Source organism: Enterobacter sp. 03-F-07-AD-ECC (assembly GCF_047530935.1).
In the GTDB taxonomy this organism is placed as follows: Bacteria; Pseudomonadota; Gammaproteobacteria; order Enterobacterales; family Enterobacteriaceae; genus Enterobacter; species Enterobacter cloacae.
Genome location: NZ_JBLKBZ010000013.1, coordinates 1 through 106,087, shown reverse-complemented (window position 1 = coordinate 106,087; position 106,087 = coordinate 1). Strand labels below are relative to the sequence as shown.

General features: G+C 54.5%; 93 protein-coding genes. 49 read left to right on the top strand and 44 right to left on the bottom strand.

Annotated features, from left to right (window positions below):
• Window positions 1-91 precede the first annotated feature (91 nt).
• Both ppdD and nadC read right to left on the bottom strand, forming a co-directional pair.
• Entirely contained in the window at window positions 92-511 is a 420-nt protein-coding gene (ppdD, locus tag ACMWKA_RS18070; protein WP_414760474.1) for a prepilin peptidase-dependent pilin, read from the bottom strand.
• A gap of 176 nt (window positions 512-687) precedes the next feature.
• Window positions 688-1,581, bottom strand: a complete 894-nt coding sequence (gene nadC, locus ACMWKA_RS18065; protein ID WP_095440127.1) for a carboxylating nicotinate-nucleotide diphosphorylase — start codon at window positions 1,579-1,581, stop codon at window positions 688-690.
• Between the two features lie 87 nt (window positions 1,582-1,668).
• Between nadC and ampD the strand changes: the two genes are divergently transcribed.
• Complete coding sequence (gene ampD, locus ACMWKA_RS18060; RefSeq protein ID WP_414760473.1) at window positions 1,669-2,220, top strand: 1,6-anhydro-N-acetylmuramyl-L-alanine amidase AmpD; 552 nt, start codon at window positions 1,669-1,671, stop codon at window positions 2,218-2,220.
• Window positions 2,221-2,229: 9 nt separating this feature from the next.
• Window positions 2,230-3,084 carry a beta-lactamase regulator AmpE gene (gene ampE, locus ACMWKA_RS18055; RefSeq protein ID WP_020688508.1) on the top strand — a complete coding sequence of 285 codons (855 nt, stop codon included), beginning with the start codon at window positions 2,230-2,232 and terminating at the stop codon, window positions 3,082-3,084.
• A gap of 18 nt (window positions 3,085-3,102) precedes the next feature.
• Here the strand turns inward: ampE and ACMWKA_RS18050 are convergent, their stop codons facing one another.
• The 3 genes from ACMWKA_RS18050 to aroP form a co-directional block, all read right to left on the bottom strand.
• Window positions 3,103-4,053, bottom strand: a complete 951-nt coding sequence (locus ACMWKA_RS18050; protein ID WP_246949214.1) for a family 43 glycosylhydrolase — start codon at window positions 4,051-4,053, stop codon at window positions 3,103-3,105.
• On the bottom strand, window positions 4,046-5,458 hold the full coding sequence (locus ACMWKA_RS18045) for a glycoside-pentoside-hexuronide (GPH):cation symporter (RefSeq protein ID WP_020688510.1): 1,413 nt from the start codon (window positions 5,456-5,458) through the stop codon (window positions 4,046-4,048). The genes ACMWKA_RS18050 and ACMWKA_RS18045 overlap by 8 nt, the downstream gene beginning before the upstream one ends.
• Window positions 5,459-5,624: 166 nt before the next feature.
• Entirely contained in the window at window positions 5,625-6,995 is a 1,371-nt protein-coding gene (gene aroP / locus ACMWKA_RS18040) for an aromatic amino acid transporter AroP (RefSeq protein WP_013095594.1), read from the bottom strand.
• A gap of 537 nt (window positions 6,996-7,532) precedes the next feature.
• Between aroP and pdhR the strand changes: the two genes are divergently transcribed.
• From pdhR to lpdA, 4 genes are all read left to right on the top strand, one after another.
• Window positions 7,533-8,297 (top strand): pyruvate dehydrogenase complex transcriptional repressor PdhR, encoded by a 765-nt coding sequence (gene pdhR / locus ACMWKA_RS18035; protein ID WP_013095596.1) that lies wholly within the window; start codon window positions 7,533-7,535, stop codon window positions 8,295-8,297.
• Between the two features lie 123 nt (window positions 8,298-8,420).
• A complete protein-coding gene (aceE, locus tag ACMWKA_RS18030) occupies window positions 8,421-11,084 on the top strand; it encodes a pyruvate dehydrogenase (acetyl-transferring), homodimeric type (protein ID WP_013095597.1) in 2,664 nt (887 codons plus the stop codon).
• Window positions 11,085-11,098: 14 nt separating this feature from the next.
• On the top strand, window positions 11,099-12,991 hold the full coding sequence (aceF, locus tag ACMWKA_RS18025) for a pyruvate dehydrogenase complex dihydrolipoyllysine-residue acetyltransferase (RefSeq protein WP_023620930.1): 1,893 nt from the start codon (window positions 11,099-11,101) through the stop codon (window positions 12,989-12,991).
• Window positions 12,992-13,188: 197 nt separating this feature from the next.
• Complete coding sequence (gene lpdA / locus ACMWKA_RS18020; RefSeq protein WP_014830669.1) at window positions 13,189-14,613, top strand: dihydrolipoyl dehydrogenase; 1,425 nt, start codon at window positions 13,189-13,191, stop codon at window positions 14,611-14,613.
• Window positions 14,614-14,665: 52 nt separating this feature from the next.
• Here the strand turns inward: lpdA and ACMWKA_RS18015 are convergent, their stop codons facing one another.
• Both ACMWKA_RS18015 and ACMWKA_RS18010 read right to left on the bottom strand, forming a co-directional pair.
• On the bottom strand, window positions 14,666-15,457 hold the full coding sequence (locus ACMWKA_RS18015; RefSeq protein ID WP_128310634.1) for a DUF2950 family protein: 792 nt from the start codon (window positions 15,455-15,457) through the stop codon (window positions 14,666-14,668).
• Between the two features lie 10 nt (window positions 15,458-15,467).
• Window positions 15,468-17,012 carry a DUF3300 domain-containing protein gene (locus tag ACMWKA_RS18010; RefSeq protein WP_252000012.1) on the bottom strand — a complete coding sequence of 515 codons (1,545 nt, stop codon included), beginning with the start codon at window positions 17,010-17,012 and terminating at the stop codon, window positions 15,468-15,470.
• Window positions 17,013-17,903: 891 nt separating this feature from the next.
• Here ACMWKA_RS18010 and acnB point away from each other — a divergent pair.
• Both acnB and yacL read left to right on the top strand, forming a co-directional pair.
• Window positions 17,904-20,501 carry a bifunctional aconitate hydratase 2/2-methylisocitrate dehydratase gene (gene acnB / locus ACMWKA_RS18005; protein ID WP_194500983.1) on the top strand — a complete coding sequence of 866 codons (2,598 nt, stop codon included), beginning with the start codon at window positions 17,904-17,906 and terminating at the stop codon, window positions 20,499-20,501.
• 189 nt (window positions 20,502-20,690) lie between these two features.
• Complete coding sequence (gene yacL / locus ACMWKA_RS18000) at window positions 20,691-21,053, top strand: protein YacL (RefSeq protein ID WP_045292712.1); 363 nt, start codon at window positions 20,691-20,693, stop codon at window positions 21,051-21,053.
• A 31-nt stretch (window positions 21,054-21,084) separates the two neighbouring features.
• On the opposite strand, the gene speD is transcribed toward yacL, so the two are convergent.
• The 3 genes from speD to ACMWKA_RS17985 all read right to left on the bottom strand — a co-directional run bounded on the left by speD (window position 21,085) and on the right by ACMWKA_RS17985 (window position 23,211).
• Window positions 21,085-21,879 (bottom strand): adenosylmethionine decarboxylase, encoded by a 795-nt coding sequence (gene speD / locus ACMWKA_RS17995; RefSeq protein WP_414760472.1) that lies wholly within the window; start codon window positions 21,877-21,879, stop codon window positions 21,085-21,087.
• Window positions 21,880-22,749: a polyamine aminopropyltransferase gene (gene speE, locus ACMWKA_RS17990; RefSeq protein WP_013095610.1), complete on the bottom strand. Its 870-nt coding sequence runs from the start codon at window positions 22,747-22,749 to the stop codon at window positions 21,880-21,882. It abuts the gene before it with no gap.
• Window positions 22,750-22,863: 114 nt separating this feature from the next.
• A complete protein-coding gene (locus ACMWKA_RS17985) occupies window positions 22,864-23,211 on the bottom strand; it encodes a YacC family pilotin-like protein (protein WP_014830675.1) in 348 nt (115 codons plus the stop codon).
• A gap of 145 nt (window positions 23,212-23,356) precedes the next feature.
• On the opposite strand from ACMWKA_RS17985, the gene cueO reads away from it, so the two are divergent.
• Entirely contained in the window at window positions 23,357-24,916 is a 1,560-nt protein-coding gene (gene cueO / locus ACMWKA_RS17980) for a multicopper oxidase CueO (RefSeq protein ID WP_414760471.1), read from the top strand.
• A gap of 132 nt (window positions 24,917-25,048) precedes the next feature.
• Here cueO and ACMWKA_RS17975 read toward each other — a convergent pair whose 3' ends face one another.
• Window positions 25,049-27,439, bottom strand: a complete 2,391-nt coding sequence (locus ACMWKA_RS17975; RefSeq protein ID WP_013095613.1) for a glucose/quinate/shikimate family membrane-bound PQQ-dependent dehydrogenase — start codon at window positions 27,437-27,439, stop codon at window positions 25,049-25,051.
• Window positions 27,440-27,647: 208 nt separating this feature from the next.
• On the opposite strand from ACMWKA_RS17975, the gene hpt reads away from it, so the two are divergent.
• Entirely contained in the window at window positions 27,648-28,184 is a 537-nt protein-coding gene (gene hpt / locus ACMWKA_RS17970) for a hypoxanthine phosphoribosyltransferase (protein WP_013095614.1), read from the top strand.
• A gap of 60 nt (window positions 28,185-28,244) precedes the next feature.
• Here the strand turns inward: hpt and can are convergent, their stop codons facing one another.
• Entirely contained in the window at window positions 28,245-28,907 is a 663-nt protein-coding gene (gene can, locus ACMWKA_RS17965; RefSeq protein ID WP_013095615.1) for a carbonate dehydratase, read from the bottom strand.
• Window positions 28,908-29,014: 107 nt separating this feature from the next.
• On the opposite strand from can, the gene ACMWKA_RS17960 reads away from it, so the two are divergent.
• From ACMWKA_RS17960 to ACMWKA_RS17945, 4 genes are all read left to right on the top strand, one after another.
• Window positions 29,015-29,941, top strand: a complete 927-nt coding sequence (locus ACMWKA_RS17960) for an ABC transporter ATP-binding protein (RefSeq protein WP_013095616.1) — start codon at window positions 29,015-29,017, stop codon at window positions 29,939-29,941.
• Entirely contained in the window at window positions 29,938-30,708 is a 771-nt protein-coding gene (locus ACMWKA_RS17955) for an ABC transporter permease (protein WP_058661965.1), read from the top strand. Before ACMWKA_RS17960 ends, ACMWKA_RS17955 begins: the two co-directional genes overlap by 4 nt.
• A gap of 104 nt (window positions 30,709-30,812) precedes the next feature.
• Window positions 30,813-31,253 (top strand): PTS sugar transporter subunit IIA, encoded by a 441-nt coding sequence (locus ACMWKA_RS17950; RefSeq protein WP_013095618.1) that lies wholly within the window; start codon window positions 30,813-30,815, stop codon window positions 31,251-31,253.
• 63 nt (window positions 31,254-31,316) lie between these two features.
• The gene (locus tag ACMWKA_RS17945; protein WP_029883642.1) at window positions 31,317-32,564 is read left to right on the top strand and encodes a polysaccharide deacetylase family protein; all 1,248 of its coding nucleotides are present in this window, start codon (window positions 31,317-31,319) and stop codon (window positions 32,562-32,564) included.
• Window position 32,565: 1 nt separating this feature from the next.
• On the opposite strand, the gene ACMWKA_RS17940 is transcribed toward ACMWKA_RS17945, so the two are convergent.
• The 16 genes from ACMWKA_RS17940 to thpR all read right to left on the bottom strand — a co-directional run bounded on the left by ACMWKA_RS17940 (window position 32,566) and on the right by thpR (window position 46,850).
• Window positions 32,566-33,642, bottom strand: coding sequence for a fimbrial protein StkG (locus ACMWKA_RS17940; RefSeq protein WP_414760470.1), 1,077 nt, complete (start codon window positions 33,640-33,642; stop codon window positions 32,566-32,568).
• Between the two features lie 25 nt (window positions 33,643-33,667).
• Window positions 33,668-34,273 (bottom strand): fimbrial-like protein, encoded by a 606-nt coding sequence (locus tag ACMWKA_RS17935; RefSeq protein ID WP_072200412.1) that lies wholly within the window; start codon window positions 34,271-34,273, stop codon window positions 33,668-33,670.
• A gap of 29 nt (window positions 34,274-34,302) precedes the next feature.
• Window positions 34,303-34,845, bottom strand: coding sequence for a fimbrial protein (locus ACMWKA_RS17930; RefSeq protein WP_058650414.1), 543 nt, complete (start codon window positions 34,843-34,845; stop codon window positions 34,303-34,305).
• A 24-nt stretch (window positions 34,846-34,869) separates the two neighbouring features.
• Window positions 34,870-35,448, bottom strand: coding sequence for a fimbrial protein (locus ACMWKA_RS17925; protein WP_058661962.1), 579 nt, complete (start codon window positions 35,446-35,448; stop codon window positions 34,870-34,872).
• Window positions 35,449-35,461: 13 nt separating this feature from the next.
• Complete coding sequence (locus ACMWKA_RS17920; protein ID WP_040022744.1) at window positions 35,462-38,041, bottom strand: outer membrane usher protein; 2,580 nt, start codon at window positions 38,039-38,041, stop codon at window positions 35,462-35,464.
• Between the two features lie 65 nt (window positions 38,042-38,106).
• Window positions 38,107-38,844: a fimbrial chaperone gene (locus ACMWKA_RS17915; RefSeq protein ID WP_414760469.1), complete on the bottom strand. Its 738-nt coding sequence runs from the start codon at window positions 38,842-38,844 to the stop codon at window positions 38,107-38,109.
• 62 nt (window positions 38,845-38,906) lie between these two features.
• A complete protein-coding gene (locus tag ACMWKA_RS17910) occupies window positions 38,907-39,494 on the bottom strand; it encodes a fimbrial protein (protein WP_013095626.1) in 588 nt (195 codons plus the stop codon).
• Window positions 39,495-39,889: 395 nt separating this feature from the next.
• A complete protein-coding gene (gene panD / locus ACMWKA_RS17905) occupies window positions 39,890-40,270 on the bottom strand; it encodes an aspartate 1-decarboxylase (protein WP_252016481.1) in 381 nt (126 codons plus the stop codon).
• A 56-nt stretch (window positions 40,271-40,326) separates the two neighbouring features.
• Window positions 40,327-41,178 (bottom strand): pantoate--beta-alanine ligase, encoded by an 852-nt coding sequence (gene panC / locus ACMWKA_RS17900; RefSeq protein ID WP_047023389.1) that lies wholly within the window; start codon window positions 41,176-41,178, stop codon window positions 40,327-40,329.
• Between the two features lie 11 nt (window positions 41,179-41,189).
• Window positions 41,190-41,981 (bottom strand): 3-methyl-2-oxobutanoate hydroxymethyltransferase, encoded by a 792-nt coding sequence (gene panB / locus ACMWKA_RS17895; protein ID WP_038418704.1) that lies wholly within the window; start codon window positions 41,979-41,981, stop codon window positions 41,190-41,192.
• A gap of 122 nt (window positions 41,982-42,103) precedes the next feature.
• Complete coding sequence (gene folK, locus ACMWKA_RS17890; protein ID WP_047352019.1) at window positions 42,104-42,583, bottom strand: 2-amino-4-hydroxy-6-hydroxymethyldihydropteridine diphosphokinase; 480 nt, start codon at window positions 42,581-42,583, stop codon at window positions 42,104-42,106.
• Window positions 42,580-43,977 (bottom strand): polynucleotide adenylyltransferase PcnB, encoded by a 1,398-nt coding sequence (pcnB, locus tag ACMWKA_RS17885; protein WP_072193776.1) that lies wholly within the window; start codon window positions 43,975-43,977, stop codon window positions 42,580-42,582. The genes folK and pcnB overlap by 4 nt, the downstream gene beginning before the upstream one ends.
• A 42-nt stretch (window positions 43,978-44,019) precedes the next feature.
• Window positions 44,020-44,910 (bottom strand): tRNA glutamyl-Q(34) synthetase GluQRS, encoded by an 891-nt coding sequence (gluQRS, locus tag ACMWKA_RS17880; protein ID WP_023620738.1) that lies wholly within the window; start codon window positions 44,908-44,910, stop codon window positions 44,020-44,022.
• 59 nt (window positions 44,911-44,969) lie between these two features.
• Window positions 44,970-45,425, bottom strand: a complete 456-nt coding sequence (dksA, locus tag ACMWKA_RS17875; RefSeq protein ID WP_013095632.1) for an RNA polymerase-binding protein DksA — start codon at window positions 45,423-45,425, stop codon at window positions 44,970-44,972.
• A 176-nt stretch (window positions 45,426-45,601) separates the two neighbouring features.
• A complete protein-coding gene (sfsA, locus tag ACMWKA_RS17870) occupies window positions 45,602-46,306 on the bottom strand; it encodes a DNA/RNA nuclease SfsA (protein ID WP_013095633.1) in 705 nt (234 codons plus the stop codon).
• Window positions 46,296-46,850, bottom strand: coding sequence for an RNA 2',3'-cyclic phosphodiesterase (gene thpR / locus ACMWKA_RS17865; protein ID WP_045292709.1), 555 nt, complete (start codon window positions 46,848-46,850; stop codon window positions 46,296-46,298). Before thpR ends, sfsA begins: the two co-directional genes overlap by 11 nt.
• A 73-nt stretch (window positions 46,851-46,923) precedes the next feature.
• Between thpR and hrpB the strand changes: the two genes are divergently transcribed.
• From hrpB to fhuB, 6 genes are all read left to right on the top strand, one after another.
• Complete coding sequence (hrpB, locus tag ACMWKA_RS17860) at window positions 46,924-49,353, top strand: ATP-dependent helicase HrpB (protein ID WP_414760468.1); 2,430 nt, start codon at window positions 46,924-46,926, stop codon at window positions 49,351-49,353.
• Between the two features lie 143 nt (window positions 49,354-49,496).
• Window positions 49,497-52,025 (top strand): bifunctional glycosyl transferase/transpeptidase, encoded by a 2,529-nt coding sequence (gene mrcB / locus ACMWKA_RS17855; protein ID WP_038981237.1) that lies wholly within the window; start codon window positions 49,497-49,499, stop codon window positions 52,023-52,025.
• 231 nt (window positions 52,026-52,256) lie between these two features.
• Window positions 52,257-54,467, top strand: a complete 2,211-nt coding sequence (fhuA, locus tag ACMWKA_RS17850) for a ferrichrome porin FhuA (RefSeq protein ID WP_038981238.1) — start codon at window positions 52,257-52,259, stop codon at window positions 54,465-54,467.
• A gap of 50 nt (window positions 54,468-54,517) precedes the next feature.
• Window positions 54,518-55,315: a Fe3+-hydroxamate ABC transporter ATP-binding protein FhuC gene (gene fhuC / locus ACMWKA_RS17845; protein WP_250181610.1), complete on the top strand. Its 798-nt coding sequence runs from the start codon at window positions 54,518-54,520 to the stop codon at window positions 55,313-55,315.
• Entirely contained in the window at window positions 55,315-56,205 is an 891-nt protein-coding gene (gene fhuD, locus ACMWKA_RS17840; RefSeq protein ID WP_013095639.1) for a Fe(3+)-hydroxamate ABC transporter substrate-binding protein FhuD, read from the top strand. Before fhuC ends, fhuD begins: the two co-directional genes overlap by 1 nt.
• Entirely contained in the window at window positions 56,202-58,184 is a 1,983-nt protein-coding gene (gene fhuB, locus ACMWKA_RS17835; RefSeq protein WP_414760467.1) for a Fe(3+)-hydroxamate ABC transporter permease FhuB, read from the top strand. The genes fhuD and fhuB overlap by 4 nt, the downstream gene beginning before the upstream one ends.
• A gap of 94 nt (window positions 58,185-58,278) precedes the next feature.
• Here the strand turns inward: fhuB and hemL are convergent, their stop codons facing one another.
• Entirely contained in the window at window positions 58,279-59,559 is a 1,281-nt protein-coding gene (hemL, locus tag ACMWKA_RS17830) for a glutamate-1-semialdehyde 2,1-aminomutase (protein ID WP_038981245.1), read from the bottom strand.
• Window positions 59,560-59,736: 177 nt separating this feature from the next.
• Between hemL and clcA the strand changes: the two genes are divergently transcribed.
• A complete protein-coding gene (gene clcA / locus ACMWKA_RS17825) occupies window positions 59,737-61,137 on the top strand; it encodes a H(+)/Cl(-) exchange transporter ClcA (RefSeq protein ID WP_414760466.1) in 1,401 nt (466 codons plus the stop codon).
• A gap of 85 nt (window positions 61,138-61,222) precedes the next feature.
• Window positions 61,223-61,567: an iron-sulfur cluster insertion protein ErpA gene (erpA, locus tag ACMWKA_RS17820; protein ID WP_013095643.1), complete on the top strand. Its 345-nt coding sequence runs from the start codon at window positions 61,223-61,225 to the stop codon at window positions 61,565-61,567.
• Between the two features lie 93 nt (window positions 61,568-61,660).
• Here erpA and ACMWKA_RS17815 read toward each other — a convergent pair whose 3' ends face one another.
• The 3 genes from ACMWKA_RS17815 to mtnN are packed head-to-tail and all read right to left on the bottom strand — an operon-like array spanning window position 61,661 to window position 63,803.
• A complete protein-coding gene (locus tag ACMWKA_RS17815) occupies window positions 61,661-62,284 on the bottom strand; it encodes a TRIC cation channel family protein (RefSeq protein WP_013095644.1) in 624 nt (207 codons plus the stop codon).
• Between the two features lie 27 nt (window positions 62,285-62,311).
• On the bottom strand, window positions 62,312-63,112 hold the full coding sequence (gene btuF / locus ACMWKA_RS17810; protein WP_155022652.1) for a vitamin B12 ABC transporter substrate-binding protein BtuF: 801 nt from the start codon (window positions 63,110-63,112) through the stop codon (window positions 62,312-62,314).
• Window positions 63,105-63,803: a 5'-methylthioadenosine/S-adenosylhomocysteine nucleosidase gene (gene mtnN / locus ACMWKA_RS17805; RefSeq protein WP_013095646.1), complete on the bottom strand. Its 699-nt coding sequence runs from the start codon at window positions 63,801-63,803 to the stop codon at window positions 63,105-63,107. Before mtnN ends, btuF begins: the two co-directional genes overlap by 8 nt.
• 82 nt (window positions 63,804-63,885) lie before the next feature.
• Here mtnN and dgt point away from each other — a divergent pair, with 82 nt between their 5' ends.
• The 3 genes from dgt to cdaR all read left to right on the top strand — a co-directional run bounded on the left by dgt (window position 63,886) and on the right by cdaR (window position 68,279).
• Window positions 63,886-65,400, top strand: coding sequence for a dGTPase (gene dgt, locus ACMWKA_RS17800; protein WP_013095647.1), 1,515 nt, complete (start codon window positions 63,886-63,888; stop codon window positions 65,398-65,400).
• Between the two features lie 131 nt (window positions 65,401-65,531).
• Window positions 65,532-66,968 carry a serine endoprotease DegP gene (degP, locus tag ACMWKA_RS17795; protein WP_013095648.1) on the top strand — a complete coding sequence of 479 codons (1,437 nt, stop codon included), beginning with the start codon at window positions 65,532-65,534 and terminating at the stop codon, window positions 66,966-66,968.
• Between the two features lie 153 nt (window positions 66,969-67,121).
• Complete coding sequence (gene cdaR / locus ACMWKA_RS17790; RefSeq protein ID WP_013095649.1) at window positions 67,122-68,279, top strand: DNA-binding transcriptional regulator CdaR; 1,158 nt, start codon at window positions 67,122-67,124, stop codon at window positions 68,277-68,279.
• A 104-nt stretch (window positions 68,280-68,383) separates the two neighbouring features.
• Here the strand turns inward: cdaR and ACMWKA_RS17785 are convergent, their stop codons facing one another.
• From ACMWKA_RS17785 to map, 4 genes are all read right to left on the bottom strand, one after another.
• A complete protein-coding gene (locus ACMWKA_RS17785; protein WP_008501916.1) occupies window positions 68,384-68,773 on the bottom strand; it encodes a DUF3461 family protein in 390 nt (129 codons plus the stop codon).
• 111 nt (window positions 68,774-68,884) lie between these two features.
• A complete protein-coding gene (gene dapD / locus ACMWKA_RS17780; protein ID WP_414760465.1) occupies window positions 68,885-69,709 on the bottom strand; it encodes a 2,3,4,5-tetrahydropyridine-2,6-dicarboxylate N-succinyltransferase in 825 nt (274 codons plus the stop codon).
• Window positions 69,710-69,741: 32 nt separating this feature from the next.
• Window positions 69,742-72,417 (bottom strand): bifunctional uridylyltransferase/uridylyl-removing protein GlnD, encoded by a 2,676-nt coding sequence (glnD, locus tag ACMWKA_RS17775; RefSeq protein WP_013095651.1) that lies wholly within the window; start codon window positions 72,415-72,417, stop codon window positions 69,742-69,744.
• A gap of 63 nt (window positions 72,418-72,480) precedes the next feature.
• A complete protein-coding gene (map, locus tag ACMWKA_RS17770; RefSeq protein WP_013095652.1) occupies window positions 72,481-73,275 on the bottom strand; it encodes a type I methionyl aminopeptidase in 795 nt (264 codons plus the stop codon).
• Between the two features lie 321 nt (window positions 73,276-73,596).
• On the opposite strand from map, the gene rpsB reads away from it, so the two are divergent.
• The 20 genes from rpsB (at window position 73,597) to tilS (ending at window position 97,082) form a co-directional block, all read left to right on the top strand.
• Window positions 73,597-74,322: a 30S ribosomal protein S2 gene (rpsB, locus tag ACMWKA_RS17765; protein WP_013095653.1), complete on the top strand. Its 726-nt coding sequence runs from the start codon at window positions 73,597-73,599 to the stop codon at window positions 74,320-74,322.
• A 117-nt stretch (window positions 74,323-74,439) separates the two neighbouring features.
• Window positions 74,440-75,291 carry a translation elongation factor Ts gene (gene tsf, locus ACMWKA_RS17760; RefSeq protein WP_008501911.1) on the top strand — a complete coding sequence of 284 codons (852 nt, stop codon included), beginning with the start codon at window positions 74,440-74,442 and terminating at the stop codon, window positions 75,289-75,291.
• A gap of 152 nt (window positions 75,292-75,443) precedes the next feature.
• Complete coding sequence (gene pyrH / locus ACMWKA_RS17755; protein WP_003856194.1) at window positions 75,444-76,169, top strand: UMP kinase; 726 nt, start codon at window positions 75,444-75,446, stop codon at window positions 76,167-76,169.
• A 167-nt stretch (window positions 76,170-76,336) separates the two neighbouring features.
• Entirely contained in the window at window positions 76,337-76,894 is a 558-nt protein-coding gene (frr, locus tag ACMWKA_RS17750) for a ribosome recycling factor (RefSeq protein ID WP_414760464.1), read from the top strand.
• 95 nt (window positions 76,895-76,989) lie between these two features.
• Entirely contained in the window at window positions 76,990-78,189 is a 1,200-nt protein-coding gene (gene ispC / locus ACMWKA_RS17745; RefSeq protein ID WP_414760463.1) for a 1-deoxy-D-xylulose-5-phosphate reductoisomerase, read from the top strand.
• Window positions 78,190-78,375: 186 nt separating this feature from the next.
• Window positions 78,376-79,134 (top strand): (2E,6E)-farnesyl-diphosphate-specific ditrans,polycis-undecaprenyl-diphosphate synthase, encoded by a 759-nt coding sequence (gene ispU / locus ACMWKA_RS17740; RefSeq protein ID WP_028028110.1) that lies wholly within the window; start codon window positions 78,376-78,378, stop codon window positions 79,132-79,134.
• Between the two features lie 12 nt (window positions 79,135-79,146).
• Window positions 79,147-80,004: a phosphatidate cytidylyltransferase gene (cdsA, locus tag ACMWKA_RS17735; protein ID WP_013095657.1), complete on the top strand. Its 858-nt coding sequence runs from the start codon at window positions 79,147-79,149 to the stop codon at window positions 80,002-80,004.
• Window positions 80,005-80,015: 11 nt separating this feature from the next.
• Window positions 80,016-81,368 carry a sigma E protease regulator RseP gene (gene rseP / locus ACMWKA_RS17730; protein WP_014830712.1) on the top strand — a complete coding sequence of 451 codons (1,353 nt, stop codon included), beginning with the start codon at window positions 80,016-80,018 and terminating at the stop codon, window positions 81,366-81,368.
• A 31-nt stretch (window positions 81,369-81,399) separates the two neighbouring features.
• Entirely contained in the window at window positions 81,400-83,817 is a 2,418-nt protein-coding gene (gene bamA, locus ACMWKA_RS17725) for an outer membrane protein assembly factor BamA (protein WP_013095659.1), read from the top strand.
• A 122-nt stretch (window positions 83,818-83,939) separates the two neighbouring features.
• The gene (gene skp / locus ACMWKA_RS17720; protein ID WP_013095660.1) at window positions 83,940-84,434 is read left to right on the top strand and encodes a molecular chaperone Skp; all 495 of its coding nucleotides are present in this window, start codon (window positions 83,940-83,942) and stop codon (window positions 84,432-84,434) included.
• Between the two features lie 3 nt (window positions 84,435-84,437).
• Window positions 84,438-85,463: a UDP-3-O-(3-hydroxymyristoyl)glucosamine N-acyltransferase gene (gene lpxD, locus ACMWKA_RS17715; protein WP_013095661.1), complete on the top strand. Its 1,026-nt coding sequence runs from the start codon at window positions 84,438-84,440 to the stop codon at window positions 85,461-85,463.
• A gap of 104 nt (window positions 85,464-85,567) precedes the next feature.
• Window positions 85,568-86,023: a 3-hydroxyacyl-ACP dehydratase FabZ gene (gene fabZ / locus ACMWKA_RS17710; RefSeq protein WP_010426706.1), complete on the top strand. Its 456-nt coding sequence runs from the start codon at window positions 85,568-85,570 to the stop codon at window positions 86,021-86,023.
• 3 nt (window positions 86,024-86,026) lie between these two features.
• The gene (gene lpxA / locus ACMWKA_RS17705) at window positions 86,027-86,815 is read left to right on the top strand and encodes an acyl-ACP--UDP-N-acetylglucosamine O-acyltransferase (RefSeq protein WP_013095662.1); all 789 of its coding nucleotides are present in this window, start codon (window positions 86,027-86,029) and stop codon (window positions 86,813-86,815) included.
• Complete coding sequence (lpxB, locus tag ACMWKA_RS17700; RefSeq protein ID WP_013095663.1) at window positions 86,815-87,963, top strand: lipid-A-disaccharide synthase; 1,149 nt, start codon at window positions 86,815-86,817, stop codon at window positions 87,961-87,963. The genes lpxA and lpxB overlap by 1 nt, the downstream gene beginning before the upstream one ends.
• Window positions 87,960-88,556, top strand: coding sequence for a ribonuclease HII (rnhB, locus tag ACMWKA_RS17695; RefSeq protein ID WP_062934898.1), 597 nt, complete (start codon window positions 87,960-87,962; stop codon window positions 88,554-88,556). Before lpxB ends, rnhB begins: the two co-directional genes overlap by 4 nt.
• Window positions 88,557-88,594: 38 nt before the next feature.
• Window positions 88,595-92,077 carry a DNA polymerase III subunit alpha gene (gene dnaE, locus ACMWKA_RS17690; protein ID WP_013095665.1) on the top strand — a complete coding sequence of 1,161 codons (3,483 nt, stop codon included), beginning with the start codon at window positions 88,595-88,597 and terminating at the stop codon, window positions 92,075-92,077.
• A 12-nt stretch (window positions 92,078-92,089) separates the two neighbouring features.
• A complete protein-coding gene (gene accA, locus ACMWKA_RS17685; RefSeq protein WP_013095666.1) occupies window positions 92,090-93,049 on the top strand; it encodes an acetyl-CoA carboxylase carboxyl transferase subunit alpha in 960 nt (319 codons plus the stop codon).
• A gap of 100 nt (window positions 93,050-93,149) precedes the next feature.
• Window positions 93,150-95,282: a lysine decarboxylase LdcC gene (locus ACMWKA_RS17680; protein ID WP_029883819.1), complete on the top strand. Its 2,133-nt coding sequence runs from the start codon at window positions 93,150-93,152 to the stop codon at window positions 95,280-95,282.
• Window positions 95,283-95,347: 65 nt separating this feature from the next.
• On the top strand, window positions 95,348-95,737 hold the full coding sequence (locus tag ACMWKA_RS17675) for a VOC family protein (protein WP_013095668.1): 390 nt from the start codon (window positions 95,348-95,350) through the stop codon (window positions 95,735-95,737).
• Window positions 95,738-95,795: 58 nt separating this feature from the next.
• Window positions 95,796-97,082, top strand: a complete 1,287-nt coding sequence (gene tilS / locus ACMWKA_RS17670) for a tRNA lysidine(34) synthetase TilS (RefSeq protein WP_149896556.1) — start codon at window positions 95,796-95,798, stop codon at window positions 97,080-97,082.
• Between the two features lie 28 nt (window positions 97,083-97,110).
• Here tilS and rof read toward each other — a convergent pair whose 3' ends face one another.
• Together rof and ACMWKA_RS17660 are read right to left on the bottom strand one after the other, a co-directional pair.
• Window positions 97,111-97,371, bottom strand: coding sequence for a Rho-binding antiterminator (rof, locus tag ACMWKA_RS17665; protein ID WP_014830722.1), 261 nt, complete (start codon window positions 97,369-97,371; stop codon window positions 97,111-97,113).
• On the bottom strand, window positions 97,358-97,558 hold the full coding sequence (locus ACMWKA_RS17660; RefSeq protein ID WP_008501889.1) for a YaeP family protein: 201 nt from the start codon (window positions 97,556-97,558) through the stop codon (window positions 97,358-97,360). Before ACMWKA_RS17660 ends, rof begins: the two co-directional genes overlap by 14 nt.
• A 196-nt stretch (window positions 97,559-97,754) precedes the next feature.
• Here ACMWKA_RS17660 and ACMWKA_RS17655 point away from each other — a divergent pair, with 196 nt between their 5' ends.
• The 3 genes from ACMWKA_RS17655 to nlpE are packed head-to-tail and all read left to right on the top strand — an operon-like array spanning window position 97,755 to window position 99,451.
• Complete coding sequence (locus ACMWKA_RS17655) at window positions 97,755-98,300, top strand: YaeQ family protein (protein WP_020688556.1); 546 nt, start codon at window positions 97,755-97,757, stop codon at window positions 98,298-98,300.
• Window positions 98,297-98,719, top strand: a complete 423-nt coding sequence (gene arfB / locus ACMWKA_RS17650) for an alternative ribosome rescue aminoacyl-tRNA hydrolase ArfB (protein WP_020688557.1) — start codon at window positions 98,297-98,299, stop codon at window positions 98,717-98,719. Before ACMWKA_RS17655 ends, arfB begins: the two co-directional genes overlap by 4 nt.
• A gap of 33 nt (window positions 98,720-98,752) precedes the next feature.
• Complete coding sequence (gene nlpE / locus ACMWKA_RS17645; protein WP_013095674.1) at window positions 98,753-99,451, top strand: envelope stress response activation lipoprotein NlpE; 699 nt, start codon at window positions 98,753-98,755, stop codon at window positions 99,449-99,451.
• 49 nt (window positions 99,452-99,500) lie between these two features.
• On the opposite strand, the gene proS is transcribed toward nlpE, so the two are convergent.
• The 6 genes from proS to metN form a co-directional block, all read right to left on the bottom strand.
• Window positions 99,501-101,219: a proline--tRNA ligase gene (gene proS / locus ACMWKA_RS17640; protein ID WP_161657465.1), complete on the bottom strand. Its 1,719-nt coding sequence runs from the start codon at window positions 101,217-101,219 to the stop codon at window positions 99,501-99,503.
• A 112-nt stretch (window positions 101,220-101,331) separates the two neighbouring features.
• Complete coding sequence (tsaA, locus tag ACMWKA_RS17635) at window positions 101,332-102,039, bottom strand: tRNA (N6-threonylcarbamoyladenosine(37)-N6)-methyltransferase TrmO (RefSeq protein WP_020688560.1); 708 nt, start codon at window positions 102,037-102,039, stop codon at window positions 101,332-101,334.
• Window positions 102,036-102,440 (bottom strand): Rcs stress response system protein RcsF, encoded by a 405-nt coding sequence (gene rcsF, locus ACMWKA_RS17630; protein WP_023621752.1) that lies wholly within the window; start codon window positions 102,438-102,440, stop codon window positions 102,036-102,038. The genes tsaA and rcsF overlap by 4 nt, the downstream gene beginning before the upstream one ends.
• A gap of 106 nt (window positions 102,441-102,546) precedes the next feature.
• On the bottom strand, window positions 102,547-103,362 hold the full coding sequence (gene metQ, locus ACMWKA_RS17625) for a methionine ABC transporter substrate-binding lipoprotein MetQ (RefSeq protein WP_013095678.1): 816 nt from the start codon (window positions 103,360-103,362) through the stop codon (window positions 102,547-102,549).
• A 41-nt stretch (window positions 103,363-103,403) separates the two neighbouring features.
• Window positions 103,404-104,057, bottom strand: coding sequence for a methionine ABC transporter permease MetI (locus ACMWKA_RS17620; protein ID WP_003856130.1), 654 nt, complete (start codon window positions 104,055-104,057; stop codon window positions 103,404-103,406).
• Window positions 104,050-105,081 carry a methionine ABC transporter ATP-binding protein MetN gene (metN, locus tag ACMWKA_RS17615; protein WP_023621751.1) on the bottom strand — a complete coding sequence of 344 codons (1,032 nt, stop codon included), beginning with the start codon at window positions 105,079-105,081 and terminating at the stop codon, window positions 104,050-104,052. The genes ACMWKA_RS17620 and metN overlap by 8 nt, the downstream gene beginning before the upstream one ends.
• A 188-nt stretch (window positions 105,082-105,269) precedes the next feature.
• On the opposite strand from metN, the gene gmhB reads away from it, so the two are divergent.
• The gene (gene gmhB / locus ACMWKA_RS17610) at window positions 105,270-105,836 is read left to right on the top strand and encodes a D-glycero-beta-D-manno-heptose 1,7-bisphosphate 7-phosphatase (protein ID WP_097534029.1); all 567 of its coding nucleotides are present in this window, start codon (window positions 105,270-105,272) and stop codon (window positions 105,834-105,836) included.
• Window positions 105,837-106,087 lie beyond the last annotated feature (251 nt).

Below are 106,087 nucleotides of genomic sequence, written 5' to 3'. Positions count from 1 at the left end.
GATACCAATGAGCGCAATGTTTTCCATGATAGTTCTCCGAATGAAAGCCTGTCCTCAGCATAGTACCGGGAAGGAGGGAGTGACCATCTCATTAAATATCTTCGCAGGCCTCTTTGAGCGCACCGTCGTTGCTGATATTGCAGCTACGTTTCCAGCCCGTCATACCGTTGCCACTGCTCCATTGCGGTGTCACCACCACCTCAAGTCCGTTAAGACTCTCCTGGCCGGTTAAGGACACGACGCCCTGCGTCACGCTCATTCCCGAGACATAGCGTGTTGTCGTTGGAGAAGGGATACCGTTACTGCCGCCGTCGCAGCTCGTCACGCCGCCATGTTCCAGGGCACAAAGTTCAATCGCCGTGCGATAGGGCACGAACGTTTGCAGCATGTCGGTCAGGGCCGCTTTTCGCAGGTAGTTCTGGTAGGCGGGAATACCAATGGCGCTCAGGATGGCAATAATGCCGATTACCACCATCAGCTCAATGAGCGTGAAGCCTTGCTGTCTGTTCATATCTGCTCCTCAGGATTAAGTGGCGCTACTCTGACAGCGGGGAAAAAAACAGACGAGGGGCAAAAAATAGAACGTGAAGCGGCGTTCAGGGAATTTGTACTTACTTGCAGAGAAGAACAGAGAGATTGCGAGGAGGGCTGAAATTTCCCCTCTCCAGGCAGAGAGGGGAGACGACGTTATTTGAAGCGCATGGAGAGATCGAGGGCGCGAACGTGCTTGGTCAGCGCCCCGACAGAAATGTAGTCCACGCCGGTTTCGGCGAATTCACGGATCGTTTCGAAGGTGACGTTCCCTGAAACTTCGAGCTGTGCCTGGCCGTTGGTGAGCTTCACCGCCTCGCGCATCTGTGCTGTTGCAAAGTTATCGAGCATGATGATATCGGCACCGGCCTTGATGGCCTGATCCAGCTCTTCGAGGTTTTCAACTTCCACTTCAACCGGCACATCCGGGTGCAGCCAGAAGGCTTTCTCCACCGCCTGACGCACGGAGCCAGAGGCAATAATGTGGTTCTCTTTAATCAGGAAGGCGTCGGACAACCCCAGACGGTGGTTGGCTCCCCCGCCACAAAGCACCGCGTACTTTAATGCCGTGCGCAGACCCGGCAGCGTTTTACGGGTGTCCAGCAGTTGCGTATGGGTACCGGCCAGCAGGTCAACGTAACGACGCACTTCGCTTGCCACCCCTGAAAGGGTCTGCACAAAGTTAAGCGCGGTACGTTCACCGGTCAGCAGCACGCGGGACGGGCCTTCAAGCTCAAACAGCGGCTGGTTTGCGGTAATGGCGTCACCGTCTTCAACATGCCAGGTGATTTGCACCTCATCGCCAGCCAGTTGAGTAAAGACCTCTTCAACCCAGCGCTTGCCGCAAAACACGCCATCTTCACGGGTGATGATCACGGCGTGTGAGCGTGTCTCTTTCGGCAATAATTGTGCGGTAATATCGTTGTCCGCGCTGACGTCACCGCCCAGATCTTCTTTCAAAGCATGGGCAACGCTTGCCGGAATATCCATATTAATACGTTCCAGAAGCGCTTCACGTCGGTGGTCGGGGTTGTAGCGGCGAGGCGGCATGATAAAACTCCAAATTGGTAACGAATCATAATATTGAAACATGCTACTCTGAACCGAGTAACAGCACCATACATAAGGAGTTCCAGCATGTTGTTAGAAGAGGGATGGCTGGTGGATGCGCGGCGTGTACCCTCGCCGCACCACGATGGCCGCCCGGAGGATGAAAAGCCCACACTGCTGGTGGTTCATAACATTAGTCTCCCGCCGGGTGAGTTTGGCGGTCCGTGGATCGATGCGTTATTCACGGGAACGATAGATCCCGATGCCCATCCTTTCTTTGCTGAGATTGCGCATCTGCGCGTGTCGGCGCACTGCCTGATCCGTCGCGATGGCGAAGTGGTTCAGTATGTTCCTTTTGATAAGCGCGCCTGGCATGCGGGTGTCTCGATATATCAGGGGCGCGAGCGTTGCAATGACTTCTCTATTGGGATTGAACTGGAAGGCACGGACACCACCCCTTATACCGATGCACAGTACCAGCGGTTGGTGGATATCACCCAAACGCTCATCAGGCTTTACCCTGCGATTGCAGAGAACATGACGGGACACTGTGATATCGCCCCGGCGCGAAAAACCGATCCTGGCCCTGCATTTGACTGGCCCCGGTTTCGCGCCATGCTTACCGCGTCGTCAGAATAAGGAGATAACATGACGTTGTTTACCATGCTGCTGGTTATCATCGCTGAACGCTTGTTCAAACTCGGTGAGCACTGGCATCTGGATCACCGGCTGGAGGTGCTTTTCCGCCGGATTAACCATTTTTCCATGCTGCGTACGCTGCTGATGACCGCGGGCGTGATGGTGATTACGTTCTTGCTGCTGCGCTCGTTATACGGCCTCTTTTTCAACGTGCCGCTACTGGTGGTGTGGATCCTGCTCGGCGTGCTGTGTATTGGCGCAGGCAAGGTGCGTATGCACTATCACGCTTATCTGAAAGCCGCTTCCCGTGATGATGCGCATGCACGTAGCGCCATGGCCAGCGAGCTGACGATGATCCACGGCGTGCCGCCGGATTGCGATGAACGCGAGTTCCTGCGTGAACTGCAAAACGCGCTGCTGTGGATTAACTTCCGCTACTACCTGGCGCCGCTGTTCTGGTTTGTAGTGGGGGGCCCGTGGGGGCCGGTACTGCTGATGGGATATGCGTTCCTGCGCGCCTGGCAGACCTGGCTTGCCCGCTATCTCACCCCGCATGAACGCTTGCTCTCCGGCATTGATGCGATCCTGCACGTGCTCGACTGGCTTCCGGTTCGTCTGGTGGGTGTGGTCTACGCGCTTATTGGCCACGGCGAAAAAGCGCTCCCGGCGTGGTTCGCGTCGCTTGGCGACCGTCATACCTCGCAGTACCAGGTGCTCACACGCCTGGCGCAGTTCTCTCTGGCGCGTGAGCCGCATACCGACAAGATAGAAACGCCGAAAGCGGCGGTCTCGATGGCGAAGAAAACGTCGTTTGTGGTGGTCGTTATCGTAGCGTTGCTAACCATTTACGGCACGCTGGTCTGAACCCGCGTGCCGTAGCGGTTACGGCGTATCTGCAGGCGGGATGCCAAAATCAGGCATCCCGTTTTCGTGCCAGCGGACGAGCTTCAGGCGGGTATGACGATTGGGGTCATAAAGCGGATCGCCTTCAATTTCGGTGTAATTTCGCGCGTGATACACCAGCACATCTTCTCCTTCCGGCGTTTGCGTAAAGCTGTTATGGCCTGGCCCATACTGGCGGTTTTCGTAGCTGGTGACGAAGACCGGGCGCGAGGCCTTGTGCCAGTTCGCAGGATTTTGCGGATCGGCATTGATCTCTGTCCACAGCAGTCCCATGCAGTAGTTCTCGTCGGTCGCGCTGGCGGAATAGCTGATAAACAACTTGTCGCCGTGGAACAGCACCGCCGGGCCTTCGTTGACCCAGAAGCCGCGGCACTCCCAGTCATATTCCGGTTTACTGAGCATCACCGGCTCGCCTTTCAGCGTCCACGGGTTCTCCATTTCACATAAATAGAGATTGGAGTTGCCGGAGATATCCGGGGCTTTTTGCGCCCACAGATACCAGCGTTTCCCCTGATGCACGAACGTGGTCGCGTCCAGCGCAAAGGTGTCGAACGGCGTTTTTACCTGGCCTTTTTCAATCCACGTGCCGGTTAGCGGGTCGCGGTCGGCACACTCCAGCACAAACATGCGGTGCTGGAACATGCCCAGACCATCCAGCGCCTGGGTGTGCGCGGCGGCAAAATAGATGTACCACTTACCGTCGATATGATGCAGTTCCGGTGCCCAGATAAGCTGGCTCATTGGGCCGGTCTCCGGTTTGCGCCATACGACCACCTCGTCGGCACTGCGCAAACCTTCCAGCGACGCTGCCCGGCGGATCGCCAGTCTGTCGTATTGCGGCACGGAGGCGATAAAATAATATTGCCCTTCATGACGCAGAATGTACGGGTCAGCGCGTTGTTCTATAAACGGGTTAGGCCAGTTATGCATGCGGCGTTCCTTCTTTTGTTTCGGCTCTCGTTTCCTGCCAGGCGTTCAGTTCGCTGTAGTTGGTGCGGCGTTTCTCCAGGTCGAGCTGGATCTGTTTCATGGTTTCCCGATCCACTTTCAGCAGTCGCACTACGCCCGCAGTGATCAAATACCCCACGCCCGGGATCACGGTAAACAGCAGAACGATCCCGTTAATGGCCTCTGCGCTTTGCGCTTTCGCACCGGCGTCGTAGCCATACCAGGAGAGCAGGAAGCCCACCATCGCGCCAGCAATCGCCAGCCCCAGCTTGAGGAAGAAGATATTGCCCGAGAAGCTGATCCCGGTGATGCGTTTACCGGTTTTCCACTCGCCATAGTCGTCCACATCAGCCATCAGTGACCAGTGCAGCGGAGATGGGATCTGGTGAAGAATGTTAAGCAGGAAGTAGAGCACCACGATGGTGACGGTCGCTTTCGGGTCGAAGAAATAGAACGCGCAGGAGAAAAGCGCCAGCACGATGTTGGTCCAGAAGAACACTTTCAATTTACACCAGCGGTCGGTCAGCACTTTCGCCAGCATACTGCCGAGCATCATTCCCACCACGCCCAGGCTGATAAACAGGGTGGCAAAGTGAGTGCTCTGGCCCATTACCCAGGTGACGTAATACATGGTGGCCGCCATGCGGATAAAGCCCGGGCAGACGTTGCAGAGGGTCAGCAGCAGAATGCGTACCCACTGGTCGTTTTTCCACACGTCCTTCAGATCGTTTTTCAGCTCATCATGGGTCTGCACCGCCGGACGTACGCGCTCGCGCACGGTGGCGAAGCAGAACAGGAACATACAGGTACCAATCAGCGCCAGCACGGTCATCGCCATCTGGTAGCCTTTGGCTTTGTTATCGCCACCAAACCAGTCCGCCATCGGCAGGAGCGTCAGCGACAGTAAAAGCGTGGCAATACCCACCATCACAAAGCGATAGGACTGGCAGGCCACGCGCTCTTTTGGGTCATTGGTGATCACGCCGCCCAACGAGCAGTAGGGAATGTTGATGGCCGTATAGGTTAACGAGAGCAGGAAGTAGGTCACAAAGGCATAGATAACTTTGCTGTTATAGCTCCAGTCAGGCGTGGTGAACATCAGGATACTGAACAGCGCATAGGGGAACGCAATCCACAAAAGCCATGGACGAAACCGCCCATATTTACTGCGGGTACGGTCCGCGATGGCCCCCATAATCGGGTCCGTAACGGCATCAATGACGCGCACGGACAGCAGCAACACGCCGACCAGCGCAGGTGCCAGCCCAAAAATATCGGTATAAAAATAATTAACAAACAACATGATGGCGCCGAAGATGATATTGCATCCTGCATCGCCCATCCCATAGCCGATCTTCTCTTTTACTGACAGTTTATTGTTATCCATTGACTGCTCTCCGGGTGACGGTATGGAGAGAATTATTTGCTGGCTAATCGATATATGCGTTGCAGTATCAGGGCGGTGATATGGATAAAGCGGCTGACGAGGTGAATTTGTGAGGAAGGTAACAAACGCTCAGCACCCGCGAAACGAGTGCTGAGCTGAGGGGCTATTAATGTGCTTTTACGGTTTTACCGTTTTTCTGTTTTACCAGATACCCCACGCCGAGGATCGCAATCCAGACCGGGATCAGGTAAACGGAAATCGCCATGCCTGGGGTGAGTAGCATAATTACCAGCACGCCCGCCATAAACAGCAGGCAAACCCAGTTACCCAGCGGATAGAGCAGGGCAGGGAAGCGTGTGGTTACGCCCTGCTGCTGTTTAGCGCGGCGGAACTTGATGTGCGCCAGGCTGATCATCGCCCAGTTAATCACCAGAGCCGAGACCACCAGGGCCATCAGCAGGCCAAACGCCGATTCAGGTGCCATGTAGTTAATCAGCACGCAAAGCGCCGTCACGATAGCCGAAACAATGATGGTATTGACCGGCACGCCGCGCTTATCGACGTTCAACAGGGCTTTCGGTGCGTTACCCTGCTGCGCAAGGCCGAACAGCATGCGGCTGTTGCAGTACACGCAGCTGTTGTAAACGGAAAGCGCCGCCGTCAGCACGACGATATTGAGTGCATTCGCCACGAAGGTATCGCCCAGTTCGTGGAAGATAAGGACGAACGGGCTGGTGTCGGCCGTGACGCGTGTCCACGGCAGCAGCGAGAGCAGAACGGCCAGTGAACCCACATAGAAGATCAGAATTCGGTAGATAACCTGATTTGTCGCTTTCGGGATGCTTTGCTCCGGGTTGTCGGCTTCAGCGGCGGTGATCCCCACCAGCTCCAGCCCCCCGAAGGAAAACATAATAATGGCCATCATCATCACCAGACCGGTCATCCCGTGAGGCAGGAATCCACCTTGCTCCCAGAGGTTACGCACTGTGGCCTGTGGGCCACCGTTGCCGCTAAACAGCAGCCAGCCGCCAAAGATAATCATCGCCACCACGGCAATGACTTTGATGATGGCAAACCAGAACTCCATCTCACCGAACACTTTTACGTTGGTCAGGTTGATGGCGTTGATAATGACGAAGAACGCTGCCGCAGAAACCCAGGTTGGGATCTCGGGATACCAGAACTGAATGTATTTCCCCACGGCGGTCAGTTCTGCCATGGCCACCAGAACGTAAAGCACCCAGTAGTTCCAGCCGGAAGCGAAACCGGCAAAACTGCCCCAGTATTTGTAGGCAAAGTGGCTGAACGAGCCTGCAACCGGCTCTTCAACGACCATCTCACCTAACTGGCGCATAATCAGAAACGCAATAAAACCTGCGATAGCGTAACCCAAAATAATGCCTGGACCGGCCGACTGGATGACGGATGCGCTTCCCAGAAACAGGCCTGTGCCGATAGCACCACCCAATGCGATGAGCTGTATATGGCGGTTTTTAAGGCCGCGCTTTAGCTGATCGCCGTGCTGTTGAGCTTCCATTTGAAACCTCGTGTGTGGTTGTTATGTTCACGCTGTGCGTGTGTAATTATGAATATCCGTTTTCTGTATTTATTTCTTTACGGTTAATAAGACCGAAAAAAGCGGAGATGTCTTCCGTAAGCGCAAGAATAGTGGTAAGCGCATGTGAATGCACCTGCTTTATGAAGGGCTGATGACGAGTTGAATAAAAAGAAAGCATTTGTAAATCGCACCGTTAATTCTTACTACCCCAACCTATAGAATAGAAATGCCTTAAAAGTGGGCGAATTTTCATTTTTTGCGTTGTTGAATCGCTTCAGATTGCAAAAACCCTCGTTTCATTATGGTTAAAACTCCCTCTTTGGTAGTAATCAGCTCATTTGTGCAAAGTTACATTTCTGAAACGTTATTTCTGTAAGGTTGTTAAAATGTGCAGGGTTTACTGATTTCAATCAAAACCAATATGGACAGAAGGTGAATACTTTGTTACTTTAGCGATACGAACTTGAAATTGGTAAGACCAATTGACTCCGGGCAAAAAGGCGTAAGACAGGGAATATGGCCTACAGCAAAATTCGCCAACCAAAACTATCCGATGTGATTGAGCAGCAGCTGGAGTTTTTAATCCTCGAGGGGACACTGCGCCCGGGTGAGAAACTTCCGCCAGAACGCGAGCTGGCTAAACAGTTCGACGTATCCCGCCCCTCTCTGCGTGAGGCGATTCAACGCCTCGAAGCAAAGGGCTTGCTGCTTCGTCGCCAGGGCGGCGGAACCTTTGTTCAAAACAGCCTGTGGCAGAGCTTCAGCGATCCGCTGGTAGAACTTCTCTCTGACCACCCAGAATCCCAGTTTGATCTGCTTGAGACCCGTCACGCGCTTGAAGGTATCGCGGCCTATTACGCCGCCCTTCGCAGCACTGATGAAGATCGCGTGCGTATCCGCGAACTGCATCAGGCCATTGAACGGGCACAGCAGTCCGGCGATTTAGACGCCGAGTCCAATGCCGTCGTCCAGTATCAGATTGCCGTCACCGAAGCGGCACACAACGTAGTGCTCCTCCATCTGCTACGCTGCATGGAGCCGATGCTGGCCCAGAACGTTCGTCAAAATTTTGAATTGTTGTATGCCCGTCGGGACATGCTCCCGCTGGTAAGCAACCATCGCACCCGAGTATTCGAGGCGATAATGGCCGGGGAACCGGAGCAGGCGCGCGAAGCGTCGCACCGACATCTGGCTTTCATTGAGGAAATCTTGCTGGACCGCAGCCGAGAACAATCGCGTCGCGAACGTTCATTACGCCGCATACAGCAACGAAAGGATTAAGCGCCAGGTACTTTTAGAGCGCGGCAACTAAACGCAGAACCTGTCTTATTGTGTTTTCTGACGAAAATACAATGGGACAGGTTCCAGACAAATCAACGTATTAGATAGATAAGGAATACCCCCATGTCAGAACGTCTCCAAAATGACGTGGATCCGATCGAAACTCGCGACTGGCTACAGGCGATCGAATCGGTCATCCGTGAAGAAGGTGTTGAGCGCGCTCAGTATCTGATTGATCAGCTGCTTTCTGAAGCCCGCAAAGGCGGCGTGAAGGTTGCTTCAGGTGCAGGGGCTAGCAACTACGTAAACACGATTGCCGTTGAAGACGAACCGGAATACCCGGGCAATCTGGATCTGGAACGCCGTATCCGTTCTGCTATCCGCTGGAACGCCATCATGACCGTTCTGCGTGCGTCCAAGAAAGATCTGGAGCTGGGTGGCCACATGGCGTCCTTCCAGTCCTCTGCGACCGTTTACGAAGTGTGCTTCAACCACTTCTTCCGTGCTGCTAACGAGAAAGACGGCGGCGACCTGGTGTACTTCCAGGGCCACATCTCTCCGGGCATCTATGCACGTGCATTCCTGGAAGGTCGTCTGACTGAAGAGCAGATGAATAACTTCCGTCAGGAAGTTCACGGTAAAGGTCTGTCTTCTTACCCGCACCCTAAACTGATGCCTGAATTCTGGCAGTTCCCGACCGTATCCATGGGTCTGGGCCCAATCGGTGCAATCTATCAGGCGAAATTCCTGAAGTACCTGGAACACCGTGGTCTGAAAGATACCTCTGAGCAAACCGTTTACGCCTTCCTGGGTGACGGTGAGATGGATGAGCCAGAATCTAAAGGTGCGATCACCATCGCTACCCGTGAGAAGCTGGACAACCTGTGCTTCATCATCAACTGTAACCTGCAACGTCTGGATGGTCCGGTAACCGGTAACGGTAAGATCATCAACGAACTGGAAGGCATCTTCGCAGGTGCTGGCTGGAACGTTATCAAAGTAATGTGGGGTTCCCGTTGGGACGAACTGCTGCGTAAAGACACCAGCGGTAAACTGATCCAGCTGATGAACGAAACCGTTGACGGTGACTACCAGACCTTCAAATCTAAAGACGGTGCCTACGTTCGTGAGCACTTCTTCGGCAAATATCCTGAAACCGCCGCACTGGTTGCAGACTGGACTGACGAGCAGATCTGGGCGCTGAACCGTGGTGGTCACGATCCGAAGAAAATCTACGCAGCACTGAAAAAAGCGCGCGAAACCAAAGGTAAAGCGACTGTAATCCTGGCCCACACCATCAAAGGTTACGGCATGGGTGATACCGCAGAAGGTAAAAACATCGCTCACCAGGTTAAGAAAATGAACATGGACGGCGTGCGCTATATTCGCGACCGTTTCAACGTGCCAGTGACCGATGAGCAGGTAGAAAACCTGTCTTACATCACCTTCCCGGAAGGTTCTGAAGAGTACAAATACCTGCACGAACGTCGTCAGGCGCTGAAAGGCTACCTGCCAGCTCGTCAGCCTAACTTCACCGAGAAACTGGAACTGCCAGCGCTGGAAGACTTCTCTCAGCTGCTGGAAGAGCAGAACAAAGAGATCTCCACCACTATCGCTTTCGTTCGTGCCCTGAACGTGATGCTGAAGAACAAGTCGATCAAAGATCGTCTGGTGCCAATCATCGCTGACGAAGCGCGTACTTTCGGTATGGAAGGTCTGTTCCGTCAGATCGGTATCTACAGCCCGAACGGCCAGCAGTACACCCCGCAGGACCGTGAGCAGGTTGCTTACTACAAAGAAGACGAGAAAGGTCAGATCCTGCAGGAAGGTATCAACGAGCTGGGCGCAGGCGCATCCTGGCTGGCTGCTGCGACCTCCTACAGCACCAACAACCTGCCGATGATCCCGTTCTACATCTACTACTCCATGTTCGGGTTCCAGCGTATCGGTGACCTGTGCTGGCAGGCAGGCGACCAGCAGGCTCGCGGCTTCCTGATTGGTGGTACTTCCGGTCGTACGACCCTGAACGGTGAAGGTCTGCAGCACGAAGATGGCCACAGCCACATTCAGTCTCTGACTATCCCTAACTGTATCTCTTACGACCCGTCTTACGCGTACGAAGTGGCAGTCATCATGCATGACGGTCTGCAGCGCATGTACGGCGAAGCGCAAGAGAACATTTACTACTACATCACCACCCTGAACGAAAACTACCACATGCCGGCAATGCCAGCAGGTGCCGAGGAAGGTATCCGTAAAGGTATCTATAAACTCGAAACCATTGAAGGTAGCAAAGGTAAAGTTCAGCTGCTGGGCTCCGGTTCTATTCTGCGTCACGTTCGTGAAGCAGCGCAGATCCTGGCGAAAGACTACGGTGTGGGTTCCGACGTGTACAGCGTGACCTCCTTCACTGAACTGGCGCGTGATGGCCAGGATTGTGAGCGCTGGAACATGCTGCACCCAATGGAAACCCCACGCGTTCCGTACATCGCTCAGGTGATGAACGACGCGCCAGCGGTGGCGTCTACTGACTATATGAAACTGTTCGCTGAGCAGGTTCGTACTTACGTTCCAGCTGATGATTATCGCGTACTGGGTACTGACGGCTTCGGTCGTTCTGACAGCCGCGAAAACCTGCGTCACCACTTCGAAGTTGATGCTTCTTACGTGGTTGTAGCAGCACTGGGCGAACTGGCTAAACGTGGCGAAATCGATAAGAAAGTGGTTGCGGACGCAATTACCAAATTCAACATCGATGCAGAAAAAGTTAACCCGCGTCTGGCGTAAGAGGTAAAAGAATAATGGCTATCGAAATCAATGTACCGGACATCGGGGCTGATGAAGTTGAAATCACCGAGATCCTGGTCAAAGTAGGCGACAAAGTTGAAGCTGAACAGTCGCTGATCACCGTAGAAGGCGACAAAGCCTCTATGGAAGTCCCGTCTCCTCAGGCTGGCATCGTTAAAGAGATCAAAGTCTCTGTTGGCGATAAAACCGAGACTGGCAAACTGATCATGATTTTCGATTCCGCCGACGGTGCAGCAGCTGCTGCACCTGCGCAGGAAGAGAAGAAAGAAGCTCCGGCCGCCGCTGCTCCAGCAGCTGCCGCGGCAGCGAAAGAAGTTAACGTGCCTGACATCGGTGGTGACGAAGTTGAAGTCACTGAAATCCTGGTGAAAGTGGGCGATACCGTTGCAGCTGAGCAGTCTCTGATCACCGTAGAAGGCGATAAAGCGTCTATGGAAGTGCCGGCGCCGTTCGCGGGCACCGTTAAAGAGATCAAGATCAACACCGGTGACAAAGTGTCTACCGGCTCTCTGATCATGATCTTCGAAGTGGCGGGTGCTGCACCTGCCGCTGCGCCAGCTCAGGCTGCTGCTCCGGCTCCAGCGGCTGCACCAGCAGCAGGCGGCGTGAAAGACGTTAACGTTCCTGACATCGGCGGTGACGAAGTCGAAGTGACCGAAGTGATGGTGAAAGTGGGCGACAAAGTTGCCGCTGAACAGTCACTGATCACCGTTGAAGGCGACAAAGCCTCTATGGAAGTGCCTGCGCCGTTCGCGGGTACCGTTAAAGAGATCAAAATCAGCACCGGCGACAAAGTCTCTACCGGCTCTCTGATCATGGTCTTCGAAGTGGAAGGCGCTGCGCCTGCTGCCGCTCCGGCTGCCGCGGCTGCTCCAGCACCGGCTGCTGCTCCGGCTCAGGCTGCTAAACCAGCGGCACCTGCTGCAAAAGCGGAAAGCAAATCTGAGTTCGCTGAAAACGACGCTTACGTCCACGCGACCCCGCTGATTCGTCGCCTGGCGCGCGAATTCGGCGTGAACCTGGCGAAAGTGAAAGGGACTGGCCGTAAAGGTCGTATCCTGCGCGAAGACGTTCAGGCTTATGTGAAAGACGCGGTGAAACGCGCTGAAGCTGCACCAGCTGCAGCCGCAGGCGGCGGTATCCCGGGCATGCTGCCATGGCCGAAGGTGGACTTCAGCAAGTTCGGTGAAATTGAAGAAGTGGAACTGGGCCGCATCCAGAAAATCTCTGGTGCTAACCTGAGCCGTAACTGGGTCATGATCCCGCACGTTACGCACTTCGACAAAACCGATATCACCGATCTGGAAGCGTTCCGTAAACAGCAGAACGCCGAAGCTGAGAAGCGTAAACTGGACGTGAAATTCACCCCAGTGGTCTTCATCATGAAAGCCGTTGCCGCTGCCCTGGAGCAGATGCCTCGCTTCAACAGCTCCCTGTCCGAAGATGGCCAGAAGCTGACGCTGAAGAAATACATCAACATCGGTGTTGCGGTTGATACGCCAAATGGTCTGGTTGTTCCGGTCTTCAAAGACGTGAACAAGAAGAGCATCACTGAGCTGTCCCGTGAACTGACCACCATCTCCAAAAAAGCGCGTGATGGTAAGCTGACTGCCGGCGAAATGCAGGGCGGCTGCTTCACTATCTCCAGCATCGGCGGCCTGGGTACTACCCACTTCGCACCGATTGTTAACGCGCCGGAAGTGGCTATCCTCGGTGTGTCCAAGTCCGCGATGGAGCCGGTGTGGAATGGCAAAGAGTTCGTGCCGCGTCTGATGATGCCAATCTCTCTGTCCTTCGACCACCGCGTGATCGACGGTGCTGATGGTGCGCGTTTCATCACCATCATCAACAACATGCTGAGTGACATTCGCCGCCTGGTGATGTAAGTGAAAAGCCGGCCAGTCGGCCGGCTTTTTTCTGTTAATCTCATGTGGTTTGTGAGGTTATTGGCGAAAGCGACAATTCGTGAGCCGTTTGTTGTTTCAAAATTGTTAACAATTTTGTAAACTGCGAGCGGATAGAACGTCCCGGTGGATGAAGGGCGACAAGTACCTGGACCGCCGGAAATCAATAAGAGGTCATGATGAGTACTGAAATCAAAACTCAGGTCGTGGTACTTGGGGCAGGTCCCGCAGGTTACTCTGCAGCCTTCCGTTGCGCTGATTTAGGTCTGGAAACCGTCATCGTAGAACGTTACAACACCCTTGGTGGTGTTTGTCTGAACGTAGGTTGTATCCCTTCTAAAGCGCTGCTGCACGTAGCGAAAGTTATCGAAGAAGCCAAAGCGCTGGCTGAACACGGTATCGTCTTCGGCGAGCCGAAAACCGATATCGATAAAATCCGTACCTGGAAAGAGAAAGTTATCACTCAGCTGACCGGTGGTCTGGCTGGCATGGCGAAAGGCCGTAAAGTGAAAGTGGTTAACGGTCTGGGTAAATTCACCGGCGCGAACACTCTTGAAGTGGAAGGCGAAAACGGCAAAACCGTAATCAACTTCGACAACGCGATCATCGCGGCGGGCTCTCGTCCAATCGAACTGCCATTCATTCCACATGAAGATCCACGCGTGTGGGATTCCACCGATGCCCTGGAACTGAAAACCGTTCCAAAACGTCTGCTGGTTATGGGCGGCGGTATCATCGGTCTGGAAATGGGTACCGTGTACCATGCGCTGGGTTCAGACATTGACGTGGTTGAAATGTTCGACCAGGTTATCCCGGCTGCGGATAAAGACATCGTTAAAGTCTTCACCAAGCGTATCAGCAAGAAATTCAACCTGATGCTGGAAACCAAAGTGACTGCCGTTGAAGCGAAAGAAGACGGTATTTACGTTTCCATGGAAGGTAAAAAAGCGCCATCCGAACCACAGCGTTACGACGCCGTGCTGGTGGCGATCGGCCGTGTGCCGAACGGTAAGAACCTCGACGCGGGCAAAGCTGGCGTGGAAGTGGACGACCGTGGCTTCATCCGCGTTGACAAACAGCTGCGCACTAACGTGCCGCACATCTTTGCTATCGGCGATATCGTCGGTCAGCCAATGCTGGCGCACAAAGGTGTTCACGAAGGTCACGTTGCCGCTGAAGTTATCGCCGGCATGAAACACTACTTCGATCCGAAAGTGATCCCATCTATCGCGTACACCGAGCCAGAAGTGGCATGGGTCGGTCTGACCGAGAAAGAAGCGAAAGAGAAAGGCATCAGCTACGAAACCGCCACCTTCCCGTGGGCTGCTTCTGGCCGTGCTATCGCTTCCGATTGCGCAGACGGTATGACCAAACTGATCTTCGACAAAGAGACTCACCGCGTTATCGGTGGTGCGATTGTCGGTACCAACGGCGGCGAGCTGCTGGGTGAAATCGGTCTGGCGATCGAAATGGGTTGCGACGCGGAAGACATCGCGCTGACCATCCACGCTCACCCAACTCTGCACGAGTCCGTGGGCCTGGCGGCAGAAGTGTTTGAAGGTAGCATCACCGACCTGCCAAACGCGAAAGCGAAGAAGAAATAAGTTTCTTCAGACAAAAAAAGCGGCCTGTGGCCGCTTTTTTTATGTGCTGGATTCAGGGAGCCACAGGCTGCCAGGTTTTATCCGGGCTATAGGCGGTTAACGCCTGGGCTTTCTGCTCAGAGTCATTGCCGAGATCGGCCTGGTACACTTTGTCATCCTGGTTTATCACAAAGCTCATGACGCCTGTCTGGCCATAGCTGACGGGCCACGCCACCATCGCAAAGCCTTTTTCATCAGGCAGGATACGGAACCGATAGCCGTGATAGCCTGCACCGGGCTCTTTGGGGCTGAAGGCCGGTCCCAGCGGGCTGGGGGCTTCACCCGGCGAAACGGGCCAGTAGAGACCATCTTTTTTCCCTTCAGAGCTGACAATTTTCTGCGCGTATTTTTGATTCATGGCGAAATAGCTCTGCTGGGCATCCACATAGGCATGTAATGCTTCGATGGCGGCAAGCTCGTTACGCCCGATCTCGCGGGTCAGGATCTCCTCGGCGCCCTCCTTGATATCGAATTGCCATCCGGTAGCGGTTTTGACAACCGGGATGGGCAACTGCCAGTCGTTATTTCCGACAACCAGATGTGCCGTATTACCGTCGATAACCGTGTTGTGCCGCACCTTCCAGTCGCGGAGGAAACGATCGACGGCATCAGGATCGACCCCTTCAGGCGGCAGAAAATCGCGCCAGTTCTCTCCAAGCAGATTGTTCATCGCCGTTTCATTCTGCTCACTGATGGCATGCGCCAGCGCATCGGTCGCCTGAGCGGGCGTGCTGAAGGATTGCTGTGCCATCGCAGCGGCGGACATCATGAACAACACCATTCCACAGACAAGATTCTTTTTCATGTTGGCTCCCTTAACGATGACGGAATTCACGGTGTTCAGCACGTCCGGCAGGGGCCTGACGCGGCTGCTGATGACGGGCAGCCAATTGTCTGCTTTGCGCCCCCCGTTGCTGCTGGGCTTGCCAGTTGGCAGAGCGGCTGTCGTTGCCGCTCAAGGCATTTGCGCGAGGTTGGCTGGTTCGCTGCGGGATATGGCGTTGCTGAGCAGGCTGCGCGATCCGTTTCTCCTGCCGCTGGGTTACGGCAGGGTGATTATCACGCTGCTGCGAGGTGGTTCGCTTTGCCGTTTGCGGTCTGGTGTCGTAGCCACGGTAGTTGTTGCGCTGGGATATCTGCTTCAACTGTTCGCCTGAAGCCTGGCGCTGTGCATCTCTGGTTCCCGGACGCGCGGTTTGCGGGAAGGTTTTACCCGTCGATTTCTCCATCTGGCTCAGGGCCGCCTGACGCTGGCTGTCGCGGTTAACCGGTTTTTGCTGCGTAGAACTGAGCCCCGTTACCGTGTTAGTGGAATGGAAGCGGTTATTGAGCTGGCTGGTGGGGTAGGGCACACCTTCCCGATACGCCGGGTTATGCTGCCAGGTGCGGTTGGCATCCGTCAGGCGTTGACCACTGATTTTGTTGAAGTTCTCAACGTTGATATTGATATTGTTATCACCGTTGCGGTTATAGCCGCCGTGATTCCAGTCATCGTCATGATGGTGGTTCCAGTCGTCGTCATCATCCCAGTCGATGTTGCTGAAGATGGCGTAGGTTGTCGCCACACCCAGGCTGAAGCCTAAGCCTTTGACCAGACTGTCCGTAAACTGCTCTCCCGGTGAAGGAGGAAGATAGGTTGGCGGATAGGCAGTGTTTGGCCAGGTACCGTAGACGGTATTGGGGTTATAGGTGGGGACGTAAACGACCTGCGGATCCGCGGATTCAATTTTGATCACCGTCGGGGCAGGCGTGGTGGAAGTCGTCGATTCGCTGGTGGCCGATTTGGCCGGGGCAGGTTTCGTCACGGTGGTGACCGTCTGCTGAGGCGTCGATTGTAAGGCGCCGGTCTTTTGAGCCAGCGCGCGCAGGCGTTGGACGGAATCCATGACATCCTTCGGTTGCGCGAGAAACGCATCCCCCAGATTTTGTACCCACGGCGGGTTTTCACCCATCAGCGACATCAGTTGAGGAAACGCGACCAGCGATTTTACGCTGGGATCCCAGGGCTGGCTGGCAACGGCCTGGATAGCGGCGTCTCCTTCCATTTTAGGGTTGTCTTTGGACCACTGCGCCGCCTGGATGACGTTGGCCGGGTAGGTCGAGGCCATTAAAATTTGGGACAGCAGGGCATCCGGATAGAGCGCGATGGGAGCAACCCACTGATCGATTTGCGCGGCCGTATAGGCTGGGGCGACGACGGGGGCGGGTTGCGCTGCTGCGGGGGTTACCGGTTGTTGTGCGACGGGAGCGGGGGCGACAGGCTCTGTCGCCCGACTTTTGACAAACATGACGCCTGAGGCGGCAAACAGCCCGGCACTGCACAGAAGAACAAGCAGATGTGGTTTAAAGGGCAACTTCATAAAATGACTCCAACGAGACAGGCGCTGTGCCGTGAGGCGTTACGGTTGGCGTGAGTATTATTCACTCGCCTTTTACTGTTTTGACTTTTGTTGGGGAACTGCCGGTACGTCCGGATAAAGAGTGTGAGTATTTATTACACAATTATATGTGATAGCTGAAAAGCCGCTGGGATTTCAGAAGGCCGCTCTTGCGAGCGGCCAGCAGCTAGTTGCCGAGGTTGACAACAAACAGCACTGTGATGTCGGATATGTTCCAGCCACCGTGCAGTGCCGTAAGCAGTAAACCGAGCGCAACGATCAGCGCAGTGATTCGCATCTCCATTGCGTGCGTTCCTGTACAGGCTACGCGGGTTCATTCTTCACCGGGAAAGGCAGAACCTGGCAAATTGGGATTGCCGCGTAGGTTACGGAACTGCTCCCGGGCCCGGAGACTGGTTGCTACACCAGCGAAGCAGGCCGAGGAGAAGAGTAATCGACTCGGTGGTAATTCAGAAGGCTAAAAATGAAGTTAAAAGGGTTTTCATTCGAAACAGGAAGACGCTACGCAAAACTGACATGATGGCTTGCAAGCCAGCGGGTTGTGATGCAGAATTCATCGCGTTGGGATTGCCGCAAATCTGCCAACCCGGTGTGCTACCACCGCAAGGCAACAAATAAACCGCTACTTGGCGGTTTTTTTGTACCCAAAATTCGTCTCGTCTCCCCGCTACACCATGCTTAACGATTCAGCAAATTTTTTAATGTTGCTTTTTTGTAAACGGATTAACACTGTGCAGAAATCCTGCTATGCTGCCCGACGCGGTATCGGGCATTTACCCTACAAACTGCTGTCTCACAGGAGCGTGAAGAGAACGCCCGCCGCATATGACAATGAGAGCGAGGAGAACCGTCGTGCTAGAAGAATACCGTAAGCACGTAGCAGAACGTGCCGCCGAGGGAATTGTACCCAAACCGTTAGATGCAACCCAAATGGCCGCGCTCGTCGAGCTGCTGAAGAACCCGCCTAAGGGCGAAGAAGAATTCCTGTTAGATCTGCTGATCAACCGCGTACCGCCTGGCGTAGATGAAGCTGCCTACGTAAAAGCCGGATTCCTTGCTGCTATCGCCAAAGGCGAAGCCACCTCCCCACTGGTTACTCCTGAAAAAGCCATTGAACTGCTCGGCACCATGCAGGGTGGTTATAACATTCATCCGCTGATTGACGCGCTGGATAACGACAAGCTGGCACCGATTGCCGCTAAAGCGCTCTCTTCAACGCTGCTGATGTTCGATAACTTCTACGATGTGGAAGAAAAAGCCAAAGCAGGCAACGTCTATGCGAAGCAGGTGATGCAGTCCTGGGCCGATGCCGAATGGTTCCTGAGCCGTCCTGCGCTGGCTGAAAAAATTACCGTTACCGTATTCAAAGTCACCGGTGAAACCAACACCGATGACCTCTCTCCGGCACCGGATGCATGGTCTCGCCCGGATATCCCGCTGCACGCACTGGCGATGCTGAAAAACGCCCGTGAAGGCATTGAGCCGGATCAGCCAGGCGTTGTCGGCCCGATCAAACAGATCGAAGCGTTGCAGAAAAAAGGGTTCCCGCTGGCTTACGTCGGTGACGTAGTCGGTACCGGTTCTTCCCGTAAATCCGCCACTAACTCCGTCCTGTGGTTTATGGGTGACGATATTCCGCATGTGCCGAACAAACGCGGTGGCGGCCTGTGCCTGGGCGGTAAGATTGCCCCAATCTTCTTCAACACCATGGAAGATGCTGGCGCACTGCCAATCGAAGTGGATGTCTCTAACCTGAACATGGGCGACGTGATTGATGTTTACCCGTACAAAGGTGAAGTCCGTAACCACGACACCAACGAGCTGCTGGCGAGCTTCGAGCTGAAAACCGACGTACTGATCGACGAAGTGCGTGCCGGTGGCCGTATCCCGCTGATCATCGGTCGTGGCCTGACCACCAAAGCGCGTGAAGCGCTGGGTCTGCCGCACTCAGACGTGTTCCGTCATGCGAAAGACGTAGCAGAAAGCAATCGTGGCTTCTCGCTGGCGCAGAAAATGGTTGGCCGCGCGTGCGGCGTGGCCGGTATCCGTCCTGGCGCTTACTGCGAGCCGAAGATGACCTCTGTGGGCTCTCAGGACACCACTGGCCCAATGACCCGTGACGAGCTGAAAGACCTGGCGTGCCTGGGCTTCTCATCCGATCTGGTCATGCAGTCCTTCTGTCACACGGCGGCGTATCCGAAGCCGGTTGACGTAACCACGCACCACACGCTGCCAGACTTCATCATGAACCGTGGCGGCGTCTCCCTGCGTCCGGGCGACGGCGTTATCCACTCCTGGCTGAACCGTATGCTGCTGCCGGATACTGTAGGTACCGGCGGTGACTCCCATACCCGTTTCCCGATTGGTATCTCCTTCCCGGCGGGCTCCGGTCTGGTGGCGTTTGCCGCAGCGACCGGCGTGATGCCGCTGGATATGCCGGAATCGGTACTGGTGCGTTTCAAAGGTAAAATGCAGCCGGGTATCACCCTGCGCGACCTGGTTCACGCTATCCCGCTGTATGCCATCAAACAGGGCCTGCTGACCGTTGAGAAGAAAGGTAAGAAGAACATCTTCTCTGGCCGCATCCTGGAAATTGAAGGGCTGCCGGATCTCAAAGTTGAGCAGGCATTCGAACTGACCGATGCGTCCGCAGAGCGTTCCGCCGCGGGTTGTACCATCAAGCTGAACAAAGAGCCGATCATTGAGTATCTGAACTCTAACATCGTCCTGCTGAAGTGGATGATTGCGGAAGGCTACGGTGACCGTCGTACGCTGGAGCGTCGTATTCAGGGGATGGAGAAATGGCTGGCGGATCCGCAGCTGCTGGAAGCCGATGCTGACGCAGAATATGCGGCGGTGATCGATATCGATCTGGCAGACATTAAAGAGCCAATTCTCTGTGCGCCGAACGATCCTGACGATGCGCGTCTGCTGTCTGACGTGCAGGGCGATAAGATCGACGAAGTGTTCATCGGTTCCTGTATGACCAACATCGGTCACTTCCGTGCTGCCGGTAAACTGCTGGATACTCACAAAGGCCAGCTGCCAACCCGCCTGTGGGTAGCGCCACCAACCCGTATGGATGCGGCGCAGCTGACTGAAGAGGGTTACTACAGCGTGTTTGGTAAGAGCGGTGCGCGCATCGAAATCCCTGGCTGTTCCCTGTGTATGGGTAACCAGGCGCGCGTGGCTGACGGTGCGACGGTGGTCTCCACCTCTACCCGTAACTTCCCGAACCGTTTAGGTACCGGTGCGAACGTCTACCTGGCGTCTGCTGAGCTGGCGGCGGTTGCGGCGCTGATTGGCAAACTGCCAACGCCGGAAGAGTACCAGACCTTCGTTGCTCAGGTTGATAAGACGGCGGTGGATACCTATCGCTATCTGAACTTCGACCAGCTCTCTCAGTACACCGAGAAAGCTGACGGGGTGATCTTCCAGACGGCGGTATAAAAGCAAAACCGTCTCCACGAGACGGTTTTTAGTGTTTGCACCCTCTCCCGTGGGAGAGGGCCGGGGTGAGGGCATCAGGCCGCAGGGCCTTGCTCTCACCTTTTTATTTTCATTCCTCCCACCTCACACGCTTTTTTTCTTCCTCTCTGCTGCGATAATTACCGTAATGGCTTTGCAGAGGAAAACACTATGGATTACGAATTTCTGCGCGACATCACCGGGGTGGTGAAAGTGCGTATGTCGATGGGCCACGAAGCCGTTGGACACTGGTTTAACGAAGAAGTGAAAGAAAATCTTGCGCTTCTTGATGAAGTTGAACAGGCGGCGAATGCGATAAAAGGCAGTGAACGCTCCTGGCAACGTGCGGGTCATGAATACACGCTGTGGATGGATGGCGAAGAGGTGATGGTGCGGGCCAATCAGCTGGAATTCTCGGGCGACGAGATGGAAGAGGGGATGAGCTACTACGACGAAGAGAGCCTGTCGCTGTGCGGCGTGGAGGACTTTCTGCAGGTCGTGGCGGCGTACCGGGAGTTTATGAAACAGAAATAGCACACAGGAGCGTCCTTGCTCCGTGCGAGTCTTACACGGCCGGAATATTGCGGCCGTAGTAGATTTCGCGCATCTCTTTCCAGAGCAGGTCGGTAATGACCTTACGCTCATCTTCGCTTAAATCTTCTGGCTTTGTGTGGAACATGTAGTGCTTAAGGTCAAACCCCTTAAGCAGCATCTTGGTGTGGAAGATGTTCTCCTGATACACGTTCACGTCCATCATGTCGTACAGCGATTTCATGTCCTCGGACATAAAGTTCTGAATGGAGTTGATCTCGTGATCGATAAAGTGCTTCATGCCGTTGATATCGCGCGTAAAACCACGCACACGATAATCAATGGTGACGATATCGGATTCCAGCTGGTGAATTAAATAGTTCAGCGCGTTTAGTGGGGAGATCACGCCGCAGGTGGATACTTCAATATCGGCGCGGAACGTACACAGGCCGCCTTCCGGGTGGCTTTCCGGGTAGGTGTGCACGCAGATATGGCTTTTATCGAGGTGGGCGACAACCACTTCAGGCAGCGGGCCCGGGTGTTCGGTTTTGTCGATAAGCTTAGGATCGACCGGCTCTTCGCTGACCAGAATGGTCACGCTAGCGCCCTGAGGTTCATAATCCTGGCGGGCGATGTTCAGAATATTTGCGCCGATAATAGAGCAGGTTTCCGACAGGATCTCGGTCAGTCGGTTGGCATTGTAGAGTTCATCGATATAGGCGATGTAGCCATCGCGCTCTTCCGCTGTTTTGGCATAGCAGATATCGTAAATACAAAAACTCAGGCTTTTGGTCAGGTTGTTAAAGCCATGCAGTTTAAGCTTTTTCAATTAGTTCACCCCCTGGGAGGACAGTGCATCTTGCAGGTACTGCGGCAAGGCGAAGGCTGCGGTATGGACCGCCGGATTGTAGTAACGGCACTGGAGACCTGCCTGATGGAAGCGCGCCTGGATAATCTCCGTGGAGAGATGACGCAGGACGTCGTTATCCGTCGCCCAGGCAAAGGTCATGATCCCGCCGTAGTAGGTCGGAATGGCAGCCTGATAGAAGCTAACATCGCCAAAATAGGTGCTCAGTTTGCGGTGGCTGTCGAGCGCTTCATCCTGCTGCAGGAAGCAGACGCCATTTTGCGCCACGAAGATACCGCCAGGGTTCAGACAACGCTTGCAACCCTCGTAGAACGATGAGGTAAATAGCGAGGCTCCCGGGCCGATAGGGTCGGTACAGTCGGAGATAATAACGTCAAACGTCTGGGTCGTCTGGTTGACGAAGTTCACGCCATCGTCAATCACCAGCTTAAAGCGCGGATCGTCGTAGCTACCCGCATTATGGTTAGGCAGGTACTGACGACAGAATGAGACCACGCCCGCGTCGATCTCTACCATGGTGATGGTTTCAATGGACTGGTGGCGGGAGACTTCGCGCAGCATCGCCCCGTCGCCGCCGCCGATAATCAGCACGTGCTTCGCGTGACCATGAGCCAGCAGCGGGACGTGGGTCATCATCTCATGATAGATAAACTCATCTCGCTCGGTGGTTTGCACCACGCCGTCCAGCGCCATCACGCGGCCAAAAGCGGCATTCTCGAAGATGATCAGATCCTGATGATCGGTTTTCTCATGATAAAGCACGTTATCAACGGCAAAGTACTGACCAAACTGGTCATGCAGTGTTTCATGCCACAACGTGTGGTCGGCCATACGCAGACTCCTCTTCGTTAACATCCGTTACACTCACGAAAAATGAGCGAAACATGATAGCTAACTATAACCGTGGTTGCACGGTTCCAGGCGAAACAAGAGGCGTCGGGAAGGTTATTTCACGTAGGCGAGCAGGCTAAGCGAATCGCGGGCCAGCGCTTTGCATTTTTTTGCCGTTGGGATGCCAATACCGCTTAAATCACGGTAACTGTCTTCACCGAGCGCTTTCATGTCGAAGCTGTCGTAGTTGCTGAGGTCCCATTGGTTCTGCTGGGCAAAAAAGACCAGTGCGCGACGAATTTGCCCGTTGGGTAAATTCTGGTAGCCACAATCATTTTTCAGGAACACAAAAACCGCCGTCAGATCGGCCATATCTTCCGCTTCATTTTCACTGAGCGCATAGCTGTTCGCACACATTGCCATCAGGCTGGTGAACAAAATTGTCCTGAAAAACGTCTTCATTGCTTCTACCACTGCATCACGGAAAATTAACGTTAGCATATTTGGTGCCAGTGCGACGATCTTTATTATTGCCGCGTAACTTGACCTTCCGGTAAGGGGAGGGTTTATGCTCAAAAGATCGTCTGCACGAAATAAGGAAATGAATATGCAACGTCGTGAATTTCTAAAATATTCCGTTGCGTTGGGGGTTGCCAGCGCATTACCACTGTGGAGTCGCGCGGTTCTGGCGGCTGACAGACCTGCCTTACCCATTCCTGATTTATTGACCGCCGATGCCCGTGGCCGTATCCAGCTGGTGGTTCAGTCCGGTAAAACGGCCTTTGGCAAATATAACGCCACCACCTGGGGCTATAACGGCAATGTGCTTGGCCCGGCGTTGCAGTTGCGCAGAGGAAAAGCCGTCACCGTTGATATTCACAACACGCTGGCAGAAGAGACGACGCTGCACTGGCACGGGCTGGAAGTGCCGGGCGAGGTCGACGGCGGCCCGCAAGGCATTATAAAAGCGGGCGGGAAGCGCACCGTGACCTTTACCCCCGAGCAGCGGGCGGCGACCTGCTGGTTCCACCCGCATCAGCATGGTAAAACGGGCCATCAGGTGGCCATGGGGCTGGCAGGTCTGGTGCTGATTGAAGATGACGAAAGTCGCCTGCTGCGTCTGCCCAAACAGTGGGGTATCGACGATGTGCCGGTCATTGTGCAGGACAAAAAATTCTCCACAGACGGTCAGATTGATTATCAGCTGGATGTGATGACCGCGGCGGTAGGCTGGTTTGGCGATACGCTGCTGACCAATGGCGCGATCTACCCCCAGCACGCTGCACCAAAAGGCTGGCTGCGGTTACGTCTGCTCAACGGATGCAACGCGCGCTCGCTGAACTTTGCCACCAGCGATAATCGTCCGCTGTACGTCGTAGCGAGCGACGGAGGACTGCTGCCTGAGCCGGTCAAAGTGAATGAACTCCCTGTGCTGATGGGCGAGCGCTTTGAGGTGCTGGTGGACATCAGCGACGGTAAGTCATTTGACCTGGTGACGCTCCCGGTCAGCCAGATGGGGATGGCCGTTGCGCCATTCGATAAGCCACACCCGGTTTTACGTATTCAGCCGCTGCAGATCACCGCCTCCGGTACGCTGCCGGACACCTTAACCACGCTGCCGGCACTTCCGTCGCTGGCTGGGCTTACGCAACGTAAGCTGCAGCTCTCCATGGATCCGATGCTCGACATGATGGGCATGCAGGCGCTGATGAAAAAGTATGGCGATCAGGCGATGGCGGGGATGCACCACGGGCAGATGATGGGCCATATGAACATGGATCACGGCAAGATGGGCGGTATGAATCACGGCGGTCACGGGTTTGATTTCCACAATGCCAATATGATCAACGGCAAAGCGTTCGATATGAACACGACAATGTTTGCTGCTACAAAAGGGCAGTTTGAGCGCTGGGTGATTTCAGGCGAAGGCGACATGATGCTGCATCCGTTCCATATTCACGGCACCCAGTTCCGTATTCTTTCAGAGAACGGCAAAACGCCGGATGTGCATCGCGCGGGCTGGAAAGATACAGTGAGAGTGGAAGGCGGCGTCAGCGAGGTGCTGGTGAAGTTTGACCACGAGGCGCCAAAGGAGTTTGCCTATATGGCGCACTGTCATCTGCTGGAGCATGAAGATACGGGGATGATGCTGGGTTTTACCGTATAAAAAAGCCGGGTGGCGGCTTCGCCTTACCCGGCCTACATTTCGCAGGTGCGGCCTGATGCCCTCACCCTGGCCCTCTCCCGGTGGGAGAGGGAACAAACATAAAAAACGGCAACCGAGGTTGCCGTTTTGCATTTATTTTGCGTCATCCGGCAACGCATACGCGACAATATAGTCGCCCATCTTCGTGCCAAACGAACCGTGACCGCCCGCAGAGATGACTACGTACTGCTTGCCATTCACTTCATAGGTCATCGGCGTTGCCTGTCCACCGGCTGGCAGACGGCCTTGCCACAGTTTCTCACCGTTGGTCATGTTGTACGCGCGCAGGTAGTTATCTGCGGTTGCCGCGATGAACAGCACGTTACCGGCGGTGGAAATTGGGCCACCCAGCATTGGCATACCCATGTTGAACGGCACCGGAACCGGCATCGGGAACGGCATGCTGTCCTGCGGGGTACCAATACGTTTTTTCCACACGATCTGGTTGGTTTTCAGATCCAGACCGGAGATATATCCCCAGGCAGGCTGTTTACACGGCAGACCAAACGGAGACAGGAACGGATTCAGGGTCACGCCAAACGGTACGCCATACTGCGGCTGAATACCGGCTTCGGTACCGCTGCCTTTCGCGTCTTTCGGCTGCTCCATCGGGTTACCTGGACCACGTGGGATCAGTTTAGAGACAAACGGCAGCGCCATCGGGTTGGCGATCGCTACCTGGCGGTTAGGGTCAACGGAGATCCCGCCCCATTCGAACATCCCAAGGTTACCCGGGAAGACTAGCGTGCCCTGCTCAGAAGGTGGGGTAAAGATGCCTTCATAGCGCAACTGATGGAACATTACGCGGCACACCAGCTGGTCAAACATGGTGGCACCCCACATGTCTGCGCCGCTGAGGTCTTTCTTCGGACGGAAGCTCAGTTCGGAGAACGGCTGCGTTTTCGTGACGTAATCGCCTTTAGCCGCACCCTGAGGAACCGGTTTTTCCGGTGCAGGCACAACCAGCTCGCCGTTACGACGGTCCAGTACGAAGATGTTACCGGTTTTCGCCGGAGCATAAATCACCGGAACGGTTTTGCCGTTAACGGTAATGTCCGCCAGCGTTGGCTGGGACGGCATATCCATATCCCACAGATCGTGGTGTACGGTCTGGTAGCTCCACGCCAGTTTACCGGTTGTCGCGTTCAGCGCCAGAATGGAGCTGGCATAACGTTCCTGCTCAGGGGTACGGTTACCGCCCCAGATATCAGGCGTGGTCACGCCCATTGGCAGGTAGACCAGATCCAGCTTCGCATCATACGCAGCCGGTGCCCAGGAGTTTGGCGAGTTGAAGGTAAAGGTGTGTTCATCAGACGGGATTGCGTTAGGATCTTTCGCGCCCGGATCGAAGGCCCACAGCAGTTTACCGGTATTCACGTCGAAACCACGGATAACGCCAGAGGTTTCGCGGGTAGAGAAGTTATCCGTGACCGAACCAGCAATCACGATGGTTTTATCGGTGATGATTGGCGGTGAGGTGGGTTCATACAGACCCGGCGTGGTGTCCGGCATGTTGGTCTGCAGGTTCAGGATACCTTTGTTGGCGAAGGTTTCGCACAGCTTGCCCGTTTCGGCGTTAATTGCGAACAGGCGGCCATCGTTCACCGGCAGCATAATGCGGCGAGGACAGTCGGCAATGACGTCCGGGCTGGCATTATCCGCACGCGCTTCGTGGTAAGAGACACCGCGGCAGGTGATGTGCTGGAACGACGGGTTGGAGTTCAGCTGCGGATCGAAGTGCCATTTCTCTTTACCGGTGGCCGCGTCGAGCGCGAACAGGCGCTGGTGCGCCGTACACAGATAAAGCATGTTGCCCACTTTAATTGGCGTCACTTCGTTGGTCAGTTCACCCGGATCGTTCGGCATTTTCAGATCGCCGGTACGGAATACCCAGGCTTCTTTCAGGTTTTTCACGTTGTCCGCGTTGATCTGCTTCAGCGGGGAGTAGCGCTGACCTTCCTGGTTACGGCCATACGCTGGCCAGTCGCCGTCAGCCACCTGCGAGATAGCCGCCGCAGGGGTGGATTCTGCATTCAGCGTACCGTTGATCTCCTGCGGGTCGTTAAAGCCGGCCCAGGTCAGGATACCGCCACTGATTAGCAGAGCGACAAGCAGCGCTGCAACGGCACCGCTGGAAGGCACAATCAGGCGACGCCAGACGAACGGCAGGATCAGCCAGATACCGAAGAAGACCAGAATGTCGCTGCGTGGCGTCAGTGCCCAGAAGTCGAACCCGACTTCCCAGACGCCCCAGATCATGGTTGCGAGGAGTAATGCCGCATAAAGCCACAGTGCGGATTGTTTTCTACGCCAGAGCAGAACAGTTACGCCAAGCATAACCAGGCCCGCAATGGGGTAGTACCAGGAGCCGCCGATTGCGACCAGCCAGACGCCACCGATTAACAGGTACAGGCCGCAGAAGGCGGCGAATAACGCTGTTAGTGTCACCAGTAGACGCGGCTGTTTAGAGTTTGTTTCAGCCATAGAAAGTGTACTCGTCAGTTTTTGTTAATAATTTGCTAGCAACTAATTATAGGTATTAACAAGTGTGATCGGAATCACAATATTTGCTTTTTATAACTCATACGCCAGGCTTAGCCATTTGCTGATATAATGGCTGGCTTGCGTATCGATGCCGGAATAACACTCATCCGCATTGAGAGATTTTCATTAAAATCATATGGTTAGTAATATGAAACATACTGTTGAAGTGATGATCCCGGAAGCCGAGATCAAAGCGCGTATCGCCGAACTGGGTCGTCAAATCACCGAACATTACAAGGACAGCGGCAGCGAAATGGTGCTGGTTGGTCTGTTGCGTGGCTCTTTCATGTTCATGGCAGACCTGTGCCGTGAAGTGCAGGTGTCACATGAGGTCGATTTTATGACCGCCTCCAGCTACGGCAGCGGCATGTCCACAACCCGTGATGTGAAAATCCTGAAAGATCTGGATGAAGATATTCGTGGCAAAGATGTGTTGATCGTCGAAGACATCATCGACTCCGGTAACACGCTTTCTAAAGTGCGCGAGATCCTGAGCCTGCGTGAGCCGAAATCCCTGGCCATCTGTACTCTGCTGGATAAACCAGACCGCCGTGAAGTGCAGGTACCGGTGGAGTTTGTTGGTTTCTCTATTCCGGACGAGTTCGTCGTCGGTTACGGTATTGACTACGCGCAGCGTTACCGCCATCTGCCGTATGTTGGGAAAGTGGTATTGCTGGACGAGTAGTTGCGGCCTGATGCTCTCACCCCGTCCCTCTCCCACAGGGAGAGGGCGAAAATCCCCGCTTTATTTATGGTTCACATGCTTAAGCTTGAGGTTGGCAATGCCCGAACGGTAACGCTGCTCCAGCGTTTCGCGGTTGGTGGCGGTCACTTCCAGATTGCGCAGCAGGCCGTCGTGAATGCCGTACGCCCAGCCGTGGATAGAGACCTTCTGACCGCGCTTCCACGCTGACTGCATGATCGTTGAATGACCCAGGTTATACACCTGCTCCATCACGTTCAGTTCACACAGCGTGTCCATCCGGCGCTCCTGCGGCATTTCACCCAGCAGTGAGCTATGTTTGAACCAGATATCGCGGATGTGCAGCAGCCAGTTATCGATGAGCCCCAGTTCCGGGTTTTCCACAGCGGCCTGCACGCCGCCGCAGCCGTAGTGACCGCAAATAATGATGTGCTCGACCTCCAGGACGTCTACGGCGTACTGAACGACAGACAGGCAGTTGAGATCGGTATGAATCACCAGGTTGGCAACGTTACGGTGAACAAACAGTTCGCCGGGCTCAAGGCCCGTCAGTCGCTCAGCCGGAACACGGCTGTCGGAACATCCAATCCAGAGAAAGCGTGGATTCTGCGCTTGCGCGAGCTTTCCAAAAAAACCGGGGTCTTCCTCCACCAGCATTTTTGACCATAGTGCATTGTTGCTGATGAGTGTATCTATGTTGTTCATGGAGGTTAGCGACCTGTAACCAAGTGATTGCGTTGCGCTACTATAGGGTAACCCGACTTTTAATGAAACCACACAACGTGTGTCAGAACCTAAGGTAAGTTTAATTCATGGCGATTGCACTGGAGCTTGAGCAGCTTAAAAAAACCTATCCGGGCGGCGTTCAGGCGCTACGCGGGATAGATCTCAAAGTAGAAGCGGGGGATTTCTATGCGCTTCTGGGGCCGAACGGCGCGGGGAAATCGACGACCATCGGCATTATCAGCTCGCTGGTCAATAAGACCTCTGGCCGGGTCTGCGTGTTTGGCTACGATCTGCAAAAAGATGTGGTCAACGCCAAACGTCAGCTCGGCTTGGTACCGCAGGAGTTCAACTTCAACCCGTTTGAGACGGTGCAGCAGATCGTCGTCAACCAGGCGGGCTACTACGGCGTTGAGCGAAAAGAAGCGTTAGCTCGCAGCGAAAAGTACCTGAAGCAGCTTGATCTATGGGAAAAACGTAACGAACGTGCGCGTATGCTGTCTGGCGGCATGAAGCGCCGTCTGATGATTGCCCGTGCGCTGATGCATGAGCCAAAACTGTTGATCCTCGACGAGCCCACCGCCGGGGTAGATATTGAGCTTCGTCGCTCAATGTGGGGGTTCCTGAAAGATCTCAACGACAAAGGCACCACCATTATTTTGACGACGCACTACCTTGAAGAAGCGGAAATGCTTTGCCGTAACATCGGCATCATTCAGAACGGCGAGCTGGTGGAAAACACCTCAATGAAGGATCTGCTCTCGAAGCTCAAATCAGAAACGTTCATTCTGGATCTGGCGGCAAAAAGCGCGCTGCCGAAGCTTGAAGGGTACCAGTATCGCCTGGTCGACACCTCCACGCTGGAGGTGGAAGTATTGCGGGAGCAGGGCATTAACAGCGTCTTCTCCCAGCTGAGTGCTCAGGGCATTCAGGTTTTAAGTATGCGTAACAAAGCGAACCGACTGGAAGAGCTGTTTGTCTCTCTGGTGCAGGATAAACAAGGAGACAAGGCATGACGCATCTTTATTGGGTCGCGCTGAAAAGCATCTGGGCGAAAGAGATTAACCGCTTTATGCGCATCTGGGTACAAACCCTGGTGCCGCCGGTGATCACCATGACGCTCTATTTCATCATCTTCGGTAATCTGATTGGCTCCCGCATTGGTGAGATGCATGGCTTTACCTATATGCAGTTTATCGTTCCGGGTTTGATCATGATGGCGGTGATCACCAACGCCTATGCCAACGTGGCTTCGTCTTTCTTTAGCGCTAAGTTCCAGCGCAACATTGAGGAGCTGCTGGTGGCACCGGTGCCAACGCATGTAATCATCGCGGGTTACGTTGGCGGTGGTGTGGCGCGCGGCCTGTGCGTCGGGATCCTGGTGACGGCTATCTCCTTGTTCTTCGTGCCGTTCCAGGTGCACTCCTGGCTGTTCGTGGGGCTGACGCTGCTGTTGACGGCGATCCTGTTTTCGCTTGCCGGTCTGCTGAACGCGGTGTTTGCCAAAACGTTTGACGATATCAGCCTGATCCCGACCTTTGTGCTGACGCCGCTGACCTATCTGGGTGGGGTGTTTTATTCCCTGACGCTGCTGCCGCCGTTCTGGCAGGCGTTGTCGCACCTGAACCCGATTGTCTACATGATCAGCGGTTTCCGCTTCGGCTTCCTCGGCATTACTGACGTACCGCTGTTCACTACCGTTGCGGTGCTGGTGGTGTTTATCGTCACCTTCTACCTGCTGTGCTGGTACTTAATCCAGCGCGGACGCGGACTGCGCAGCTAACCTTCCGCCCGGTGACTTTCGGGTTGCCGGGCCTTTTCTTTGACTGTTATCACCGTAAGCTAATCTTCACTTCGCTAAACTACTCGCCTGCTAAGGAGAGAGTTATGCTGGGATGGGTCATTACCTGCCACGATGAACAGGCGCAAGAGATGTTGATAAAGCTTGAAGCCAGGTTTGGTCCACTGGCGCAATGTCGTGCGGTGAATTACTGGCAAGGGCTGAGCACCAACATGCTGAGCCGGATGATGTGTGATGCCCTGCATGAAACCGACACTGGCGAAGGCGTTATCTTTCTCACCGATAAATCTGGCGCTGCGCCGTATCGTGCGGCCGCTCTGTTGAGCCACAAACACGACTGCTGCGAAGTGATCTCCGGTATTGATCTTCCCCTGCTTGAGTTAATGTATCCACGGCGTGAATTATTAAGCAGCGCAGAGTTTCGCGATGCCATCGTGGCGCAGGGTGAGCCGGGCGTCAGCAGCTTGTGGCATCAGCAGCAGAAAAATCCCCCCTTCGTTCTTCTTCACGACCTGTATAAGAATTAAACATTGGTATTGATGGTGCATTTGTTACAATGGCACCAGTTTATTCGTACCGATATCACATACATGTTCACGCGTATTTTGTTCCTGTGCCTGCTGGTTCTCTCTGGCGGGGCATCAGCCAGTTTATTAAGTCAGCAAGGTCTTCCTGCCCAGTACATGCAAACCACTGAAGATGCGGCTATCTGGGCGCAGGTGGGAAACGAGGTCGTTAACGTCGGCCATGTCAGGGCCGGACAGATCCTTGCCGTTGTGCCTACCGCTGCGGATTATTACGAGTTTCGCTTCGGCTTCGGGACGGGATTTATCGATAAAGGCCATCTGGAGCAGGTGCAGGGAAAGCAGCGCGTTGAGGACAGCCTTGGCGATCTTAATAAGCCGCTCAGTAATCAAAACCTGATCACCTGGAAAGACACACCGGTCTACAACGCGCCGTCCAGCGGCAGTGCGCCATTCGGTACGCTGAGCGCCAATCTTCGATATCCGGTTTTAAGCAAACTCAAAGACCGCTTGAACCAGACGTGGTACCAGATCCGTATCGGCAACCGACTGGCATGGATCAGCAGCCTGGACGCGCAGGAAGATAATGGCCTCCCGGTGCTGACCTACCATCATATTCTGCGTGATGAAGAGAACACGCGCTTCCGGCATACCTCTACCACCACCAGCGTGCGCGCGTTCAATAACCAGATGGCCTGGCTGCGTGACCAGGGGTATACCACCCTGACGATGTATCAGCTGGAAGGGTATGTACGTAACAAACTGAACCTGCCGGCCAAATCGGTAGTGATCACGTTTGATGACGGGCTAAAGTCCGTAAGCCGCTATGCTTACCCGATTCTGAAAGAGTACGGGTTTAACGCCACGGCGTTTATCATCTCATCCCGCATTAAGCGACATCCGCAGAAGTGGGATCCGAAATCACTGCAGTTTATGAGCGTTCAGGAGCTGAAGGGCATCCAGGACGTGTTTGATATTCAGTCCCACACGCATTTCCTGCACCGCGTGGATGGTAACAAGCATCCGATTCTACTGAGCCGCAGCTACCACGTGATTTTGTTTGATTTCGAACGCTCGCGCCGGGCGCTGGCGCAGTTTAACCCGCGCGTGCTGTATCTCTCTTATCCGTTTGGTGGCTATGACAATAAAGCCATAAAAGCCGCGAATGACGCCGGTTTTCATCTCGCAGTGACAACGGTAAAAGGGAAGGTCAAGCCGGGGGATAATCCGTTCTTACTGAAACGCCTGTACATCTTAAGAACGGATTCGCTGGAGACCATGTCGCGGCTGATCAGCAACCAGCCGCAGGGCTAAGCTACTCGTAGGTGAACTGCAATGTGCCGATGGCGCTGAACGTGCCAGAGGTGACTTTTTCTGTACCAGACTTAACTAACCGGGCCGTAAGTAACCAGCTGAATATCGCAAGGGTAGTGTTCTCTTGTGCGGTAAAGCTGCTAGTTGAATTAGGCACTATCTGCTTGTTATTCGGCCACAACAGTAACACGCCCACGCCTTTTGCCGCGTTCGACGATGCGGTGTTGGCGAGTAATGAGCCATCGGTCCCGGTTGTTTTACTGGTGGTCAACGTCACGGTGACTTTACGGGTGTTGGTGCAATTCCCTGTCACCCCAAAATCGGCGTTTATGGTTTTATCGTTCTCGATATCGGATACACCATAATCCCCCAGGTCTACGGTTTTGGGAGCCGTGAGCGTGCAGGTGGGTTTTTCTATTGGTGTAATGAAGGCCATATTGGCTATGGTAATGGTCGGTTTGGGATGATCGTCTGGATCGGATCCCACCGGGTCTCCAATGGTAATTTTTCCAATTGTTCCACCAACCGGGCCAATAGATACTACGTTAGCAGGAATACCGGCAAACGTGGGAAGTTGGTAAAATTCGACCATGACCCGCCAGGCGCGATTATCCAGCAGCTCATCCTGGTCATTCATGTGTAATGCAAGAAACCAGCTCGTACTGGGAGCGAAATAGGCCGTGGCAGTATTGTCTACTGTGCCAAAAGCCAGAGCATAGGCTATTCCGGTTACATTGGTTTTGAATAAAGCTTTCCCATCAATACTGCCGACTAACAGACTGGCGTCTGCCAGGGTGAAAATGTTTTCGCCATGTTTTCCTAACGTGCATTTACTATTTAATCCGGGGCTCAGATCCAGGCGATATAGCGAGCTGATTTTTGTAGGAACAGCGACATTATCCACGATTTGCAGGGTCGGCTTTGCGCCATTGTAGTCGCCGATGGACTGCGTGTCGCCAAATCGAAATTTACATTCAAAATCTGCATGGGCGTAAAAGGCGCTCATGGTTAAAAGCATAAATAAAATGATAAAACCGTTAAAACGTGGGGACACGGTTATCCCAGGACGCTGTGCCATAATTGTTCCTTTTTAGCGTTGCCTGTTAGCGATATGTCACGCTGACTAATGCGCGCGCGGTCACTTTTCCTGCGCTGACCGGGCCGTAATTTTGGTAGCGGGCGTAAAAGTTATACGCTTTCAAATAGCTTTGTTGGTCTGATGGGGTCGCTATTTTGACCTCCACATCAGACTGCCCCTCGCTGTCGAGGACGTTTTGATTATTGGATTCAGAAAAAATAACAATCCCCACGTTTTCAGCGCCGCCAGCAAGGGCGGATGTTTCATTACTTAATATCTGTTTTGAAATCCCATCAATTTGGGCAGACTGCGGTTTAAAGGTAAAGTGCAGCGCTTGCCCGGCTCCCGATTCATCCCCGCTGCAGTCCACAACCTCAATCATAAAGCGTGTTCCTCCCGCGGGGTCTGCTGGTTGAAGTCGATCGGTGCCCTCCGCGGTATAAAACCACGTTTTTCCCACCGTTGGCAGCGTTACGCTTCCACTTTCTGGAATACTGACCTGGCACGTATTGTTGATAATATTTGCCGTCATATCCATTTCCAGGCTGGAGGCAAAACCCGCTGCGGGAAACCCCAGGCAGAGGGCCAGCCATGACATCGCATTTCTTAAGATTAAGCGGGACTGGAACATCCTGTTTAAGCTACCTGTCTGAATAAACATTATTGATAGGTCACAGTAAACGTCACGGGCGCATTGACCGAACCTGTCGTCACGTCCGAAATCGTTTTACCATTTGCAATGACGATGCGCGCATCCATTTCAAAATTTCCCGTCCCGTTAGACAGGTTGATGACAGACGTCGGGACAGTGGCGCAGTTCAATATGGAGCCTGAGTCGACAGAGCCTTTCCAGATTTCAAAGCCGACGTTATGCCCGGCTGCATATGCGTTACCGGTACACGACCCGCCTGCACCCGGCATGGCCTGAATGGCGGCGTTTTTTACCCCGGCACAGTTCGTGAAGGCAATTTTGAAGGTTTCTCGTCGGCTCTGGCTCACCAGGTCAGACTTAAACACATCGCCAAACGGCAAAATGTCAATCGGGGCTCCGCTGGCGTTTTGAATCTCCGCGTTACAGGTCCCGGCCTCAATGGTGGATGTAAACGTTGCCTGCACGCTCGTCGTCCCCGTAATCGCACTTAACGCAACGGAAGGCAGGGTGGCAGTCATTGCAAGCACCAGTAATGTCATTTTCATTTTCATATCAACGCTCCGCATTGCTGCCAGTTATTCATAGGTGAAATTAAACGTAGCGATACCGCTAAAATTGCCGGTCGTGCCCTGGCCGTTTGCGGTTTCCACCAGCGTCGCCAGAAGTGGTACCTCGCCAGCACTTATCTCTCCGCTCGACCAGACGAGGCGCTGTGTATCGGTGGATGAATTAATGACAAAAGGGGCATTCGGGGTGGCGGTACGGGAAATCGCCACGCCAATATTTTCCGCACTGCCGTCGCCGGAAAGTGAGTTCTTAATTGCCGTCGTCAGCGGGCTGGCGCTACCGCTGATGGTGGTTTTCAGCGATGCCAGACTCGGCGGGCATGAGACCATTTTGAGTTTAAAGTTGGTCGTGGCTTTGGCATTTTTCAGGATGATGTAATCCAGGCGCACCTTGCCGTTAGTCCCAATGGGGATAACGTTGCTGGCGCCATCACCGCTGCCACCTTCGATTTTCATATCGCAGGTGGTGTCACGGATATTTGCGGTAAAGGTAATATCGAGATTATCGGCGTGTGTTTCCAGCGACAGCGCCATTAGCCCCGTGCTTAAAATAACTAACCCTGTTTTTTTCCAGGCTCTAAAAAGCATGTTTTAACTCCCTTTATAAGGCTGTGACGCGGCAGGTCTGGCCCGTCAGCAGCGTTGTCGGTCCAATCTTTTTCGCATCCGGTGGGATGTGGTAGGAGACGGTACAGGATGTGCCGGGCTCATTTCCCCAGACGATGTTTAACGTCCCTTTATCTTCAATTCCGCGGATCCAGGCCTGCCCGGCCTGACCCACGCTACCCACGGATACGCCCTGGTCGGTTTGCACATCGGCGCCTAACGGGATAAACCCGCCATCGTCACGCATCAGTTCCATTAACACTGAGCGCCCCTGATCGGTTTCAAAGTTAACCAGCACAACGGCACCGCTACGGGGAACGGTGGTGGAGCGGGTATTTTTCACTTCCACGTCAGAGTGCATTTCGCTGATATCAAGACCAACGCTGTTTTCACGGTAGGCGGAAAGATAGGGCATAAGGGCATAGCCTGAGGCGCCGATTTCACCGTTACCGATAGAGACGCGGGCGCCTTCTGCCCCCTCAGCTTTAATTAAGGCAAGCGTATCGCTTTCGCTGATGCTGCCAGGGGCGAGTGTTACGCCACCGGAGTGCAGAACCATTCCGCCGCTATAGCTGGCAGAATATTGTCGTGTACCGTCATCTGAGGCGGAGACGGAAAGGCTTAGCGGTCCATGCGGGCCGTTGTAACTGCCGTACCCGCTTAACTGATTTAACGTATCGTCGTAACGCGTGGTGCTTTCGGTAATGCTGTAACTGAAGCGGTTATCTTCGGTGTTGCCATTGGCGCTGGCGTTAAAGCTACTGCCGCCTTTTAAATCGCTGCCGATGCCCGTCGTGAGTGAGGAGAAGCCACCCGCTCGCTTGCTGTTACCCATCAGCGTGTCGAATGGAATCGTGAGGTTCAGATAGACGCTGTCATCTTTTTCCCCAAACTCATTGTAGGTGCGCTGCACGGTGAGGCTATAACTTCCCCAGCTTAACGAATGACTGTGGCCAACCGAGTATTGCGCCGACGAACTGCTTTCATTCCAGTAGTCCTGCCAGGTTGAGTTGACATACAGCGATCCCAAATCAAGATCGGCAATATTCAGCGGTTGGCTGATATTCACCTGGATCTGGTTTTTCATGCGCTGGAAGGTCTGATACACGTCGCTGTTGTTACGTTCCGGGTTACGCTCCCTGTCACGGTATTTGATCTCATTGGTCAACGAGGCCGCATCGTTCAGGCTGAGATAGTCAGACGTCGAAAACCGGTAGGCGGCGACGTTGAAAGAGGTATTCGTGGCTTCCATAAGTTTGCTGTAGGAGACGCGATAACTTTCGCCCGTGAGATGTCGTAAGCCGTCTATCCGGGCATCCGAATGCGTGACATCAAGAGCGAATGCGCCGACTCCGGTATTCATGGCAATACCCAACAATGCGGCGTAGAAATCGCTATCGGTATATTCCAGGCCCGCATACCCCGTGAAGGTATTGGTTAAGCCATAGTAGCCCGTTGCATATCCCACCTTTGGTTTGTCACGCAGGCTGTCGTCACGCAGTTCACCCACGCCGACATCCCATCGGGAGTAGCCAGGACGAAGCATTTGTGCGACGGAAGAATAGGCGACTGAGAAGGAACGTTTGCTCCCATCCGTTTCTTCTACCGTGACAATGAGATCGCTACCGTAACCTGTTGTACTGAGATCGGTGATTTCAAACGGTCCTGGGGGGACGGAGGTTTCGTAAATCGTATTGCCGCTTTGGGCGATCGTGACTTTGGCGTTGCTGTTTGCAACCCCTCGGATCACCGGCGCATAGGTCGATATACCATTCGGAAGCATACGGTCATCGTTATATAAACGCGCCCCGCGCAGGCTAATGGAATCGAAGGCGTCGCCACGGGTATAGGAATCGCCGGCGATAAACTGCGCTTTCAGCGGCGTGATATCACGCTGAAGATAGATATCCTGGCTGGCGTAATGGGTACCGGAATCCTGATCCCAGTTCAGGTTGCCTCGCGCCCGGAGTCGCCATGGCCCAAGGTTTGCCCCATAGCGCAGACCAGCATAGGCCGTATCAGTGCTGGAATCCGGCATGTCTGCGTGCCAGCCGTTAAGATCCCATGAGAGCATGGCCACCGGGATCCCGTCTTCCCACAGTGAAGGATCGACAAATCCCGCTGGACGCTGAATGACGAAAGCCTGAGGAATGGAAAGGTCTAACTCCTGTGTGGAGGGATCGTAAGCCACACGCGAGCCGGGATAGGCGTCTGGCATAGAGACACAGGTGTCAGCAGAATCCTCCTCAGGGTGTTTCAGTTGCTCGGTGGTGACATTTGCTTGCGTGAGTAGTTTCGGGGTGATGCAGGGAGTGGCGCGCGGTGTGCCATTCTCCTTAAACAGAAGATCCGTGGTAACGGAAGGTTTCCCGTTAACGATCATCTTCACCTTATAGGTTCCGGCAATAACAGGGTTGCCTTTTGAAAAACGACTGATATCAATGGATGCGCCAGTGTTATAAAGAAACTGCTCGTTAAACTGCACGTCTTCTTCGTTATTATTTTCAGCAGCAAATGCACATAACGGCAATACCGCACTTATCGATAAACATAGTAGCGAACGTCTAAAGTGCATGATGAACTCTGTCCCAGGGCAACGCTAATTATAGTTTTTGTGAATGTTCTGAAGCTGACAGGGAATCAATGCGGTATAGACTCATACTTATCAATTCCACCGAAATCATTAATGGCTTGCCAGGTTATTTTGCTATTTCCAGATGAGGTGTAATTTTTCACATTCATCGTCTGGCTTGAGAACGGTTCAATATAATGCGTTTCGATCTCGTAACTTTTACCGCCTGAAATAAGCGCCGCACTTGCCAGCGACACATAATAAGGCGAGTCATTTTTCGCACTTAAAACGATTTTTTGCCCTTGTCGGGTTTGGGACCAATTAAGATTTTTGGCCGCGTCTGTCGGTTCCCCTTTTAACCCAGTGGGACGGAAAAAGAGTTTAATACGGGTGCGGAAAGCAAGCTGAAGCATACTTTGGTTATCGCTCTCCTTAGCCTTCGGCGGAACTTCCAGAACGTTAAACCAGAACAGCGACTCTTTATCTTTTGGCAATGCCTGACCCAGCCAGGTGATTCTGACGGTTTGCCCTTTTTGCGGTTCAACACGTGAAACGGGCGGCGTCACAATAAAAGGAAGTTTCAGCTCCTGAGGGTTAGTGGTATCTCTTCCATCATCGAGCCAGGTCTGTACCAGCAGAGGCCGGGTGCCACGGTTATCCATTGACACCGTTACGTCTTTTGCCGATTCAGGATAAATGACACGGGTGCCGGAAATCACAATATCTGCACTGGCGTTAAGAGCAAACACGCTCATCGAGGCCAGCAGCAGGGCTTTTAGTCCGCTCTTAATATTCAGTACGTACATGTAAACTCTCAATAAATACGCAAAAATGTGCCCAACAGGGCACATTAACGGGAGGGATAAAATTATTCGTAGCTCATGGTGAAGTACGCGTTGGCGCTGACTTTACCTGACTGCACTGGGTTCGTGTCTTTCACCCAGTTGGAACCCGGAACGTATGCAACGCGATAGAACAGCTTGCCGGAACCGGCGGTGAGATTGGCTTTCTGCGTATTATTAGCAGGCTGGCCGACCATAATACGAGAAGATTCGGTAGGGGCATTATTATACAAGGCAAGTGCAACGTTGGTTGCTGAGCCTGCTACGTTGGCGTCAGGTTCAATAGTACCGTTTGCAATGGCACCCATATTTTTTGACATAAAGCTTGCTGAAGCAGTCTTTAATGTTCCTGGGCAGTTGGTGAGCAGCAGTTCAAAATTCTTAGAGCCGACACCGGTATCGACGGTGGTTGATTCAACATCAGATTTTTTAACAACTGGTAAGGTAATAGTAATATTATTTTGTGATTCACCATTGGCGGTGGAAATATTACACGTTGTGTCTGTTACCGCACCGTCAAATGTGATTAAACCGATATCGGTGTCTGCTATTGCTGAAAAAGAACCCATTGCAAACAAAGTTACAGCTGAAGCTAATAACGTTTTTTTTAACATAATTTAAATTCCATTTAAAAACATTGTACAGATTTAATTTAAGCAAAATGATGATAGGGATCTATGAATGGGTTGGGTATTTAAAATTGCTAAAAGCCATTATTAGAAAAATTGAATGTTTGATAAGTTATTGAAAATGATCTTTAAATTTGTTTTGAATGAACGGAGAGAGACGATTTTTATTGCGGCCAAATTATATTGCATTGTTTAGATTATAAATGGCAAAGATCATTCCTTTAATTATATCATTCAGAATAATGTTTTTTTTAAACCAAGAGAAACGCTGAGAGAGGAGAAAATAGGGGAAATAAATAGAGGAGAGGCTATGTATACAAAAAAAGGATGTTTTCTTTACCTTTGAGGAGCGGAACCTGAAGGCTCCGCTCCTGGCGGCATCAGGCAACCTGTACCGGAATCGCCTTTGCGGTGCGTTTCATCTCGTTGTCGCCTTCAAAATAGGCGACTTTAGGCTGCCAGCGGCGCGCCTCTTCGTCGGACATCATGACGAAGCTCGCGATGATGAGAATATCCCCTACGTCAGCACAGTGCGCGGCGGCACCGTTAACGGAGATGATCTTAGACCCACGCTCTGCGGCAATCGCGTAGGTGGAGAAGCGTTTGCCGTTGTTCACGTTCCAGATATCAATCGCTTCGTTTTCAAGAATACCCGCCGCGTCGAGAAAATCCTGATCGATCGCGCAGGAGCCTTCATAGTGCAGGTCGGCCTGCGTGACTTTCACACGGTGAAGCTTACCTTGCAGCATTTTGCGAATCATTACGTGTACCTTTAATCATGCGTTAACCCCTCCTGTAAGAGGGGAGGGTAAGAAGGTTATGCCAGTTCAACCACTTTGTTGTCGATAAGGCGCGCCTGGCCGAGCCATGCAGCCACCAGAATAACCGCGCGCTTGCTGGCGTCGGTTAACTCAAGCAGCGTGTCAGCATCACGGATTTGAATATCGTCAGCGCGGAAGCCTTTATCGTTCAGCGCTTGCTCAGCAAGGGCCACGATCTCTTCAGTGGTCAACTCTTTCGCCGACAGTTGCTCTGCCATGCTATTCATGACTTTGCTTAATCCTGGGGCAATCTTACGCTGGTCAGCGGTCAGATAACCGTTACGGGAGCTGAGCGCCAGACCGTCTTTGGCGCGTACAATCGGCACGCCCACGATCTCGATATCATAACCCATGTCGGCAACCATCTTACGGATCAGCGCCAGCTGCTGGAAATCTTTCTCACCAAAGCAGGCTACGTCCGGCTGCACCAGGTTGAACAGCTTGCTGACGATGGTAGACACGCCGCGGAAGTGGCCTGGACGGCTGGCCCCTTCGAGCATGGTCGAAATGCCCGGGACATCAACGTACGTGGACTCTTCCGTACCCTGAGGGTAGACATCTGCGGGTGCCGGCGCAAAGACGAAGTCCGCATGGCGCTTTTTCAGCTTCTCGCAATCTTCCTGCAGCGTACGAGGATAGCGCGCCAGGTCGTCCGCGCGGTCAAACTGCATCGGATTAACGAAGATACTGACCACCACGATATCTGCACGGGCTTTCGCTTCGTCGACCAGTTTCATATGGCCGTCATGCAGGTTACCCATGGTCGGGACCAGTGCGATACGTTTACCTTCCTGTCGTGCACGGCGAATATGCTGGCGAAGCAGCGGCAGGGTTTCAATGATTAGCACAACGAGACTCCTTAATGGAAACTGTGTTCTTCACCCGGGTAAACACCGGATTCGACGTCGGCAATATACTGCCTGACCGCAGCGCGCATGTCGCCCGCTTCAGTAAGGAAATTTTTGGCGAATTTCGGGATATGGCCGCCGGTGATGCCAAAGGCGTCGTGCATCACCAGAATCTGACCGTCGGTCACGTTGCCAGCCCCAATCCCGATGACCGGAATAGACAGCGCGTCGGTGATGCGTTTTGCCAGCTCAACCGGTACACATTCCAGCACCAGCAGCTGTGCGCCCGCCGCTTCCAGCGCGAGGGCATCGTCAAACAGCGTCTGCGCGGCATCACCGCGGCCCTGCACCTTGTAACCGCCAAAGATATTGACGGACTGTGGCGTAAGGCCCAGATGTCCGCACACCGGCACGGCGCGCTCGGTAAGCATTCTTACCGTCTCCACCAGCCAGGCGCCGCCTTCGATTTTGACCATATTAGCACCGGCGCGCATCACGGCCGCCGCATTGTCGAAAGCCTGCTCTGGCGTGGCGTAGGCCATAAACGGCAGATCGGAAAGCAGAAGGCAGGCAGGTGCACCACGGCGCACGGCTCGGGTGTGGTAAGCAATATCCTCGACCGTGACCGGCAGGGTAGAGTCATGTCCTTGTACCGTCATCCCTAACGAGTCCCCGACCAGCATGACGTTGATCCCCTCTTCGGCAAACAGTTTGGCGAAGCTGTAGTCATATGCGGTGATGGTGGCGAAGCGTCTCTTTTCCTGTTTGCATTTCTGCAGTAAGGAGATGGTGGTTGGTTTCATACTGTTTCCTGATAACCCAAAGCGAATCTTTGCGCATTCTAACAGTAACATTCGAGGGAACAATGATTTTAGGTCGTCTATTAGCCACAATTATTTTGTGGCTAATGTGCGGGGGAACAGGCTTACCAGCGAGCGGGTTTTTCTGCGTGGAGGTTGTCCAGGATCTCCCTGAGCGGGATGCCGTCCGGGAAGGTGAGATCGGGGGCGACTTCAAACAGCGGCCAGAGCATAAATCCGCGATTTTTCATGTCGTAATGCGGCACCGTCAGGCGTGATGTGTTAATCACCTCGTTGCCAAACAGCATGATGTCGAGGTCAAGGGTACGTGGCCCCCAGCGCTCTGCTTTACGCACGCGACCCTGTTGCAGCTCAATGCGCTGGGTGTTATCCAGCAACGTTTCGGCATCCAGCGCGGTGTCCAGCACCACGGCGGCATTCAGGTAATCAGGCTGATCCTGCGGGCCGAGCGGCGGTGTACGGTAAAACGAGGAGATCGCCACAATGCGGCTCTGGGGGATCTCACCCAGCGCCTGAACGGCAGCATTAACCTGCTCCAGAGGAGAGGCCAGATTGCTGCCGATAGCGATATACGCGAGGGTCATGCCGTGCCTTCGCGACGCGGTGCGCGCTTGCGCGGACGACGGTGACGACGACGCGGCGCCGGCTCTTCATCAAGGCCAGTGAGCATGTCTTTCTGCTCCGGCGGTGCGGAGACCTGGAACTCGGCCCACCACTGCGCCAGACGCTGCAGCTCCTGGTTGCGTTCAATTTCAGCACGCAGAGAGAGCAGATCAAAGGCCGCGCGGAACTTAGGATGCTCCATCAGCTTCCAGGCGCGTTTGCCCTGACGACGGGACATACGCAGCTGAAGCTGCCAGATATCGCGCACCAGCGTGGTAATACGTTTCGGAATGGCCAGCGTACGGCAGCCTTCGTCCAGCACGTCGTTTGCCGCCAGGGCAAAAGCGTCATAATAGGCGAGGCCGCTTTCCTGGGTAATGCGCTGAGCGGTTTCCAGCAGCGGATACCAGAACATCGCCGCAAACAGGAACGCCGGGTTCACGCGCATATCGTTGCGGATACGGGTGTCGGTATTCTTCAGCACCTGCGCAATCATGCGTTCCATTGGGCTGTCACCATTTTCGGTGAAGTAGCGGGTAATGGACGGGAATAACGGCTGGAAAAGGTTGTATTCGCGCAGCAGGTTATAGGTGGCAAATCCGTGACCGGCTTGCAGCAGTTTGAGCGCTTCTTCGAACAGGCGGGCTGGCGGTACGTCATTGATAAGCGTCGCCAGACGCGGGATCGGCTCTGCCGTCTCCGGGCTGATGCGCATATCCAGCTTGGCGGCGAAACGCACGGCGCGCAGCATCCGCACCGGATCTTCGCGATACCGGGTTTCCGGCGTGCCGATCAGGCGAATCAGGCCCTCTTTCAGATCCTGCATGCCGCCGACGTAATCACGCACGGTGAAATCCGCCACGCTGTAGTAAAGGCTGTTGATGGTGAAATCGCGACGCTGGGCATCTTCTTCGATCGAACCGAAGATGTTGTCGCGCAGTAGCATACCGTTCTGGCCGCGCTGGGAAGTTGTGCGATCGGATGCGCCCGCTTCGTGGTGACCACGGAACGTCGCCACCTCAATAATTTCCGGCCCAAACATGACGTGTGCCAGACGGAAACGGCGGCCAACGAGACGGCAATTGCGGAATAATTTACGCACCTGTTCGGGCGTGGCGCTGGTCGTCACGTCGAAATCTTTGGGTTTTTTGCCCAGCAGTAAATCACGTACTCCACCGCCAACGAGATAGGCCTCGTAGCCCGCTTTATTCAGACGATAGAGCACCTTGAGGGCATTTTCACTGATATCTTTGCGGGAAATATTGTGCTGCTCACGCGGGATAACCGACATCTGTGGTTGCGCAATAGCGTCATTCGCCATGCTCTCTTCGCGGCTTAGCACTTTACGGCAAAAATTAGCGACTCGGGTAAAAATGGTACACCTCGTAGTGTGTTTTGTTATGAAAAAAGCGGCTAATCATAGCTCAGCGCAACGCATTTGAGAATGCTGGATTTTTGGCACGCTCGTGAGCGACCAGGTGGCAACGGCCTGTTTCAGCAATTCGTCAATGGAAAGATCCTGCCATTCGTTGGTTACATTCTGGTTGAGAAATCGTAACGCGTCGATCAAAACGGGGCGCGGATCGCCATCTGGCAGGGCGGGGGCGTGGTTTTGCTTCGACAGCTTATCGCCCCGCTCGTTGACGGCCAGCGGCAGATGAATGTAATCCGGCGCCGTCCAGCCAAACTGGTGATACAACGCTATTTGCCGCACCGTAGGTTCAACCAGATCGGCTCCGCGCACAATTTCGGTAACGCCCTGAAAGTGGTCATCCACCACCACCGCCAGGTTATAGGCAAACAGCCCGTCACGGCGGTGGATAATAAAATCCTCTCGCGCCAGCCGTTCATCCGCATGAATGTCGCCAGAGAGCAGGTCGTTAAAGTGGAGCACTGGAGCACGCTGGATCAGACGAACGGCGGCGTTTTCCGGGCCGTGGTTGAGCGTGCGGCAGTGGCCGTCATAGACGCCCCCCACGCTCTGTATGCGCGCGCGGGTACAGGTGCAGTTATAAGAGAGCCCTTGCTCAGCGAGCCAGGCCAGACGTTCCCGGTAGGCGTCGTGACGTGTTGATTGCCAGACAACTTCGCCGTCCCAGTGAAGACCGTAATGTTCCAGCTGACGCAGAATGGTGTCTGCTGCACCGGGAACTTCACGTGGAGGATCAATATCTTCAATGCGGACGAGCCATTTACCCAGGCGTGCGCGAGCCTGCAGGTAGCTGCCGAGAGCGGCAATTAACGAGCCGAAATGTAATTCACCGGAGGGGGATGGCGCGAAGCGCCCGATATAGTGAGATTCAGACATATCAACAGTAATAAGGCGGGAGAGACTCCCGCCTTTGGAGTGGGTAAACAGGACCGGGATTAACCCGCCATCTGTTTTTCGCGGATTTCTGCCAGCGTTTTACAGTCGATGCACAGATCGGCGGTCGGACGCGCTTCCAGGCGACGAATGCCAATTTCAACACCACAGGATTCGCAGTAGCCAAAATCTTCGTCCTCGACCTTCTTCAGCGTTTTTTCGATCTTTTTGATCAGTTTGCGCTCGCGGTCACGGTTACGCAGTTCAAGGCTGAACTCTTCTTCCTGAGCGGCACGGTCTACCGGATCCGGGAAGTTAGCCGCTTCATCCTGCATATGACTAACGGTGCGATCGACTTCATCCCTGAGTTGATTACGCCATGCTTCAAGAATACGCTTGAAGTGCGACAGCTGGGCTTCATTCATATACTCTTCGCCCGGTTTCTCTTGATACGGCTCCACCCCAGCGATGGCGAGAATACTCAGGGACGATGTTTTACGGTTTTGCCCTTCTTGCATGTTGCTTCTCCTTAACACGCACTATCGATCCCCGTGTTGGGGGAAAAATCAGGTCGCTATAAATAGCAGATGCTTTTCCGTATGGCAATTATCTAAACGTAACACTTGACAAGCCTGTGAGGAAAAGCGTATTTGCGCACGCGGCCAGAACACTTATTCGTCAATCGTCTATTCCCTTATAAGACAATGGGAAGAGAGGATCTCAGAGTCATATTATCGGCAGAAAGTTCCGCTTTATAAGCCAAAACCTCTACCCCCTGCTTTTGTGCCTCATTCAACAATTGCGCGTATTTGAGATCAATATGGCGGGCTGGAGAAAACCGTTCAATGGCTGAGTGCAAAACCGCAAACAGCAGTACGGCGCGTTTGCCCGCCGCCGCAACACTCATCAGCTCCCGCAGATGCTTTTGTCCCCGTAGCGTGACTGCATCCGGGAAATAGCCGTTTTCCTGATCCGCTAACGTGACTGATTTGACTTCAATATAGCACTCGGGACGGTCTTCCGCCTGTAACATAAAGTCAATTCTGCTGCCTTCATCGCCATATTTCACTTCAGATTTATGGGTGCCATAACCCACCAGTTCGGGAAGGGTTCCGTTCGTCAGAGCCTCCTTAACTAATTGATTCGCGCGCAGGGTGTTAACGCAAATAAAAGCCCCTTGTTGGGTTTGCGTCATTTCCCAGGTGTGAGGATATTTGCGTTTAGTATTTTCTGAAGTGGAATACCAGACCGTGTCACCCGGTGTCGCACATCCCGTCATTGCCCCGGTGTTGGGGCAGTGCAGCGTTAACGGCTCCCCTTCAGGGGTGACGACATCAGCGAGAAAACGCTTGTAGCGTTGAATAAGCGTGGCGTGTTGCAGTGCAGGACTAAACTTCATCAGAATTCCTTAGGGTATCGCCCAGCATCCAGCGCTGGAGCGGCGTATAGCGGGTGCGTCCTTGTGAAAAAACAGATTCGTACAGCGCGAAAGAGGTCACCGGAAAGGCCCAGTGAAAGCCCGGTGGCGGGATAGCAACGGCCTGACCGGCATCGCGCAGTAGCGTAATGTGAGGATGAAACGGCTGCGGACTCTGGTAACAGCCGCTACGTGCCGCCTGGGCGCGCAGCATATTCGCAAGCTGTAATAATCCGCGCGGCGGCTGGCGCGTGCCCAGCCAGACGACGCGGGAGCGGAGCCACTGCCCCGCATCGTCAAGGGTCAGCGTAAATCCCGGCTGGGAAATCCGACCGGCCATCGCCGCCAGGGCGCGCTGTTTCTCGCTGCTGACGTCGCCCAGAAAAGCCAGCGTCAGGTGGAGGTTTGCCGCAGCAACCGGGCGGCCCGCTTCGGGCGGGAAATGTTCGGCGCGCCAGCGAACAATTTGCCGTTGGATCGGTGCGGGCAGCTCAATGGCGAAAAACAGTCGTTTCGACTCAGACATACAGGGGACTCGGTAATGATATGCGCCGATGCTACAATGTACGCCGACTAATGTTAACCCTCTGGAGCTGTTAGTGTCCTCATTGCCGGTCGCCGTCGTCCTTCCTGAACTGCTCGCTGCCTTGCAGGATGCCCCGCAGGTTTTACTTAACGCCCCTACGGGTGCCGGTAAATCCACCCGGCTACCGCTGCAAATTCTCAACGCAGGCATTATCAGCGGGAAGATTATCCTGCTGGAGCCGCGCAGGCTGGCTGCGCGCAACGTGGCGCAGCGCCTGGCGGAACTGCTGAATGAAAAACCGGGCGAGACGGTAGGCTACCGTATGCGCGCCGAAACCTGCGTCGGCCCGTCCACGCGGCTTGAAGTGGTGACCGAAGGGATCCTCACCCGTATGCTGCAAAACGATCCGGAACTGTCCGGCATCGGGCTGGTGATTCTGGATGAGTTCCACGAGCGCAGCCTGCAGGCGGATCTGGCGCTGGCGCTGTTGCTGGACGTCCAGCAGGGGTTACGGGACGATCTCCGACTGCTCATCATGTCGGCCACGCTGGATAACGAGCGGCTACAGCAGACGTTACCGGATGCGCCGGTCATCACCTCCGAAGGGCGCGCGTTTCCGGTTGAACGCCGCTATCAGCCGCTTCCTGCCCATCAGCGTTTCGATGAAGCGGTGGCGATCGCCACGGCTGACTTGCTTCGTCAGGAATCCGGTTCGCTGCTGCTGTTTTTGCCGGGCGTTGGCGAAATCCAGCGTGTGCAGGAGCAGCTTGCCGCCCGGGTGGGCAGCGACGTATTGCTCTGCCCGCTCTACGGCGCACTGTCGTTGAGTGACCAGCGCAAGGCGATACTTCCCGCGCCGACGGGGCAGCGTAAAGTGGTACTGGCCACCAATATTGCCGAAACCAGTCTGACCATTGAAGGCATTCGCCTGGTGGTGGACAGCGCCCAGGAGAGAGTAGCCAGTTTTGACCCGCGCACCGGGCTGACAAAGCTGCTGACGCAACGCATCAGCCAGGCGTCGATGGTTCAGCGAGCTGGCCGTGCCGGGCGCCTTGAGCCGGGCATCTGTTTACATCTCATCAGCGCAGAACAGGCCGAACGCGCGGCTGTGCAGAGCACGCCGGAAATTTTACAAAGCGATCTTTCGGGGCTGATCATGGAACTGTTGCAGTGGGGTTGCCCCGATCCCGCGCAATTAACCTGGCTCAATGCGCCTTCCGCGGTAAACCTGGCGGCGGCGCGCGCGTTGCTGACCCAGCTAGGGGCGCTGGACGGCGAAAGGCTATCATCACGTGGGCAGAAAATGGCCACGCTGGGTAACGATCCCCGGCTGGCGGCGATGCTGGTGGCCGCGCAGGGGGATGATGAAATTGCCACGGCGGCGAAACTGGCGGCTATCCTTGAGGAGCCGCCTCGTGGTGCAAATTGCGATCTGGTGCAGGCCTTTTCACGTAATCAGGGGAACTGGCAGCAGCGCGCGCAGCAGCTCTGTAAACGGCTTAACAGCCGTGGTGGTACGCCGGACGCTGACAGCATTGCGCCTCTCCTGGCGCAGGCATTTGCCGACAGGATCGCGCGTCGTCGCGGGCTGGATGGACGCTACCAGCTGGCAAACGGCATGGGGGCTATGCTGGACAGCGATGACGCCCTGACGCGCCATGAATGGCTGATTGCGCCGCTCTTACTGCAGGGTAGTCACTCGCCCGATGCCCGAATTTTGCAGGCCGTGGCTGTGGATATCGATGCCCTCACGCGCGCCTGTCCGCAGCTGCTTCAGCAGTCCGACATCGTCGAGTGGGATGATGCGCAGGGCACTCTGAAGGCATTTCGTCGTAGCCAGATAGGTAAACTGACCCTGGGGACGAAGCCGCTGGCAAAGCCATCGGAAGAGGAGCTGCACCAGGCAATGCTGAACGGTATCCGGGAAAAAGGACTAGGTGTTCTGAACTGGACCCCGGAGGCCGAGCAGTACCGTATTCGTCTGCACTGCGCCGCGCGCTGGTTGCCCGAGTATGCCTGGCCGGCGGTGGATGATGACACGTTACTTGCGTCGCTGGAAACCTGGCTCCTGCCGCAAATGAGCGGTGTACACTCGCTGCGGGCGCTAAAAGCGCTTGATGTTAAGGTCGCGTTACAGAATTTACTCGACTGGTCGTTACGTCAACGTCTGGATAGTGAACTGCCAGGGCATTACACTGTGCCGACCGGCAGCCGGATTGCCATTCGTTATCACGAGGATAATCCACCGGCGCTGGCGGTACGGATGCAGGAGATGTTTGGCGAGGCGACCACGCCATCCATTGCCGAAGGGCGCGTGCCCGTGGTGCTTGAGCTGTTGTCACCTGCGCATCGCCCGCTGCAGATTACCCGCGATCTGGGCGCATTCTGGGCGGGGAGCTACCGTGAAGTGCAAAAAGAGATGAAAGGGCGTTATCCCAAACATGTCTGGCCGGACGATCCGGCAAATACGGCACCGACACGGCGGACGAAGAAATATTCGTAAAGGGGAGTGCGGCCTGATGCCCTCACCCCGACCCTCTCCCACAGGGAGAGGGAGAAAAGCAATTTTGAGAGATTTCTTCTTTCACAGGTCAGTGGAAGAAATGAGAATCGGGCCTTTGCGCCTGAACGTTGCGGAGAAAAAGCATGGCGGGGAATGACCGCGAGCCAATTGGGCGTAAGGGAAAACCAACGCGTCCGGCCAAAGAAAAGGTGAGCCGTCGTCGCCTCAGAGATGAGGATTATGACGATGACTATGAAGACGATTATGAGGATGAAGAACCGATGCCGCGTAAAGGAAAAGGCAAAGGGCGTAAGCCTCGGGGTAAACGCGGCTGGTTCTGGCTGCTGCTGAAGCTGTTCATTGTTTTTGTTGTACTGATGGCGATCTACGGCGTTTATCTGGATCAGAAGATCCGCAGCCGTATCGACGGAAAAGTCTGGCAATTGCCGGCGGCAGTGTATGGCCGCATGGTAAACCTTGAGCCTGACATGTCGATCAGTAAGAACGAGATGGTGAAACTGCTGGAGGCCACCCAGTATCGTCAGGTGTCGAAAATGACGCGTCCTGGCGAATTTACCGTGCAGGCGAAAAGCATTGAGATGATCCGTCGTCCGTTCGATTTCCCGGACAGCAAAGAGGGGCAGGTGCGTGCGCGTCTGACCTTTGACGGCGATCGTCTGGAAACCATCGAGAACATGGATAACAACCGCCAGTTCGGTTTCTTCCGTCTCGATCCGCGTCTTATCACCATGCTCTCTTCGGCGAATGGTGAACAGCGTCTGTTCGTCGCCCGTAACGGTTTCCCGGACCTGCTGGTGGACACGCTGCTGGCAACCGAAGACCGTCACTTCTATGAGCACGATGGTATCAGCCTCTACTCCATTGGTCGTGCGGTGCTGGCCAACCTGACGGCGGGCCGTACGGTACAGGGGGCAAGTACGCTTACCCAGCAGCTGGTGAAGAACCTGTTCCTCTCCAGCGAGCGCTCTTACTGGCGTAAAGCCAACGAAGCGTACATGGCCGTGCTGATGGATGCGCGTTACAGCAAGGATCGTATCCTTGAGCTGTATATGAACGAGGTCTATCTCGGTCAGAGCGGTGATAACGAAATCCGCGGTTTCCCGCTGGCGAGCCTGTACTACTTTGGCCGTCCGGTGGAAGAGCTGAGCCTGGACCAGCAGGCGCTGCTGGTGGGTATGGTGAAAGGGGCGTCCATCTATAACCCGTGGCGTAACCCGAAACTGGCGCTGGAGCGTCGTAACCTCGTGTTGCGCCTGCTGCAACAACAGCAGGTGATTGACCAGGAGCTGTACGACATGCTGAGCGCACGTCCGCTTGGCGTGCAGCCGCGCGGCGGTGTGATTTCGCCTCAGCCTGCGTTTATGCAGCTGGTGCGTCAGGAGCTGCAGAGCAAGCTCGGTGATAAAGTGAAAGATCTCTCCGGCGTGAAGATCTTTACCACCTTTGACTCCGTGGCGCAGGATGCGGCAGAAAAAGCGGCCGTTGAGGGCATTCCGGCGCTGAAGAAACAGCGTAAGCTGAGCGATCTGGAAACCGCGATGGTGGTGGTTGACCGTAACACGGGTGAAGTCCGTGCGATGGTGGGCGGGGCTGAGCCGCAGTTTGCAGGTTACAACCGTGCTATGCAGGCGCGTCGTTCGATCGGTTCACTGGCGAAGCCAGCAACCTATCTCACTGCTCTGAGTCAGCCAAATCTTTATCGCCTGAATACCTGGATTGCCGACGCGCCGATCTCACTGCGTCAGCCTAACGGCCAGGTCTGGTCACCGCAGAACGATGATAAACAGTTCAGCGGCCAGGTAATGCTGGTGGATGCGTTGACCCGCTCCATGAACGTGCCGACGGTAAACCTGGGGATGGCACTGGGTCTGCCGGCGATTGTCGACACCTGGCAGAAACTGGGCGTCGCCAAAGATCAGCTGCACCCTGTACCAGCCATGATCCTGGGGGCGTTAAACCTGACGCCAATCGAAGTGGCACAGGCGTTCCAGACCATTGCCAGCGGTGGTAACCGTGCACCGCTGTCAGCCCTGCGCTCGGTGATTGCCGAAGATGGCTCCGTGCTGTATCAGAGCTTCCCGCAGGCGGAACGCGCCGTTCCGGCGCAGGCAGCCTACATGACGCTGTGGACGATGCAGCAGGTTGTGCAGCGTGGTACCGGCCGTCAGCTGGGGGCGAAGTATCCGGGCCTGCATCTGGCGGGCAAAACCGGGACGACCAACAACAACGTTGATACCTGGTTTGCCGGTATCGATGGTCGTGAAGTGGTGATCACCTGGGTGGGCCGCGACAACAACCAGCCAACCAAACTGTATGGTGCGAGCGGGGCGATGTCGATTTACCAGCGTTATCTGGCGAATCAGTCTCCGGTGCCGCTAAACCTGGTTGCGCCGGAGGATATCGTGGATATGGGCGTGGACAGTTCCGGAAACTTTGTCTGTGGCGGCGGTATGCGTACCTTGCCTGTCTGGACAACGAACCCGGATTCCCTGTGCCAGCAGAGCCAGCCAGAGCAGCCGACGGGCAACCCGTTCGACCAGTCTTCTCAGCCTCAGCAGCCGCAGCAACAACAACAGCCGCAGCAGCAGAACGAGAAGAAAGACAGCGACGGTGTCGCGGGCTGGATTAGAGATATGTTCGGCGGTAACTAACCGTTCAAGGTCCCCCCGAAAGGGGGGATTTTTTTACCCGTTCTCCCCATTTTATTAACCCTCGTTTTAATTCTGATTAACCCTTCGTTTTCTCCTGGTTATTTCTTAAACCCTTAATTCTCGTAGGGCCGCTTCCTGCTTGCTATGCAGCCAACGTTTCGCCTATTATGCTGCGGTCATAATAATAATTCTCGTTTACGTTATCATTCACTTTTCTATCAGAGATACACCATGGCGCTTTCCAATACTGCTCAGCCAATTAACACGTCGCTGCGTAAAATCGCAGTTGTCGTAGCCACAGCGGTTGCCGGCATGTCTGCTTATACCCATGCTGCCGAAACCCCGAAAAAAGAAGAAACCATCACTGTCACTGCCGCTCCGGCTGCACAGGAAAGTGCCTGGGGGCCAGCACCAACGATTGCGGCGAAACGTACCGCAACGGCAACCAAGACCGATACACCTATAGAAAAGACGCCGCAGTCGATTTCCGTCGTCACGCGTGAAGAAATTGACATGAAGCAGCCGGGAACGGTGAAGCAAGCGCTGGCTTATACGCCGAGCGTTTTTGCCACCCGCGGCGCCTCAACGACATATGATGTGGTGTCGATTCGTGGTTTCACCACTTCCAGCACCGTGAATACCAACCAGTATCTCGATGGGATGAAGCTGCAGGGCGATAACTATTCTGAAGCGTCCATGGATCCGTACTTCCTTGAGCGCGTGGAGCTGCTGCGTGGCCCAACATCTGTACTGTACGGCAAAAGCCATCCGGGCGGTGTTGTGAGCATGGTCAGCAAGCGACCGACCACTGAGCCGCTGAAAGAAATTCAGTTCAAGATGGGCACCGATAACCTGTGGCAGACCGGGTTTGATTTCAGCGATGCAATTGATGATGACGGCGTGTGGTCATACCGCCTGACCGGTCTGGGACGTAGTGAAAATGCGCAGCAGGAGATGGCCAAATCCACCCGCTATGCCATTGCACCGGCTTTCAGCTGGCGTCCTGACGATAAAACCGATTTCACTTTCCTGAGTAACTTCCAGAGCGATCCGGATGCGGGCTATTACGGCTGGCTGCCGCGGGAAGGTACCGTTGTGCCTTACTATGATGCCAACGGTAAAGCGCACAAGCTGCCGACCAATTTCAACGAAGGGGAAGAGGACAACAAGATCGCCCGTCGCCAGAAAATGGTGGGATACAGCTTCTCGCATGCGTTTGATGACACCTTTACCCTGCGTCAAAACCTGCGCTACACCAAAATCAACACGCTGTATCGTTCCGTCTACGGCAACGGCTATATTGCCCCGGCGCAAATCAGCCGCGCGTATGTACGTTCAGACGAAGATCTCAACTCGTTCACCGTGGATACTCAGCTTCAGTCAAAATTCGCGACCGGCGCTGTGGATCATACCCTCTTAACCGGGGTCGATTACCTTCGTATGCGTAATGACATCAACGCAGACTACGGTACTGCCGATCCGATCAGCATGACAAAGCCTGCGTACGGCAATCCGAACGTCGATGTTTACTACCTGTACAAAGTGCTTAATCGTCAGGAACAAACTGGTCTGTACGCTCAGGATCAGGCTGAGTGGGATAAGTGGGTACTGACAATGGGTGGCCGCTATGATTTTGCGAAAACCTCTGCGCTGACCCGTACTACCGGTACTACCGCGGAAATTAACGATCAGGCATTCACCTGGCGTGGCGGGATTAACTACCTGTTCGACAACGGTATCACGCCGTACTTCAGCTATAGCGAATCATTCGAACCGATTTCGGGTACCACTCAGGGCGGAAAACCGTTCGATCCGGCACGCGGCAAGCAGTATGAAGCCGGTGTGAAATACGTACCGAAAGATCTGCCTGTTGTGGTCACGGCAGCGGTGTATCAGCTGACCAAAAACAATAATCTGACGGCCGATCCGGCCAACCCGACCAGCGGCTTCAGCGTACAAGGGGGCGAAATTCGTTCCCGTGGTGTTGAGCTGGAAGCGAAAGCGGCCGTATCAGCCAATGTGAACGTGACGGCCTCGTACAGCTTCACCGATGCGAAATACACTCACGATACCTGGTTTGAAGGCCGCCGCCCGGCGGAAGTGCCACGTAACATGGCCTCTCTGTGGGCGGATTACACCTTCCACGAGACGGCACTGAGCGGTCTGACGCTGGGGGCGGGTGCGCGCTATATCGGCAACACCGTTTCCTACTACTCCTCAACGTCTCCGAAAGCCTACGAATCGTTTAACGTCGCGGGTTACGCGCTGGCGGACGCGACGGTGAAATACGATCTGGCGCGTTTTGGGCTGCCAGGCTCTTCAGTTGGCGTTAACGTGAACAATATCTTTGACCGCGAGTACGTTTCCAGCTGCTATAGCGAATACGCATGCTACTGGGGAGCAGGACGTCAGGTTGTGGCTACCGCGACCTTCCGCTTCTAATCTCTCTTCGGGCACGGTTCGCCGTGCCCTTTTTATTTAAGTTGGCTGATATGCAGGATAATAAAACGCAATCCGATACCACCTTTACGCTCAATCAACTCTCCTTTCGTGTTCCCGGGCGCACCTTGCTGCATCCGCTCTCGTTGACGTTCCCCGCAGGTAAAGTTACCGGCCTGATTGGTCACAATGGTTCCGGTAAATCGACGTTACTTAAAATGCTGGGCCGTCATCAGCCGCCTTCTGAAGGGGATATTTTGCTGGACGAACAGCCTCTGGAGAGCTGGAGCAGTAAAGCCTTTGCGCGCAAAGTCGCCTATCTGCCGCAGCAATTGCCTCAGGCAGAAGGGTTGACGGTGCGTGAGCTGGTGGCAATCGGGCGTTATCCGTGGCATGGCGCACTCGGGCGCTTCGGTGTCGCCGACAGAGAGAAAGTGGAAGAAGCGATTGCGCTGGTAGGATTAAAGCCGCTGGCGCACCGTCTGGTCGACAGCCTTTCCGGGGGCGAACGTCAGCGCGCGTGGATTGCGATGCTGGTCGCGCAGGACAGCCGCTGCCTGCTGCTCGACGAACCCACTTCCGCACTGGATATTGCTCACCAGGTTGATGTTCTCGCGCTGGTTCATCGCCTGAGCCAGCAGCGTGGCCTGACGGTTATCGCGGTGCTGCACGATATCAACATGGCGGCGCGCTACTGTGATTATCTTGTCGCCCTTCGCGGCGGGGAGATGATTGCCGAGGGTTCGCCGTCTGAACTGATGCGGAGCGAAACGCTGGAACACATCTACGGTATTCCTATGGGGATCCTGCCTCATCCTGGCGGGGCTGCTCCGGTGAGTTTTGTTTACTGATGCTGAATTCTACCTTGTTGAGCCGCCGTCGCCTGCTGACGGCCATGGCACTTTCACCGCTGCTGTTAAAGATGAACCTCGCGCGGGCTGCTGCCGTCGATCCGCACCGTATTGTGGCGCTGGAGTGGCTGCCTGTTGAACTGATGATGGCGCTGGGCGTCACGCCGTATGGCGTGGCCGATATTCCCAACTACCGGCTGTGGGTGAACGAGCCGGCGCTACCCGATTCGGTCATTGATATTGGTCTGCGAACAGAGCCTAATCTTGAGCTGCTGACGCAGATGAAGCCGTCATTTCTGTTCTGGTCCGCGGGTTATGGCCCGTCAGAAGAGACAATGGCACGTATTGCCCCTGGGCGGGGGTTCTCCTTCAGTGACGGTAAAAAACCGCTGACGATGGCGAAAAACTCCATCAACGAGATGGCGCATTTCCTCAACCGTGAGGCGGAAGCCAAACAACATTTCGCAGAGTTTGATGCTCTGATTGACGCCCTGAAGCCGCGTTTTGCCCATCGCGGAGACCGCCCGCTGCTGATGGTGACGCTGCTGGATGCGCGCCATATGCTGGTCTTCGGCAAAAACTGTCTGTTCCAGGAAGTGCTCGATAGCTTTGGCATTCCTAATGCCTGGGAAGGGGAGATGACCTTCTGGGGCAGCACCGCCGTCGGTATCGACCGTCTGGCGGCGTTCCGCGATGTGGACGTGCTGTGCTTCGATCACGGCAACGAGCGTGAAATGCAGGCGCTGATGGCGACACCGTTGTGGCAGGCGATGCCGTTCGTGCGTGAGCAACGCTTTACGCGTGCACCGGCGGTCTGGTTCTACGGCGCGACGCTGTCGGCCATGCACTTCGCCCGGGTGCTGGATAACGCGCTGGGGGGAAAAGCATGAGTACGCGTATTGCCCGTTTCCCGGCGCTGTTGCTGGCTCTGATTTTCCTGACCGCGCTGGCTTTGACCTGGTTTAACCTCTCGACCGCCTTACCGCGCGGGCAGTGGGGCGCGGCCCTGGCTGCGCCGGATATCGATAATATTCAGCAAATGCTGTTCCACTACAGCCTGCTGCCGCGTCTGGCGATTTCGCTGCTGGTCGGGGCTGGGTTAGGGCTGGTGGGCGTCCTGTTCCAGCAGGTTTTGCGTAACCCGCTGGCCGAGCCTACAACGCTTGGCGTCGCGACCGGCGCCCAGCTTGGGATCACGGTGACCACGCTGTGGGCACTGCCTGGCGCGTTAACCTCGCAGTTTGCCGCGCTTGCGGGCGCGTGCGTGGTAGGCGCGCTGGTCTTCGGCGTGGCGTGGGGTAAACGCCTCTCGCCAGTGACGCTGATCCTCGCAGGGCTGGTGGTGAGCCTCTACTGTGGGGCAATCAACCAGCTGCTGGTGCTGTTTCATCACGATCAGCTGCAAAGCATGTTCCTGTGGAGTACCGGCACGCTGACCCAGACCGACTGGAGTAGTGTGCAGCGCCTGTGGCCGCAGCTTGTTGGCGGCGCCATGTTGACGTTGCTGCTGTTACGTCCGCTGACGCTGATGGGGCTGGATGACGGCGTAGCCCGCAATCTGGGGCTGGCGCTCTCCCTGGCGCGTCTGGCGGCGCTGACGCTGGCGATTGTCCTCAGCGCATTGCTGGTTAATGCGGTTGGGATTATCGGCTTTATCGGGCTGTTTGCCCCGCTGCTGGCAAAAATGCTCGGTGCGCGTCGCCTGCTGGCGCGACTGCTGCTGGCCCCGCTAATTGGAGCGCTGATCCTCTGGCTTTCCGATCAAATCATTCTCTGGCTGGCGCGCGTCTGGATGGAAGTCTCTACCGGGTCGGTAACGGCACTGGTTGGCGCGCCGCTGTTGCTGTGGCTGTTGCCACGTCTGCGCAGCATGAGCGCTCCCGCGATGGACGCGGGGGATAAAGTTTATGCCGAGCGTCAGTCGGTGCTGTGGTTCAGCCTCGCCGGGCTGGCGGTGCTGATCATCGTCTCGTTTGTGGCGCTTGCTTTCGGGCGCGATGCGACGGGCTGGCACTGGGCAACGGGCGATTTGCTCCAGGAACTGCTGCAGTGGCGCTGGCCGCGGATCCTCTCGGCGTTGATTGCCGGGGTGATGCTGGCGGTCGCGGGCTGTATTATCCAGCGCCTGACCGGCAACCCGATGGCCAGCCCGGAAGTGCTGGGTATCAGTTCGGGAGCCGCGTTTGGCGTGGTGCTGATGCTGTTCCTTGTGCCGGGAAATGCCTTTGGCTGGCTGATGCCTGCCGGAAGCATCGGGGCGGCGATGACGCTGATGATCATTCTGATTGCGTCAGGCCGCGGCGGGTTTTCGCCTCACCGGATGCTGCTGGCCGGGATGGCGCTCAGCACCGCCTTTACCATGCTGCTGATGATGCTCCAGGCGAGCGGCGATCCGCGGATGGCGAAGATCCTGACCTGGATCTCCGGCTCAACGTACAACGCCACCGGCAGTCAGGTGGTGCATTCCGGGATCGTAATGATCGTGCTGCTGGCGATTGTGCCCCTGTGCCGCCGCTGGATGACGATCCTGCCGCTGGGGGGGGAAACCGCACGTGCGGTCGGCATGGCGTTAACGCCAACGCGCGTCGCGCTGTTACTGCTGGCGGCGTGCCTGACGGCCACGGCCACCATGACCATTGGTCCACTGAGTTTTGTTGGGTTGATGGCGCCGCATATCGCCAGAATGATGGGATTCCGTCGGACGATGCCGCATATCGTGATGTCTGCCCTGACGGGCGGGATGATGCTGGTGGTGGCGGACTGGTGCGGAAGAATGGTGCTGTTCCCGTATCAGATCCCGGCGGGTTTGCTGTCGACCTTTATCGGCGCGCCGTATTTTATTTATCTGTTGAGAAAGCAGAGTCGGTAATAAAAGTAAACGTCAATCCTAAGATTGACGTTTTAGGGTTTGCTCCCTCTCCCTGTGGGAGAGGGCCGGGGTGAGGGCATCACGCCGCACGTGCTTACAACTTCGCAAACACCTTACGCGCCGCGTCGATGGTGTTATTGATATCCTCTTCGCTGTGCGCCACGGACATAAAACCAGCTTCAAAAGCAGACGGCGCCAGGTAGACGCCTTCTTCCAGCATCAGGTGGAAGAAACGCTTGAAGCGTTCAACGTCGCACTTCACCACGTCCTGATAGCTTGTCACTGTTTGGGCTTCCGTGAAGAAGATCCCGAACATCCCGCCCACGTGGTTTACCACCAGCGGAATACCCGCCTCTTCAGCTGCTTCCAGCAGACCGTTTGCCAGCTGCGTCGTGCGCTCAGTCAGGGTTTCGTGAATGCCCGGCTGGGAGACTTCTGTCAGGCAGGCGAAGCCCGCCGCCATGGCAATCGGGTTACCGGAGAGCGTACCCGCCTGGTAAACCGGCCCCGTTGGTGCCAGGGCTTCCATCACATCCTTGCGCCCCCCGAATGCGCCCACTGGCATACCGCCGCCAATGATTTTGCCGAGACAGGTCAGATCCGGCTCTACGCCGTAATAAGACTGGGCACCCGCGAGCGCGACGCGGAAACCGGTCATCACTTCGTCGATAATCAGCAGCGCGCCAAATTCATCGCACAGGGCGCGCAGGCCCGGCAGGAAATCGGGCTGCGGTGGAATGCAGTTCATGTTGCCTGCAACCGGCTCAACGATGATGCAGGCGATCTCCTGTGGATACTGCTCGAATGCCGCACGAACGGTGTTCAGATCGTTATAGGTGCAGGTCAGGGTGTGTTTCGCGAAATCAGCCGGTACGCCCGGGGAGTTTGGCTGGCCAAGGGTCAGTGCGCCGGAACCCGCTTTCACCAGCAGGCAGTCCGCATGGCCGTGGTAGCAGCCTTCAAATTTGATGATTTTGTCGCGACCGGTAAAGCCGCGCGCCAGACGAATAGCGCTCATAGTGGCTTCGGTACCGGAGTTCACCATACGCACCATGTCCATGGTTGGCACCAGCTCGGTCACCAGCTCCGCCATTTTGACTTCCATCTCGGTAGGCGCGCCGAAGCTCAGGCCGCGCTGGGCCGCTTCAATCACCGCATTGCGGATGGCAGGGTGGTTGTGACCCAGCACCATCGGGCCCCAGGAGCCGACGTAATCGATATAGGCCTTGCCGTCGACATCAAACAGGTACGCGCCATCAGCACGTTCAATAAACAGCGGCGTTCCGCCTACGCCGGTAAAGGCGCGAACAGGCGAGTTCACGCCGCCCGGGATAAGCTCGCGGGCTGCACTGTAGAGGTTTTCAGACTTGCTCATAGCGTCGTTCCTGGTTCGTATAAAATGATTAAGCACACTATTCTAAGTGATCCGCGGAAGGTAATGAAATTTTTGCCCCCTTTCATTGCTAAACAATTTTTAAGTATTTTTCACGGGACGACCTGATGCACTCTGGTAAAATCCCTGCGGCGATTTGTATGACGAAAAGACATGGTAATGAAAGCAGACTCTCCCTCTTTTGAAGAACAACAATTCCGGCGCGCGCAACACCGGATCAGTATCCGGCGCTTGCTTAACCGCGATAAGACACCGCTGGCAATTTTACTGGCCGCCGCTGTAGTCGGTACGCTCGCCGGGCTGGCGGGCGTCGCCTTTGAAAAGGCAGTCAATGCGGTGCTGAACTGGCGTATTGGTACGGTGGCCGGTTTCGCCGACAAAGGATGGCTGGTCTGGGTCTGGGCGTTCGGGTTGTCCGCGCTATTTGCCATGGTGGGCTACTTTCTGGTGCGTAAATTTGCGCCGGAAGCGGGCGGTTCCGGGATCCCTGAAATTGAAGGCGCGCTGGAAGAGCTGCGCCCGGTGCGCTGGTGGCGCGTCATCCCGGTGAAGTTTATCGGCGGCATGGGAACGCTTGGTGCGGGTATGGTGCTGGGCCGAGAGGGGCCAACCGTGCAGTTGGGCGGGAACGTCGGGCGCATGGTGGGGGATCTGTTCCGGATGCGCAGCGCGGAAGCGCGCCATACGCTGCTGGCGACAGGTGCCGCAGCGGGGCTTTCGGCGGCGTTTAACGCGCCGCTGGCGGGGATCCTGTTTATCATCGAAGAGATGCGCGCCCAGTTCCGTTACAACCTTATCTCGATCAAAGCGGTCTTTACCGGTGTGATCATGTCGAGCATTGTGTTTCGCATTTTCAATGGCGAAAGCCCGGTGATCGAAGTGGGCAAACTGACCAATGCGCCGGTCAACACGCTGTGGCTGTACCTGATCCTCGGCATGATATTCGGCATTGTCGGCCCGCTGTTTAACACTTTTATTCTGCGTATGCAGGATATGTTCCAGCGCATCCACGGCGGGAATACCACGAAGTGGGTGTTGATGGGCGGTCTGCTGGGCGGCCTGTGCGGCGTGCTGGGGTTCATTGAACCGAACGCGGCGGGGGGCGGGTTCGGGCTGATCCCGATTGCAGCTGCGGGCAACTTCAGCGTGGGTCTGCTTCTGTTTATGTTTATTTCTCGCGTCATCACGACGGTGCTCTGTTTTTCCTCCGGTGCGCCCGGCGGTATCTTTGCCCCGATGCTGGCGCTGGGGACGCTGCTTGGTACTGCCTTTGGCATGGCCGCTGAGGTCGGTTTTCCGGCATACCATCTGGATGCGGGTACCTTTGCCGTTGCCGGGATGGGAGCGCTGCTGGCGGCCTCCCTGCGCGCGCCGCTCACCGGCATCGTGCTGGTGCTGGAGATGACGGATAATTACCAGCTCATTTTGCCAATGATCATTACCTGTCTCGGCGCGACACTATTAGCCCAATTCCTGGGTGGAAAACCGCTATACTCCACCATTCTTGCACGCACCCTGGCGAAGCAGGAGGCAGAACGGGCCGCAATGCTGAATACTTGAATGAATTACCAGGGTATTAGATAATGACAAAAAGAATTGGGTGAATTTTACCCAATTGCAGTAGCAGTATTCATGGGAGCATAAGATGAGTGATGACGTAGCGTTGCCGCTGGAGTTTACCGAAGCAGCAGCCAACAAAGTGAAAACCCTGATTGCCGACGAAGACAATCCGGATCTGAAACTGCGTGTCTATATTACCGGTGGCGGCTGCAGCGGCTTCCAGTATGGTTTTACCTTTGACGACCAGGTTAACGACGGCGATATGACTATCGAGAAACAGGGCGTCGCGCTGGTGGTTGACCCGATGAGCCTGCAATATCTGGTGGGCGGTTCGGTAGATTACACAGAAGGTCTGGAAGGTTCACGCTTTGTGGTGACGAACCCAAATGCCACCAGCACCTGCGGGTGTGGGTCTTCGTTCAGTATTTAAGCGGGGGCAGGCTGATGCCCTCACACCGGCCCTCTCCCACCGGGAGAGGGAGAAAAGATTAAAAACGGTAACCTTGCGGTTACCGTTTTGCGTTTATCTTCCATTCTCATCCAGCGCGAACGTCGGCAATTTAAGGTGCCAGCGTATCGCCGCCAGACGTATCGCCAGCGTCACCACCATTCCCAGCATGGCTGAATTTTCCAGCGGTATCGCAAAGGTATAGTACGCCGTGGCGTGTACAATCCCGCCAATAATGCAGGCCGTAGCATAGATTTCGGTACGCAGGATCATCGGCACTTCTCGTGCCAGAATATCGCGAATAATCCCGCCGCCTACGCCAGTCAGTACGCCCATGCAGATGGCAACCATGGGCCCTGTACCGGCATTAAAGGCTTTATTCACCCCAATGCCGACAAACACAGCCAGCCCGACGGCATCCAGCACCGGGAGGATCCATTTTGGTAAGCGGCGGGGCTGACGAACCAGCACGATGGTTAACAGGCAGGTGACCATCGCCACCACCAGATCGGTGGGATCTTTCACCCAAAATACCGGGCCATTATCCAGCGCCATATCGCGGATCGTTCCACCGCCTACGGCGGTCACCACGCCAAGCACCAGCACGCCAAACGGATCCATGCGCAGCTTTCCGGCGAGCAGGACGCCGGAGATAGCAAAAACGGCTGTGCCAAGAATATCCAGCCAATAAACGAGCATCGTTAAATCCTCGAAGGGGGTCTTATGTTAATGACTCTCGGCCAGAGCGGCACAGAGTTGTTTTGCGGCGAGGATAATACGCGGGCTGGCGCGTTCAAACCAGTCGCTGGTGAGGGGGATCACCGGAATTTTTAGCTGGCTTTGCCAGAATTGTTCAATTTTAGGAATCTCGCTCGCATTTCCGACCACAACGATCGCCTGTGGTCGGCGAGCCAGAACCTGTTCCCGGCTGACCTGAGGCCACGGTATCCGGCTGGCCGCAAAGATATTTTCTCCGCCACACACTTCCAGGACTTGATTCTGAATGGAGCCTTTTCCGGTGGTGAACAGCGGCTGGCTGCCAAACTGCAGAAAGATGCGCTTTTTAACGGGGGTATCGTATTTTGCTTTGAGTGCCGCATAGTCGCTAAGCAGTTGTTTTGCCGCATCCTCGGCTTTAGCCGGGGTTGGGCTGTAGGGCGCCAGAGCGCGTAACGCCTGAGCGACCTGCTCAATGCTCACGGCATCCACCCACATGACCTTGATCCCAAGCGACGTCAGTTGATTAACCTGCCGCTCTGCATTGCCGCCACGCCAGGCGAGCACGAGATCGGGCTTAAGCGCCACGATGCGCTCAAGGTTCATCCCTTGCCAGGTTGCGACCTGTTCAATATGCGCGGCCTGCGATGGGTAATTGGAAAAGCTGCTTACACCAACGGGGGTGATGCCGGCGGCAAACGCCAGTTCGGCGTTAGCGGGGGAGAGGGTAATCACACGCGGCGCGGCGCAGAGCCAGGCCGGTGCGAGCAGAAGCAGGGCGACCAGCGCCCTGATGGCATGTTTAGCCACGAGCCAGTTTCTGCACAAGGCTCTCCACCATCACGGTGGACTGTTTTGCCGCGACAACCAGGAATTCGTCGAAGCTGATATGAGACTGCTGATCGGCCACGTCAGAGATGGCGCGGACCACCACGAACGGGACGTTGAAATTATGGCAAACGTGGGCAATCGCGGTCGCTTCCATCTCAACGGCGATAGCCTGCGGGAAGTTGTGACGGATTTTTGCCAGGCCGACGGAGCCATTGATGAAGGCATCACCGCTCACAATCAGGCCGCGTACGGCGTTGAGGTTCAGCTCAGCAATGCACTCTTCTGCCGCCGCAACCAGCTTATCGTCGGCCTTAAAGCCGGCCGGGCAACCCGGAAGCTGACCGTATTCGTAGCCGAATGCGGTAACGTCTGCATCGTGGTAACGCGCTTCATCGGAGACGACGATATCACCCACTTTCAGGGTCGGTGCCAGACCGCCTGCAGAGCCGGTGTTAACGATCACGTCTGGCTTGCAGCGCTCAAGCAACAGCGTTGCGCCCAGCGCAGCAGCAACCTTACCGATGCCTGATTTCAGCAGAGCCACGTCAACACCGTTCAGTTGACCGGTATAGATCTCACAACCCCCCAGAGAGAGAGTCTGACGGTTCTCAATTTTGTCACGCAGCAGCGTAACTTCTTCTTCCATTGCACCAATAATGCCGATTTTCATAGATTTACTCGCGATGTGCCTTGTTAAGATGCATAGTCTATCATGCGCTTAAGGGGAAACGCATTCTCACGCGGGGGAGCACATGTCACAGATCGATTTTCGCACCAAAATTAACTGGCACCGACGTTTCCGTTCGCCGCAGGGTGAAAAGAGCGAACATGAGATCCTGCGTATCTTCGAAAGCGATCGCGGGCGGATCATTAACTCGCCTGCCATTCGTCGTCTGCAGCAAAAGACCCAGGTGTTTCCGCTTGAGCGTAACGCTGCCGTGCGCACACGCCTTACCCACTCAATGGAAGTTCAGCAGGTGGGGCGCTACATTGCCAAAGAGATTTTAAGCCGTCTCAAAGAGCAGCGCTTGCTGGAAACCTACGGTCTGGATGAGTTGACCGGACCCTTTGAGAGTATTGTTGAGATGGCCTGCCTGATGCACGACATCGGCAACCCGCCGTTTGGTCACTTTGGCGAGGCGGCGATCAACGACTGGTTCAGGCAGCGACTCTTCCCGTCGGATGCCGTCAGCCAGCCGCTCAGTGATGACCGCTGCGTGGTGCGGGATTTACGCCTGCGTGAAGGCGAAGACGGGCTAAACGATCTGCGTCGTAAAGTGCGTCAGGATCTCTGTCATTTTGAAGGCAATGCGCAGGGGATACGGCTGGTGCACTCCCTGATGCGCATGAATCTGACCTGGGCACAGGTGGGATGCATCCTCAAATATACCCGTCCCGCCTGGTGGATGGGCGAAACGCCCGCTTCGCACAGCTATCTGATGAAAAAGCCGGGCTATTACCTCTCCGAAGAGGCCTATATTGAGCGGTTACGTAAAGAACTTTCATTGACTGCAAATGGCCGCTTCCCGTTGACGTGGATTATGGAAGCCGCCGATGACATCTCCTATTGCGTTGCTGACCTGGAAGACGCGGTTGAAAAAAGAATATTTAGCGTCGAGGAGCTTTATCAGCATCTTTATGATGCATGGGGGAAACATGAAAAAGGTTCGCTGTTTGCCCAGGTGGTTGAAAATGCCTGGGAAAAATCGCGTGCAAATACATTAAGCCGGAGCACCGAAGATCAGTTCTTTATGTATTTGCGGGTCAATACATTAAATAAACTGGTGCCTTACGCCGCCTCGCGCTTTATTGATAATTTGCCGATGATTTTTAGCGGCGAGTTCAATCATGCCTTGCTGGAGGATGACAGTAGCTTCAGCCAGTTGCTTGAGTTATATAAACATGTCGCGATGCGTCATGTATTCAGCCACCCCGATGTCGAACAGTTAGAGCTGCAGGGATACCGGGTTATCAGCGGCTTACTGGAAATATATCGCCCTCTGCTGCAATTGTCGGTCGATGAATTCAGCGAGCTGGTGGAACAAGAGCGCGTGCGACGAATACCGATTGAGTCCCGGCTTTATCAGAAACTTTCTACCCGTCATCGTCTGGCTTACGTTGAAGCCATCGGCAAACTGGATCGCCACTCACCGCAGTGGCCGGTGCTCGAATATTATTATCGCTGTCGTCTCATCCAGGACTATATCAGCGGAATGACCGATTTGTATGCCTGGGATGAGTACCGCAAGCTGATGGCGGTGGAATAATCCCGGAGTTTTGTAAAGACGACCAATAAATTTTTACTTTTTCCATAAACTTATCGCCGGAACTAAGCGGTATAAAACGAATCTGAGTTACACAGCAATTTTGCGTTATCTGTAAATCGAGATTGAGAAACATGAAAAAAACCACATTAGCAATGAGTGCACTGGCTCTGAGTTTAGGTTTAGCGCTGTCTCCTCTGACTGCTACTGCAGCCGAGACCGCGTCGTCGGCAGCAACCGCGCAGCAGATGCCAAGCCTGGCACCGATGCTCGAAAAAGTGATGCCATCGGTGGTGAGTATTAACGTTGAGGGCAGCACGACCGTCAATACGCCGCGTATGCCGCGTAACTTCCAGCAGTTCTTCGGCGATAACTCGCCGTTCTGCCAGGACGGTTCGCCATTCCAGAGTTCTCCGTTCTGTCAGGGCGGTGGCGCAGGGGATGACGGCCAGGGCGGCGGCCAGCAGCAGAAATTCATGGCGCTTGGCTCGGGGGTTATTATTGATGCCGCGAAAGGGTATGTCGTCACCAATAACCACGTGGTGGATAACGCCAACAGCATTAAGGTTCAGCTGAGCGACGGGCGTAAATTTGACGCTAAAGTGGTGGGCAAGGACCCACGCTCTGATATCGCACTGATCCAGATTCAGGATCCTAAAAACCTGACGGCGATTAAAATTGCCGACTCCGACGCGCTGCGTGTCGGTGACTACACCGTGGCCATCGGTAACCCGTTCGGTCTGGGCGAAACCGTGACCTCGGGGATTGTTTCAGCGCTGGGCCGTAGCGGCCTGAACGCGGAGAACTATGAAAACTTCATCCAGACGGATGCAGCGATCAACCGCGGTAACTCCGGCGGTGCGCTGGTGAACCTGAACGGTGAGCTGATTGGTATTAACACTGCCATCCTGGCACCGGACGGCGGCAACATCGGTATCGGTTTTGCTATCCCAAGTAACATGGTGAAAAACCTGACCGCGCAGATGGTGCAGTACGGCCAGGTGAAACGCGGTGAGCTGGGTATCATGGGTACTGAGCTGAACTCTGAGCTGGCGAAAGCGATGAAAGTTGACGCCCAGCGCGGCGCGTTCGTGAGCCAGGTTATGCCGAACTCCTCCGCAGCAAAAGCGGGGATTAAAGCCGGGGATGTGATCACCTCCCTGAACGGTAAACCGATCAGCAGTTTTGCCGCCCTGCGTGCCGAAGTGGGTTCAATGCCAATTGGCAGCAAAGTCACCCTCGGCCTGCTGCGTGACGGTAAGGCGGTTAACGTGAGTCTGGAGCTGCAGCAGAGCAGCCAGAATCAGGTTGATTCCAGCACCATCTTCAGCGGTATTGAAGGGGCGGAGATGAGCAACAAAGGTGCAGATAAAGGCGTGGTGGTGAATAACGTGAAAGCGAATTCCCCGGCAGCCCGTATCGGCCTGAAAAAAGGTGATGTGATCATGGGTGCTAACCAGCAGCCAGTGAAAAACATCGCTGAACTGCGTAAAATTCTCGACAGCAAACCATCCGTGTTGGCGCTGAATATTCAGCGTGGTGATACCTCTATCTACCTCCTGATGCAGTAATCCTCGTAAGCCCCTGCGTGATGTAAGCAGGGGCTTTTTTGTTTCTGTGACCCTTCCCACAAGTCCATACTTCACTGCCTGATTTTGTGCATTCGCACAATGCGACCGTAACCGAACTCCCCTATGCTTGAGCTCTGCTCACAGGAGGGTTACATGGCTGGCTGGCATCTTGATACCAAAATGGCGCAGGATATCGTGGCGCGCACCATGCGCATCATTGATACCAATATCAACGTAATGGATGCCCGCGGGCGCATTATTGGCAGCGGCGATCGCGAGCGTATTGGGGAATTGCACGAAGGTGCACTGCTGGTGCTTTCCCAGGGGCGGGTCGTGGATATCGATGATGCCGTGGCGAAACACCTGCACGGCGTCCGTCAGGGCATCAATTTACCGCTGCGCCTTGAAGGGGAAATTGTTGGCGTAATAGGCCTGACCGGTGAACCCGAATCACTGCGTAAATATGGCGAGCTGGTCTGCATGACGGCGGAGATGATGCTGGAGCAGTCGCGCCTGATGCACCTGCTGGCCCAGGACAGCCGTCTGCGCGAAGAGCTGGTGATGAATCTGATTCAGGCAGAGGAGCATACGCCTGCGCTGAGCGAGTGGGCGCAGCGTCTGGGTATTGACCTGAACCAACCGCGCGTCGTGGCGGTGATTGAGGTGGATAGCGGCCAGCTGGGGGTCGATAGCGCGATGGCTGAATTGCAGCAGCTACAAAACGCGCTGGCAACGCCGGAGCGCGACAACCTGGTGGCGATTGTATCCCTGACGGAAATGGTGGTACTCAAGCCGGCGCTTAACGCGTTCGGTCGCTGGGATGCGGAAGATCACCGTCGTCGTGTGGAGCAGTTAATTTCCCGTATGAAAGAGAATGGTCAGCTGCGTTTTCGCGTCGCCCTGGGGAATTACTTTACCGGGCCTGGCAGTATCGCCCGCTCATGGCGTACGGCGCGTACCACGATGATGGTGGGTAAACAGCGAATGCCGGAAAGCCGCAGCTATTTTTATCAGGATCTGATGCTGCCGGTACTGCTCGACAGCCTGCGCGGTGGCTGGCAGGCCAATGAGCTGGCGCGTCCGCTCGCGCGTCTGAAAGCGATGGACAACAATGGCCTGCTGCGCCGGACGCTACAGGCGTGGTTCCGGCATAACGTGCAGCCGCTGGCGACGTCGAAAGCGCTGTTCATTCACCGCAACACGCTGGAGTATCGGCTCAACCGGATTTCGGAGCTGACAGGGCTGGATCTGGGAAGTTTTGACGACAGGCTGCTGCTGTATGTGGCGTTGCAGCTGGATGAACAGCGATGATGCTGTTTGCCGGGTGGCGGCTTCGCCTTACCCGGCCTACATGATGGTTTTCTCCCTCTCCCTGTGGGAGAGGGCCGGGGTGAGGGCATCAGGCCGCACCCAACTTATTTGTTACGCGTTAATTTCTCAAGATCCGCTTCAATCTCGCTGATCTTATTAGTCACAACGCTTTCAAGGTGACGCAGATCGTCAAGGATCTTACGCTTGAGATCGACTTCGGTACGGTCGCGCTGGCAGATCTGATCGAGTTCATCGATCACATAGCGCAGGTTGGGGCTGATTTCCTGAACCTCTTTGTATCCCTGTCCTACACCGTCTGCGACGACGGTCTTACGCTGGCGTGGATATTTAAACTTCACGCTCTTGGCGAAAAACTCTCCTTTGTCCTTGTGAAAATAGATTTTTAAAATGTCGTTGTTGGCTTCCTGGCGAAGGCTGTAACGATCAATTTCATCAGGATTGGTAATGCCCAGACTTTTCAGATTATCGTACATAGCGGTACCCTTGATCTCAACATAACCTTTGAATAATTAACGAAAAAATCTATTTTCGCCACCCTCAGATATGAAAAAAGCGGGGTTGCCCCCGCTTTTTGTTATATCCGATTAATCGATGGTGCGCAGCAATTCGTTGATGCCCACTTTACCGCGGGTTTTCGCGTCCACTTTCTTCACGATAACCGCACAGTACAGGCTGTACTTACCATCTTTAGACGGCAGGTTGCCGGAAACAACCACGGAGCCTGCCGGAACACGGCCGTAATGGATTTCGCCGGTTTCACGGTCGTAAATACGGGTGCTCTGACCGATGTAAACGCCCATGGAGATCACTGAGCCTTCTTCAACGATCACGCCTTCTACCACTTCAGAGCGCGCGCCGATGAAGCAGTTGTCTTCGATGATGGTTGGGGTAGCCTGCAGGGGTTCCAGTACGCCACCGATGCCGACGCCGCCGGACAGGTGAACGTTTTTACCGATCTGCGCGCAGGAGCCCACGGTAGCCCAGGTATCCACCATGGTACCTTCGTCTACATAGGCACCGATGTTTACGTAGGATGGCATCAGTACGGTGTTACGGGCGATGAACGCGCCCTGACGCACCGCAGCAGGTGGCACTACGCGGAAGCCTTCTTTCTGGAAACGCGCTTCGTCGTAATCAGCGAATTTCATTGGCACTTTATCGAAGTAGCGGCTTTCAGCTCCGTCGATAACCTGGTTATCGTTGATACGGAAAGAGAGCAGCACGGCTTTCTTCAGCCATTGATGAGTGACCCACTGACCGTCGATTTTTTCTGCTACACGCAGCGCGCCGGAATCCAGCAGAGAAATCACCTGGTTAACCGCTTCGCGGGTAACGGTATCCACATTTGCCGGGGTAATCTCGGCGCGACGCTCAAAAGCGGACTCAATAACGTTCTGTAACTGCTGCATTGTTTACTCTTTCCATTTCACTAAAAAACACGTCACCCTTTATCGTTTGGATTGAGGGCTGCTGTCAACCGTTGTTGCACTTCAAGTTGCAGGTCATTATTAAGGGCACGCCGGTCCGCTGTTGCGATTATAAATAAATCTTCTACTCGCTCGCCAATGGTTGTAATTCGGGCCCCGTGAAGCGAAATTCCCAGATCGGCAAAGACCTGGCCGACGCGGGCGAGCAGACCTGGCTGATCCAGGGCAATGAGCTCCAGGAACGATTTACGATCGGTGTGGGTCGGCAGGAAATTGACCTCGGTATCGACGGTAAAGTGGCGCAGTTTCGCGGGCTGACGACGCGGCTGCGGCGGCTGCCAGCTGCGCTGAGTGATGGCCTGCTCCAGACCAAAACGTATCCCCTCATGACGATCCGACGACAGCGGGCTGCCGTCCGGCTCCAGCACAATAAAGGTGTCCATCGCCATGCCGTCGCGGGTGGTGAAAATCTGCGCGTCGTGCACGCTCAGGTTTCGTCTGTCCAGTTCAGCGCATACCGCAGCAAACAGATAAGGGCGGTCCGGGCTCCAGATAAAGATCTCTGTACCACCGCGCGTCGCCTGCGGGCTGAGCAGGATCATCGGCTGCGACAAATCATGCTGCAGCAGATGCCGCGCATGCCAGGCGAGTTGGTTTGGGCTGTGACGGACAAAGTAGTTGGCACGACAGCGGGCCCAAATCTGATGCAACGCCTCTTCATCAATGTTGTCCATCCGCAGCAGGGCCAGAGCCTGCAGCTGATGGTGGCGCACGCGCTCGCGCATGTCCGGCGTGTTTTGCATTCCGCGGCGCAGCTGTTTTTCGGTCGCAAAGTACAGTTCACGCAGCAGGCTCTGCTTCCAGCTGTTCCACAGCGTTTCGTTGGTGGCGCAGATATCGGCCACCGTCAGGCAGACCAGATAGCGCAGACGGTTTTCTGTTTGTACCTCTTCTGCAAACTGCTTGATCACTTCAGGGTCCTGAATGTCACGACGCTGTGCGGTGACCGACATCAGCAGGTGATGGCGCACCAGCCAGGCCACCAGCTGTGTTTCACGTGAGTTCAGACCGTGCAGTTCGGCAAATTTCAGGACGTCCTGCGCGCCGAGCACCGAGTGGTCACCGCCGCGGCCTTTGGCGATATCGTGGAACAGGGCGGCAATCAGGATCAGCTCCGGATGGGTCAGCCGTGGCCACAGCTCAACGCACAGCGGGTGGCGGGAGCGCGTCTCTTCTTTCGCAAAACTCTCCAGCTTGAGCATGACACGGATCGTGTGTTCATCCACCGTATAGGCATGGAACAGATCGAACTGCATCTGCCCGACAATGTGCGACCATTGCGGCATATAGGCCCACAGTACGCTGTGACGGTGCATTGGCAGCAGTCCGCGACTGACGGCGCCCGGATGGCGGAGCATGCTCAGGAACAGCGAACGCGCTTCCGGGATATAGCACAGCGGCTGCGTCAGATGGCGTCGCGCATGGCGCAAATGGCGCAGGGTGGTGGAGTAGATCCCGGTGATCGTGCTGTTGCGGACCATGGTGTAGAACATCCGCAGGATCGCTTCCGGCTCGCGCATAAACAGCGTTTCGTCGCGCAGATCGATAAGCGTACCGCGTAGCTGAAACTCGTCATCAATGGGGCGCGGTTTTTCGTCGGCCGTCAGCGCCAGAATAGCTTCGTCGAACAGCTGCAATAACATCTGGTTGAGTTCGGTAACGCGTCGGGTCACGCGGAAGAAATCCTTCATCATGTGCTCAACCGGTTCGTTACCCTCGCCGCTGTAGTGAAGGCGCTGGGCCACGCTGAGCTGGCGGTCGAACAACAGACGGTTATCGTAGCGATTAAGTTCAAGATGGAGGGCAAAACGAATGCGCCACAGTAGATGCAGACACTCGTTGAGCTCGTTTCGCTCGGCTTCGGTTAAAAAGCCAAAACCCACCATTTCATCCAGCGAGGTGGCGCCAAAGTGGCGACGGGCTACCCACTGTAATGTGTGGATATCGCGCAGGCCGCCGGGGCTGCTTTTGATATCCGGTTCAAGGTTATAGCTTGTGCCGTGATAGCGCTGGTGGCGCTGATTTTGTTCCTCGACCTTAGCGGCGAAGAACTTTTCTGATGGCCAGAAGCCGTCGCTGAAAATGTGTTTTTGCAGTTCCAGGAACAGCGCGACGTCGCCGATCAGCAGGCGGGTTTCAATCAGGTTGGTGGCAACGGTCAGATCCGATAGCCCCTCCAGCAGGCACTCTTCCAGGGTGCGTACGCTGTGGCCGACTTCCAGTTTCACATCCCAGAGCAGCGTCAGCAATTCGCCAATCTTCTGCGCCTGTTCGTCCGGCAGCTTTTTGCGGCTTAAGATCAGCAGGTCAATATCGGAAAGCGGATGCAGCTCACCGCGGCCATAGCCCCCGACGGCAACCAGCGCCACGTCGCTGACCTGCCCGAATCCGTACTCAATCCACAGGCGTTGCAGAAGCTGGTCAATAAATTCGGTGCGTGCTTCAATGAGCTGTTCGGCGGAAATGCCCGCATCAAACGCGCTTCCCAGCCAGCGCTGGAAGACATCCATATGGGCTTTGATGCCGGCACAGCTCAGCTCGTGCTGCGGCCAGACGCCCGGGTTATCGGGCTGGTCGGGAAGGGTGGGAAGTGCTGTGTTAGCATACTGTTCGGGTAATAGATTACTCATCGTGCGCCACCCATAAGAAAAAGCTATCGCCATTAAAAAAGCCGGCATTTGCCGGCTTTTTTATCATTCATCGTGCGTCAGTATTGCCGGGATGGTGTCATCCTTGCGCAACGTCATAATTTCGCAGCCGTTGTCTGTTACCACAATAGTATGCTCGTACTGTGCAGACAAGCTTCTGTCTTTGGTTTTCACCGTCCAGCCATCTTTCATGGTACGGATACGGTAGTCACCCGCGTTGACCATCGGCTCGATGGTGAAGGTCATCCCTTTTTGCAGCACCACGCCGCCGTCATCCGCATCGTAGTGCAGAACCTGCGGCTCTTCGTGGAAGACGCGGCCAATGCCGTGGCCACAATATTCGCGAACCACGGAGAAACCTTCCGCTTCGACAAACTTCTGGATAGCGGCACCAATGGTGCGCAGACGAATGCCCGGTTTCACCATCTTCAGCGCCAGGTAGAGGCTCTCCTGCGTCACTTTACACAGGCGCTCGCCCAGGATGGTTGGCTTGCCCACGATAAACATCTTCGAGGTGTCACCGTGGTAATCATCTTTAATGACGGTGACGTCGATGTTGACGATGTCGCCATCTTTCAGCAGTTTTTCGTCATCCGGAATACCGTGGCACACCACTTCATTTATAGAAATGCAGACGGATTTCGGGAAACCGTGGTAGCCGAGGCAGGCGGAGACCGCGTGCTGCTCGTTAACGATATAGTCGTTACAGATGCGGTCCAGTTCGCCGGTGCTGACGCCCGGTTTCACGAACGGCTCGATCATTTCCAGCACTTCCGCGGCCAGACGACCAGCGACGCGCATCTTTTCAATTTCTTCAGGGGTCTTAATAGAGATAGCCATGTAATCTGTCCATCGGTGTCGATTTTTTCGACAATACTAGTCTAAGTACCGTCAATGGTATCAGTCAGGCGCACCCCGTGCCAAATTGAGAATCATTAACAGCACACTACGCCAACAATTATTGGTTTCTGGTCGTGATTTGTGGTATAAAGCGCGCCGGACTTCCGATCCATCTCAGATACACAGGCTGGACGGGAGCGATATATCTCACTTTGTGTAACAACACACACGTATCGGCACATATTCCGGGGTGCCCTTCGGGGTCGGTAATATGGGATACGTGGAGGCATAACCCCAACTTTCAATATAGAGGTTTTAAACATGGCAACTGTTTCCATGCGCGACATGCTCAAGGCTGGTGTTCACTTCGGTCACCAGACCCGTTACTGGAACCCGAAAATGAAGCCTTTCATCTTCGGCGCGCGTAACAAAGTTCACATCATCAACCTTGAGAAAACTGTACCAATGTTCAACGAAGCCCTGGCTGAGCTGAACAAGATCGCTTCCCGTAAAGGTAAGATTCTGTTCGTTGGTACTAAGCGCGCTGCAAGCGAAGCTGTGAAAGATGCTGCTAACAGCTGCGACCAGTTCTTCGTGAACCATCGCTGGTTGGGCGGCATGCTGACCAACTGGAAAACTGTTCGTCAGTCCATCAAGCGCCTGAAAGATCTGGAAACCCAGTCTCAGGACGGTACTTTCGACAAGCTGACTAAGAAAGAAGCGCTGATGCGCACTCGTGAGCTGGACAAGCTGGAAAACAGCCTGGGCGGTATCAAAGATATGGGCGGCCTGCCAGACGCGCTGTTCGTAATCGATGCAGACCACGAGCACATCGCAATCAAAGAAGCTAACAACCTGGGTATCCCGGTATTCGCTATCGTTGATACCAACTCCGATCCGGACGGTGTTGACTTCGTTATCCCGGGTAACGACGACGCAATCCGTGCTGTTAGCCTGTACCTGAGCGCTGTAGCTGCTACCGTTCGTGAAGGCCGTTCCCAGGATCTGGCTTCTCAGGCGGAAGAAAGCTTCGTAGAAGCTGAATAATAAGGTTTCACCCCTTATTAGTACCGTGTATGAATAGGGGCCCATTATCGGCCCCTTTTTTCAATTTATACTGTTTGGCCGCAGGCCGGGCAGTTCACATCTCCCGAGGATTTAAGAATGGCTGAAATTACCGCATCCCTGGTAAAAGAGCTGCGCGAGCGTACTGGCGCAGGCATGATGGATTGCAAAAAAGCGCTGACTGAAGCGAACGGCGACATCGAGCTGGCAATCGAAAACATGCGTAAATCCGGTGCGATCAAAGCAGCTAAAAAAGCAGGCAACGTTGCTGCTGACGGCGTGATCATCACTAAAATCGACGGCAACTACGGCATCATTCTGGAAGTTAACTGCCAGACTGACTTCGTTGCTAAAGATGGTGGTTTCCAGGCATTTGCTAACAAAGTTCTGGACGCAGCTGTTGCTGGCAAAATCACTGACGTTGAAGTTCTGAAAGCACAGTTCGAAGAAGAACGTGTTGCGCTGGTTGCTAAAATCGGTGAGAACATCAACATCCGTCGCGTAGCGTCCCTGGAAGGCGACGTTCTGGGTTCTTACCAGCACGGTGCGCGTATCGGTGTTCTGGTTGCGGCTAAAGGCGCTGACGAAGAGCTGGTTAAACAGCTGGCAATGCACATCGCTGCAAGCAAACCAGAATTCGTTAAACCAGAAGACGTGTCTGCTGAAGTGGTAGAGAAAGAGTACCAGGTTCAGCTGGACATCGCGATGCAGTCTGGTAAGCCAAAAGAAATCGCAGAGAAAATGGTTGAAGGCCGCATGAAGAAATTCACCGGCGAAGTTTCTCTGACTGGCCAGCCTTTCGTTATGGATCCAAGCAAATCCGTTGCTCAGCTGCTGAAAGAGCACAACGCTGACGTAACTGGCTTCATCCGCTTCGAAGTGGGCGAAGGCATCGAGAAAGTTGAGACTGACTTCGCAGCAGAAGTTGCTGCAATGTCCAAGCAGTCTTAATGATGAAAAAGGAGCCGCCTGAGGGCGGCTTCTTTTTGTCACCCGTCAGACGAAAATCAGACAGGATCCCGTATCGCTGTGCTGGTATGCGACATTACTATGTCGCCAGAATTAACCCCCATCTTAATCGTTGACAGTCTCAGGAAAGAAACATGGCTACCAATGCAAAACCCGTGTACAAACGCATTCTGCTTAAGCTGAGTGGCGAAGCGCTGCAGGGATCGGAAGGCTTCGGTATTGACGCAAGCATTCTCGACCGCATGGCACAGGAGATCAAAGAACTTGTCGAACTGGGTATTCAGGTCGGCGTGGTCATTGGCGGTGGCAACCTTTTCCGTGGTGCTGGTCTGGCGAAAGCGGGGATGAACCGCGTTGTGGGCGACCATATGGGTATGCTGGCAACCGTGATGAACGGTCTGGCAATGCGTGATGCGTTGCATCGTGCCTATGTGAATGCCCGCCTGATGTCCGCTATTCCTTTGAATGGCGTTTGCGATAACTACAGCTGGGCAGAAGCGATCAGCCTGCTGCGCAACAACCGCGTGGTGATCCTCTCCGCCGGTACGGGTAACCCGTTCTTTACAACCGATTCCGCTGCTTGCCTGCGCGGTATCGAAATCGAAGCCGATGTGGTGCTGAAAGCAACCAAAGTGGATGGCGTGTTTACCGCCGACCCGGCAAAAGATCCCTCTGCCACCATGTACGATCAGCTGTCCTACAGCGAAGTGCTGGAAAAAGAGCTGAAAGTGATGGATCTTGCCGCCTTCACCCTGGCTCGCGACCACAAACTGCCAATCCGTGTCTTCAACATGAATAAGCCTGGCGCACTGCGCCGCGTGGTCATGGGCGAAAAAGAAGGCACATTGATCACGGAATAATTTCCGTCGGCGATAAATACAGGTAAGATTCCGCTTTATTTTGAAGTGGTATCTTACCCGGACGCGCCATTGGCGTTGTCATGAATTAAACGCGACTATACTTAGCACACCTGTAGCACTGTGCTGGCGGATAGTCTGCCTGAGACAAGTTTTCAAGGATTCGTAACGTGATTAACGACATCAGAAAAGATGCTGAAGTACGCATGGAAAAATGCGTAGAAGCGTTCAAAACCCAAATCAGCAAAATCCGTACTGGCCGTGCTTCTCCAAGCCTGCTGGATGGCATCATCGTAGAGTACTACGGTACGCCTACCCCTCTGCGCCAGCTGGCGAGCGTGACCGTGGAAGATACCCGTACGCTGAAAATCAACGTGTTCGATCGCTCTATGGGCCCGGCGGTTGAGAAAGCGATCATGGCATCTGACCTCGGTCTGAACCCAAGCTCTGCGGGTGCTGATATCCGTGTTCCACTGCCTCCGCTGACCGAAGAGCGTCGTAAAGACCTGATCAAAGTGGTGCGTGGCGAAGCTGAGCTGGGTCGTGTTTCCGTGCGTAACGTCCGTCGCGACGCTAACGATAAAGTGAAAGCGCTGCTGAAAGAAAAAGAGATCAGTGAAGATGACGATCGTCGTTCACAGGACGACATTCAGAAAATGACTGACGCTGCCATCAAGAAAATTGATGCGGCGCTGGCAGATAAAGAAGCGGAACTGATGCAGTTCTGATTTCTGTCTTACACTGATAAACGCCGTTCAGAGGGACTTCGGGTCTTGCTGGCGGCGTTTTGCTTTTATCTGGTCTAACTTTTTTCGGGCATCTCATGAAGCATTTAACTCTCCTTGGCTCAACCGGATCTATCGGTTGCAGCACTCTCGACGTTGTACGCCACAACCCTGCGCTTTACACCGTGACAGCACTGGTGGCCGGGAAGAATGTGCAGCGAATGGTCGAGCAGTGTCTGGAGTTTACGCCCCGCTATGCGGTAATGGATGACGAAGAGAGTGCCCGCCAGCTGAAAACCGCTCTGCAAGAGAAGGGCAGTCGTACTGAGGTTCTGAGCGGGCAGCAGGCTGCCTGTGAGATGGCCGCGCTGGACGAGGTCGATCAGGTGATGGCCGCCATTGTTGGCGCGGCCGGGTTGCTGCCGACGCTGGCCGCCATCGATGCCGGTAAAGATGTTCTGCTGGCGAATAAAGAGTCGCTGGTAACCTGCGGACGTCTGTTTATGGAGGCGGTTAAGCAGCGCGGAGCACGTCTTTTGCCGGTCGACAGCGAGCACAACGCCATTTTTCAGAGTTTACCGCAACCTTTTCAGCAGAACCTGGGGTACGCTGACCTGGAGCAGAATGGGGTTGTATCGATTTTGCTTACCGGGTCTGGTGGCCCGTTCCGTGAAACGCCACTGTCTGAACTGAGCGCAATGACGCCGGATCAGGCGTGCCGTCATCCGAACTGGTCAATGGGGCGTAAGATCTCCGTTGACTCTGCCACTATGATGAACAAAGGTCTGGAATACATTGAAGCTCGCTGGCTGTTTAACGCGTCGGCGAAACAGATGGAAGTGCTGATCCACCCGCAATCGGTGATTCACTCGATGGTGCGCTATCAGGACGGCAGCGTGCTGGCACAGCTGGGAGAGCCGGATATGCGTACGCCAATTGCACATGCAATGGCATGGCCTGAACGCGTGAAATCTGGCGTAAAGCCACTCGATTTTTGCAAGCTGAGTTCTCTGACGTTCAGTGAACCTGACTACGATCGTTATCCGTGTCTTAAGCTTGCAATGAATGCCTTTGACCAGGGGCAGGCGGCGGCGACGGCACTCAATGCAGCCAATGAAATTACCGTTGAAGCATTTCTGAATCAGCAGATCCGTTTCACCGATATCGCTATGCTGAATTTGTCGGTACTGGAGTTGATGGATCTGCGCGAACCACAAAGCGTGGAAGAGGTGCTGGCGGTGGATGAGCAGGCTCGTATTATTGCGCGCAAACAGGTGACACATCTCGCAAGCTGGTGATAAAGCAAGCACCAGTCGTCGTGCTATTTGTTAGCGTTGGGCTTCGGTGATATAGTCTGCGCCACCTGATCGCAGGTATTTGACTTTAAGTGGTCAGGTAAGCCGTGGTTTGACACGGCTTTTTTACGTATAGGCTTCAGTATTCCTGAGTACCGTTAAATCCTTTTCAGGGACTAAAAACGCGTTATGTTGTCTGCGAATCAACCAATAAGCGAAAACTTGCCAGCTCATGGCTGCCGTCATGTAGCAATCATCATGGATGGCAATGGCCGCTGGGCGAAAAGACAAGGGAAGATACGAGCCTTTGGGCATAAAGCTGGGGCGAAATCTGTTCGCCGCGCCGTCTCTTTTGCCGCCAATAACGGCATTGATGCGTTAACGCTCTATGCTTTTAGCAGTGAAAACTGGAATCGACCTGCGCAGGAAGTGACTGCGTTGATGGAACTGTTTGTGTGGGCGCTCGACAGCGAAGTAAAAAGCCTGCACCGCCACAACGTGCGCCTGCGTGTCATTGGCGAAACCAGTCGTTTTAACTCACGTTTGCAGGAACGGATTCGTAAAGCAGAAGCGCTGACTGAAAATAACACGGGTCTGACGCTGAATATCGCGGCGAATTACGGTGGACGCTGGGATATTATCCAGGGAGTTCGGCACCTGGCCGAACAGGTTCAGGAAGGGTTGTTGAGACCCGACCAAATTGATGAAGACGCGCTGAGCAAGCAAATCTGCATGAATGAACTGGCACCTGTGGATTTGGTAATTAGGACAGGGGGAGAACATCGCATAAGTAACTTTTTGCTGTGGCAAATTGCCTATGCCGAACTTTACTTTACGGATGTGCTTTGGCCCGATTTTGATGAACAAGACTTTGAAGGTGCGCTGCATGCCTTTGCCAATCGAGAGCGTCGTTTCGGCGGCACCGAGCCTGGTGGCGACAAAGCCTGATGGGGGTAGCTTTTGCTGAAGTATCGCCTGATTTCCGCTTTTGTATTAATACCCATTGTCATTGCGGCGCTGTTTTTACTGCCCCCGGTGGGATTTGCTATTGTCACGCTGGTGGTGTGTATGCTGGCCGCGTGGGAATGGGGACAGTTTAGCGGCTTTACGTCGCGCAGTCAGCGGGTATGGCTGGCGGTACTCTGTGGCTTGATCCTGGCCCTGATGCTGTTTACCTTGCCGGAATATCACCATGATATTCACCAACCACTGGTTGCCGGGTCCCTGTGGGTATCGTTGGCCTGGTGGATCGCCGCCCTTGTTTTGGTGCTTTTTTATCCAGGCTCCGCGGCGTTATGGCGCAACTCAAAAGTGCTGCGCCTTATATTTGGTCTTCTTACCATCGTGCCTTTTTTCTGGGGCATGGTGGCTCTGCGCGCCTGGCACTACGACGAAAACCACTACAGCGGTGCGATTTGGCTGCTTTATGTGATGATTCTGGTCTGGGGGGCTGACTCTGGGGCCTATATGTTTGGTAAACTGTTCGGCAAACATAAACTGGCTCCGAAGGTGTCGCCTGGTAAAACCTGGCAAGGATTCATCGGCGGCCTGTTTACGGCAGCGATTATCTCCTGGGGCTATGGCGTCTGGGCGAATCTGGACATTGCACCGTCAATACTGCTGGTGTGTTCGATTTTTGCCGCGCTGGCCTCGGTACTCGGTGATTTAACCGAAAGTATGTTCAAGCGAGAAGCAGGGATTAAGGACAGCGGACACCTGATTCCAGGGCATGGCGGGATACTGGATCGCATTGACAGCCTGACAGCGGCTGTTCCCGTGTTTGCTTGTCTGCTTTTACTGGTATTCGGGACGATTTAACGGAAGGTTTTATGCTGAGCATTCTCTGGAATCTGGCGGCGTTCATTGTTGCACTGGGTGTACTGATTACCGTGCATGAATTTGGCCATTTCTGGGTTGCTCGCCGTTGCGGTGTGCGCGTAGAGCGGTTCTCCATCGGTTTTGGCAAATCGCTCTGGACGCGCACCGACCGTCACGGCACGGAATTTGTCATCGCCCTTATTCCACTCGGTGGCTACGTCAAAATGCTCGACGAACGTGTTGAGCCTGTGGCCCCTGAGCTTCGGCACAGCGCGTTTAACAACAAAACCGTTGGACAACGTGCCGCCATCATTGCTGCCGGACCGGTAGCCAATTTCATCTTTGCTATCTTCGCTTACTGGCTGGTGTTTATCATCGGCGTTCCGGGCGTGCGTCCGGTTGTCGGTGAAATCGCCCCCAATTCCATCGCGGCGAGTGCGCAAATTACGCCGGGGATGGAACTTAAAGCGATTGATGGTATCGAAACCCCTGATTGGGATGCCGTGCGACTGCAACTGGTAGCCAAAATCGGTGATGAGCAGACCACGGTCAGCGTGTCACCGTTTGGTTCTGACCAGCGACAGAATAAAGTGCTGGATTTGCGTCACTGGAGTTTCGAGCCAGACAAAGAAGATCCCGTCTCTGCGCTGGGGATTCGCCCACGTGGTGCGCAGATCGAACCGATATTAGCCGAAGTTCAGGCAAATTCGGCGGCGAGCAAAGCGGGTTTGCAAGCTGGCGACAGGATCGTTAAAGTCGATGGTCAGCCATTAACACAGTGGATGACCTTTGTTACTCTGGTGCGCGATAATCCGGGTACGTCGCTCGCGCTGGAAGTTGAAAGGCAGGGTAGTCCACTCTCGCTGACGCTGATCCCGGATAGCAAATCGGTCGGCAAAAAGGCAGAAGGGTTTGCAGGCGTTGTGCCTAAAGTGATCCCGCTGCCTGATGAGTACAAGACAATACGCCAGTATGGGCCGTTTAGCGCCATCCTTGAAGCCACGGATAAAACATGGCAACTGATGAAGCTGACGGTAAACATGTTGGGGAAATTGATAACCGGTGATGTGAAACTGAACAACCTCAGTGGGCCAATTTCGATAGCTCAGGGGGCTGGGATGTCAGCGGAGTTCGGGGTGATTTACTATCTCATGTTTCTCGCGCTCATTAGCGTGAACCTTGGGATCATCAACCTGTTCCCGCTTCCCGTTTTAGACGGGGGTCATCTGCTGTTTTTAGCGATTGAAAAGCTAAAAGGCGGGCCGGTATCCGAGCGAGTTCAAGACTTTAGTTATCGCATTGGCTCGATTTTGCTGGTGCTGTTAATGGGGCTTGCACTTTTCAATGATTTCTCTCGGTTGTAAGAGAGTTAGTTAGGAAGAACGCATAATAACGATGGCGATGAAAAAGTTGCTCATAGCGTCGCTGCTGTTTAGCAGCGCCACCGTATACGGTGCTGACGGGTTCGTAGTGAAAGACATTCATTTCGAAGGCCTTCAGCGTGTCGCCGTTGGTGCGGCCCTCCTCAGTATGCCTGTGCGCCCCGGCGATACGGTTAATGATGATGACATCAGTAACACCATCCGTGCTCTGTTTGCCACCGGCAACTTTGAGGATGTCCGCGTCCTGCGCGATGGTGATACGCTGCTGGTTCAGGTAAAAGAACGTCCAACGATCGCCAGTATCACTTTCTCCGGTAACAAGTCGGTGAAAGATGACATGCTCAAGCAGAACCTTGAAGCATCCGGTGTTCGTGTGGGGGAATCTCTGGACCGCACCACCCTTTCAGACATTGAAAAAGGTCTGGAAGATTTCTATTACAGCGTCGGTAAGTACAGCGCCAGCGTGAAAGCGGTGGTGACTCCGCTGCCGCGTAACCGTGTTGACCTGAAGCTGGTCTTCCAGGAAGGCGTCTCGGCAAAGATCCAACAGATCAACATCGTCGGGAACCACGCGTTTACTACCGACGAACTGATCTCCACCTTCCAGCTGCGTGACGAAGTGCCGTGGTGGAACGTGGTGGGCGATCGCAAATACCAGAAACAGAAACTGGCGGGCGACCTCGAAACCCTGCGCAGCTACTATCTGGATCGCGGTTATGCCCGTTTCAACATCGACTCGACTCAGGTGAGTCTGACCCCGGACAAGAAAGGGATCTACATTACGATTAACATCACAGAAGGCGATCAGTACAAGCTTTCGGGTGTTGAAGTAAGTGGCAACCTGGCGGGGCATTCTGCCGAGATCGAATCGCTGACCAAAATTCAGCCAGGCGATCTGTACAGCGGTTCTAAAGTAACCAAAATGGAAGACGGCATTAAAAAGCTGCTCGGCCGTTATGGTTATGCCTATCCGCGTGTGCAAACTCAGCCGGAAATCAACGACGCGGATAAAACCGTTAAGCTTCACGTTAACGTTGATGCAGGCAACCGTTTCTACGTGCGTAAGATCCGCTTCGAAGGTAACGACACCTCCAAAGATTCCGTTCTGCGTCGCGAAATGCGCCAGATGGAAGGGGCATGGTTGGGTAGCGACCTCGTTGACCAGGGTAAAGAGCGTCTGAACCGTCTGGGCTATTTTGAGACAGTTGATACCGATACCCAGCGTGTGCCGGGCAGCCCGGACCAGGTTGATGTCGTGTACAAAGTGAAAGAGCGTAATACCGGTAGCTTTAACTTCGGTGTGGGCTACGGTACTGAAAGCGGCGTGAGCTTCCAGGTTGGCGTTCAGCAGGATAACTGGCTGGGTACGGGTTACTCGGTGGGTATCAACGGTACCAAAAACGACTACCAGACCTACTCTGAGTTCTCTGTCACTAACCCATACTTCACCGTTGACGGTGTGAGCCTGGGTGGTCGTATCTTCTATAACGACTTTAAAGCAGACGACGCGGATCTGTCCTCGTACACCAACAAGAGCTACGGTGTAGACGGTACGCTTGGATTCCCGGTTAACGAATACAACACCCTGCGTGCGGGCTTAGGTTACGTGCATAACGACCTGTCCAATATGCAACCGCAGGTGGCAATGTGGCGTTATCTCGACTCTATCGGCCAGTCGGCGAGCACCTCCAGCGATAACAACGGTTTTGCGGCGGATGACTTCACCTTCAACTACGGTTGGACGTATAACCGCCTTGACCGTGGTTACTTCCCAACGGAAGGTTCTCGTGTCAACCTGAATGGTAAAGTGACTATTCCTGGTTCTGATAACGAGTTCTACAAGTTAACGCTCGATACTGCCTCGTACTTCCCGATCGATGACGATCATAAGTGGGTGGTTCTGGGTCGTACCCGTTGGGGCTATGGCGATGGTTTAGGCGGCAAAGAGATGCCGTTCTATGAGAACTTCTACGCCGGTGGTTCCAGTACCGTTCGTGGCTTCCAGTCCAATAACATTGGTCCGAAAGCGGTTTATTACGGCGGTAATGACGAAGATAACTGCGCAAGCCGGGATCCAAAACAGGTTTGTAGCTCTGATGATGCGGTAGGCGGTAACGCCATGGCCGTGGCGAGCCTTGAGTTCATCACGCCAACGCCATTCATCAGTGATAAATACGCCAACTCAGTCCGTACGTCCTTCTTCTGGGATGCCGGTACCGTGTGGGATACCAACTGGGAGAACACTGCCCAGATGCGTGCGGCAGGTGTTCCAGACTACAGCGATCCGGGCAATATTCGCATGTCTGCAGGTATCGCATTACAATGGATGTCACCGCTGGGGCCGTTGGTCTTCTCTTACGCCCAGCCGTTTAAGAAATATGATGGAGATAAGTCGGAGCAATTCCAGTTTAACATTGGTAAAACCTGGTAATTCTCCGCTGCAAAGGAATGCGTTGGCAGTGTAGCGCTGACAACCGGCGATCGGTAAAACGATCGCCTTGCCACGCAAAGAACGGTACCTTCTGGTGCCAATGGGATGGTAAGGAGTTAATTGTGAAAAAGTGGTTATTAGCTGCAGGTCTCGGTTTAGCGATGGCAACTTCTGCTCAGGCAGCAGACAAAATTGCAATCGTCAACATGGGTAATTTGTTCCAGCAGGTTGCACAGAAAACTGGCGTTTCTGCGACTCTGGAAAACGAATTCAAAGGCCGTGCAAGCGAACTGCAGGGTATGGAAAACGATCTTCAGTCCAAAATGCAGCGTCTGCAGCGTGATGGTTCTACCATGAAATCAAGCGAGCGCAGCAAACTGGAAAAAGACGTAATGGCTCAGCGCCAGACGTTCTCCCAGAAAGCGCAGGCTTTCGAGCAGGATCGTCAGCGTCGTTCTAACGAAGAGCGTGGCAAGCTGGTGACTCGCATTCAGACTGCTGTTAAAGCAGTTGCTGCCGATCAGAACATCGATCTGGTTGTTGATGCGAACGCCGTTGCTTTCAACAGCAGCGATGTTAAAGACATCACCGCTGATGTTCTGAAACAGGTTAAATAAGTAATGCCTTCAATTCGACTGGCTGATTTAGCTCAGCAGTTGGATGCAGAATTACACGGTGATGGCGATATCGTCATCACCGCTGTTGCGTCCATGCAATCTGCTAAAGCTGGCAATATTACCTTCATGGTAAGCCCTAAGTACCGTGAACATCTGGCTCAATGCCAGGCGTCGGCTGTTGTTCTGACGCAGGACGATCTTCCGTTTGCCACTGGTGCGGCACTGGTAGTGAAAAATCCCTACCTGACGTATGCTCGCATGGCACAAATTCTTGATACCACGCCGCAGCCGGCGCAAAACATTGCTGCCAGTGCAGCAATCGATCCGACGGCTCAGCTGGGTAACAACGTAGCAGTCGGCGCAAATGCCGTGATCGAGTCTGGCGTCGTACTGGGTGATAACGTCGTCATCGGCCCGGGCTGCTTCGTTGGGAAAAACACAAAAATCGGCGCCGGGACCCGTTTGTGGGCCAATGTGTCCGTCTACCACGAAGTTGAAATTGGCGAAAATTGCCTCGTTCAGTCCAGCACAGTGATTGGTTCTGACGGTTTTGGCTACGCTAACGATCGTGGTAATTGGGTTAAGATCCCACAACTTGGTCGCGTTATCATTGGCGATCGCGTTGAGATCGGAGCCTGCACCACCATTGACCGTGGTGCGCTTGACGACACCATTATCGGCAATGGTGTTATTATCGATAATCAGTGCCAGATTGCGCATAACGTTGTGATTGGCGACAATACCGCGGTTGCAGGTGGCGTCATCATGGCAGGCAGTCTGAAAATTGGCCGTTACTGCATGATTGGCGGTGCCAGCGTGATCAATGGTCATATGGAAATATGCGACAAGGTCACCGTGACGGGAATGGGCATGGTAATGCGTCCTATCACTGAGCCAGGCGTCTATTCCTCAGGCATCCCGCTGCAACCTAACAAGGTATGGCGTAAAACAGCAGCTCTGGTGATGAATATTGATGATATGAGCAAGCGACTCAAGTCCCTTGAGCGTAAGATCGATCAACAAGACTAAGCGTTCATCTTTTTAACGCTTAATTTCCCGGCCTGTCGGCTTTCTTTTAAACCGGCAGGCCGTGTTATTATTGCTAATCAGTACATTTTGACAGGAAGAGTATTTTGACTACCGACACTCATACTCTGCATATTGAAGAGATTTTAGAACTTCTGCCGCACCGTTACCCGTTTTTGCTGGTAGACCGTGTGCTGGATTTTGAAGAAGGTCGTTTTCTGCGCGCAGTGAAAAATGTCTCCGTTAACGAGCCATTCTTCCAGGGGCACTTCCCTGGTAAACCCATCTTCCCGGGTGTGTTGATCCTGGAAGCGATGGCACAAGCTACCGGTATTCTTGCGTTTAAAAGCGTAGGCAAACTGGAGCCGGGTGAACTGTACTACTTCGCGGGTATCGATGAAGCGCGCTTCAAGCGTCCTGTCGTGCCTGGTGATCAGATGATCATGGAAGTCACTTTTGAAAAAACGCGTCGTGGCCTGACTCGCTTTAAAGGCGTAGCGCTGGTTGACGGCAAAGTTGTTTGCGAAGCGACGATGATGTGTGCTCGTAGCCGGGAGTCCTGATACGTGATTGATAAATCTGCCTTTATTCATCCTACCGCTATTGTGGAAACCGGCGCCATTATTGGTGCTAATGTCCACATTGGCCCGTTCTGTATTGTTGGTCCCCATGTCGAAATTGGTGAGGGTACAGTACTGAAATCTCACGTTGTCGTGAATGGTCATACGACCATTGGCAGCAACAATGAGATCTATCAGTTCGCCTCCATCGGCGAAGTTAACCAGGATTTAAAATATGCTGGTGAGTCGACCCGTCTGGAAATTGGCGATCGTAACCGTATCCGCGAAAGCGTCACCATTCATCGTGGAACAGTACAGGGTGGTGGGTTGACGAAGGTGGGCAGCGATAACCTGTTTATGGTTAATGCGCACATTGCGCACGACTGTACCGTAGGTGACCGCTGTATTCTTGCCAACAACGCAACGCTGGCAGGACACGTATCGGTTGATGATTTCGCAATTATTGGCGGTATGACCGCAGTCCATCAGTTCTGCATCATTGGTGCACACGTGATGGTCGGCGGATGCTCCGGTGTGGCGCAGGACGTCCCACCGTATGTAATTGCGCAGGGCAACCATGCCACGCCATTCGGCGTGAACATCGAAGGCCTCAAGCGTCGTGGCTTTAGTCGCGAAGCGATTACGGCTATCCGCAACGCGTATAAGTTACTGTACCGTAGCGGCAAAACGCTGGAAGAGGCGAAGCCGGAAATTGCCGAACTGGCGGAAAAGCACCCTGAAGTGAACGCGTTCATGGAATTCTTTGACCGTTCCACAAGGGGTCTGATTCGTTAATGGTCGACAGTCGTCCGCTTACGATAGCCCTGGTCGCCGGAGAAACCTCCGGCGATATTCTTGGTGCCGGTCTTATCCGCGCGCTTAAGGCTCGCGTACCTGATGCTCGCTTTGTTGGCGTTGCAGGCCCGCTAATGCAGGCTGAAGGCTGCGAAGCCTGGTACGAAATGGAAGAGCTGGCCGTGATGGGCATTGTTGAGGTGCTGGGGCGACTGCGTCGTCTGCTGCATATCCGCGCCGATCTTACCCGCCGCTTCACCGAGCTCAAACCCGATGTCTTTGTCGGTATTGATGCGCCTGACTTCAACATTACCCTCGAAGGGAATCTGAAAAAGCAGGGCATTAAAACAATTCACTACGTCAGTCCGTCCGTCTGGGCGTGGCGACAGAAACGCGTTTTCAAAATCGGACGGTCAACCAATCTGGTGCTGGCTTTCCTGCCTTTCGAAAAAGCGTTTTACGACAAATTTAACGTTCCGTGCCGTTTTATCGGGCATACCATGGCGGATGCGATGCCGCTGGATCCGGATAAAAACGCAGCGCGTGACGTGCTGGGGATCCCTCACGATGCGCACTGTCTGGCTCTTCTGCCGGGTAGCCGTGGCGCAGAAGTAGAGATGCTTAGCGCGGACTTCCTGAAAACCGCGCAAATTCTGCGCGATACCTATCCCGATCTCGAAGTGGTTGTGCCGCTGGTGAACGCCAAGCGCCGCGAGCAGTTTGAGCGTATCAAAGCCGAGGTTGCACCGGATCTTCACATCCATCTGCTGGATGGAAAAGGCCGTGAGGCGATGGTCGCGAGCGATGCCGCGCTGCTGGCCTCCGGTACGGCAGCCCTGGAGTGCATGCTGGCGAAATGTCCGATGGTGGTAGGCTATCGCATGAAACCGTTCACCTTCTGGCTGGCCAAACGCCTGGTGAAGACGGAGTACGTTTCGCTGCCAAACCTGCTCGCCGGGCGTGAACTGGTGAAAGAGCTTCTGCAGGACGAATGTCAGCCTCAGGCGCTGGCCGATGCGCTGCTACCGCTGCTTGCCAACGGCAAGACCAGCCACCAGATGCATGATACGTTCCGCGAACTGCATCAGCAGATCCGCTGTAATGCCGATGAGCAAGCGGCTGATGCGGTGCTGGAGTTAGCAAGATGATGGAATTTATTTATCCTCACACCCACCTTGTTGCGGGTGTGGACGAAGTGGGCCGTGGCCCGTTAGTGGGCGCTGTCGTGACCGCGGCGGTGATCCTCGATCCTGCCCGTCCGATTATCGGGTTGAATGACTCCAAAAAGCTTTCAGAAAAGCGCCGACTGGCGTTATTTGATGAGATTCAGGAAAAAGCATTAGCCTGTAGCCTTGGGCGTGCTGAGCCGCATGAAATTGACGAGCTAAACATCCTGCATGCCACAATGCTGGCGATGCAGCGTGCGGTGGCGGGGCTGAAAATTGCCCCGGAGTATGTTCTTATTGACGGCAACCGTTGCCCTGCATTACCAGTGCCTTCCATGGCGGTAGTAAAAGGGGATAGCCGGGTCGCGGAAATCAGTGCGGCTTCTATTATTGCCAAAGTGACTCGCGATGCTGAAATGGCCGCGCTGGATCTCACTTACCCTCAGTATGGCTTCGCTCAGCATAAAGGGTATCCTACAGCCTTCCACCTGGAAAAGCTGGCTGAACATGGCGCAACCGAGCATCACCGGCGCAGTTTTGGCCCGGTGAAACGCGCGCTGGGACTGGTGTCCTGAATCAATACGCAAGCAATTAAGTAACGCGGAATCTGAAGATGGCTGAACCACGTTTCGTACACCTGCGGGTGCATAGCGACTACTCCATGATCGATGGGCTGGCGAAAACCGGGCCGCTGGTAAAAAAGGCGGCCTCACTGGGTATGCCTGCGCTGGCGATCACCGATTTTACCAACCTGTGTGGTCTGGTGAAGTTCTACGGAACGGCGCATGGCGCGGGGATGAAACCCATCGTCGGAGCTGATTTTCATGTGCAGAGCGAACTGCTCGGCGACGAAATGACGCAAATTTCCGTGTTAGCGATGAACAACACGGGTTATCAGAATCTCACCCTGCTTATCTCCAAAGCCTACCAGCGAGGCTACGGCGCCCTGGGGCCATGGATTGACCGGGACTGGCTGGCGGAGCTGAACGAAGGGTTATTGCTGATCTCCGGCGGCCGCATGGGTGATGTGGGTAAATGCCTGCTGCGCGGCAATAGTGCGCTGGTGGATCAGTGCGTATCATTCTATGAAGAGTACTTCCCGGATCGTTATTATCTGGAGCTGATCCGCACCGGTCGCCCGGATGAAGAGAGTTATCTCCATGCCGCTGTGGCGCTTGCGGAAGCGCGCGGGCTGCCCGTGGTGGCAACCAACGATGTACGCTTCCTTGAGGCCGGGGATTTCGACGCTCACGAGATTCGCGTGGCAATCCATGATGGCTTCACCCTCGACGATCCCAAGCGCCCGCGTAATTATTCTGCTCAGCAGTATATGCGCAGCGAAGAGGAGATGTGTGAACTCTTCTCTGACATCCCGGAAGCGCTGGAAAACAGCGTTGAAATCGCCAAGCGCTGTAACGTTACCGTGCGTTTGGGTGAGTATTTCCTGCCGCAGTTCCCGACCGGGGAAATGACCACGGAAGACTTCCTGGTCATGAAATCCAAAGAAGGTCTGGAAGAACGTCTTGAATTCCTTTTCCCGGATGAAGAAGAGCGTAAAAAACGTCGTCCGGAGTATGACGAGCGCCTGGATATCGAACTTCAGGTTATCAACCAGATGGGCTTCCCGGGCTACTTCCTGATCGTAATGGAGTTTATCCAGTGGTCGAAGGATAACGGCGTGCCGGTTGGTCCAGGACGTGGTTCCGGTGCCGGGTCACTGGTGGCCTATGCGCTTAAGATCACTGACCTCGACCCGCTGGAATTTGACCTGCTGTTCGAACGTTTCCTTAACCCGGAACGTGTTTCCATGCCCGACTTCGACGTCGACTTCTGTATGGAAAAACGTGACCAGGTTATTGAGCACGTGGCGGATATGTATGGCCGTGACGCGGTATCGCAGATCATTACCTTCGGTACGATGGCGGCGAAAGCGGTTATCCGCGACGTGGGCCGCGTGCTGGGGCATCCGTACGGCTTCGTCGATCGCATCTCTAAGCTGGTGCCGCCCGATCCGGGGATGACGCTGGCAAAAGCGTTTGAAGCCGAGCCGCAGCTGCCGGAAATCTACGAAGCTGACGAAGAAGTCAAAGCGCTGATTGACATGGCGCGTAAGCTGGAAGGCGTCACGCGTAACGCCGGTAAACACGCGGGTGGTGTGGTTATCGCCCCGACCAAAATTACCGACTTTGCGCCGCTCTATTGTGACGAAGCGGGGCAGCACCCGGTTACCCAGTTTGATAAGAACGACGTTGAATACGCCGGGCTGGTGAAGTTCGACTTCCTCGGTCTGCGTACGCTTACCATCATCAACTGGGCGCTGGAGATGATCAACGCCCGCCGCGAGAAGAACGGCGAGCCGCCGCTGGATATCGCGGCCATCCCGCTGGATGACAAGAAAAGTTTCGACATGCTGCAGCGCTCGGAGACCACCGCGGTCTTCCAGCTTGAATCCCGTGGCATGAAAGATCTGATTAAACGTCTGCAGCCTGACTGCTTCGAAGATATGATCGCACTGGTGGCGCTGTTCCGTCCGGGACCGCTGCAGTCGGGGATGGTAGATAACTTTATCGACCGTAAGCATGGTCGGGAAGAGATTTCCTACCCGGACGTTCAGTGGCAGCACGAAAGCCTGAAGCCGGTACTGGAGCCAACCTACGGCATCATCCTGTATCAGGAACAGGTCATGCAGATTGCTCAGGTGCTCTCCGGCTATACCCTCGGCGGCGCGGATATGCTGCGTCGTGCTATGGGTAAGAAAAAGCCGGAGGAGATGGCCAAGCAGCGCTCTATTTTTGAAGATGGCGCGAAGAAAAACGGCATTGACGGCGAACTGGCAATGAAAATCTTTGACCTGGTGGAGAAATTCGCCGGGTACGGATTTAACAAATCGCACTCTGCCGCCTATGCTTTGGTGTCGTATCAAACCCTGTGGCTGAAGGCGCACTATCCCGCTGAATTTATGGCGGCGGTAATGACCGCCGATATGGATAACACCGAGAAGGTGGTTGGCCTGGTGGATGAGTGCTGGCGCATGGGACTGAAGATCCTGCCGCCGGACATTAACTCGGGTCTTTACCATTTCCACGTTAACGACGACGGGGAGATTGTGTACGGGATCGGCGCGATCAAAGGCGTAGGTGAAGGGCCGATTGAGGCAATCATCGAAGCGCGTAATAACGGTGGTTATTTCCGCGAGCTGTTTGATCTGTGCGCCCGCACCGATACCAAAAAACTGAACCGCCGCGTGCTGGAAAAACTGATCATGTCCGGTGCGTTCGACAGGCTGGGGCCGCACCGCGCCGCGCTGATGAACTCGCTTGGCGACGCGCTGAAAGCCGCGGATCAGCACGCAAAAGCGGAAGCCATTGGCCAGGCGGACATGTTCGGCGTGCTGGCGGAAGAGCCAGAGCAGATCGAGCAGTCTTACGCCAGCTGTCTGCCGTGGCCAGAACAGGTGGTGCTGGATGGTGAGCGTGAAACGTTAGGCTTGTACCTGACGGGGCACCCGATCAATCAGTACATCAAAGAAATTGAGCGCTATGTCGGAGGCTACAGGCTGAAAGACATGCATCCGACAGAACGTGGTAAAATCACCACGGCTGCGGGGCTCGTGATTGCTGCAAGGGTTATGGTCACCAAGCGCGGCAATCGTATCGGCATCTGTACCCTGGATGACCGTTCCGGGCGTCTGGAGGTGATGTTATTCACCGACGCGCTGGATAAATACCAGCAATTGCTGGAAAAAGACCGCATACTTATCGTCAGCGGACAGGTCAGCTTTGATGACTTCAGCGGGGGGCTTAAAATGACCGCCCGCGAAGTGATGGACATTGACGAAGCCCGGGAAAAATATGCTCGCGGGCTTGCTATCTCGCTGACGGACAGGCAAATTGATGACCAGCTTTTAAACCGACTCCGTCAGTCTCTGGAACCCCACCGCTCGGGGACAATTCCAGTACATCTCTACTATCAGAGGGCGGATGCACGTGCGCGGTTGCGCTTTGGTGCAACGTGGCGTGTCTCTCCGAGCGATCGTTTACTGAACGATCTCCGTGGCCTCATTGGTTCGGAGCAGGTGGAACTGGAGTTTGACTAATACAGGAATACTATGAGTCTGAATTTCCTTGATTTCGAACAGCCGATTGCTGAGCTGGAAGCGAAAATCGATTCTCTGACAGCGGTAAGCCGTCAGGATGAAAAACTGGATATTAACATCGACGAAGAAGTGCATCGTCTGCGTGAGAAAAGCGTAGAACTGACGCGCAAAATCTTTGCCGATCTCGGCGCATGGCAGATCGCCCAGTTGGCGCGTCACCCACAGCGTCCGTACACCCTGGATTATGTCCGCCTGGCGTTTGACGAATTTGACGAACTGGCAGGCGACCGCGCTTACGCTGACGATAAAGCTATCGTCGGCGGTATCGCTCGTCTGGATGGACGTCCGGTGATGATCATTGGCCATCAGAAAGGCCGTGAAACCAAAGAGAAGATCCGTCGTAACTTTGGTATGCCGGCACCAGAAGGCTACCGTAAAGCCCTGCGTCTGATGGAGATGGCTGAGCGTTTCAATATGCCCATCATCACCTTTATCGACACTCCGGGTGCTTACCCTGGCGTGGGCGCGGAAGAGCGCGGTCAGTCTGAAGCCATCGCACGTAACCTGCGTGAGATGTCTCGCCTGAAGGTGCCTGTCATCTGTACCGTCATCGGTGAAGGTGGTTCCGGTGGCGCGCTGGCGATTGGCGTGGGCGATAAAGTGAATATGCTGCAGTACAGCACCTATTCCGTTATCTCTCCGGAAGGGTGTGCCTCTATTCTGTGGAAGAGCGCCGATAAAGCGCCTCTGGCTGCAGAAGCGATGGGCATCATTGCCCCACGCCTGAAAGAGCTTAAGCTGATCGATACCGTCATCCCTGAACCTCTGGGTGGTGCGCATCGTAAGCCGGAAGTGATGGCCGCTTCCCTGAAAGCGCAGCTGCTGGCCGATCTGGCGGACCTGGATGTGCTGAGCAAAGAAGACCTGCTCAATCGTCGTTACCAGCGTCTGATGACCTACGGTTACGCGTAAGCTTCACAATTATCTGAAAAGCCGCACACTGTTGCGGCTTTTTTTATACCTGCGGTTTACCCTGGCTATGCTTAGCTAATGTTTTTTAAGGAGGAAGCCCGTGAATATTATTGCCATTATGGGGCCACACGGCGTCTTTTATAAAGATGAGCCCATCAAGGAGCTGGAGCAGGCCCTGCAGTCACGTGGCTATCAGCTGATCTGGCCGCACAACAGCGCTGACCTGCTGAAGTTCATTGAGCACAACCCGCGGATCTGTGGCGTGATCTTCGACTGGGATGAGTACGACCTGGAGCTGTGCAGCGATATCAACAAACTGAATGAATATCTCCCGCTGTATGCGTTTATCAATACTCACTCGACCATGGACGTCAGTGCCCAGGATATGCGGATGGCGCTGTGGTTTTTCGAATACTCACTCGGCGTGGCCGAAGATATTGCGGCCCGCATTCAGCAATATACCGGCGAGTATCTGGATAACATCACGCCGCCGTTTACCCGGGCGCTGTTTACCTATGTGAAGGAAGGAAAGTACACCTTTTGCACGCCTGGTCATATGGCGGGGACGGCTTATCAAAAAAGCCCGGTTGGCTGTCTGTTTTATGATTTCTTCGGCGGCAACACCCTGAAAGCGGATGTGTCGATTTCGGTTACCGAGCTTGGCTCATTGCTGGATCACACCGGTCCACATCTGGAAGCCGAAGAGTACATTGCCCGCACCTTTGGGGCCGAGCAGAGCTATATGGTGACCAACGGTACGTCGACGTCAAACAAAATCGTCGGCATGTATGCCGCCCCGGCCGGAAGTACGTTACTCATCGACCGTAACTGCCATAAGTCGCTGGCGCATCTGCTGATGATGAGCGATGTCGTGCCGCTCTGGCTGTCACCCACGCGTAACGCGCTGGGGATCCTGGGGGGAATTCCGCGCCGTGAATTCACCCATTCAGCCATAGAAAATAAGGTGGCGGCGATCCCCGGCGCAAGCTGGCCGATCCATGCGGTGATCACCAACTCCACCTATGACGGATTGCTGTATAACACCAACTGGATCAAACAGACGCTGGATGTCCCCTCGATCCACTTTGATTCCGCGTGGGTGCCTTATACCAATTTCCACCCCATCTACGCGGGTAAAAGCGGGATGAGTGGCGAACGTGTGCCGGGCAAAGTGTTTTTCGAAACGCAATCGACTCACAAAATGCTGGCTGCGTTTTCCCAGGCCTCGCTTATCCATATCAAAGGTGAGTACGACGAAGAGACGTTTAACGAAGCGTTTATGATGCACACCACCACCTCACCAAGTTATCCGCTGGTGGCCTCCATTGAAACGGCTGCGGCGATGCTGCGCGGCAATCCGGGTAAACGTCTTATCAATCGCTCTGTAGAGCGCGCGCTGCATTTCCGCAAAGAGGTTCAGCGGTTAAAAGATGAGGCTGAGGGCTGGTTCTTTGATATCTGGCAGCCGGAAGAGATTGACGAGGCGGAGTGCTGGCCGGTCGCGCCGGGTGAAGAGTGGCACGGCTTCCGTGATGCCGATGCCGACCACATGTTCCTCGACCCGGTAAAAGTGACCATCCTGACGCCGGGCATGGATGAACAGGGTAACATGAGCGACGAAGGTATTCCGGCCGCGCTGGTGGCGAAATTCCTTGATGAGCGCGGCGTGGTGGTGGAGAAAACCGGACCGTATAACCTGTTGTTCCTGTTCAGCATTGGGATTGATAAAACCCGCGCGATGGGTTTGCTACGTGGGCTGATGGAGTTTAAGCGTGCGTACGATCTGAACCTGCGCGTGAAGAACATGCTGCCGGATCTCTATGCGGAGGATCCTGATTTTTATCGCAATATGCGTATACAGGATCTGGCCCAGGGGATCCACAAACTGATCCGCCAGCACGATCTGCCGCGCCTGATGCTGCAGGCGTTTGACGTCTTGCCTGAGATGAAACTGACGCCGCACAAAGCCTGGCAGCGACAGGTGAAAGGGGAGGTAGAAACCGTTGAGCTGGAAAATCTGGTGGGACGCGTCTCGGCCAATATGATCCTGCCTTATCCACCGGGCGTACCGCTGCTGATGCCGGGAGAGATGATCACCGAAGAGAGCCGTGCGGTGCTCGATTTTCTGCTGATGCTCTGTTCTGTGGGGCGTCACTACCCGGGCTTCGAGACGGATATCCACGGTGCGAAACGTGATGAAAATGGGGTTTACTGGGTGCGAGTCCTAAAATAAAGGTGGCTGCTTGCCAGGGGCGGGTTTTCGGTTGTAACGTTCAGGCATCATAAAAAGGAGAAGCTATGCTGGGTTTAAAACAGGTTCATCATATTGCGATCATTGCCACCGATTACGCCAAAAGTAAGGCCTTTTATTGCGACATTCTGGGCTTTACGCTGTTAAGCGAGGCCTATCGTGTGGAGCGCGACTCCTGGAAAGGCGATCTGGCGTTAAACGGGCAGTATGTCATTGAACTTTTCTCTTTTCCTTTCCCACCTGCGCGTCCGTCCCGTCCGGAAGCCTGCGGCCTGCGCCATCTGGCTTTTAGCGTGGATGATCTTGACCGTGCGGTAAAACATCTTGAAGAGCATGGCGTGAAGTGCGAAGCGATTCGTGTCGATCCGTTTACCGACAAGCGTTTTACTTTTTTCAACGATCCGGACGGTCTTCCGCTGGAGCTTTACCAGCAGTAAGCGCCATCCTGTGTGATAATGCCCGCTCTGTTCGGGCATTTTTTATGTGTAATTCTCTATGACCCTACCCGCTATTGCGCAAGCCGTTTCACCGTACCGCCAGCTGCTGGTGGGATTTAGCGGTGGCCTGGATTCCACGGTGTTGCTCCATCGCCTCAAACTCTGGCGCGATCAACAGCCTGACGTTCAGCTCCGGGCGATGCATATCCATCATGGGCTGAGTCCTCATGCCGACGCCTGGGTTGCGCACTGTGAAGCGGTGTGCTCGGCCTGGGCGATCCCGCTTGAGATTAAACGGGTGGTGCTCAGAGATGAAGGGCTCGGTATTGAAGCGCACGCGCGTAAAGCGCGCTATGCCGCATTTACCGCGGCATTACAACCCGGCGAAGCGCTGGTCACGGCACAGCACCTTGACGACCAGTGCGAAACCTTCTTGCTGGCGTTAAAACGGGGAAGTGGCCCGGCGGGGCTCTCCGCCATGCCTGAACGCTCTGATTTTGCCGGGACGCAATTATTGCGTCCGCTGCTTGGCGAGTCGCGCGCATCGCTGGAAGCCTGGGCGCAGCAATATCAGCTGAGCTGGATTGAAGATGAGAGCAATCAGGACGATGGCTACGATCGTAATTTCCTGCGTCTGCGTGTTTTGCCGTTACTGACCGCACGCTGGCCGCACTTTGCAGACGCAACAGCACGAAGCGCCCTGCTGTGTGCCGAACAGGAGAGCCTGCTGGATGAACTGCTGAGTGAAGAACTGGCTGAACTGATTTCGGTAAACGGGGCGTTGGCGATCGCACCGCTGGAGGCGATGAGTCCGGTTCGTCGGGCCGCGCTGCTGCGCCGTTGGCTGGCCTCTCACCGTGCAACGATGCCATCGCGTGCCATGCTGGGACGTATCTGGGACGAAGTCGCCCAGGCGCGGGAGGATGCAACGCCGTGCGTGCACCTGAACGGTTTTGACGTCAGGCGCTATAAAGGCCAGCTGTGGTGGGTGAAATCGGCCCCCTCGCTTGCAGATGTGGTGCTCGGCTGGCCATCGCCTGCGAAACCGCTGCTGTTGCCCTGGGATATGGGAAGCTTGTCTCTGGAGACGCCAGGCCATGTGCGTTTACCGAAAGCCGAAGAACCGGTCACCGTGCGCTTTAAGGCCAGCGGTATGCTGCACATTGTCGGACGTAACGGTGGAAGGAAGCTCAAAAAAATCTGGCAGGAGTGCAATGTGCCGCCCTGGTTGCGCGATACCACGCCGTTACTTTTTTACGGTGAAACACTGATTGCGGCGGCAGGGGTATTCATTACAGAAGAGGGCTGGGCAGAATCGGGCGTGAGTCTGGAGTGGAAAACGTAACGGGCAGCCAGGCTGCCCGTTAGTGTCATCAGGATTCGCTCACCACGACGGTGCCGATTTGCGGGTGGCTGAAGCTGGCAATTTTGTCCAGGCGTAGCTCACGCGTCGCACCGGCGTCTTCCACTATCAGATATTCCACATTCTTACGTGAAACCAGGTCGCTGGCTTTCGCCTTCAACACTTCGCCATCTTTTAACTCCAGCGTCAGTATTAAATGATGCTGGCAGGCGAGTTCGAGGTTGTCATAGTCATCACAATTGATGGGTTGATAAGTATCATTCATCGACATAATCGCTCACCAGTAAATTCGCCGCAGCATACGCTGCTTTTTCCCTGACCGATTCTGAAAGGCTCTCATCAGAGGCCACTTCATTAAGCACTTTCAATACACAGCCCAACGCATCCGGGACATATCCCAGATCTCCGCTGGCGATTTCCGCATACCGTTTGCGAATTAGCTCACAATAATTATTCACATCCCCTCCCGCCAGCGCACTGACTTACTGTGAGATATCATTAAGCCTACGAAGATAAACTCGGTTTAGCAAGGTGACTATACCATACTCATTTAAGCAATATCAGAGCCTTGATGGCGCCGTATTCATCTCGGCGTAACAGCCTTTTGCCGCTGTTTTCGCTACAATGTGCGCCTGATTCGAAAGGAGTTCTCCCATGGCGCTGAAAGCGACAATTTATAAAGCGGTGGTCAATGTGGCTGACCTTGACCGCAACCAGTTTCTGGATGCGTCACTGACGCTGGCGCGTCACCCCTCTGAAACCCAGGAGCGCATGATGCTGCGCCTGCTGGCGTGGATTAAATATGCCGACGAGCGTCTGCAGTTTACCCGTGGCTTAAGCGCAGAAGACGAGCCGGAAGCCTGGCTGCGTAACGATCATCTGGGTATCGATTTATGGATTGAACTTGGTCTGCCGGATGAGCGCCGCCTCAAAAAGGCGTGTACCCAGTCTGCGGAAGTGGCGCTATTCGCGTACAACCAACGCGCTGCGGAAATCTGGTGGCAGCAAAACAAGAGCAAGTGCGGTCAGTTTAAAAACCTCACGGTCTGGTATCTGGATGATGAACAACTGGCGCAGCTGAGCGAATTCGCCAGCCGGACGATGACTCTGCAGGCGACGATCCAGGACGGCGCAATCTGGCTTTCTGACTCTCAGAATAATCTGGAAATTCATCTGACGGCGTGGCAGCCTGCTTCATGATCGTGTTGTCCCGAAACGTCAGCATCCCGGACAATGAGCTGGAGATCACCGCCATCCGTGCGCAGGGGGCGGGGGGACAGCACGTTAACAAGGCTTCAACCGCTATCCATTTGCGCTTTGACATTCGGGCCTCAAGCCTGCCAGAGTATTATAAGGAAAGTCTGCTCGCTGCCAGCCATCATCTGATCACCAGCGACGGTGTCATTGTGATCAAGGCGCAGGAGTACCGTAGCCAGGAGTTAAACCGGGAAGCGGCAATTGCCAGACTGGTGGCGGTGATAAAAGAATTAACTGCGGTGCAAAAAAGCCGTCGGGCAACGCGGCCAACCCGCGCATCGAAAGAGCGTCGGTTGTCGTCAAAGGCTCAGAAATCCACAGTGAAAGCACTACGCGGTAAAGTTCGTCGCCCTTTGGATTGACGAAAAGGAACACTATTTCATAAGGAATTCATTGTGAAAAAAGCATTATGGTCAGCGTTGGCAGTGAGTACGCTCTTTGCGCTTTTCGGATGTAACAACCGTTCGGAAACGCAGGTCCTGCAGCCCACGCAGAATGAAGAGTTAAAGCCAATGCAGCAGAGCTGGCGCGGCGTACTGCCTTGTGCCGACTGTGAAGGTATTGAGACGTCGCTGTTCCTGCAAAAAGACGGTACGTGGGTCATGAATCAGCGGTATCAGGGCGCGAAAGAACCCTCCTCTTTTGCGACTTACGGGACATGGGCACGCACGGCCGAGAAGCTGGTGTTGACCGATACGAGCGGTGAGAAAACGTATTTCCGCGCCAAAGGCGAGGGGATGGAGATGCTCGACCGTGAAGGCAACCCGATTGAATCCCAGTTCAACTACACGCTGGCTCCGGTGAAAGCGGCGCTGCCGGCCACGCCGATGCCGATGCGGGGCATGTATTTCTACATGGCTGATGCGGCCATCTTTACAGATTGCGCAACGGGTAAGAAAGTGAGCGTGGCGAACAATGCCCAGCTGGAACGAGATTATGCGGTCGCACGCGGAAATGACAGTAAGCCGGTATTATTGACGGTCGACGGTCACTTTACGCTGGAGCCAAACCCGGATAGCGGCGAGTTGGTGAAAACTCTTGTGGCAGATAAAGATGCGAAGTTCGCGGCAGGCAAAGACTGTAACAGTAAATAACGCTGGCTTTGCGCCATGAAAAAACCCCGCCTGAGCGGGGTTTTTTTATTTAACCTTTGATGGCTTTTACCAGGTAATCAAGGATATCACCGGTCTTGATCATCTGTTTTTCGCCGCTACGACGGTATTTATATTCAATCTCGTCGCTGTCGAGGTTACGGTCACCGATAACGATGGTATGAGGAATACCAATCAGTTCCATATCAGCAAACATCACGCCCGGACGTTCTTTACGGTCGTCCATCAGCACTTCGATACCCTGCGCGCGCAGCTCTGCGTACAGTTTCTCAGCCAGCTCCTGCACACGGTAAGACTTGTGCATGTTCATTGGCAGGATCGCCACCTGGAACGGCGCGATGTTATCCGGCCAGACAATGCCACGCTCGTCGTAGTTCTGCTCAATCGCCGCAGCCACCACGCGCGTGACCCCGATACCGTAGCAACCCATGGTCAGGATCTGGTTACGGCCATCTTCACCCTGAACGGCAGCGTTCAGCGCACGGGAATATTTATCGCCCAGCTGGAAGATATGGCCCACTTCGATGCCGCGTTTAATCATCAGGGTGCCCTGGCCATCCGGGCTTGGATCGCCTGCAACAACGTTGCGAATATCCGCCACTTCTGGCGTTGCCACATCGCGATCCCAGTTGATGCCAAAGTAGTGTTTACCATCAATGTTAGCGCCTGCAGCGAAGTCGCTCATCGCCGCAACCGTGCGGTCAATCACAACAGGCACAGGCATATTCACCGGACCCAGAGAGCCTGGGCCTGCGTTTACGACGGCGCGGATTTCTGCTTCCGTTGCGAAGGTCAGTGGGCTGGCAACCTGTGGCAGCTTCTCAGCTTTCACTTCGTTCAGCTCGTGATCACCGCGTACCAGCAGGGCAACCAGCGGGTATGCACTGCCTTCTGTGGATTTCACCAGCAGCGTTTTAACGGTTTTTTCGATCGGCAGCGCAAACTGCTCAACCAGCTCGGCAATGGTTTTGGCATTTGGCGTGTCAACCAGCGTCATTTCCTGGGTTGCCGCGCCGCGTGGTTCTTTTGGTGCCACTGCTTCAGCAAATTCAATGTTTGCCGCGTAGTCAGAGGAGTCAGAGAAGATCACATCGTCTTCACCGCTCTGCGCCAGAACCTGGAACTCATGGGACGCGCTACCACCGATAGAGCCGGTATCGGCCTGCACAGCACGGAAATCCAGACCCATGCGGGAGAAGATTTTGCTGTAAGCCTCGTACATTTTGTCGTAGGTCTCTTGCAGAGATTCCTGAGAAGTATGGAAAGAGTAAGCATCTTTCATCAGGAATTCGCGAGAACGCATAACGCCGAAACGTGGGCGAACTTCGTCACGGAACTTGGTCTGGATCTGGAAGAAGTTCAGCGGCAGCTGTTTGTAAGAGCTCAGCTCATTGCGAATCAGATCGGTGATCACTTCTTCATGCGTTGGGCCGAGGACGAACGGACGCTCGCCACGGTCAACGAAGCGCAGCAGTTCAGGGCCATATTGCTCCCAACGGCCACTCTCCTGCCACAGGTCAGCGGGCTGAACCACGGGCATGGACACCTCGATAGCACCGGCGTTATTCATCTCTTCACGCACGATGTTTTCGACTTTTTTCAGGACGCGCACGCCGGTCGGCAGCCAGGTGTACAACCCGGAGGCCAGCTTGCGGATCATCCCGGCGCGCAGCATCAGCTGATGGCTGATGACTTCGGCGTCGGCAGGTGTCTCCTTCAGTGTGGAGAGCAGATATTGGCTAGTACGCATGTTGTTACGGTTCCATTTCGACGATTGGAACAGGCTGAAACGCCAGCCTGACACAAAAAAAGTGGTTTAGTTTACCAGTGTGGCAAAGATGCCAAAAGAGAGGAGAAGAAAATTACCTGGGTTCCAGGGCAAACACTTCAAAACCGGTCTCTGTCACGCGCCAGCGGACATTAAAATCCAGCAGCCAGACGGCGTAGGTTTTCCCGGCTTCCTCTTCTTTACGGTAGGCTGGACGCGGATCCTGCGCCAGAACGTCTACGATAAAGTCCCGCAAACGGGGATAGCGCTTTTCCAGTTGGCCAATTTGCGTAAGCAGTTCTGGCGTAAAGTGAACAGGCATATCCGCCTGCGGTGCTTGCTGGGCGTAGCTGGCCCGGGCATCTGGCAACGCTTCGGCAAAAGGCAGATAGGGTTTAATGTCGATAACCGGGGTGCCATCAACCAGGTCAAGGCTGCCTAACTCCAGTATCACCTGATCTTTCTGACAGCGTATTCCTTTCAGTTCAACCAGCGACATGCCGATCGGGTTTGGACGAAAGGTTGAGCGAGTCGCGAATACCCCCATCCGGGCATTTCCGCCCAGACGAGGAGGGCGCACCGTAGGACGCCAGCCACCGTCCATCGTCTGGTGAAACACAAAAACAACCCATAAATGGCTGAACGCCTCAAGCCCGCGCACCGCATCGGCCTGATTATAGGGCGCAATCAAGTGAAGTTCACCGCTGCCGCTGGTGACCAGACCCGGCTGGCGTGGCACGGCAAACTTCTCTTTGTAAGGAGAGCGGATAACGCCTATCTGTTCGAAATGAAAGGCACTCATTTCGCCGAAATGGTCAGCGCCGAACCAATACACACCGCCTGACGATAGCAGCCGGGTGTCCCGCTGGTGACTTCACAGCTGTGCAACAGTACCGCGTTAGCTTTCATTTTGGCCGCGTTGATCTGCATACGTTTACGGGCTGTCGGAATGTTGGGTGGGGAGTCCTGATTGGTAGCCTGACAGGATTCACCGCTCACCTCACCGAGCTCACGGAAAGGCTTGCCCACGAGGTCGTCGGCTTTGGTAATGATACGTACCGGCGCAGGGCGAGGCGCTTTAGGTTTAACGGGCTCTGCTTTTGGCGGGGTTGCAGTGCTTTGAACGGGTTCAACTGGAGATCTGCTTAGCATAGAACAGCCGCTCAGCATCAGTGCTAAAAGACAGATCGGTAAAGCACGCATAATAATTCCTCAGTGGATAATCAAAACGTCAGATATTGAATCAGTTGACTGCACAAATGACAAGACGGGCAGAAGCCCGTCTTGATGATATTACACTGAGGTCAGATTACCAGCCTTTAACCGCGCCGCCGTTAAACACTTTGTTGGCTTCCTGGTAAACTTCTTCAGACTGATAAGCCTGAACGAATTTCTTCACGTTTTCCGCGTCTTTGTTGTCTTCACGGGTCACGATCAGGTTAACGTACGGGGAATCTTTGTCTTCAACAAAGATGCCGTCTTTTGCCGGGGTCAGGCCAATCTGGCTGGCGTAGGTAGTGTTGATAACAGCCAGGGCGATCTGCGCATCGTCCAGAGAGCGTGGCAGCTGTGGCGCTTCCAGCTCAACAATTTTCAGATTTTTCGGGTTCTCGGTCACGTCGAGAACGGTCGGCAGCAGGCCAACGCCGTCTTTCAGTTTAATCAGGCCCACTTTCTGCAGCAGCAGCAGGGAGCGGCCCAGGTTAGTTGGATCGTTTGGCACAGCAACCTGAGAGCCTGGCTGCAGTTCGTCCAGCGATTTAATCTTCTTGGAGTAGCCCGCGATTGGGTAAACGAAGGTGTTACCCACCGCAACCAGTTTGTAGCCGCGATCCTTAATCTGCTGATCCAGGTACGGTTTGTGCTGGAAGGCGTTGGCGTCAATATCGCCTTTGCTCAGCGCTTCGTTCGGCAGAACGTAATCGTTGAAGGTCACCAGCTCAACATCAAGGCCATACTTCTCTTTTGCCACTTTCTGAGCGGTTTCAGCAACCTGCTGTTCTGCACCCACGATAACGCCCACTTTAATGTGGTTGGGATCTTTTTCGTCCTGACCACAACCCACCAGTGCCAGAGAGCCGATCAGCGCGCCTGCTGCAGCAAAGGTCTTTAATTTAAACGCCATGTTTTTATCCTTAACTCGTCGAGTTTGTGTTGTGTGTAACGTTATTTGTGCGTAACAGCCCGGACGATGCGATCGCCAGAGAACTGGATGAGATAAACCAGTACAACCAGCAATACCAGAACGGTATTCATTACGGTAGCGTTATAACCAATATAGCCGTACTGGTAACCAATCTGGCCTAAACCGCCAGCGCCAACGGCACCGCCCATCGCGGAATAACCGACCAGGGTGATAAGCGTAATGGTTGCCGCATTCACCAGGCCTGGCAGTGCTTCCGGCAGCAGAACCTTGCGTACGATCTGCATCGGCGTGGCGCCCATTGCGCGGGAAGCTTCGATCAACCCGGTTGGAATTTCAAGCAGGGCGTTTTCCACCATACGCGCGATAAACGGTGCGGCGCCGACCGTCAGGGGAACAATGGCCGCCTGCAGACCAATAGAGGTGCCGACAATCACGCGAGTGAATGGAATCATCCATACCAGCAGAATAATAAACGGGATAGAACGGAAGATGTTCACCAGCGCAGAGAGCGTACGGTACAACTTCGCGTTCTCAATGATTTGACCCGGACGCGTCACATACAGCAGTACGCCGACCGGCAGGCCAATCACAAAACCAAAGAAACCGGATACAAAGGTCATTGCCAGCGTTTCCCAAACGCCGCGAACCAGCAGCCACATCATCGGCTCAGACATAACCCAGTACCTCTATTTTTACGTGATGTTCTTGCAGCCAGGCAATTGCCGCCTGGGTTTCTTCTTGTGTGCCGTGCATTTCCGTCAGCATGATGCCGAACTTCACGCCACCGGCGTAATCCATCTGCGCGCTGATGATGTTGTTGTTCACATTGAAGCGGCGCGCGGTTTCGGAAAGCAGCGGGGCATCAACGGACTGACCGGTGAACTCCATTCGCAGCATCGGGACGCTGTCCGTCGTGGGTTCGGTTTTCAAACGCTCCAGATAATCTTCCGGAATATCCAGATGCAGTGTGGACTGAATAAATTGCTGCGCCAGCGGGGTCTTAGGATGTGAAAACACTTCACTTACCGTGTCCTGCTCAATCAGTTCACCGTTGCTGATCACGGCAACACAGTCACAGATGCGTTTCACGACATCCATCTCGTGGGTAATAAGGAGGATCGTCAGGCCGAGACGACGGTTAATGTCTTTCAGCAGTTCCAGAATAGAACGGGTGGTGGCCGGGTCTAATGCGCTGGTGGCTTCATCGCACAGCAGCACTTTGGGATTGCTTGCCAGCGCACGGGCAATGGCTACACGCTGTTTTTGTCCGCCAGACAGATTGGCCGGGTAGCTATCATGTTTATCACCCAGACCCACGAGATCAAGCAGCTCAGTTACGCGACGCTTAACCTCATCTTTAGGCGTGTTGTCGAGCTCCAGCGGTAAGGCGACGTTGCCGAACACCGTGCGTGACGCCAGCAGGTTAAAGTGCTGGAAGATCATGCCAATCTGGCGACGCGCTTTGGTCAGTTCTTTTTCTGAGAGCGCGGTCAGTTCTTGTCCGCCAACTTCTACGCTGCCCTGGGTTGGGCGCTCAAGCAGGTTAACACAACGGATCAGTGTACTTTTACCTGCACCCGATGCGCCAATGACGCCATAAATCTGACCAGCAGGAACATGCAGGCTGACATTGTTCAGCGCCTGAATGGTTCGGTTCCCCTGCTGGAACACTTTGGTGATATTGGAAAGTTTAATCATTAGATTATTTTTATCGTATGTAAGTTAGCCGTGGCATTTTCGTCTGCCAGATACGGGTGATGCCCGTAAACAAAACGGATGTTAAGGCATCCAGACGTCTAAATCAATCCAACTCTGTGCGATGAGCACTTTATTGCGCTGCGATTCATGAGATACTAGCTGAACACGCCTTTTTCAGGAGCAAACCGGTGGCAAAATCAGTACCCGCAATTTTTCTCGATCGTGATGGCACTATTAATGTGGATCACGGTTATGTTCACGAGATTGACGAGTTCGAATTTATCGAAGGCGTTATCGATGCCATGCGCCAGCTAAAAGAGATGGGCTATGCGCTGGTGGTTGTCACCAACCAGTCTGGTATCGCGCGTGGCAAATTTACCGAAGCGCAATTCGAAACGCTGACGGAATGGATGGACTGGTCTCTTGCCGACCGCGGTGTTGATCTTGATGGCATCTATTATTGTCCTCATCACCCGCAGGGAACGGTAGAAGAGTATCGCCAGACCTGTGATTGCCGTAAGCCGCACCCGGGGATGTTTATCTCGGCGCAGGAATTTTTGCATATTGATATGGCCGCTTCTTTTATGGTGGGCGATAAAATGGAAGATATGCAGGCGGCAACCGCGGCGGGTGTGGGTACCAAAGTATTAGTTCGCACCGGCAAACCCGTGACGCCAGAAGCAGAGACTGCAGCGGATTGGGTGATTAATAGCCTGGCCGATCTGCCTGAAGCGATCAAAAAGCACCAAAAATAGGCTTTTTGGTGAAAAGATGAGCGGTTGAAATAAAAATGCATATTTCCGCTTGTCATTCCCCGGAGGCCCCCTATAATGCGCCTCCATCGACACGGCGGATGTGAATCACTTCACAAACAACCCGGTCGGTTGAAGAGAAAAAATCCTGAAAATCAGGGTTGACTCTGAAAGAGGAAAGCGTAATATACGCCACCTCGCGACAGAGCGCTGAAGCGCGTCGCAACTGCTCTTTAACAATTTATCAGACAATC

Bases quoted from the DNA above. Each gene is read 5' to 3' on its own strand.
- rpsB (WP_013095653.1), top strand. From the start codon at position 73,597: ATGGCAACTGTTTCCATGCGCGACATGCTCAAGGCTGGTGTTCACTTC.
- ACMWKA_RS18045 (WP_020688510.1), bottom strand. From the start codon at position 5,458: ATGGATAACAATAAACTGTCAGTAAAAGAGAAGATCGGCTATGGGATG.
- lpdA (WP_014830669.1), top strand. From the start codon at position 13,189: ATGAGTACTGAAATCAAAACTCAGGTCGTGGTACTTGGGGCAGGTCCC.
- ACMWKA_RS17985 (WP_014830675.1), bottom strand. From the start codon at position 23,211: ATGAAGACGTTTTTCAGGACAATTTTGTTCACCAGCCTGATGGCAATG.
- ACMWKA_RS17955 (WP_058661965.1), top strand. From the start codon at position 29,938: ATGACGCATCTTTATTGGGTCGCGCTGAAAAGCATCTGGGCGAAAGAG.
- pyrH (WP_003856194.1), top strand. From the start codon at position 75,444: ATGGCTACCAATGCAAAACCCGTGTACAAACGCATTCTGCTTAAGCTG.
- yacL (WP_045292712.1), top strand. From the start codon at position 20,691: ATGGATTACGAATTTCTGCGCGACATCACCGGGGTGGTGAAAGTGCGT.
- ACMWKA_RS17925 (WP_058661962.1), bottom strand. From the start codon at position 35,448: ATGCTTTTTAGAGCCTGGAAAAAAACAGGGTTAGTTATTTTAAGCACG.
- fhuD (WP_013095639.1), top strand. From the start codon at position 55,315: ATGCTGAATTCTACCTTGTTGAGCCGCCGTCGCCTGCTGACGGCCATG.
- sfsA (WP_013095633.1), bottom strand. From the start codon at position 46,306: ATGAAGTTTAGTCCTGCACTGCAACACGCCACGCTTATTCAACGCTAC.
- folK (WP_047352019.1), bottom strand. From the start codon at position 42,583: ATGACCCTCGCGTATATCGCTATCGGCAGCAATCTGGCCTCTCCTCTG.
- speE (WP_013095610.1), bottom strand. From the start codon at position 22,749: ATGGCCGACCACACGTTGTGGCATGAAACACTGCATGACCAGTTTGGT.
- ACMWKA_RS17815 (WP_013095644.1), bottom strand. From the start codon at position 62,284: ATGCTCGTTTATTGGCTGGATATTCTTGGCACAGCCGTTTTTGCTATC.
- hpt (WP_013095614.1), top strand. From the start codon at position 27,648: ATGAAACATACTGTTGAAGTGATGATCCCGGAAGCCGAGATCAAAGCG.
- rnhB (WP_062934898.1), top strand. From the start codon at position 87,960: ATGATGGAATTTATTTATCCTCACACCCACCTTGTTGCGGGTGTGGAC.
- ACMWKA_RS17655 (WP_020688556.1), top strand. From the start codon at position 97,755: ATGGCGCTGAAAGCGACAATTTATAAAGCGGTGGTCAATGTGGCTGAC.
- metQ (WP_013095678.1), bottom strand. From the start codon at position 103,362: ATGGCGTTTAAATTAAAGACCTTTGCTGCAGCAGGCGCGCTGATCGGC.
- fhuA (WP_038981238.1), top strand. From the start codon at position 52,257: ATGGCGCTTTCCAATACTGCTCAGCCAATTAACACGTCGCTGCGTAAA.
- ACMWKA_RS17945 (WP_029883642.1), top strand. From the start codon at position 31,317: ATGTTCACGCGTATTTTGTTCCTGTGCCTGCTGGTTCTCTCTGGCGGG.
- pdhR (WP_013095596.1), top strand. From the start codon at position 7,533: ATGGCCTACAGCAAAATTCGCCAACCAAAACTATCCGATGTGATTGAG.
- glnD (WP_013095651.1), bottom strand. From the start codon at position 72,417: ATGAGTAATCTATTACCCGAACAGTATGCTAACACAGCACTTCCCACC.
- tilS (WP_149896556.1), top strand. From the start codon at position 95,796: ATGACCCTACCCGCTATTGCGCAAGCCGTTTCACCGTACCGCCAGCTG.
- map (WP_013095652.1), bottom strand. From the start codon at position 73,275: ATGGCTATCTCTATTAAGACCCCTGAAGAAATTGAAAAGATGCGCGTC.
- accA (WP_013095666.1), top strand. From the start codon at position 92,090: ATGAGTCTGAATTTCCTTGATTTCGAACAGCCGATTGCTGAGCTGGAA.
- ACMWKA_RS17950 (WP_013095618.1), top strand. From the start codon at position 30,813: ATGCTGGGATGGGTCATTACCTGCCACGATGAACAGGCGCAAGAGATG.
- nadC (WP_095440127.1), bottom strand. From the start codon at position 1,581: ATGCCGCCTCGCCGCTACAACCCCGACCACCGACGTGAAGCGCTTCTG.
- can (WP_013095615.1), bottom strand. From the start codon at position 28,907: ATGAACAACATAGATACACTCATCAGCAACAATGCACTATGGTCAAAA.
- dksA (WP_013095632.1), bottom strand. From the start codon at position 45,425: ATGCAAGAAGGGCAAAACCGTAAAACATCGTCCCTGAGTATTCTCGCC.
- mrcB (WP_038981237.1), top strand. From the start codon at position 49,497: ATGGCGGGGAATGACCGCGAGCCAATTGGGCGTAAGGGAAAACCAACG.
- ACMWKA_RS18050 (WP_246949214.1), bottom strand. From the start codon at position 4,053: ATGCATAACTGGCCTAACCCGTTTATAGAACAACGCGCTGACCCGTAC.
- tsaA (WP_020688560.1), bottom strand. From the start codon at position 102,039: ATGAGTGCCTTTCATTTCGAACAGATAGGCGTTATCCGCTCTCCTTAC.
- ACMWKA_RS18010 (WP_252000012.1), bottom strand. From the start codon at position 17,012: ATGAAGTTGCCCTTTAAACCACATCTGCTTGTTCTTCTGTGCAGTGCC.
- fhuB (WP_414760467.1), top strand. From the start codon at position 56,202: ATGAGTACGCGTATTGCCCGTTTCCCGGCGCTGTTGCTGGCTCTGATT.
- ampD (WP_414760473.1), top strand. From the start codon at position 1,669: ATGTTGTTAGAAGAGGGATGGCTGGTGGATGCGCGGCGTGTACCCTCG.
- ACMWKA_RS17935 (WP_072200412.1), bottom strand. From the start codon at position 34,273: ATGTTCCAGTCCCGCTTAATCTTAAGAAATGCGATGTCATGGCTGGCC.
- arfB (WP_020688557.1), top strand. From the start codon at position 98,297: ATGATCGTGTTGTCCCGAAACGTCAGCATCCCGGACAATGAGCTGGAG.
- mtnN (WP_013095646.1), bottom strand. From the start codon at position 63,803: ATGAAAATCGGCATTATTGGTGCAATGGAAGAAGAAGTTACGCTGCTG.
- rseP (WP_014830712.1), top strand. From the start codon at position 80,016: ATGCTGAGCATTCTCTGGAATCTGGCGGCGTTCATTGTTGCACTGGGT.
- ACMWKA_RS17975 (WP_013095613.1), bottom strand. From the start codon at position 27,439: ATGGCTGAAACAAACTCTAAACAGCCGCGTCTACTGGTGACACTAACA.
- ACMWKA_RS17930 (WP_058650414.1), bottom strand. From the start codon at position 34,845: ATGAAAATGAAAATGACATTACTGGTGCTTGCAATGACTGCCACCCTG.
- rcsF (WP_023621752.1), bottom strand. From the start codon at position 102,440: ATGCGTGCTTTACCGATCTGTCTTTTAGCACTGATGCTGAGCGGCTGT.
- degP (WP_013095648.1), top strand. From the start codon at position 65,532: ATGAAAAAAACCACATTAGCAATGAGTGCACTGGCTCTGAGTTTAGGT.
- proS (WP_161657465.1), bottom strand. From the start codon at position 101,219: ATGCGTACTAGCCAATATCTGCTCTCCACACTGAAGGAGACACCTGCC.
- tsf (WP_008501911.1), top strand. From the start codon at position 74,440: ATGGCTGAAATTACCGCATCCCTGGTAAAAGAGCTGCGCGAGCGTACT.
- ACMWKA_RS18015 (WP_128310634.1), bottom strand. From the start codon at position 15,457: ATGAAAAAGAATCTTGTCTGTGGAATGGTGTTGTTCATGATGTCCGCC.
- aceE (WP_013095597.1), top strand. From the start codon at position 8,421: ATGTCAGAACGTCTCCAAAATGACGTGGATCCGATCGAAACTCGCGAC.
- cdaR (WP_013095649.1), top strand. From the start codon at position 67,122: ATGGCTGGCTGGCATCTTGATACCAAAATGGCGCAGGATATCGTGGCG.
- lpxD (WP_013095661.1), top strand. From the start codon at position 84,438: ATGCCTTCAATTCGACTGGCTGATTTAGCTCAGCAGTTGGATGCAGAA.
- aroP (WP_013095594.1), bottom strand. From the start codon at position 6,995: ATGGAAGCTCAACAGCACGGCGATCAGCTAAAGCGCGGCCTTAAAAAC.
- panB (WP_038418704.1), bottom strand. From the start codon at position 41,981: ATGAAACCAACCACCATCTCCTTACTGCAGAAATGCAAACAGGAAAAG.
- ispC (WP_414760463.1), top strand. From the start codon at position 76,990: ATGAAGCATTTAACTCTCCTTGGCTCAACCGGATCTATCGGTTGCAGC.
- ACMWKA_RS17910 (WP_013095626.1), bottom strand. From the start codon at position 39,494: ATGTTAAAAAAAACGTTATTAGCTTCAGCTGTAACTTTGTTTGCAATG.
- ispU (WP_028028110.1), top strand. From the start codon at position 78,376: ATGTTGTCTGCGAATCAACCAATAAGCGAAAACTTGCCAGCTCATGGC.
- gluQRS (WP_023620738.1), bottom strand. From the start codon at position 44,910: ATGTCTGAATCTCACTATATCGGGCGCTTCGCGCCATCCCCCTCCGGT.
- rof (WP_014830722.1), bottom strand. From the start codon at position 97,371: ATGTCGATGAATGATACTTATCAACCCATCAATTGTGATGACTATGAC.
- ACMWKA_RS17915 (WP_414760469.1), bottom strand. From the start codon at position 38,844: ATGTACGTACTGAATATTAAGAGCGGACTAAAAGCCCTGCTGCTGGCC.
- lpxB (WP_013095663.1), top strand. From the start codon at position 86,815: ATGGTCGACAGTCGTCCGCTTACGATAGCCCTGGTCGCCGGAGAAACC.
- dgt (WP_013095647.1), top strand. From the start codon at position 63,886: ATGTCACAGATCGATTTTCGCACCAAAATTAACTGGCACCGACGTTTC.
- ampE (WP_020688508.1), top strand. From the start codon at position 2,230: ATGACGTTGTTTACCATGCTGCTGGTTATCATCGCTGAACGCTTGTTC.
- ACMWKA_RS17675 (WP_013095668.1), top strand. From the start codon at position 95,348: ATGCTGGGTTTAAAACAGGTTCATCATATTGCGATCATTGCCACCGAT.
- clcA (WP_414760466.1), top strand. From the start codon at position 59,737: ATGAAAGCAGACTCTCCCTCTTTTGAAGAACAACAATTCCGGCGCGCG.
- dnaE (WP_013095665.1), top strand. From the start codon at position 88,595: ATGGCTGAACCACGTTTCGTACACCTGCGGGTGCATAGCGACTACTCC.
- ppdD (WP_414760474.1), bottom strand. From the start codon at position 511: ATGAACAGACAGCAAGGCTTCACGCTCATTGAGCTGATGGTGGTAATC.
- panD (WP_252016481.1), bottom strand. From the start codon at position 40,270: ATGATTCGCAAAATGCTGCAAGGTAAGCTTCACCGTGTGAAAGTCACG.
- ACMWKA_RS17940 (WP_414760470.1), bottom strand. From the start codon at position 33,642: ATGGCACAGCGTCCTGGGATAACCGTGTCCCCACGTTTTAACGGTTTT.
- metN (WP_023621751.1), bottom strand. From the start codon at position 105,081: ATGATTAAACTTTCCAATATCACCAAAGTGTTCCAGCAGGGGAACCGA.
- erpA (WP_013095643.1), top strand. From the start codon at position 61,223: ATGAGTGATGACGTAGCGTTGCCGCTGGAGTTTACCGAAGCAGCAGCC.
- dapD (WP_414760465.1), bottom strand. From the start codon at position 69,709: ATGCAGCAGTTACAGAACGTTATTGAGTCCGCTTTTGAGCGTCGCGCC.
- thpR (WP_045292709.1), bottom strand. From the start codon at position 46,850: ATGTCTGAGTCGAAACGACTGTTTTTCGCCATTGAGCTGCCCGCACCG.
- cueO (WP_414760471.1), top strand. From the start codon at position 23,357: ATGCAACGTCGTGAATTTCTAAAATATTCCGTTGCGTTGGGGGTTGCC.
- ACMWKA_RS17620 (WP_003856130.1), bottom strand. From the start codon at position 104,057: ATGTCTGAGCCGATGATGTGGCTGCTGGTTCGCGGCGTTTGGGAAACG.
- ACMWKA_RS17920 (WP_040022744.1), bottom strand. From the start codon at position 38,041: ATGCACTTTAGACGTTCGCTACTATGTTTATCGATAAGTGCGGTATTG.
- hemL (WP_038981245.1), bottom strand. From the start codon at position 59,559: ATGAGCAAGTCTGAAAACCTCTACAGTGCAGCCCGCGAGCTTATCCCG.
- fhuC (WP_250181610.1), top strand. From the start codon at position 54,518: ATGCAGGATAATAAAACGCAATCCGATACCACCTTTACGCTCAATCAA.
- ACMWKA_RS17785 (WP_008501916.1), bottom strand. From the start codon at position 68,773: ATGTACGATAATCTGAAAAGTCTGGGCATTACCAATCCTGATGAAATT.
- aceF (WP_023620930.1), top strand. From the start codon at position 11,099: ATGGCTATCGAAATCAATGTACCGGACATCGGGGCTGATGAAGTTGAA.
- ACMWKA_RS17960 (WP_013095616.1), top strand. From the start codon at position 29,015: ATGGCGATTGCACTGGAGCTTGAGCAGCTTAAAAAAACCTATCCGGGC.
- bamA (WP_013095659.1), top strand. From the start codon at position 81,400: ATGGCGATGAAAAAGTTGCTCATAGCGTCGCTGCTGTTTAGCAGCGCC.